111 protein-coding genes, 3 tRNA genes, 1 other RNA gene and 9 pseudogenes (2 of these 124 running past the window's edge) are annotated in these 113,072 nt (G+C 68.3%); 84 read left to right on the forward strand and 40 right to left on the reverse strand.

What is annotated here, in order from left to right; genetic code table 11:
• The 3 genes from ACRXBZ_RS25140 to ACRXBZ_RS25150 all read left to right on the forward strand — a co-directional run.
• A protein-coding gene (locus ACRXBZ_RS25140; protein WP_433881183.1) for an ATP-dependent helicase crosses the window boundary here: on the forward strand, nt 1–2,912 show its 3' portion. The gene continues 259 nt to the left of window position 1, outside the view; the window shows 2,912 of its 3,171 coding nt (coding positions 260–3,171); the start codon falls outside the window, past its left edge; it ends in the stop codon at nt 2,910–2,912.
• Complete coding sequence (locus tag ACRXBZ_RS25145; RefSeq protein WP_433881184.1) at nt 2,909–6,163, forward strand: ATP-dependent helicase; 3,255 nt, start codon at nt 2,909–2,911, stop codon at nt 6,161–6,163. Before ACRXBZ_RS25140 ends, ACRXBZ_RS25145 begins: the two co-directional genes overlap by 4 nt.
• Before the next feature lie 169 nt (nt 6,164–6,332).
• Nucleotides 6,333–6,950: a hypothetical protein gene (locus ACRXBZ_RS25150; protein WP_433881185.1), complete on the forward strand. Its 618-nt coding sequence runs from the start codon at nt 6,333–6,335 to the stop codon at nt 6,948–6,950.
• Nucleotides 6,951–7,258: 308 nt separating this feature from the next.
• Here the strand turns inward: ACRXBZ_RS25150 and ACRXBZ_RS25155 are convergent, their stop codons facing one another.
• Nucleotides 7,259–7,786 carry a hypothetical protein gene (locus ACRXBZ_RS25155; RefSeq protein WP_168586721.1) on the reverse strand — a complete coding sequence of 176 codons (528 nt, stop codon included), beginning with the start codon at nt 7,784–7,786 and terminating at the stop codon, nt 7,259–7,261.
• Between the two features lie 291 nt (nt 7,787–8,077).
• Between ACRXBZ_RS25155 and ACRXBZ_RS25160 the strand changes: the two genes are divergently transcribed.
• Nucleotides 8,078–9,070: a potassium channel family protein gene (locus ACRXBZ_RS25160; protein WP_246869182.1), complete on the forward strand. Its 993-nt coding sequence runs from the start codon at nt 8,078–8,080 to the stop codon at nt 9,068–9,070.
• 136 nt (nt 9,071–9,206) lie between these two features.
• A complete protein-coding gene (locus tag ACRXBZ_RS25165) occupies nt 9,207–9,605 on the forward strand; it encodes a hypothetical protein (RefSeq protein ID WP_246869061.1) in 399 nt (132 codons plus the stop codon).
• A gap of 9 nt (nt 9,606–9,614) precedes the next feature.
• On the opposite strand, the gene ACRXBZ_RS25170 is transcribed toward ACRXBZ_RS25165, so the two are convergent.
• Nucleotides 9,615–10,715 carry a neutral zinc metallopeptidase gene (locus tag ACRXBZ_RS25170; RefSeq protein ID WP_433881186.1) on the reverse strand — a complete coding sequence of 367 codons (1,101 nt, stop codon included), beginning with the start codon at nt 10,713–10,715 and terminating at the stop codon, nt 9,615–9,617.
• Between the two features lie 454 nt (nt 10,716–11,169).
• Here ACRXBZ_RS25170 and ACRXBZ_RS25175 point away from each other — a divergent pair, with 454 nt between their 5' ends.
• The 18 genes from ACRXBZ_RS25175 (at nt 11,170) to ACRXBZ_RS25260 (ending at nt 26,973) form a co-directional block, all read left to right on the forward strand.
• Complete coding sequence (locus tag ACRXBZ_RS25175) at nt 11,170–12,792, forward strand: DUF2207 domain-containing protein (RefSeq protein WP_433881187.1); 1,623 nt, start codon at nt 11,170–11,172, stop codon at nt 12,790–12,792.
• Nucleotides 12,793–13,001: 209 nt separating this feature from the next.
• A complete protein-coding gene (locus ACRXBZ_RS25180) occupies nt 13,002–13,193 on the forward strand; it encodes a DUF397 domain-containing protein (protein WP_433881188.1) in 192 nt (63 codons plus the stop codon).
• Between the two features lie 82 nt (nt 13,194–13,275).
• Nucleotides 13,276–13,812, forward strand: a complete 537-nt coding sequence (locus ACRXBZ_RS25185) for a DUF3558 family protein (RefSeq protein WP_433881189.1) — start codon at nt 13,276–13,278, stop codon at nt 13,810–13,812.
• A 166-nt stretch (nt 13,813–13,978) separates the two neighbouring features.
• Complete coding sequence (locus ACRXBZ_RS25190) at nt 13,979–14,302, forward strand: transposase (RefSeq protein WP_433878664.1); 324 nt, start codon at nt 13,979–13,981, stop codon at nt 14,300–14,302.
• Entirely contained in the window at nt 14,302–15,225 is a 924-nt protein-coding gene (locus ACRXBZ_RS25195; RefSeq protein WP_433881190.1) for an IS3 family transposase, read from the forward strand. The genes ACRXBZ_RS25190 and ACRXBZ_RS25195 overlap by 1 nt, the downstream gene beginning before the upstream one ends.
• A gap of 166 nt (nt 15,226–15,391) precedes the next feature.
• On the forward strand, nt 15,392–15,805 hold the full coding sequence (locus tag ACRXBZ_RS25200; protein ID WP_433881191.1) for a hypothetical protein: 414 nt from the start codon (nt 15,392–15,394) through the stop codon (nt 15,803–15,805).
• Nucleotides 15,802–16,350, forward strand: a complete 549-nt coding sequence (locus ACRXBZ_RS25205; RefSeq protein ID WP_433881192.1) for a DUF3558 family protein — start codon at nt 15,802–15,804, stop codon at nt 16,348–16,350. Before ACRXBZ_RS25200 ends, ACRXBZ_RS25205 begins: the two co-directional genes overlap by 4 nt.
• A gap of 16 nt (nt 16,351–16,366) precedes the next feature.
• Entirely contained in the window at nt 16,367–17,731 is a 1,365-nt protein-coding gene (locus ACRXBZ_RS25210; protein ID WP_433881193.1) for a PPE domain-containing protein, read from the forward strand.
• Between the two features lie 84 nt (nt 17,732–17,815).
• The gene (locus ACRXBZ_RS25215) at nt 17,816–18,634 is read left to right on the forward strand and encodes an ESX secretion-associated protein EspG (RefSeq protein WP_433881194.1); all 819 of its coding nucleotides are present in this window, start codon (nt 17,816–17,818) and stop codon (nt 18,632–18,634) included.
• Between the two features lie 134 nt (nt 18,635–18,768).
• On the forward strand, nt 18,769–20,097 hold the full coding sequence (locus ACRXBZ_RS25220) for a M16 family metallopeptidase (RefSeq protein ID WP_433881195.1): 1,329 nt from the start codon (nt 18,769–18,771) through the stop codon (nt 20,095–20,097).
• A complete protein-coding gene (locus ACRXBZ_RS25225) occupies nt 20,094–21,461 on the forward strand; it encodes a M16 family metallopeptidase (RefSeq protein ID WP_433881196.1) in 1,368 nt (455 codons plus the stop codon). Before ACRXBZ_RS25220 ends, ACRXBZ_RS25225 begins: the two co-directional genes overlap by 4 nt.
• A gap of 25 nt (nt 21,462–21,486) precedes the next feature.
• Nucleotides 21,487–22,413: an NAD(+) diphosphatase gene (gene nudC / locus ACRXBZ_RS25230; protein ID WP_210435598.1), complete on the forward strand. Its 927-nt coding sequence runs from the start codon at nt 21,487–21,489 to the stop codon at nt 22,411–22,413.
• A gap of 268 nt (nt 22,414–22,681) precedes the next feature.
• Entirely contained in the window at nt 22,682–24,769 is a 2,088-nt protein-coding gene (locus tag ACRXBZ_RS25235; RefSeq protein WP_433881197.1) for an ATP-dependent DNA helicase UvrD2, read from the forward strand.
• Between the two features lie 147 nt (nt 24,770–24,916).
• Nucleotides 24,917–25,129 carry a hypothetical protein gene (locus ACRXBZ_RS25240; protein WP_433881198.1) on the forward strand — a complete coding sequence of 71 codons (213 nt, stop codon included), beginning with the start codon at nt 24,917–24,919 and terminating at the stop codon, nt 25,127–25,129.
• Nucleotides 25,130–25,252: 123 nt separating this feature from the next.
• Nucleotides 25,253–25,639: a WhiB family transcriptional regulator gene (locus tag ACRXBZ_RS25245; RefSeq protein ID WP_433881199.1), complete on the forward strand. Its 387-nt coding sequence runs from the start codon at nt 25,253–25,255 to the stop codon at nt 25,637–25,639.
• On the forward strand, nt 25,636–25,854 hold the full coding sequence (locus ACRXBZ_RS25250) for a hypothetical protein (protein WP_433881200.1): 219 nt from the start codon (nt 25,636–25,638) through the stop codon (nt 25,852–25,854). The genes ACRXBZ_RS25245 and ACRXBZ_RS25250 overlap by 4 nt, the downstream gene beginning before the upstream one ends.
• 251 nt (nt 25,855–26,105) lie before the next feature.
• Complete coding sequence (locus ACRXBZ_RS25255) at nt 26,106–26,345, forward strand: hypothetical protein (protein ID WP_433881201.1); 240 nt, start codon at nt 26,106–26,108, stop codon at nt 26,343–26,345.
• Nucleotides 26,308–26,973, forward strand: a complete 666-nt coding sequence (locus ACRXBZ_RS25260) for a class I SAM-dependent methyltransferase (protein WP_433881202.1) — start codon at nt 26,308–26,310, stop codon at nt 26,971–26,973. The genes ACRXBZ_RS25255 and ACRXBZ_RS25260 overlap by 38 nt, the downstream gene beginning before the upstream one ends.
• 269 nt (nt 26,974–27,242) lie before the next feature.
• Here ACRXBZ_RS25260 and ACRXBZ_RS25265 read toward each other — a convergent pair whose 3' ends face one another.
• The gene (locus ACRXBZ_RS25265; RefSeq protein WP_433881203.1) at nt 27,243–28,565 is read right to left on the reverse strand and encodes an ABC1 kinase family protein; all 1,323 of its coding nucleotides are present in this window, start codon (nt 28,563–28,565) and stop codon (nt 27,243–27,245) included.
• A gap of 333 nt (nt 28,566–28,898) precedes the next feature.
• The gene (locus ACRXBZ_RS25270) at nt 28,899–29,048 is read right to left on the reverse strand and encodes a DUF5679 domain-containing protein (protein WP_010693945.1); all 150 of its coding nucleotides are present in this window, start codon (nt 29,046–29,048) and stop codon (nt 28,899–28,901) included.
• Nucleotides 29,049–29,275: 227 nt separating this feature from the next.
• Here ACRXBZ_RS25270 and ACRXBZ_RS25275 point away from each other — a divergent pair, with 227 nt between their 5' ends.
• On the forward strand, nt 29,276–29,854 hold the full coding sequence (locus ACRXBZ_RS25275; protein WP_433881204.1) for a M48 family metallopeptidase: 579 nt from the start codon (nt 29,276–29,278) through the stop codon (nt 29,852–29,854).
• Between the two features lie 189 nt (nt 29,855–30,043).
• On the opposite strand, the gene ACRXBZ_RS25280 is transcribed toward ACRXBZ_RS25275, so the two are convergent.
• Nucleotides 30,044–31,453 (reverse strand): zinc-dependent metalloprotease, encoded by a 1,410-nt coding sequence (locus tag ACRXBZ_RS25280; RefSeq protein WP_433881205.1) that lies wholly within the window; start codon nt 31,451–31,453, stop codon nt 30,044–30,046.
• A gap of 229 nt (nt 31,454–31,682) precedes the next feature.
• Between ACRXBZ_RS25280 and ACRXBZ_RS25285 the strand changes: the two genes are divergently transcribed.
• Nucleotides 31,683–32,708, forward strand: coding sequence for a YlbL family protein (locus ACRXBZ_RS25285; protein ID WP_433881206.1), 1,026 nt, complete (start codon nt 31,683–31,685; stop codon nt 32,706–32,708).
• A 49-nt stretch (nt 32,709–32,757) separates the two neighbouring features.
• Here ACRXBZ_RS25285 and ACRXBZ_RS25290 read toward each other — a convergent pair whose 3' ends face one another.
• Nucleotides 32,758–33,288, reverse strand: coding sequence for a PPA1309 family protein (locus ACRXBZ_RS25290; RefSeq protein ID WP_433881207.1), 531 nt, complete (start codon nt 33,286–33,288; stop codon nt 32,758–32,760).
• Between the two features lie 200 nt (nt 33,289–33,488).
• Between ACRXBZ_RS25290 and ACRXBZ_RS25295 the strand changes: the two genes are divergently transcribed.
• From ACRXBZ_RS25295 to ACRXBZ_RS25305, 3 genes are all read left to right on the forward strand, one after another.
• A complete protein-coding gene (locus ACRXBZ_RS25295) occupies nt 33,489–36,380 on the forward strand; it encodes a UPF0182 family protein (RefSeq protein WP_433883969.1) in 2,892 nt (963 codons plus the stop codon).
• 153 nt (nt 36,381–36,533) lie between these two features.
• Nucleotides 36,534–36,610, forward strand: a tRNA-Met gene (locus tag ACRXBZ_RS25300).
• Nucleotides 36,611–36,978: 368 nt separating this feature from the next.
• Nucleotides 36,979–37,052 (forward strand) — tRNA-Met (locus ACRXBZ_RS25305).
• 57 nt (nt 37,053–37,109) lie between these two features.
• Here ACRXBZ_RS25305 and ACRXBZ_RS25310 read toward each other — a convergent pair.
• Nucleotides 37,110–37,391 carry a hypothetical protein gene (locus ACRXBZ_RS25310; RefSeq protein ID WP_223839515.1) on the reverse strand — a complete coding sequence of 94 codons (282 nt, stop codon included), beginning with the start codon at nt 37,389–37,391 and terminating at the stop codon, nt 37,110–37,112.
• A 294-nt stretch (nt 37,392–37,685) separates the two neighbouring features.
• On the opposite strand from ACRXBZ_RS25310, the gene ACRXBZ_RS25315 reads away from it, so the two are divergent.
• From ACRXBZ_RS25315 to ACRXBZ_RS25350, 8 genes and pseudogenes are all read left to right on the forward strand, one after another.
• Nucleotides 37,686–38,183: a PadR family transcriptional regulator gene (locus ACRXBZ_RS25315; RefSeq protein ID WP_168586739.1), complete on the forward strand. Its 498-nt coding sequence runs from the start codon at nt 37,686–37,688 to the stop codon at nt 38,181–38,183.
• Nucleotides 38,184–38,300: 117 nt separating this feature from the next.
• Complete coding sequence (prfB, locus tag ACRXBZ_RS25320; protein ID WP_433881208.1) at nt 38,301–39,407, forward strand: peptide chain release factor 2; 1,107 nt, start codon at nt 38,301–38,303, stop codon at nt 39,405–39,407.
• Nucleotides 39,408–39,519: 112 nt separating this feature from the next.
• Nucleotides 39,520–40,209: a cell division ATP-binding protein FtsE gene (ftsE, locus tag ACRXBZ_RS25325; protein ID WP_168586741.1), complete on the forward strand. Its 690-nt coding sequence runs from the start codon at nt 39,520–39,522 to the stop codon at nt 40,207–40,209.
• A 262-nt stretch (nt 40,210–40,471) separates the two neighbouring features.
• A complete protein-coding gene (gene ftsX, locus ACRXBZ_RS25330) occupies nt 40,472–41,374 on the forward strand; it encodes a permease-like cell division protein FtsX (RefSeq protein WP_168586742.1) in 903 nt (300 codons plus the stop codon).
• A 166-nt stretch (nt 41,375–41,540) separates the two neighbouring features.
• Entirely contained in the window at nt 41,541–42,017 is a 477-nt protein-coding gene (gene smpB / locus ACRXBZ_RS25335) for an SsrA-binding protein SmpB (protein ID WP_010693918.1), read from the forward strand.
• Nucleotides 42,017–42,916: an amidohydrolase family protein gene (locus tag ACRXBZ_RS25340; RefSeq protein ID WP_433881209.1), complete on the forward strand. Its 900-nt coding sequence runs from the start codon at nt 42,017–42,019 to the stop codon at nt 42,914–42,916. Before smpB ends, ACRXBZ_RS25340 begins: the two co-directional genes overlap by 1 nt.
• 83 nt (nt 42,917–42,999) lie before the next feature.
• Nucleotides 43,000–43,370, forward strand: a transfer-messenger RNA (tmRNA) gene (gene ssrA, locus ACRXBZ_RS25345).
• Nucleotides 43,371–43,975: 605 nt separating this feature from the next.
• Nucleotides 43,976–44,199: pseudogene (locus ACRXBZ_RS25350) on the forward strand (MarR family transcriptional regulator); the annotation flags it as partial.
• Between the two features lie 226 nt (nt 44,200–44,425).
• Here ACRXBZ_RS25350 and ACRXBZ_RS25355 read toward each other — a convergent pair.
• Complete coding sequence (locus tag ACRXBZ_RS25355; protein WP_433881210.1) at nt 44,426–45,424, reverse strand: Lrp/AsnC family transcriptional regulator; 999 nt, start codon at nt 45,422–45,424, stop codon at nt 44,426–44,428.
• A 127-nt stretch (nt 45,425–45,551) separates the two neighbouring features.
• Here ACRXBZ_RS25355 and ACRXBZ_RS25360 point away from each other — a divergent pair, with 127 nt between their 5' ends.
• Nucleotides 45,552–45,785, forward strand: coding sequence for a hypothetical protein (locus ACRXBZ_RS25360; RefSeq protein ID WP_433881211.1), 234 nt, complete (start codon nt 45,552–45,554; stop codon nt 45,783–45,785).
• A gap of 297 nt (nt 45,786–46,082) precedes the next feature.
• Here ACRXBZ_RS25360 and ACRXBZ_RS25365 read toward each other — a convergent pair whose 3' ends face one another.
• The 3 genes from ACRXBZ_RS25365 to ACRXBZ_RS25375 form a co-directional block, all read right to left on the reverse strand.
• Entirely contained in the window at nt 46,083–46,757 is a 675-nt protein-coding gene (locus ACRXBZ_RS25365) for a hypothetical protein (protein WP_433881212.1), read from the reverse strand.
• Nucleotides 46,758–46,857: 100 nt separating this feature from the next.
• Nucleotides 46,858–48,072, reverse strand: coding sequence for an MFS transporter (locus ACRXBZ_RS25370; protein WP_433881213.1), 1,215 nt, complete (start codon nt 48,070–48,072; stop codon nt 46,858–46,860).
• A gap of 414 nt (nt 48,073–48,486) precedes the next feature.
• Nucleotides 48,487–49,197 (reverse strand): SDR family oxidoreductase, encoded by a 711-nt coding sequence (locus ACRXBZ_RS25375; protein ID WP_433881214.1) that lies wholly within the window; start codon nt 49,195–49,197, stop codon nt 48,487–48,489.
• A gap of 105 nt (nt 49,198–49,302) precedes the next feature.
• On the opposite strand from ACRXBZ_RS25375, the gene ACRXBZ_RS25380 reads away from it, so the two are divergent.
• On the forward strand, nt 49,303–49,701 hold the full coding sequence (locus ACRXBZ_RS25380; RefSeq protein ID WP_433881215.1) for a MarR family winged helix-turn-helix transcriptional regulator: 399 nt from the start codon (nt 49,303–49,305) through the stop codon (nt 49,699–49,701).
• Between the two features lie 32 nt (nt 49,702–49,733).
• On the opposite strand, the gene ACRXBZ_RS25385 is transcribed toward ACRXBZ_RS25380, so the two are convergent.
• Both ACRXBZ_RS25385 and ACRXBZ_RS25390 read right to left on the reverse strand, forming a co-directional pair.
• Entirely contained in the window at nt 49,734–51,695 is a 1,962-nt protein-coding gene (locus tag ACRXBZ_RS25385; RefSeq protein ID WP_433881216.1) for a UvrD-helicase domain-containing protein, read from the reverse strand.
• A gap of 227 nt (nt 51,696–51,922) precedes the next feature.
• Nucleotides 51,923–53,572, reverse strand: a complete 1,650-nt coding sequence (locus ACRXBZ_RS25390) for a DUF885 domain-containing protein (RefSeq protein WP_433881217.1) — start codon at nt 53,570–53,572, stop codon at nt 51,923–51,925.
• 66 nt (nt 53,573–53,638) lie between these two features.
• Between ACRXBZ_RS25390 and ACRXBZ_RS25395 the strand changes: the two genes are divergently transcribed.
• The 5 genes from ACRXBZ_RS25395 (at nt 53,639) to ACRXBZ_RS25415 (ending at nt 58,540) form a co-directional block, all read left to right on the forward strand.
• Nucleotides 53,639–54,460, forward strand: coding sequence for a GNAT family N-acetyltransferase (locus tag ACRXBZ_RS25395; RefSeq protein ID WP_168586751.1), 822 nt, complete (start codon nt 53,639–53,641; stop codon nt 54,458–54,460).
• A gap of 401 nt (nt 54,461–54,861) precedes the next feature.
• A complete protein-coding gene (locus ACRXBZ_RS25400; protein ID WP_433881218.1) occupies nt 54,862–56,133 on the forward strand; it encodes an MFS transporter in 1,272 nt (423 codons plus the stop codon).
• Between the two features lie 201 nt (nt 56,134–56,334).
• The gene (locus ACRXBZ_RS25405; protein WP_168586752.1) at nt 56,335–56,574 is read left to right on the forward strand and encodes a DUF6158 family protein; all 240 of its coding nucleotides are present in this window, start codon (nt 56,335–56,337) and stop codon (nt 56,572–56,574) included.
• Nucleotides 56,567–57,907: an NAD(P)/FAD-dependent oxidoreductase gene (locus ACRXBZ_RS25410; protein WP_433881219.1), complete on the forward strand. Its 1,341-nt coding sequence runs from the start codon at nt 56,567–56,569 to the stop codon at nt 57,905–57,907. The genes ACRXBZ_RS25405 and ACRXBZ_RS25410 overlap by 8 nt, the downstream gene beginning before the upstream one ends.
• A gap of 3 nt (nt 57,908–57,910) precedes the next feature.
• Nucleotides 57,911–58,540 carry a UdgX family uracil-DNA binding protein gene (locus ACRXBZ_RS25415; protein ID WP_433881220.1) on the forward strand — a complete coding sequence of 210 codons (630 nt, stop codon included), beginning with the start codon at nt 57,911–57,913 and terminating at the stop codon, nt 58,538–58,540.
• On the opposite strand, the gene ACRXBZ_RS25420 is transcribed toward ACRXBZ_RS25415, so the two are convergent.
• Nucleotides 58,523–59,773 (reverse strand): phenylacetate--CoA ligase family protein, encoded by a 1,251-nt coding sequence (locus ACRXBZ_RS25420; RefSeq protein ID WP_433881221.1) that lies wholly within the window; start codon nt 59,771–59,773, stop codon nt 58,523–58,525. The two genes, ACRXBZ_RS25415 and ACRXBZ_RS25420, sit on opposite strands and share 18 nt — an antisense overlap.
• Nucleotides 59,774–60,027: 254 nt before the next feature.
• Between ACRXBZ_RS25420 and ACRXBZ_RS25425 the strand changes: the two genes are divergently transcribed.
• Together ACRXBZ_RS25425 and ACRXBZ_RS25430 are read left to right on the forward strand one after the other, a co-directional pair.
• Nucleotides 60,028–60,103 (forward strand) — tRNA-Ala (locus ACRXBZ_RS25425).
• A 98-nt stretch (nt 60,104–60,201) separates the two neighbouring features.
• Entirely contained in the window at nt 60,202–60,579 is a 378-nt protein-coding gene (locus ACRXBZ_RS25430) for a tyrosine-type recombinase/integrase (protein ID WP_433881222.1), read from the forward strand.
• Between the two features lie 377 nt (nt 60,580–60,956).
• Here ACRXBZ_RS25430 and ACRXBZ_RS25435 read toward each other — a convergent pair whose 3' ends face one another.
• Nucleotides 60,957–61,160, reverse strand: coding sequence for a DUF397 domain-containing protein (locus tag ACRXBZ_RS25435; RefSeq protein ID WP_433881223.1), 204 nt, complete (start codon nt 61,158–61,160; stop codon nt 60,957–60,959).
• Between the two features lie 9 nt (nt 61,161–61,169).
• Nucleotides 61,170–62,015, reverse strand: coding sequence for a helix-turn-helix domain-containing protein (locus ACRXBZ_RS25440; protein WP_433881224.1), 846 nt, complete (start codon nt 62,013–62,015; stop codon nt 61,170–61,172).
• An 814-nt stretch (nt 62,016–62,829) separates the two neighbouring features.
• On the opposite strand from ACRXBZ_RS25440, the gene ACRXBZ_RS25445 reads away from it, so the two are divergent.
• The 11 genes and pseudogenes from ACRXBZ_RS25445 to ACRXBZ_RS25495 all read left to right on the forward strand — a co-directional run bounded on the left by ACRXBZ_RS25445 (nt 62,830) and on the right by ACRXBZ_RS25495 (nt 70,035).
• Nucleotides 62,830–63,084, forward strand: a complete 255-nt coding sequence (locus tag ACRXBZ_RS25445) for a hypothetical protein (RefSeq protein ID WP_433881225.1) — start codon at nt 62,830–62,832, stop codon at nt 63,082–63,084.
• A gap of 2 nt (nt 63,085–63,086) precedes the next feature.
• A complete protein-coding gene (locus ACRXBZ_RS25450; protein WP_433881226.1) occupies nt 63,087–63,470 on the forward strand; it encodes an RNA polymerase-binding protein RbpA in 384 nt (127 codons plus the stop codon).
• 45 nt (nt 63,471–63,515) lie between these two features.
• Nucleotides 63,516–63,776 carry a helix-turn-helix domain-containing protein gene (locus ACRXBZ_RS25455; RefSeq protein WP_433881227.1) on the forward strand — a complete coding sequence of 87 codons (261 nt, stop codon included), beginning with the start codon at nt 63,516–63,518 and terminating at the stop codon, nt 63,774–63,776.
• Nucleotides 63,773–64,036 carry a hypothetical protein gene (locus tag ACRXBZ_RS25460; RefSeq protein ID WP_433881228.1) on the forward strand — a complete coding sequence of 88 codons (264 nt, stop codon included), beginning with the start codon at nt 63,773–63,775 and terminating at the stop codon, nt 64,034–64,036. Before ACRXBZ_RS25455 ends, ACRXBZ_RS25460 begins: the two co-directional genes overlap by 4 nt.
• A gap of 446 nt (nt 64,037–64,482) precedes the next feature.
• On the forward strand, nt 64,483–64,746 hold the full coding sequence (locus tag ACRXBZ_RS25465) for an SAV_915 family protein (RefSeq protein WP_433881229.1): 264 nt from the start codon (nt 64,483–64,485) through the stop codon (nt 64,744–64,746).
• A gap of 91 nt (nt 64,747–64,837) precedes the next feature.
• Nucleotides 64,838–65,134 carry a hypothetical protein gene (locus tag ACRXBZ_RS25470; RefSeq protein WP_433881230.1) on the forward strand — a complete coding sequence of 99 codons (297 nt, stop codon included), beginning with the start codon at nt 64,838–64,840 and terminating at the stop codon, nt 65,132–65,134.
• Between the two features lie 21 nt (nt 65,135–65,155).
• Nucleotides 65,156–66,346, forward strand: coding sequence for a hypothetical protein (locus tag ACRXBZ_RS25475; RefSeq protein WP_433881231.1), 1,191 nt, complete (start codon nt 65,156–65,158; stop codon nt 66,344–66,346).
• A gap of 152 nt (nt 66,347–66,498) precedes the next feature.
• Nucleotides 66,499–66,969 carry a hypothetical protein gene (locus tag ACRXBZ_RS25480; protein WP_433881232.1) on the forward strand — a complete coding sequence of 157 codons (471 nt, stop codon included), beginning with the start codon at nt 66,499–66,501 and terminating at the stop codon, nt 66,967–66,969.
• Nucleotides 66,970–67,081: 112 nt separating this feature from the next.
• A pseudogene (locus ACRXBZ_RS25485) lies at nt 67,082–67,177 on the forward strand (ISAzo13-like element transposase-related protein); the annotation flags it as partial.
• Nucleotides 67,178–67,232: 55 nt separating this feature from the next.
• Entirely contained in the window at nt 67,233–67,457 is a 225-nt protein-coding gene (locus ACRXBZ_RS25490) for an integrase core domain-containing protein (protein ID WP_433881233.1), read from the forward strand.
• A 799-nt stretch (nt 67,458–68,256) separates the two neighbouring features.
• Nucleotides 68,257–70,035 (forward strand): reverse transcriptase/maturase family protein, encoded by a 1,779-nt coding sequence (locus ACRXBZ_RS25495; RefSeq protein WP_433877661.1) that lies wholly within the window; start codon nt 68,257–68,259, stop codon nt 70,033–70,035.
• Nucleotides 70,036–70,203: 168 nt separating this feature from the next.
• On the opposite strand, the gene ACRXBZ_RS25500 is transcribed toward ACRXBZ_RS25495, so the two are convergent.
• Complete coding sequence (locus tag ACRXBZ_RS25500) at nt 70,204–71,406, reverse strand: PucR family transcriptional regulator (protein WP_433881234.1); 1,203 nt, start codon at nt 71,404–71,406, stop codon at nt 70,204–70,206.
• A 124-nt stretch (nt 71,407–71,530) separates the two neighbouring features.
• On the opposite strand from ACRXBZ_RS25500, the gene ACRXBZ_RS25505 reads away from it, so the two are divergent.
• The 7 genes from ACRXBZ_RS25505 to ACRXBZ_RS25535 all read left to right on the forward strand — a co-directional run bounded on the left by ACRXBZ_RS25505 (nt 71,531) and on the right by ACRXBZ_RS25535 (nt 78,954).
• Nucleotides 71,531–71,800, forward strand: coding sequence for a DUF6444 domain-containing protein (locus ACRXBZ_RS25505; protein WP_433881235.1), 270 nt, complete (start codon nt 71,531–71,533; stop codon nt 71,798–71,800).
• Nucleotides 71,801–71,821: 21 nt separating this feature from the next.
• Nucleotides 71,822–72,994, forward strand: coding sequence for an IS66 family transposase (gene tnpC, locus ACRXBZ_RS25510; RefSeq protein ID WP_433881236.1), 1,173 nt, complete (start codon nt 71,822–71,824; stop codon nt 72,992–72,994).
• Between the two features lie 187 nt (nt 72,995–73,181).
• Nucleotides 73,182–74,159 carry a polysaccharide deacetylase family protein gene (locus ACRXBZ_RS25515; protein ID WP_433881237.1) on the forward strand — a complete coding sequence of 326 codons (978 nt, stop codon included), beginning with the start codon at nt 73,182–73,184 and terminating at the stop codon, nt 74,157–74,159.
• 13 nt (nt 74,160–74,172) lie between these two features.
• Nucleotides 74,173–75,714: an AMP-binding protein gene (locus ACRXBZ_RS25520; RefSeq protein WP_433881238.1), complete on the forward strand. Its 1,542-nt coding sequence runs from the start codon at nt 74,173–74,175 to the stop codon at nt 75,712–75,714.
• Nucleotides 75,711–76,562: an enoyl-CoA hydratase gene (locus ACRXBZ_RS25525; RefSeq protein WP_433881239.1), complete on the forward strand. Its 852-nt coding sequence runs from the start codon at nt 75,711–75,713 to the stop codon at nt 76,560–76,562. The genes ACRXBZ_RS25520 and ACRXBZ_RS25525 overlap by 4 nt, the downstream gene beginning before the upstream one ends.
• Before the next feature lie 35 nt (nt 76,563–76,597).
• Nucleotides 76,598–78,142, forward strand: a complete 1,545-nt coding sequence (locus ACRXBZ_RS25530; protein WP_433881240.1) for an AMP-binding protein — start codon at nt 76,598–76,600, stop codon at nt 78,140–78,142.
• Nucleotides 78,143–78,189: 47 nt separating this feature from the next.
• On the forward strand, nt 78,190–78,954 hold the full coding sequence (locus ACRXBZ_RS25535) for an SDR family NAD(P)-dependent oxidoreductase (RefSeq protein WP_433881241.1): 765 nt from the start codon (nt 78,190–78,192) through the stop codon (nt 78,952–78,954).
• A 296-nt stretch (nt 78,955–79,250) separates the two neighbouring features.
• On the opposite strand, the pseudogene ACRXBZ_RS25540 reads toward ACRXBZ_RS25535, so the two are convergent.
• From ACRXBZ_RS25540 to ACRXBZ_RS25550, 3 genes and pseudogenes are all read right to left on the reverse strand, one after another.
• Nucleotides 79,251–79,409: pseudogene (locus ACRXBZ_RS25540) on the reverse strand (phosphotransferase); the annotation flags it as partial.
• Between the two features lie 318 nt (nt 79,410–79,727).
• On the reverse strand, nt 79,728–79,850 hold the full coding sequence (locus tag ACRXBZ_RS25545) for a hypothetical protein (protein WP_433881242.1): 123 nt from the start codon (nt 79,848–79,850) through the stop codon (nt 79,728–79,730).
• A 178-nt stretch (nt 79,851–80,028) separates the two neighbouring features.
• On the reverse strand, nt 80,029–81,147 hold the full coding sequence (locus tag ACRXBZ_RS25550; RefSeq protein ID WP_433881243.1) for a helix-turn-helix domain-containing protein: 1,119 nt from the start codon (nt 81,145–81,147) through the stop codon (nt 80,029–80,031).
• Nucleotides 81,148–81,305: 158 nt separating this feature from the next.
• Between ACRXBZ_RS25550 and ACRXBZ_RS25555 the strand changes: the two genes are divergently transcribed.
• From ACRXBZ_RS25555 to ACRXBZ_RS25570, 4 genes are read left to right on the forward strand one after another with little or no spacing between them, the layout of a single operon-like run.
• Nucleotides 81,306–81,431: a hypothetical protein gene (locus ACRXBZ_RS25555; RefSeq protein WP_433881244.1), complete on the forward strand. Its 126-nt coding sequence runs from the start codon at nt 81,306–81,308 to the stop codon at nt 81,429–81,431.
• A gap of 43 nt (nt 81,432–81,474) precedes the next feature.
• Complete coding sequence (locus tag ACRXBZ_RS25560) at nt 81,475–81,912, forward strand: hypothetical protein (RefSeq protein ID WP_433881245.1); 438 nt, start codon at nt 81,475–81,477, stop codon at nt 81,910–81,912.
• Between the two features lie 29 nt (nt 81,913–81,941).
• Nucleotides 81,942–82,067, forward strand: a complete 126-nt coding sequence (locus tag ACRXBZ_RS25565; protein WP_433881246.1) for a hypothetical protein — start codon at nt 81,942–81,944, stop codon at nt 82,065–82,067.
• A complete protein-coding gene (locus ACRXBZ_RS25570) occupies nt 82,064–83,233 on the forward strand; it encodes a methyltransferase domain-containing protein (RefSeq protein ID WP_433881247.1) in 1,170 nt (389 codons plus the stop codon). The genes ACRXBZ_RS25565 and ACRXBZ_RS25570 overlap by 4 nt, the downstream gene beginning before the upstream one ends.
• Before the next feature lie 27 nt (nt 83,234–83,260).
• On the opposite strand, the gene ACRXBZ_RS25575 is transcribed toward ACRXBZ_RS25570, so the two are convergent.
• From ACRXBZ_RS25575 to ACRXBZ_RS25615, 9 genes are all read right to left on the reverse strand, one after another.
• Nucleotides 83,261–83,473, reverse strand: coding sequence for a hypothetical protein (locus tag ACRXBZ_RS25575; RefSeq protein ID WP_433881248.1), 213 nt, complete (start codon nt 83,471–83,473; stop codon nt 83,261–83,263).
• 88 nt (nt 83,474–83,561) lie between these two features.
• Nucleotides 83,562–83,951 carry a hypothetical protein gene (locus tag ACRXBZ_RS25580; protein WP_433881249.1) on the reverse strand — a complete coding sequence of 130 codons (390 nt, stop codon included), beginning with the start codon at nt 83,949–83,951 and terminating at the stop codon, nt 83,562–83,564.
• 105 nt (nt 83,952–84,056) lie between these two features.
• Entirely contained in the window at nt 84,057–84,749 is a 693-nt protein-coding gene (locus ACRXBZ_RS25585; RefSeq protein WP_433883970.1) for a phage major capsid protein, read from the reverse strand.
• Between the two features lie 144 nt (nt 84,750–84,893).
• Nucleotides 84,894–85,157 (reverse strand): hypothetical protein, encoded by a 264-nt coding sequence (locus tag ACRXBZ_RS25590; RefSeq protein ID WP_433881250.1) that lies wholly within the window; start codon nt 85,155–85,157, stop codon nt 84,894–84,896.
• Between the two features lie 226 nt (nt 85,158–85,383).
• Complete coding sequence (locus tag ACRXBZ_RS25595) at nt 85,384–85,653, reverse strand: hypothetical protein (RefSeq protein WP_433881251.1); 270 nt, start codon at nt 85,651–85,653, stop codon at nt 85,384–85,386.
• A 132-nt stretch (nt 85,654–85,785) separates the two neighbouring features.
• Nucleotides 85,786–87,042 (reverse strand): IS701 family transposase, encoded by a 1,257-nt coding sequence (locus tag ACRXBZ_RS25600; protein WP_433881252.1) that lies wholly within the window; start codon nt 87,040–87,042, stop codon nt 85,786–85,788.
• A 192-nt stretch (nt 87,043–87,234) separates the two neighbouring features.
• The gene (locus ACRXBZ_RS25605; protein WP_433881253.1) at nt 87,235–87,459 is read right to left on the reverse strand and encodes a helix-turn-helix domain-containing protein; all 225 of its coding nucleotides are present in this window, start codon (nt 87,457–87,459) and stop codon (nt 87,235–87,237) included.
• Nucleotides 87,460–87,607: 148 nt separating this feature from the next.
• Entirely contained in the window at nt 87,608–88,006 is a 399-nt protein-coding gene (locus ACRXBZ_RS25610) for a hypothetical protein (protein ID WP_433881254.1), read from the reverse strand.
• Nucleotides 88,003–89,091 carry a recombinase family protein gene (locus ACRXBZ_RS25615; RefSeq protein WP_433881255.1) on the reverse strand — a complete coding sequence of 363 codons (1,089 nt, stop codon included), beginning with the start codon at nt 89,089–89,091 and terminating at the stop codon, nt 88,003–88,005. The genes ACRXBZ_RS25610 and ACRXBZ_RS25615 overlap by 4 nt, the downstream gene beginning before the upstream one ends.
• A gap of 333 nt (nt 89,092–89,424) precedes the next feature.
• Between ACRXBZ_RS25615 and add the strand changes: the two genes are divergently transcribed.
• The 6 genes and pseudogenes from add to ACRXBZ_RS25645 all read left to right on the forward strand — a co-directional run bounded on the left by add (nt 89,425) and on the right by ACRXBZ_RS25645 (nt 95,684).
• The gene (gene add / locus ACRXBZ_RS25620; protein ID WP_433881256.1) at nt 89,425–90,459 is read left to right on the forward strand and encodes an adenosine deaminase; all 1,035 of its coding nucleotides are present in this window, start codon (nt 89,425–89,427) and stop codon (nt 90,457–90,459) included.
• A 78-nt stretch (nt 90,460–90,537) separates the two neighbouring features.
• A complete protein-coding gene (locus ACRXBZ_RS25625) occupies nt 90,538–91,578 on the forward strand; it encodes an NAD-dependent epimerase/dehydratase family protein (protein WP_433881257.1) in 1,041 nt (346 codons plus the stop codon).
• Nucleotides 91,579–91,735: 157 nt separating this feature from the next.
• Complete coding sequence (locus ACRXBZ_RS25630; protein ID WP_433881258.1) at nt 91,736–92,641, forward strand: transposase; 906 nt, start codon at nt 91,736–91,738, stop codon at nt 92,639–92,641.
• A gap of 192 nt (nt 92,642–92,833) precedes the next feature.
• Nucleotides 92,834–92,993, forward strand: a pseudogene (locus ACRXBZ_RS25635) (M15 family metallopeptidase); the annotation flags it as partial.
• 262 nt (nt 92,994–93,255) lie between these two features.
• Nucleotides 93,256–94,330: pseudogene (locus ACRXBZ_RS25640) on the forward strand (UDP-N-acetylglucosamine--N-acetylmuramyl-(pentapeptide) pyrophosphoryl-undecaprenol N-acetylglucosamine transferase).
• Between the two features lie 673 nt (nt 94,331–95,003).
• Nucleotides 95,004–95,684 carry a hypothetical protein gene (locus tag ACRXBZ_RS25645; RefSeq protein ID WP_433884157.1) on the forward strand — a complete coding sequence of 227 codons (681 nt, stop codon included), beginning with the start codon at nt 95,004–95,006 and terminating at the stop codon, nt 95,682–95,684.
• 88 nt (nt 95,685–95,772) lie between these two features.
• Here ACRXBZ_RS25645 and ACRXBZ_RS25650 read toward each other — a convergent pair.
• Together ACRXBZ_RS25650 and ACRXBZ_RS25655 are read right to left on the reverse strand one after the other, a co-directional pair.
• Nucleotides 95,773–95,940: pseudogene (locus ACRXBZ_RS25650) on the reverse strand (DUF397 domain-containing protein); the annotation flags it as partial.
• Nucleotides 95,941–95,954: 14 nt separating this feature from the next.
• Nucleotides 95,955–96,470 carry a DUF5753 domain-containing protein gene (locus tag ACRXBZ_RS25655; RefSeq protein ID WP_433881259.1) on the reverse strand — a complete coding sequence of 172 codons (516 nt, stop codon included), beginning with the start codon at nt 96,468–96,470 and terminating at the stop codon, nt 95,955–95,957.
• 295 nt (nt 96,471–96,765) lie between these two features.
• On the opposite strand from ACRXBZ_RS25655, the gene ACRXBZ_RS25660 reads away from it, so the two are divergent.
• Complete coding sequence (locus ACRXBZ_RS25660; protein WP_433881260.1) at nt 96,766–97,107, forward strand: hypothetical protein; 342 nt, start codon at nt 96,766–96,768, stop codon at nt 97,105–97,107.
• Between the two features lie 215 nt (nt 97,108–97,322).
• Here ACRXBZ_RS25660 and ACRXBZ_RS25665 read toward each other — a convergent pair whose 3' ends face one another.
• A complete protein-coding gene (locus ACRXBZ_RS25665; RefSeq protein WP_433881261.1) occupies nt 97,323–97,832 on the reverse strand; it encodes a Pycsar system effector family protein in 510 nt (169 codons plus the stop codon).
• Nucleotides 97,833–97,908: 76 nt separating this feature from the next.
• On the opposite strand from ACRXBZ_RS25665, the pseudogene ACRXBZ_RS25670 reads away from it, so the two are divergent.
• The 7 genes and pseudogenes from ACRXBZ_RS25670 to ACRXBZ_RS25700 all read left to right on the forward strand — a co-directional run.
• Nucleotides 97,909–98,316 (forward strand): annotated as a pseudogene (locus tag ACRXBZ_RS25670) (VOC family protein); the annotation flags it as partial.
• Between the two features lie 185 nt (nt 98,317–98,501).
• Nucleotides 98,502–98,927, forward strand: a complete 426-nt coding sequence (locus ACRXBZ_RS25675; RefSeq protein WP_433881262.1) for a Fur family transcriptional regulator — start codon at nt 98,502–98,504, stop codon at nt 98,925–98,927.
• A 34-nt stretch (nt 98,928–98,961) separates the two neighbouring features.
• Nucleotides 98,962–100,425, forward strand: coding sequence for a catalase (locus tag ACRXBZ_RS25680; RefSeq protein WP_433881263.1), 1,464 nt, complete (start codon nt 98,962–98,964; stop codon nt 100,423–100,425).
• 115 nt (nt 100,426–100,540) lie between these two features.
• Entirely contained in the window at nt 100,541–100,927 is a 387-nt protein-coding gene (locus tag ACRXBZ_RS25685) for an ankyrin repeat domain-containing protein (protein WP_433881264.1), read from the forward strand.
• A gap of 318 nt (nt 100,928–101,245) precedes the next feature.
• A complete protein-coding gene (locus tag ACRXBZ_RS25690; RefSeq protein WP_433881265.1) occupies nt 101,246–101,680 on the forward strand; it encodes a type III secretion system chaperone family protein in 435 nt (144 codons plus the stop codon).
• A 147-nt stretch (nt 101,681–101,827) separates the two neighbouring features.
• Nucleotides 101,828–102,283, forward strand: a complete 456-nt coding sequence (locus ACRXBZ_RS25695) for a MarR family winged helix-turn-helix transcriptional regulator (RefSeq protein ID WP_433881266.1) — start codon at nt 101,828–101,830, stop codon at nt 102,281–102,283.
• 12 nt (nt 102,284–102,295) lie between these two features.
• Nucleotides 102,296–103,048 (forward strand): protein phosphatase 2C domain-containing protein, encoded by a 753-nt coding sequence (locus tag ACRXBZ_RS25700; protein ID WP_433881267.1) that lies wholly within the window; start codon nt 102,296–102,298, stop codon nt 103,046–103,048.
• 24 nt (nt 103,049–103,072) lie between these two features.
• Here the strand turns inward: ACRXBZ_RS25700 and ACRXBZ_RS25705 are convergent.
• Both ACRXBZ_RS25705 and ACRXBZ_RS25710 read right to left on the reverse strand, forming a co-directional pair.
• Nucleotides 103,073–103,231 (reverse strand): annotated as a pseudogene (locus ACRXBZ_RS25705) (Pycsar system effector family protein); the annotation flags it as partial.
• A 791-nt stretch (nt 103,232–104,022) separates the two neighbouring features.
• Nucleotides 104,023–104,163, reverse strand: a pseudogene (locus tag ACRXBZ_RS25710) (adenylyltransferase/sulfurtransferase MoeZ); the annotation flags it as partial.
• Between the two features lie 91 nt (nt 104,164–104,254).
• Here ACRXBZ_RS25710 and ACRXBZ_RS25715 point away from each other — a divergent pair.
• Nucleotides 104,255–104,809 carry a hypothetical protein gene (locus ACRXBZ_RS25715; RefSeq protein WP_433881268.1) on the forward strand — a complete coding sequence of 185 codons (555 nt, stop codon included), beginning with the start codon at nt 104,255–104,257 and terminating at the stop codon, nt 104,807–104,809.
• A complete protein-coding gene (locus ACRXBZ_RS25720; protein WP_433881269.1) occupies nt 104,806–106,194 on the forward strand; it encodes a hypothetical protein in 1,389 nt (462 codons plus the stop codon). Before ACRXBZ_RS25715 ends, ACRXBZ_RS25720 begins: the two co-directional genes overlap by 4 nt.
• A 69-nt stretch (nt 106,195–106,263) precedes the next feature.
• Here the strand turns inward: ACRXBZ_RS25720 and ACRXBZ_RS25725 are convergent, their stop codons facing one another.
• Together ACRXBZ_RS25725 and ACRXBZ_RS25730 are read right to left on the reverse strand one after the other, a co-directional pair.
• Nucleotides 106,264–107,145, reverse strand: a complete 882-nt coding sequence (locus ACRXBZ_RS25725) for a DUF72 domain-containing protein (RefSeq protein ID WP_433881270.1) — start codon at nt 107,143–107,145, stop codon at nt 106,264–106,266.
• 44 nt (nt 107,146–107,189) lie between these two features.
• Complete coding sequence (locus ACRXBZ_RS25730) at nt 107,190–108,353, reverse strand: cytochrome P450 family protein (protein ID WP_433881271.1); 1,164 nt, start codon at nt 108,351–108,353, stop codon at nt 107,190–107,192.
• 240 nt (nt 108,354–108,593) lie between these two features.
• Between ACRXBZ_RS25730 and ACRXBZ_RS25735 the strand changes: the two genes are divergently transcribed.
• On the forward strand, nt 108,594–108,890 hold the full coding sequence (locus ACRXBZ_RS25735; protein WP_433881272.1) for a hypothetical protein: 297 nt from the start codon (nt 108,594–108,596) through the stop codon (nt 108,888–108,890).
• Nucleotides 108,891–109,017: 127 nt separating this feature from the next.
• Here the strand turns inward: ACRXBZ_RS25735 and ACRXBZ_RS25740 are convergent, their stop codons facing one another.
• From ACRXBZ_RS25740 to ACRXBZ_RS25755, 4 genes are all read right to left on the reverse strand, one after another.
• Entirely contained in the window at nt 109,018–109,710 is a 693-nt protein-coding gene (locus tag ACRXBZ_RS25740) for an RraA family protein (protein ID WP_433881273.1), read from the reverse strand.
• 22 nt (nt 109,711–109,732) lie between these two features.
• A complete protein-coding gene (locus ACRXBZ_RS25745; RefSeq protein ID WP_433881274.1) occupies nt 109,733–110,554 on the reverse strand; it encodes an FAD binding domain-containing protein in 822 nt (273 codons plus the stop codon).
• On the reverse strand, nt 110,551–111,024 hold the full coding sequence (locus ACRXBZ_RS25750) for a (2Fe-2S)-binding protein (protein WP_190818280.1): 474 nt from the start codon (nt 111,022–111,024) through the stop codon (nt 110,551–110,553). Before ACRXBZ_RS25750 ends, ACRXBZ_RS25745 begins: the two co-directional genes overlap by 4 nt.
• 217 nt (nt 111,025–111,241) lie before the next feature.
• Nucleotides 111,242–113,072, reverse strand: the 3' portion of a protein-coding gene (locus ACRXBZ_RS25755; RefSeq protein WP_433881275.1) for a xanthine dehydrogenase family protein molybdopterin-binding subunit. The gene runs 431 nt beyond the window's last position; only the last 1,831 of its 2,262 coding nucleotides appear in the window; its start codon lies off the right edge, out of view; the stop codon is at nt 111,242–111,244.

The raw sequence follows: 113,072 nt of genomic DNA on the forward strand, positions 1-113,072 counted from the left end.
CCAGGTTGCTCACCGGTTCTTCGGAAGAACTGCGCACCGCGCCCGAACCGCTGGTCCGGACCGTCCACTCGTACGCCTTTGCGGTGTTGCGGTTGCAGGCGGTGCGTGACCAGCTACCGCCCCCGCAGCTGCTCAACGGCCCGGACCAGGACGCGCTCGTGCGAGACCTGCTGGCCGGAGATGTCGAGACCGGTGCGAAGGACTGGCCGGAGACGCTGCGACCGGCGTTGACCGTGCCCGGCTTCGCCGAGGAACTGCGGGATCTGCTGCTGCGCGCTGCGGAGCGCGGCGTCGGGCCCGAGCAGCTGGTCAACCTCGGCCGCCGGCACAACCGTCCGGAATGGATCGCCGCCGGTCGGTTCGCGCGGCAGTATGAGCAGGTCACGCTGCTGCGCGGGGCGGGCGGCGCGCAAGCCCCCGCACTGGACGCCGCGGAGCTGGTCGGCTCGGCGCTGCTGGCGTTCGACACCGATCCCAGGCTGCTGGCGGCCGAGCAGGACCGGGTGCGCTACGTGCTCGTCGACGATGCGCAGCACCTGGACCCCCAGCAGTACTGGCTGATCCGGCGGCTCGGGGACACGGCCACCGAGTTCGTGCTCGCCGGCGACCCCGACCAGGCCGTGTACTCCTTCCGCGGCGCCGACCCGCGCTGCCTGCTGGACGCCGACCCGGACGGCACGAACACCGAGGTCCTTACCGTCGACCACCGCATGTCCAAGGCGGTCCGGGAGGCGGTGCAGCGGCTGGCCTCGCGGTTGCCGGGGGCGGGCCCCCAGCGCGAGCTGGTCGAGCCCGAGAACGAGCGAGGTGGTTCGATCCAGGTGCGCCTGCTGGCCACCGAGGCGCAGGAGGCCGCGTGGGTGGCGGATCAGCTCCGCCGAGCCCACCTGCTCGACGAGATCGCCTGGTCCGACATGGCCGTCGTGGTCCGGTCGACCGGCCTGTCGCTTCCGGTGCTTCGCCGCGCGTTGCTGGCCGCCGGTGTGCCCATCGCGCTGCCGGTCGACGACCTTCCGCTAGCGCAGCGCAATGCCGTCCGGCCGCTGCTGACGCTGCTGCGCTGCGCTGCGCGCCCGCAGGCGCTCGACGCGGACGCTGCCGCTGAGCTGCTCGCCTCGTCGCTCGGCGGCGCAGATCCGCTCGCGCTGCGGCGGCTTCGCCGGGGACTGCGCCGCCTGGAGCTCGCCGCAGGCGGGAGCCGGGCCAGCGGCGAGCTGCTGGTGGAGGTGCTGCAGGACGGCGACCGCCTTGCTGCTCTGGAAGATTCCGCCGCCGAGCCTGCTCGCCGCCTCGCGGCGCTGCTGCGCAACGCGGCCGACTCCGTCGCCGCCGGGCACACCGTGGAAGAAACGCTGTGGCGGGCGTGGAAGGCCAGCGGTCTGGAGAAGCGCTGGGTAGCGCAGTCGGAGCGGCACGGCGCGGTCGGGGTGCAGGCCGACCGCGATCTCGACGCCGTGGTGTCGCTGTTCGACGCGGCCGCCCAGTACGTCGACAGGTTGCCGGGTGCGGACGTCGCCAGTTTCGCGGATTACCTGACCAGCCAGCAGATCGCGGGTAGCTCGCTGGCGCCCACCGCCCCCCGGGACAACTCCGTGTCGGTGCTGACGGCGCATGCCGCGAGCGGCCGGGAGTGGGAGGTCGTGGCGATTCCCGGTGTGCAGGAAGGCATTTGGCCCGACCTGCGACTGCGCGGATCGCTGCTCGGCGTGGAGCGGCTGGTCGACGTGCTGTCCGGGGTGGACGCCGAGCGGGTGTCGGCCACCGCGCCGCTGCTGGCCGAGGAGCGGCGGCTGCTGCTCGTCGCGGCGAGCCGGGCGCGGCGGAACCTGCTGGTCAGCGCGGTGCGTGGGGAGGACGAGCAGCCCTCGCGGTTCCTGGACGAGCTGGAGGGCGTGGTCAGCGACCCCGACGCGGTGGAGCGGCCGATCGCGCGCCCGGAACGCGGCCTGGCGCTCGGGGATCTGGTCGGCGAGCTGCGGCGGGTGGTGTGCGATGCGGAGGCGGAGCCGCAGCGGCGGCAGCGGGCGGCGGCGCAGCTCGCGCGGCTGGCCAACGCCGGGGTTCCGGGCGCCAGCCCGGAGGCCTGGTACGGGTTGCCGGAGAGTTCCAGTTCGACGCCGCTGGTAACCGGTGATGATCCGGTCAAGGTGTCGCCGTCTACTGTGGACATCTTGGCGAAGTGCCCGCTGCGCTGGATGGTCGAGCGGCACGGCGGCCAGGACACGGCCGAACTAGCCTCCGTCACCGGCACCCTCGTGCACGCGCTCGTGCAGGCCGCCGCCGACGGCGCGGACACCGACCAGCTGCACAAGGCCCTGGACGAGGCCTGGAAATCCGTTGACGCCGGTGCGCCGTGGTTCTCCCGCAAGGAGCGCAAGCGCGTGGAGGGCATGCTCGACGCGTTCCTGACCTGGCTGGTCCAGTCCCGGGCCGAACTCACGCAGGTCGGCGTGGAGAAGGACCTGGACGTCACGGTTCCGGGCCGGGCGGGCGGTCCGTGGCTGCGACTGCGCGGACGCGTGGACCGGCTGGAGGCCGATGCCGACGGCCGCCCGGTGGTGGTCGACGTCAAGACCGGGAAGACACCGGTCAGCAAAGGCGATGCGGAGGAGCACCCGCAGCTGGCGGTGTACCAGCTGGCTGCCGCGCTGGGCGCGTTCGGCGCGGGCGAGGAACCCGGCGGGGCGCGGCTGCTGTACGTCGCGAAGTCGGACCGCAAGGGAGCGGCCACCGAACGCGTCCAGCAGGCGCTGGACGCCGAGCGGATCGAGGTGTGGCTTGACGTGGTGCACACCGCCGCCGCTTCGAGCCTCGGACCTGCCTATGTGGCCAGCGAGAACTCGGACTGTGATCGTTGTCCGGCCCGCACCTGCTGCCCGGTCCACCCGGCCGGAAGACAGGTCGCGCAGTGACTGGAGCGGAAATCAGTCCACATCGGATCGCGCAGGCGCTCGGGCTGCACCCGCCGACCCCCGAGCAGGCCGCCGTGATCGCCGCGCCCGCCGAACCGGCGCTGGTCGTGGCGGGTGCGGGCGCTGGGAAGACGGAGACGATGGCCGCCCGCGTGGTCTGGCTGGTCGCCAACCAGCTGGTGACGCCGGAGCGCATCCTCGGCCTGACGTTCACCCGCAAGGCCGCGCGGCAGCTCGCCGACCGGGTACGCGCCCGGCTGCGCCGGCTCGCCGGGTCCGGGCTGCTCGACGAGGTCGATCCCAGCGGGCAGCTGCGCTCCGCGGTGCTCACCGAGGAGCCCACGGTGCTGACCTACCACGCCTACGCGGGGCGGCTCGTCGGCGAGCACGGGCTGCGGGTACCGGTCGAGCCGGGCGCGCGACTGCTGAGCGAGACGGCGTCCTGGCAGCTCGCGCACAACGTGGTCGCGACCTGGACCCAGGACATCGACACCGACAAAGTTCCGTCCACTGTGACCGGTTACCTGCTGTCGCTGGCCGGCGAGCTCGCCGAACACCTGGTGAGCCCGGAAGACCTGCGCGCGCACGCCGAAAAGCTCTGCCACGCGGTCGAGAACGCGCCGCGGGCCAAGGGGCAGCGCGCGAACCTTCCGCAGGACCTGGTGAAAGTCGTTGCCGCGCAACGCCTGCGGGTCGCGCTGATGCCGCTGGTCGAGGAGTACGCGCAGCGCAAGCGGCGCGAAGGCGCGATGGACTTCGCCGACCAGATGTCGCTGGCCGCGCTGCTGGCCGCCGAACACCCGGAAGTCGTCGACGGCGAACGTGCCCGGTACGGCGCGGTGCTGCTGGACGAGTACCAGGACACCGGCCACGCGCAACGGGTTCTGCTGCGCTCGCTGTTCGGGCGCGAGCGTCCGCTGCCGGTCACCGCGGTCGGCGACCCGGCGCAGGCCATCTACGGCTGGCGCGGCGCGAGCGCGGCGAACCTCCCGCGCTTCACCACCGACTTCCCGCGCATCGAGGAAGGCCGAAAGGCTCCGGCGCACCGGTACGGGCTGTTGACGAGCTTCCGCAACCCGGCGGAAGTCCTGCACGCCGCCAACGCGGTTTCGGGGCCGCTGCGCGAAACCGGCCTGGAAGTCGACGAGCTGCGCGCCAGGGACGGCGCCGAGGCCGGCGATATCCGGCTGGCGCTGAGCGAACACGTGCGGGCCGAACGCGACTGGGTCGCCGACCAGGTCACCGCGCAGTGGCAGGCGACGCTGGACGAGACGGGACGGCCGCCGACCGCGGCGGTGCTGGTGCGCCGCCGCGCCGACATGACCGACATCGCGGCGGCGCTGCGGGAACGCGGTCTGCCGGTCGAGGTCGTCGGGCTCGGCGGGCTGCTCGACGAGCCCGAGGTGCGCGACCTGGTCAGCGCACTGCGGATGCTGGTGGACCCGCTCGGCGGGACGGCAGCGATGCGGCTGCTCACCGGCTCGCGCTGGCGCCTCGGGGCGGCCGACATCGCGGCGCTGTGGGATCGCGCGCGGGAACTCGGCGCGCAAGCCTTCGGGACACCGGAGACCGCCGATCCCACTGCTGTGGTCACCGCGGCGCTGCCGGGCGAGAACGCGGAGCAGGCCGGGCTGGTGGACGCGCTTGACGATCCCGGCGATGCGCAGCGCTATTCCGGCGACGGCTACCGGCGCATCCGACGCCTGGGACGCGAGCTCGCCACCTTGCGGCGCCGCCTCGACCAGCCGCTACCGGAGCTCGTCGCGGACGTCGAGCGGACGTTGCTGCTGGACATCGAGAGCATGGCGCGGCCGGTCGGCGCGGGGCGGATCCACCTCGACGCGTTCGCCGACGCGGTCACCGCCTTCGCCACCGCGAGCCCGTCGGCCACGCTGCCCGCGCTGCTGGACTACCTGGAAGCGGCCGAACGCGCCGAAGACGGCCTGGAACCAGGCGAGGTCGAGGTCGCCGAGGACCGCGTTCAAGTGCTCACCGTGCACGCGGCCAAGGGCCTGGAGTGGCAGGTCGTCGCCGTGCCGCACCTCGTCAACGACGTCTTCCCCGGCAAGCGGAAGTCCTCGTCGTGGCTGCGCTCGGTCACCGAACTGCCCGCCGAACTGCGCGGCGACGCCGAAGACCTGCCCCGGCTCGACGTCGACCGGCTGTCCGGGCTTGACCGCAAGGAACTCACCGAGGCGCTCGGGATCCACGACGAGGAGTTCGAGGAGCGCCGGCTCGCCGAGGAGCGGCGGCTGCTCTACGTCGCGGTGACGCGCTCGGAGCGGACGTTGCTGCTGTCCGGGCACTGGTGGGGCGAGAACGGCGACCGGCCCAAGGGGCCGTCGGGCTTCCTGCGGCAGCTGGCCGAGGTGCTCCGCGGGTCCGGGACCGGGGCCATCGACCTGTGGACGCCGGAACCCGACGAAGACGCGACGAACCCGCTCGCCGACGCCATGCGGTGCGCGGAGTGGCCGGTGGACCCGCTGGGTCCGCGCCGCGCGGCGGTGGCCGAAGGCGCGGGGCTCGTGCGGGCCGCGATGTCCACTGTGGATGATGCGGAGCCGGAGGACGACGAGGACGGGTGGTCGCGGGACGTCGACGTGCTGCTGGCCGAGCGCGCGGCGGCGGCGCAGCGGCGCGAGCAGGTGCGGCTGCCGGACCACCTGTCGGTGAGCCAACTCGTCGAACTCGCCGGTGATTCCGGCAGCCTCGCCCGGCGGCTGCGCCGACCGCTGCCGTTCCCGCCGAACCCGATGACCCGCCGCGGCACCGCGTTCCACGCCTGGCTGGAGCACCGGTTCACCTCGACCGCGCTGCTGGACTTCGACGAACTGCCCGGCGCAGCCGACGAATCCGCGCCGGTGCACGAGGACCTGGCCGAGCTGCAGCGGGCGTTCCTCGCCGGATCCTGGGCCGACCGCACGCCGCACCGCGTCGAGGTGCCGTTCGAGACACAGGTCGAGGGTGTGGTGCTGCGCGGCCGGATGGACGCGGTGTTCGCCGACGCCGACGGAGGCTGGACGGTCCTCGACTGGAAGACCGGCGCGGTGCCGGGAGGCGACCAGGTCCCTGCGCTGTCGGTGCAGCTCGCCGCGTACCGGCTGGCCTGGGCGGAACTGTCCGGAACGCCGCTGTCGAAGGTCCGCGCGGCGTTCCACTACGTCCGCCACGACTACACGCTCCGCCCGGCCGACCTCCTCGACGCCGACGGCCTCCGGAACCTCATCACCTCGGTCCCCGCCGCGCGGTAACGGTTTGGCCTGGTCAGGACCCGTGAGTACTTTTCGGTGCTATGGCACCCAAAAACACTCACGGACCTTGACCAGCGGAATTGGCGGCGTCGTCGGGATCACCTGCCGCACCGGCATGACTACACGTTCGGGTGGCGGGGCTTGAGATCGCGGTTCGCGGCGGCCGACTATGCCCGCGATGAACATGGACTGGAAGCTAAAGACGCCACCGGAATCCGAAGTGAACGTCGACACCGACGTCCTGGCGATGCGCGCCCCGCTGGTGCGGGTGCACCGCGACGACGAAGGCACCTGGTCCTTCGACGGGCCCGGCCGGAACCCGAGACCGTCGAAGAGGACGGCGCTCAGCGCCGTCGTCGGGGCCTGGCCGCACGTCGCCGCGCTGTCCGATCTGGACACCGGCGGTGCCGCGGTGTGGTCGTGGAAGCAGCACGGCTGGGCAAGCGAGGTTCAGTGCCGGTGCGGCAGCTGCGAACAGCCGGTCGCCGCCGACATCGACCGCAACAGCTGGCCGACCGAACTGCAGCCGCAAAGCATCCTCAGCGTCGAGCAGGCCGCGCTGTCCGGCCAGGCCCCGCTGACCGACATCATCTCCACGCCGGGCGGCATCGCGCTGCTCGGCCCCGGTGGTCACCGGCGCACCGCCGACCTGATGACCCCGGTCGCGCTGGCGAACGTGATCCGCCGCTGGCCGCACACGATGCAGGCCCTGCGCGCGCTCAAGGAGAGCCGCGGCATGCGCTGGAACCCGGAGAACCTCAACTGGCAAGAGTACGTCCTCGCCTGAGGGACTGTTTCCAGGCCCGTCTTGCGTGGCGGTGCGGGTAGTGGAACCTCAAAGGCCGCCTCGACTCCGGGATCCCCGACTCATGTATGTCCAATACGCCACGCCGGGGACTGGCCTCGCCGAGAGCCCTTCGGGCGGGCACGGCATCCGAGAACCCGCAGCGGTGCAGGTTGAGCGGGTGGGCCAAGCGGCTTCGCCGCTTGCGGCGACTTGCGACGTACGACGTTGCGTGTCGCGGTGGCTGTTTCGTGTATGGAGAAAGAGAAAGTGGCCGACGCCGCTTGCCTGACGTTCCGAGCTGCGGGGCGTCAGGCGTTCTCCGTGAGTTGGCGGAGTTCGAGGATCCGCGAGTACAGGACTTCGAGCAACCAGCGGCCGAACATGGACGACCCGAACTCCGCGGTCCGGTCCTCCGGCGCGACCACCAGCTCGGCCGGCCCCTCGAAGCCGGCGTTGACCACACCGACGCCGTAGTAGTCCAGCTCCAGCATCCGCAACGGCTTGTACGCGGTGTCCGGGGGCAGCACGACGGCGCAGGGGGCCAGCGTCAGCAGCGTCCCGCACGCGTGCAAGGCGTGGCGGGCGCGCGACACCGGCACCAGGATCCCGAGCAGGTCGACCGCGGCCACCGGCACGTGATCATGCATGCAGGGCTCGGACCAGGAGCGGAACCAGGTCGGGTTGAGCTCCGGCCCCCAGCCGTGGTGGCTGCGCCACTCGTGGACGTCGCGCCGGATCCGGGCCACGGCGGCGAAGCGCGCACCGAGGACCTCGACGTCCGGGATCAACTGACCGTCCCACCCCAGGGCACGAGCCGCGTGCTGAAGTTGCTGCACCGCTGCATGGTATGCCGCCGCGCCGCGATGTCCAGACAAGGTCGTCCGGCCTGCAGGAGATGTCGTCGTCGAAACCACAGGTGCCGCATCGCATCGGACGCCCGGGCAACGGTTACTGTTCTCCGCCGTGAGTGGAATGAACTTGCGCGGGTCGTCCTGCGCGGCGGCGTGGCCGGCGGGGGCATGATGCGGCGCAGTCCGAAGCAGTTGGCACACCCCTTCATCCGCGGGCGCTCCGACGAGGAGGAGCTGACCAAGCGGCCCGACCACGCGCTCGTGGGCGTGATCCGGATGCCGGGCAGCACGATCAGCCCGGTCCGGTCCATCATCCGCCGGATCATCGGCGCGATGCTCGCGCTGGCCGCCACGGTGTTCATCGTGTTCATCGGCAGGCACGGCTACCGGGACTCCGCGGGCGGCGAACTGGACCTGCTGGACGCGGTCTACTACGCCACGGTTTCGCTGTCCACCACGGGCTACGGCGACATCACCCCGGTCACCCCGCAGGCGCGACTGGTGAACGTGCTGGTCATCACCCCGCTGCGGGTGCTGTTCCTGATCGTGCTGGTCGGTACCACACTGGAAGTGCTCACCGAGCGCTCCCGGCAGGCGTTCAAGATCCAACTCTGGAGGTCCAAGGTGCGCGACCACGTGGTCGTCATCGGATACGGAACCAAGGGCCGTTCGGCCGTCACCGCGTTGCTCGGCGACGGTGCCGAGTCCGGTCGCATCGTGGTCGTCGACACCGACCAGCGCGCGCTCGAAACAGCCTCCGCGCAAGGCCTGGTCACCGTCAACGGTTCCGGCACCCGCTCGGACGTGCTGCGGGTGGCGGGCGTGCCGCGCGCGCGGGCGATCGTGGTGGCACCTGCCCGCGACGACACGGCCGTGCTGGTCACCCTGACCGCGCGGGAGCTCGCCCCGAAGGCGCAGATCGTCGCGGCGGTGCGGGAAGCCGAGAACGTCCACCTGCTGCGCCAGTCCGGCGCGGATTCGGTGGTGGTGTCCAGTGAGACGGCGGGCCGCCTGCTGGGCATGGCGACCTCGACGCCGTCCGTGGTGGAGATGTTCGAGGACCTGCTGACCCCGGACGCCGGTCTGGCGATCGCCGAGCGGGAGGTCGAGCCCCAGGAGATCGGCGGCTCGCCGCGGCACCTCTCGGACATCGTGCTCGGCGTGGTGCGCGACGGTCAGCTGTACCGGGTGGACGCGCCGGAGGCCGACGCGATCGAGGAAGGCGACCGCCTGCTCTACGTCAAGAAGGTCACGCCCGCGGACGCCTGAGGCCGGCAAACCGCCTGTGAACGCAAGGAAGCCGTATCACCGACGGTGTTTCGGATGCTGCGGGGAGTGACCCTGCTGCCGCCGGCCGGCTTCTGCCAATATCGGTGTCGTGGGAAGGCAACGAGGTTCGGCGTCGGTGGCGCCGATCCTGCTTGTCCTGGGATTGCTGGGCATCGCGGTGGCTGCCGTGACGTTGTGGCCACTGGTGACTGCGGCCGGCGAGGACCGGACTGCGATGCGCGCGGCCACGGCGACCGTCGTCGAGTCCCGGCCGTGCGGCGCGGACTCGGCGCGGGATCTCGTCGAGGTCCGGGTCGACGGCGTGACGCGGCAAGCACCGTTCGACGGCTGCGGCCACGCCCGCGGCCAACAGCTGCCGGTGCTGGTGCCTGCCGACCCGGTCCAGGACTTCGTGGTCCGCCCCGCGGGATCCGACTCCGACCTGAAAGCCCAGACGCAGCGCGCCAATTGGGTCCTGCTGACCCTCGCCGCCGTCGCCGGCGGGGGCTACGGCCTGATGCTCCGCCGTCGCTGAGCGGAAACGTCAGTCGACATCGGATGATGCCGCCAGCCAGGTGTTGCACTCCGTGATCCGGTTCTTGCGGAACCCCTGCTCGACCCAGGCCGCGTTGGTCGCCATGCTGCCGTGATCGGGCACGTCGCTGTGCTCGTCGCCGCGGCCGGACGAGTCCTCCAGCGCGGGGAAGATGTAGTCGTTGCTGACGCCGCCGTTCTGCAGCGCGGCCAGCGTCATCCCTTCGAAACAGGTCGCCTGCAGCTCCGAACGGCGGGTCAGCTCCAACCCCGCCGCGGTGGAGCTGCCGCCCGCGTCGTAAGAGGCGTCGCCGTAGGCGCTGTTGATCCCGGTCATGCCCTGCAGCGCGTGGCCGAACTCGTGCGCGAACTGGCCGAGGTACGCCCCGGCTTTGGTGCGCTTCTCCATCTGGGCGTAGTAGCGCGCGGTCATGTAGATCGTGTGGTTGCCCGGGCAGTACATCGCGGTCTGGTTCCAGCGCCGCGTTCCGCAGGGGGTTTCGATGTTCTCTCCGGTGGTGATCACGGTTGGCGTGCGGGCAGGCAGGTTCGCCTTCTCCAGGGCTGGGGTCCACGCCTCCATCAGGCAGGGCAGCGCGGCCTGGTAGAAGCGGTCCTGCGAAGCGACATCGGTGTTGAAGCGGGGCAGGTTGCACGGGGTGTTCATCGCGCCGTTGCCCGGGATGTTGACCGGGTTGTCGCCCAGCTCTGCCACCGGTTTGGCACCGTCGTCGTAGCTGCTGGTCTCCGTGGTCGTCGCGTCCTCGCTGCTGGTGCTCTTGCTGCTGGAGGTCTCGCTGGAACCAGTCGTGGTGGTCCGGCTGCTCGTGGAGCTGTAGTCCGAAGCGCGGTTCGAGGTGATCGAGGCGGCCATCGCGCCGATGGTGCCGATGCCGAACAACCCCACGCCGACCAGCACCAGCGCGACGACGACACCGGTGTTGCTCTTGCGCTTCGGTGGGCCCAGGTGCGGCATCGGTGGCGGCATCGGCCGTTGCGGTCTGGGCAGCGGCATGGTCCGCCCGACCATCGACGGCGGTAGCGGGCGCGCGACCGGGGGCGGCGCGACCTGGCGCGTCGGCGGCCGGGAAACCGGACCGAGCGGCGGCATCTGCTGCTGTCGCGGCGGTTGCGGGTGGGGCGGCGGTAACGGACCGCGTTGCGGCGGCGGAGGCGGCTGCTGCGCGTGCGGTCGGAGGGGCGGGGGCGGCTGCGGGCCGCGTTGCGGCTGTGGGTTCGGCGGCTGGGGGCCACGTGGCGGCTGGGGGCTCGGCGGCTGCAGTCGAGAGGTCGGGGGCGGCTGCGGGCCGCGAGGTTGCTGGGGGTTCGGCGGTTGTTGCGGGCCGCGAGGTTGCTGCGGCGGCCAGGGCTGGCCGGGGGGCTGCTGCGGGCCGCGCGGTGGCCTGGGCGGCTGCGTCATGCGGTCTTCCTCGCGGAGTGTCGAGTGTGGACGATCGGTCCAGGTTCAGCGGGCCGCCACGAAGCAGTCATTTCCCCCCGGCTTCCTCACATCAATCCCACCGTTGCGGACCAGAGCTTAGCGATGGGCCGCTATCGTTCGTGCCGTGTTGACCAAATGGGGACTGGCCGTCGCACTGGCCGGAATGCTGTTGGGCGCGCCCGGCACAGCCGCGGCGCAGGAGCAGCCGGTCGATGCGCTGCCCGGCGCGGTTTCCAGCAGCGTGCACCTGAAGCTGGAGCGCGACGGCCAGGTATCGGTCACCGAGCAGATCAACGTTCCCCCAGGTCAACACGTGGAACGCACGATGCCGCTGCGGCAGTCCGCAGGGCCCGGCGCGGACCGCGTGTTCACCGTCTCCGATGCGGTGGTGGACGGCGGCGGCGCGGTTCAGGTGGACTCCGACAACGTGCACCTGACGCTGCAGCCGGGGGTCTCGACGCTGAAGTACTCGGTCCGCGGCGCCGTGGCCGACGCCGGTGATCTGCAAGCCGTCCGCTGGCAGGTGTCCGGCGGCTGGAACGTGCCGGTGGACCGCGTCGAGGTGTCGCTGCTGTCGCCGAAGGTGCCGCAGGAGATCATGTGCCTGGCCGGCCCGCTGGGCAGCGCGGACCGCTGCGCCCAGTTCGAGATCACCCACACCCAGTCGATGCACGCGCTGACGTACGGGCTGAAGCCTGGCGACCGGATGGACATCGCCTTCAAGGTCCCGGCCGGCACCGTGCCGGCGAACGCGGTGACCGAGGAGTACTTCAGCCTGGCGCGGGCGTTCTCGCTGACGCCGGCGACGGCCGCGGGCCTGGCCGGGATCGGCCTGCTGCTGATCGGCGGCCTCGGGCTCGTCTGGTACGCCCGCGGCCGCGACGTGCAAGCGTTCGCCGAGGACGCGGGCCAGGTCGAGTTGCTGGTGACCGACTCACGGGGCGCGATCACGTTTGCCTCCCCGGACGGCGTGCTGCCCGGCCAGATTGGCACGGTCATCGACGAGCGGGTCGACCCGGTCGACATCACCGCGACGATCATCGACCTGGCGGTCCGCAACTACCTGTGGATCGAGGAACTTCCCGAGCAGGACTGGCGAATCGTGCCGCTCAACCCGGCGGACGAGTCGCTGCGGCCGTTCGAGCGAGCGGTCTACGACCTGCTCGTCGGCGAAGCCGCGGAGGTGCAGCTGTCCCAACTCCGCGACCTGGACGCCAACCCGGTCCGAACGGCGCTGTACGCGGAGGTCGTCGACAAGCAGTGGTTCGCGCGGCGGCCGGACGCCGACCGGAACCGGTTCTGGTGGACGGGGCTCGGCGTGATCATCGGCGGCGCGGCGCTGACGGCGGTACTGGCGCTGACGAGCTCCCTCGCGCTGCTCGGGATCGGGGTGGTGATCGGCGGCATCGCGATGATGTCCAGCGCACGCCTGATGCCCGCCCGAACGCGCCGCGGCAGCGCGCTCGTGGTGCAGGTGCGCGGCTTGCGCGGCTACCTGCACGACGTCTCGGCGAGCTCCCTGCCGGTGCCGGACCGCGAGACGGTGTTCTCCCGTTCATTGCCTTACGCGGTGGTGCTGGGCGAAACGGACTGCTGGCTGGAGGAATTCGCGGAACTGGACCCGGGAGCCGACGAAACGCCGGGCCTGTACTGGTACGGAAGCCCGGCCGAAACCCCGAACCTGCAGAACTTCCGGCGGAGTTTCCCGGCGCTGGTCGGAAAGCTGAACGAGACCGTCAAGCGCTGACCCACTCGCGCAACCGATGCCGCCGACGTATTCGGCACACCGCGCTCGCTCGACGGCGGCCATGACCTGCGCGACGGTGAGACTTCCCCGACCGCTCCCGGCATGCTGCCCGGAGCAGTCGCGCACCAGCCCGACGACGAAAACGCCCTCCAGAACGGCATTCCACCCGCAGCGCAGACTGATCAAGTCGATCGCGAAGGGTTTGCGCAATGACTGACCTGGTGTGGCGAAAGAGCAGCCGGAGCGGCGCGTCGGTGAACTGCGTCGAAGTGGCACTGCTGCCAGGAACGGTGGCCGTCCGAGACTCGAAGAACCTGGCAGGAGGGCACTTCGAGGTGCAAGAACCCCGCTGGCGGGAGTTCTTAGGCAACCTCAAAGAGGGCCGCTTCGACCTGCGGTAAGGCCGCGAAACGGGTCCAAGACGACCTGACATGATCGCAACGTCGCACGAGTGGAAGCCGACGACCTGAAATGAGGTAGTCCTTGAACGAGCATGTCCGGCCCTTTGCTGTCGCAGCCGCAGTCGTTGCGCTTGTCGGGCTGTCCGCGTGTGGAAGTGGTGGCAGCGGTAGCGGCGCCACCGCGCAGGCGCCGACCACGCTGGCGGGCGGCCCTGAGCTGGAGAAGTTCGATCCCTGTGCCTTCTTCCAGTCTGCGGAGTTGACTTCTTGGGGTCTGCCTGCACAGGGCGAAGAGTTCGCGCCGGTGAGTTTTGAGCCGGGTTGCCGCTGGCAGGGGCAGCAGATGTCGCTCACCTTCCAGAAGAACGTGGACGAGACCGTCGCTTCCTACGAAAAGGGCGGCAACTGGGAGCGGTACGACAAGAAGACGATCAGCGGGCGTTCCGCTGCGGTCGCGAACGTTCCTGGCGGCGGAAGCACGGGTGGTTGCAACGTGCTGGTCGATGCTGGCGGGGGAGTCACGATCTACGGGGTCTCCGGGCGCCTCGCCGACTCGGTCGATGCGTGCGGGGAAGCGGAGAAGATCGTCAGCCAATCGGCTTCGCGGCTGCCGGAATGACCGGGCCGAGCAGTCGTATAGCTGTCCCAGGCTCGGCTTGAACACCTCGCGCGATCGCTGTCTGCCATCGCTCGGTATCGGATCGTGACAACGTTGTGACCTGAGGTTCCCCCGGGGTAGTGGACACCACGTTGGCAGGATTGGTTCCTGCTGGAAGGATGTCCTCATGCCACCTCGTAAGCGTCGGTCGTTCACGGCCGAGTACAAGGTCGAGGCTGCGCATCGTGTGATCGATTCCGGCCGCACGATCGCTGAAGTGGCTCGTGAGTTGGGTCTCAACGACGGGTTGCTGAGTAACTGGGTCAAGGATGAGCGGCGCAGGATCGCCGCGGCCGAGGCTCACGGCGAAAAGCCTTTGGAGGCTGCGGAACGCGCCGAGTTGCTACGGTTGCGTAGACAGGTCGCCGAGCTGGAGAAGGACAACGCGTTCCTGGTAAAAGCCTCGGCGTACTTTGCCGCGATGCAGAAGAAACCGAACGGTTCGATCTGATGGTGAAGTACGCCGGCCCCGACACGCTCGCCGAGACCGGCACCGACACCGACGGCAGTGAAGACGCCGCCGGGCCGTTCTCGGTGCGTCGTATGGCGCGACTTCTGGACGTGTCCGCGTCGGGCTACTACGCGTATGTCAAACGCGCGGCGGCGCGGAGGTTGACACCACGCAAGCAGCGCCGGGCTGACCTCGAAGTGAAAATCACCGAAGTACACAAAGAATCCGGCGGCACCTATGGGTCACCCCGCATCACCGCCGAACTGCGTGCGCGGGGCGAGGTGGTCAGCGAGAAGACCGTCGCCAAGATCATGGCCGGCATCGGGATCGAGGGCATCAGCCCGCGCACGTTCAAGGTGAAAACCACCGTGGCCGACCCGAAGGCGTCGTTCCCGCCGGACCTCGTCGATCGGGAATTCGACCAGGGCCGCGTGGACGCGGTGTGGCTGACCGATATCACCTACCTGTCCTGCGGTGAGAGTGAGATGTATCTGTGCGCGGTCCGGGACGGGCATTCCCGGAAGGTGCTCGGCTACACCATCTCCGAGCACATCGGCTCGGAGATGGTCACCGAGGCCATCGACGCCGCCGTCGCTACCCGGGGCGGCCGGTGCCGTGGCACGATCCTGCATTCCGATCGTGGCGGTGAGTACACCGGTCATCTAACGGTGAAAGCGTGTTTCCGGCACGGGCTGCGCCGGTCGATGGGCGCGACTGGGGTCTGCTGGGACAACAGCCCTGCGGAATCGTTCTGGTCCACGTTCAAACACGAGCACTACTACCGGCATACCTACGCCACACAGACGGAACTCGTTGTCGCAGTTGACAATTGGGTTCGCTTCTACAATGCTGTCCGGAGGCACTCCGCGATCGGGATGCTCAGTCCCGAGGACTACGAGAGCTCACTCCGAGCAGCTGCCTGAATCCCCGTAAACCCCCTGTCCACCACTCGGGGGGAACCTCAACCTGCGGTTGAACGGGTGATGCCGGAAGTCTTCGGGTTTGTCGGGAACCGTTACGAGGGCCCCTGCGTCAGGTTAAAGTGTTCATCGTTTCCGGGGGAGATCGCAGAGTCCAGAGGGGTCTGGGATGACAAGCGCAGACGCAGGCGGGTTCGCCGCAGCCAAGGAAGGGCTGAAGGCGATCAGCGGCCGCACGCAGTGGATCAACCAGCAGGTCGGCTCAGGCAAGCTGTCGCTTGATCCCGACGCGGCCGACAAGGCCGCCAAGCGCTGCGAAGAGGAGATCGACGCGCTTGGCGTGCTCCTCCAGAACGCGGCTGCTCTGAGCACAGTCAAGGGACTGGGGAACTACCCCGACGGCCAGCAATTGGCGCAGCGTTTCCAGGAGAAGGCGACAGACGGTCAAGCCGGCGCTCTTCAGCTGATTCGTGACATGCAGGAAGAACTGAAGAAGCAGGCGGACGCGTTCCGGGGCGCAGCCAAGGACTACCGTGCCACCGACGAGCAGAACGCCGACGACCTGAGGCGAGGTATTCAGTGAGTACGTTTTCCCGATCCCTGATCGCAGCGGCCGCTGGTCTGGCCCTGTTCGGGCTTGCTGCATGCGCAGGTGGCGGTAAGAGTCCTGGGGGTCGTGAGGAGACGTCGTCCGCACCGACCTCGACATCGTCGGGGGCGGGGCTGGCTGGCTTCGATCCGTGCACGTTCTTCAAGCCCGACGAGCTGAGCTCGTTCGGTCTTTCGACGAAGGCCGAGGAGTTCACCCAAGTTAGTTTCCAGCCGGGCTGCTCGTGGAAGGGCGAGAAGTTCACTCTCGGCCTCCAGAAGAACGCGGACGAGACCGTGCAGAGCCTCGGCCAGGGTGGCGGCTTCGACAAGTACGCGGCCACAACGGTTGCCGGTCGCGAGGGCGCGGAGCTGCTTGTTGCTGGGGCGACAGGGCAGGGTGTCTGTAACTACGTTGTTTCCGCAGGCGGCGGAGTCGCTATCTACCAGCTCACCGGCGCGATGCGCGACTCGGTGGCCGATCCGTGCGGCGAACTGAAGAAGATCGTCGATCAAACGGCTTCTCGGTTGCCGAAGTGATTAGACAGGGGGAGTGATGGGACTTCTCAGTACCCTCGACAACGCGGGTTCCCGGGTCTTCGGCTGGGAGAGCGCTGCTGAAGAGGAGCGGAAGGAGCACGGCGAAGAGGCCAGCCGCGTCGCCCAGCAGCAGCAGAACCAGCTGGCGCAGCAGAACTCCGGCCTCAACGTCACGAGTTACGACTCGCCGGCTATCACGCAGTGCCTCAACTGGTCTGGCTTCAGCCACGCGCAGATCTACCAGACCAACCAGGAGTCGATCGACCAGGGCAAGGTCGGTGAGGTCGCCGAGGCGTGGAAGAAGCTGGCCACGGGACTGCGCGAGCGCGGGAACAACTACGCCACGGACCTCGCCAAGATCGTCGATGGGGGCTGGGAAGGCGAGGCCGCGAGCAACGCTCGTGAGGTCGGCAAGCCCGCTTCCGACTGGATGAAGGCCAGCGCCGATGCCTTCGAGATGACCGGGAACAACCTGCACGCCGCGGGTGAGGCCGCCGGTCAGGCCAGCAAGATGGTCGAGAAGCCCCAGGGCTTCAGCTGGGGTGAGGCCGCTTCCGCTTCGATTCCGTTCGGTATCGTCGGCGGTGGCATCAACGCGCTCAGCCAGATGGAGGAGCAGGAGCAGGCGGAGAAGGCCGCGCAGGAGACGATGGCGCGCGTCTACAGCCCCACGCTCACCCAGGTCGACGCGAAGATGCCGCAGTACAAGGGGCCGGACGGCAACATCAAGGAGCCGCCGCCGGTGCCGCCGCCGCCCCCCACGGAATGGGGCGGTGGTGGTCCCGGCGATCCCGGTGGTGGAACCGGCGGCGGGATGCCGGGCGGCGGGACCGGGAAGCTTCCCGGAGGTGGCATCGGTACCGGTGTTCCCGTCGGTGGTATTCCCGGCAGTGGCATTCCCGACCGCGGGCTCCCCGTCGGTGCATACGACCCCAACAATCTCGGTAGCCGTATCCCCGGTGGCGGCTACACCACGCCTTCCGGAACCGGTAGCCAGTGGGCCGATCAGCCCGGGCTCCCCGGCGGTGGCGGAACCGGGCTCCCCGGCGGTGGCGCCGGTGGTGGTCTCCCCGGCGGCGGCGCCGGTGGCGCCGGGATGGTCGGTGGCATGGCCGGCGGGATGGGCGCCGGAGCTGGTGGCATGGCCGCCGGTGGCCGGGCCGGTATCCGTGGACTCGGGGCCGGCGCGGGTGCGGCCGGCGGTGCAGGTGCTCGAGGTGCCGGTGCCGGACGAGGCGCGATGGGCGGCATGGGTGGTGCCGGTCAGCGCGGCAAGGGCGGCGAGGACGAGGAGCACGAGCGCCCGTCCTGGCTCGAGGAGCAGGACGACATCTGGATGAACGACATGCCGAAGACCGCCCCGCCGGTGCTCGGCGAATGATCCGGTGCTGACCGGTGGCGTCGGCTTCGGCACCACCGGTCGGTCACGCTTGCAGCGGGCGAACTCACAAGGGGAGAAACAACAGTGGGCGTGTTGGGGCGGTGGCAGCTTCAGCCGGTGCACTTGGACATCGTGCTCAAGTACCTGAAGATCGACGGTTTGACCTTGCCGTTGAGCAGCCGTTCTTTTGGGTACACCGCCGATCAGTTCAGCCAGATCGCGATCGGTGAGCTGGACCGGATGGACGCCGCCGGAGCCGTGATCAATGACGAGGTCGCGCCGCCGCTGGTCACCGCGCTCAAGACGCTGGCCAACCCGTACCTGTGGGTCGACTCGCTGTGGTTCCCGCAGGTCGGGTCCGATCACTGCTGGCGGGCGCTCGCGGTGTTCACCGAAGGCAACCGGGTCGTGCTCGGCGTGCAGACACCGAGCGAGGATCCGCAGCGCGGCGGCATGCTGACCGTCGAGGTCCACGAGAACGCCCCGCTGCCGCAGGTCCTGCTGGCCACGTTGCCACCCACCAAGCCGGGCGGCCAGGGGCCGGTGCGCGTCCCGCAGAGTTCGCTGGTGCGGCAGCCGCAGCTGGACGACTACGACCAGATGAGCGTGATGCAGTCGGCCACCCCGAGCCGCGGCAGCAGCGGCGACCTGCAGGTCGCGCTCTACGAAGCGATCGGGAAGGCGCCGCACGCGCGCATCGGCCAGATGTCGGCGAGCACCCGCGACCAGTACGGCCGCCGGAAGCGTTCCCAGGTGGTGTCCTGGTTCGACAACGAGCCGGACGGCCGCTACCTGAACCGGGTCGAGCGCGGCAGCTCCGGCGAGCAGGTCTTCGCGATCCTGCCGGCCGACGCGCGCACGATCGGCGCCGAGATCGAATCCCTCATCGCCCAGGTCCGCTGACCGCGCCCGAACGCTCTACCGCCGCTGGATGCTGCGCGGAGGAAATTCGCCACCTACGCCGGGTCATCACGAAACGACGAAGAGTGGCGAAGGGGGCACGCACGGCTTGACAGTCCGCACGTAGGCTGCATGGCATGGTCGAACCCCAGCTGCATCGCGTTACCTTGCCCAATGGGCTGCGCGTGGTGTTGGCACCGGACTCGGCAGCGGGCCGAGCATCGTCAGGGCAGGCCCCTGTGGTCGGTGTCAGCGTGCACTACGACGTGGGCTTTCGCTCGGAACCGGAGGGGCGCACCGGTTTCGCGCACCTCTTCGAGCATTTGATGTTCCAAGGCAGCGAGAGCCTGGAGAAACTCGCGCACTTCCGGCACGTGCAGGGCTCCGGTGGCACGTTCAACGGTTCGACGCACCAGGACTACACCGACTACTACCAGGTGCTGCCGTCGGCGGCGCTGGAGCGGGCGTTGTTCCTCGAAGCGGACCGGATGCGGGCGCCGAAGATCACCGAGGAGAACCTGCGCAACCAGGTGGACGTGGTGAAGGAGGAGATCCGCCTCAACGTCCTCAACCGCCCCTACGGCGGGTTCCCGTGGATCCTGCTGCCGCCGGTGCTCTACTCGACCTTCGCCAACGCGCACAACGGCTACGGCGACTTCACCGACCTGGAACAGGCGACCGTCGACGACTGTGCCGCGTTCTTCGACACCTTCTACGCGCCGGGCAACGCGGTGCTGACCATCGTCGGTGACATCGACGTCGAGCAGACCATCGACCTGGTCAACAAGCACTTCGGCGACGTGCCGGCGCGCGACCTCCCGCCGCGGCCGTCCTTCGCAGAGCCGTTCCCCGCCGGCGAGCTGCGCGGCAAGCACGCCGACCCGCACGCGCCACTGCCAGCCGTCGCGCTGGGGCACCGCCTGCCCGACCCGGTCTCCGAACTCGATGCCTACCTGGCGAACGTGGTTCTCGCGGCGATCTTGTCCGACGGCGATGCCTCCCGCCTGCAGCAGCGCCTGGTCTACCAGGACACTCTCGTGGTGGACGTGCACGCCGGCTGCGGCCTGATGGGAGCCCCGCTGGACGCCCGCGACCCGGATACGTTCACCGTCACCGCCATCCACACCCCGGAGGTCGAGCTCGACCGGGTGGTCGGCGCGATCGACGAGGAGCTGGAGAAGCTGGCCACCGATGGCCCGAGCGCGGACGAGTTGGCCCGCGTCACGGCACGCTGGGCCGCCAGCCTGTACCGGGAGCACGACCGGGTGGTCACGCGGACCCTCGACCTGGGCAGCGCCGAGCTGCTGCACGGTCGCGCCGAGCTGATCTCCGAGCTGCCGAAGCTGATCGGCAAGGTCAGCGCGGAGGCTGTCGCGTCGGCGGCGAAGGCGCTGCGGCCCGATGCGCGCGCGGTGCTGGAGATCGAACCCGCAGGCGACGAGAACGCGACAGGAGGTGCGGCATGACCCGCGCAACGCACCGGAGTGCCGAGGAGATCGGCCGCACCGAGCTCGGCCCGCGGCCGCTGCCGCCGCTCGGCGAGCCCCGCATCGGCCGCGCACCGGCCGCCGTGGACACCGTGCTGGACAACGGGCTGCGGGTGATCGCCGTCCGGCACGGCGTGGTCCCGATGGTCGAGCTGCGGCTGCGGATTCCGTTCGCCGGTGCGGAACAGAAGCACCCGGCCCGCGCCGAGCTGCTGGCCGAGGCGCTGTTGACCGGCACCGAGCGCCGCAACCGCGTGCAGGTGGACACGGATCTGGCAGCGGTGGGCGGCGACCTGCACGCGACCGTCGATCCGGAGCGGCTCAGCATCACCGGCGACGCGCTGGCCACCGGCTTGGACACCCTGCTCGACGTGCTCGCGGATGCGCTGACCGGCGCGGTGTACCGCGATGCGGAGGTCGAGGGGGAGCGCGCCCGGCTGGTCGAGCGGATCACCGTCGCGCGCTCGCAGCCGCGGGTGATCGCGCGGGAGGAGCTGCAGCGGCACCGCTACGGCGACCACCCGTTCGTCCGCGAGGTGCCGCAGGCCGAGGACGTCGCCGAGGTCAGCGTCGAGGAGGTCCGCACGCTGCACCGCGAAGCAGTGCTGCCACGGGGCTCGGTGCTGGCGCTGGTCGGCGACATCGACCCGGACCAGGCGGTGGCTGCCGTCGAGCGCAACCTGGCGGGCTGGCAGTCCGAGGACACCGCGCGCGAACTCCCGTCGCTGCCGGCGGTTCGCGGCGGCGACGTCCGGCTGGTGCACCGGGCCGGCGCGGTGCAGTCGCAGCTGCGGTTCTCAGCCCAGGCGTTGCCGCGCACCGACCCGCAGTACCCGGCTCTGCAGATCGCGAACCTGGTCTTCGGCGGCTACTTCTCCTCACGGCTGGTGGAGAACATCCGCGAGGACAAGGGCTACACCTACGGCGCGCACTCGTCGTTCGAGTTCACCCGGGGCAACGGCACGGTCCTCGTCGACGCCGACACCGCCAGTGAGGTAACCGCGGCCGCGTTGCTGGAGACCCGGTACGAGCTGGCCAGGCTGGCGCTGGTGCCACCGACCGAATCGGAGGTCGAGTCGGCCCGGCAGTACGCCATCGGGAGCCTGCTCACCTCGACCGCTTCGCAGTCCGGGATGGCGTCCACGCTCGTCGCGCTGGCCGCGGCGGGCCTGGGGCAGGACTGGCTGCTCGCGCACCCCGAGCGGTTGCGGGCGATCACGGTCGAGCAGGTGGGCGAGGCGGCGCGGCGCTTCACCCCGACCGCGTTCACCGGCGTTGTCGTCGGCGACGCGGATAAGCTCGCCGACCAGCTTCGACTGCTCGGGGGTGTGGTGTTGCCATGACGTGGTTGGACGGTGAGGCGGGCAAATGATTTCCGACGTGGTCGCCGGGGCGGGTTTCCAGCTGGACTCCGCGCCCCTGCTGTCCAGGTCCACTGTGGATCGCCGGGAGACGCTGCGGGAGACCCCGGACGGCGGGGCGGAGCTGTGGTCGACCGGTCGGGTCGTGCTGGTGGACGCCAAGGGACGCACCCGGATCGGCCCGGATTCGCGGCTGGTGGTGCACCCCGCGAGCGACTTCGGCGAACGTCCGGCCCCGAATGCGGTGCTGCTCGGCGCTGAGGGTGAGATCAGCTACTGGGCGCTGCGCAGCGAGCACGACGGTTCCCAGGACGACTGGCGGGACCTGCGCGCCGGCGGTGGTCTGCTCAACGACACCGACGCCGGGTTGTTCACCACCGCGGTCGGCCTCCTCGGCTGGCACGACAGCGCCCGCTACTGCGCGGTGTGCGGGGCGGCGACCACGCGGGTCCGCGCCGGTTGGGCGCGGCGTTGCACGGGTTGCGACCGCGAGGAGTACCCGCGCACCGATCCGGCCGTGATCTGCCTGGTGCACGACGGTGCGGACCATGTGCTGCTGGCCCGCCAGCCGATCTGGCCGCCGGAGCGGTACTCGGTGCTGGCCGGGTTCGTCGAGGCCGGCGAGTCGCTGGAAGCCTGCGTCTCGCGCGAAATCGCAGAGGAGGTGGGTGTCGCGGTCTCGGACGTCCGCTACCTCGGCAGCCAGCCGTGGCCGTTCCCGCGGTCGCTGATGCTGGGCTTCGCCGCGATCGCGGACCGGTCCGCGCCGCTTACGCCGGCCGACGGCGAGATCGAGGACGCCCGCTGGGTACACCGCGACACGGTTCGGGCGGCCCTGGAGTCGGCGGGCGCAGCGGTCGACGGCCTGCGGCTCCCGCCCGGGGTGTCCATCGCCTACCGCATGATCAAGGGCTGGGCCACCTGGAACGACTGACGCGGAAGGGCTGGTCGGGGCGCCTCCCCGGCCAGCCCTCCGACGGCATCCGGGCACGGCGGTGAGGATTTCTATGCCGCGGTTTCGGGCACCCGCAGCCCGATCATCGCTCGAATGTCGTGATCACCCGGGGGGTGTCAATTTCGCGAGAAATTGACCGCCACCCGGGTGAACGAGTGCGAATCACTCGTTGGAGGCCTCCGACACGCGGCACAGGGTGCTGGGGTGTGCCCCCGGTCGGGGGAGGCGGTCTGCGAAGATGCCGGGCATGACCGAGCAGCCGCGACTTCTGGAAGGGTTGGATCCGGAGCAGCGGCAGGCGGTCATCGCACCACGCGGCCCCGTGTGCGTGCTGGCGGGTGCGGGCACCGGCAAGACCCGCACGATCACCCATCGCATCGCCTTCCTCGTGCAGCGCGGGCTCGTCGCCCCGAACCAGGTGCTGGCGGTGACCTTCACGGCCCGGGCGGCGGGGGAGATGCGCACCCGGTTGCGCGCGCTCGGCGCGGCGGGGGTGCAGGCGCAGACCTTCCACGCGGCGGCCTTCCGGCAGCTGCGCTACTTCTGGCCGCGGGTGCACGAGACCCAGATGTGGCAGCTGACGGACAACAAGTTCCGGCTGGTCATGCAGGCCGCGAACAAGCTCGGCCTGTCCACCGAGCGGGAGGACGTCCGCGACCTGGCCGGCGAGATCGAATGGGCCAAGTCGTCGCTGGTCGGCCCCGAGCAGTACCCGGCCGCCGCGGCCGCCGCCGGGCGGGACGTGCCGGTGCTGCCGGAGCAGCTCAGCAAGGCGTTCGCGGCCTACGAGCAGCTGAAGAACCGGGCGCAGGTGCTGGACTTCGACGACCTGCTGCTGCACATCGTGGCGATCCTGGAGGACCAGCCGGAGATCACCGAGGAGTTCCGCAGCCGGTACCGGTCGTTCGTCGTGGACGAGTACCAGGACGTCAACCCGCTGCAGCAGCGGGTGCTCGACTCCTGGGTGGGCAACCGCGACGACCTCACGGTGGTGGGCGACGCGAACCAGACGATCTACTCGTTCGCGGGTGCCTCGCCGAAGTGGTTGATCGGCTTCCCGCGCAAGTACCCGGAAGCGACCGTGGTGCGCCTGGAGCGGGACTACCGGTCCACACCGCAGGTGGTGGGCCTGGCCAACCAGGTCATCGGTGCCGCGCGGGAGCGGCCGGCCGGCACGCGGCTGAAGCTGGTCGGGCAGCGCCCGGACGGGCCGCGCCCGGATTTCGCCGAGTACGACGACGAGACCGACGAGGCCGAGGCGATCGCCCGCAAGATCGCGCAGCTGGCCAAGCGGGGTGTTGCGTTGTCGGAGATCGCGGTGCTGTTCCGGGTCAACGCGCAGTCGGAGGTCTACGAGAAGGCGCTCTCCGACGCCGAGATCCCCTACCAGGTGCGTGGTGGTGAGCGGTTCTTCGCGCGCCCCGAGGTGCGGCAGGCCATGGTCACGCTGCGCGCCGCAGTCGCGCACGGCGCCGAAGCGGAGGACCTGCCCGCGACGGTCCGCTCGGTGCTGCGCGAGGTCGGGCTGACCGACGAGCCGCCTGCCGGTGGTGCCGCGCGCGAGCGGTGGGAGTTGTTGATCGCGCTTGTGGAGCTCGCGGAGGAGCTCGCCACGACGGTGCCCGACGCGGGCCTGTCCCGCTACGTCGCGGAGCTGGACGCGCGAGCCGAGTCCCAGCACCCGCCGACCGTCGAAGGCGTCACCCTCGCCTCGCTGCACGCCGCCAAGGGCCTCGAGTGGGACGCGGTTTTCCTGGTGGGGCTGGTCGAAGGCACGTTGCCCATCCAGCACGCCGACACCGACGCCGGCGTCGAGGAGGAACGCCGCCTGCTCTACGTCGGGGTCACCCGCGCCCGCGAGCACCTCTACCTGTCGTGGGCGCTGGCGCGCGCGGGTGGGCGCCGTTACCGGCGACGCAGCCGCTTCCTGTACAGCCTGGTGCCGGACGAGCACCCGGCGGCGCTGCCCAACAAGGTCAAGCAGCGCGAGCTGCTGTCGCGACCGGCGAAGTCCGCGAAGCCGCGTTGCCGCATTTGCAACGCCACGCTGGCGGGCACGATGGACATCAAGCTCGGCCGCTGCGCCGACTGTCCGTCCGATGTGGACGAAGACCTGCTGTCGCAGCTGAAGGCGTGGCGCAGCGAACGCGCCCGGCAGCTGAAGGTCCCCGCTTACGTGGTGTTCACCGACGCGACGCTGACCGCGATCGCGGAGCAGCGGCCGTTGGACGAGACCGCACTGGTGGGTATCTCCGGGATCGGGGCGTCGAAGTTGCAGAAGTTCGGCTCCGACGTGCTCGCGCTGATCCAGGGTGAGCGCCGCGACACGCCCTGAAATGCCTGGTGACGCAGGTTTTTCAGACGATCGAGCGGTTTCTTCGAAAAATACGTTGCGACCGGCACGGGTGTGCCAATAACCTGCAAGAGCGCGAGCCGTGGTTGGAAGAAACCCCGGCCTGAAGACCGAAGGGAGGTGGCCTTGGTGTCCACGATTCTGATGTCGAGCACCCCGAGCCGCCTCATGGTCGGGGCAATCGCGCTGTTCCGCGTCACTTTCGCGCCGTTCCCAGCTGTTGCCGAACACGATGCCGGCTATGGCCGAAAGCTCAACCCGCGTTGGTTCCGCGCGCTGCCGCTGACCGTGGTCGACCCACGGCGGTCCGCTTTTTGGCGATTCCTTGATCCACTGATCTAGGAATCTCCCCAGGCTTCTCGAAGGCCGCGGACCCCGCATCGGGTCCGCGGCCTTCTTGTTGTTCCTGGTTTTCCGCCATCCACAACCACAAACTGCTGCCGACCGACTACAGGAGGAAGTTTCATGTTGACCGCGAGTGTGCCGATAGCAAGCGCGGGCGAGGGCTTGCTGCCGGACGGGGACACCGTGGCCGGCCTCTTCGACAGCCCCGCGACGGCGCTGGACAGCCACCTGCCCTGCCGTCAGGACCCGGACCTGTGGTTCGCCGAGAACCCGCGGGAGCTGGACCAGGCCAAGTCGCTGTGCGCCGACTGCCCGATCAAGACCGAATGCCTGGCCGGTGCGCTGTCGCGCGGCGAGCCGTGGGGGGTCTGGGGCGGCGAGATCTTCGAGCGGGGCGCGGTGGTCGCCCGCAAGCGCCCCCGCGGCCGCCCACGCAAGCACCCGCTGCCGACCGAGGCACCGGCCGCCGCCGCGGCCGAGCGACGGCGTCAGGAGCAGGCGGCATGACCTACGACCGAATTCCCGAACCCATCACCGACACCCGGATGAAGGACGAGGTACGAATGTTGATGCCCGAGGACTTGTCCCGGATACGAAGTAACGAGCTGATGGAGGAAGCGCACCGACAACGGCTGGCGCGGCAGATATCCGCCGGCCGCTGGTGGCGTTGGCTCGCCGATTACGCCGGTCGGCGCGCGGAACGCGCAGCCCGATGTTCTTGAGCCCGCCGAAGCCGGGATCGGCTCGGCGGGCGAAGGTAGTCGCGCGACGCTGAAAAATCCCGCACCGAAACGGATTTCCAGTCGCCGTCTCATTCGGACGGTTCCCGGCCGGCACACCGGTCGGGAACCCCACGGTCGTGGCGGCGGCTGGGAGTCCGCTCCGCCGAACGAACCTCGCTGCGTGCTCGACGGTTCGCGCACCTTGAAAACTCCAAGCACCTGCCGGGGCATTGACCGTATCGTGATGCCCCGTGGCCGGACATTCGCATGACAACATCGACTGGGACGAGCACCTGCAGCGACTCCGCGACGGCGACGAGCTGAACGCGCCGGAGATCGCCGGACTCGTCGCCCAGTTGCTGCGCCCGACCGATCGCACCTTGATCGAGGTCGGTGCCGGGGCGGGCGGCGTTCGCGGCGGCGCTGGCGGACTCGGGCGGCGAGCTGACCGTCGTGGACACGGCACCGCAGCTGCTCGCGGCGGCCGGTGACCGCGTCAAGCGGGTTTCCGACCGGGTGGCGGTCCATGCCGTCCAGGCGGACGCCGGCGAGGACTCGCTGGTCGAAGCCCTCGAACGGGCCGGTGCTCCGGTCCAAGCCGACCTGGTCTTCGCGGCTTTCGTCGTGCACCACCTGCCCGACCAGCTGGCCGGGCTGCGCCGCCTGGCGAAGCTGGTGCGCCCGGGCGGGCGGCTGGCGGTCGTCGAGTTCGGGCTCGAAACGAGGGTGCTGCCGCCGGACGTCGGCCTCGGCGAGCCGGGTCTGGAGGCCCGGTTGATCGCCGGTCGCGAGGACTGGTTCCGGCAGATGCGGGCGGAGATGACCGGCTCGGTCCGGCTGCCGATCGGGTGGGGGAAGGCCCTGTCCGAGGTCGGCCTGGCCGAGGTGCGGTCGTGGAGCTACCTCGTGGACCGTCCGGCTCCGGTCTCCGGAGCCGCCCGCCAGGCTGTGCTGCGCCGGTTGCAGTTCCTCCGCCGGGACGCCGAGAACCGCGTCGGAGCGGCGGATCTGGCTGCGCTCGACCAGCTGCTCGACGAGTCGGGCGAGCACTACGCCGGGAACCGCGACGACGTGTACTACCTCACGGCCAACACGGTCCACCTCGGCACCCGACCTTAGATTTAGCGCCTGTTGGTGAATGGTCTGGGTGGGTGGTCGCTTAGCGGAACCTGAGCGGTTCCCTGGACTGCGGGTGCCCCTCCTGATGTATGTCCGTCCAATACGCGGCGGAGGGGCCGTCCTCGCCAGGAAACCGCTCAGAACCCGCCGATGGTCGTCTCGGCAAGGTGAATGCAAGCGGCTACGCCGCTTCCAAGGCGCGGACGGCATTCGCCGACAGGCGCTTAGGACTGAGGCCGACCAGTGGCCGCAATTTCACTTCGGAAGATTCACCGCCGGGGTCGGTCGCTGAAGCCCGGCTGCCAACGGGCGATGATGTCGCGGGCCCCGACCTCCGCGTCGAGCTGGCAGAGGATTCCGGTCGCGCCGAGCGTGACCCGGTGGATCAGCAGGTAATCCGGCGGCAGGTTCAGCGAGCGCCCGGTCCGGAAGTCCGGGCTGCGCAGGTCGCCGACCCGCTCCGCCTGGCGCTGTAACCAGCGCCGGGTGAAGTGGAACGTCGGCGTCCGGGCCGGGTCCACGAACGGCGCCAGGTAGGCCAGCACGTCCTCGGCCTGGATTTCCCGGTCGCCCTGCACGAACCGCTCCGCTCGCAGCAGGTCCAGCAGCTCCGCGGGCCTGTCCTCCAGCGCGAGCCGGATCATGCGGCCGAACGTCGCGGGCAGGCCGTCGGGCAGCCGGGAGACCGCGCCGAAGTCGATCACGCCGAGCTTGCCGTCCGGCAGCAGCATGAAGTTGCCGGGATGTGGGTCGGCGTGCAGCAGGCCCACCCGGGCTGGCGCGGAGTAGTGGAACTCGGCGAGCAGCCGACCCGCCGCATCGCGTTCCGCGCGATCGCCGTCGGCGATGATCCGCGCGTACGGCTTGCCCGTCACCCACTCCGTGACGACCACCTTCGGGGCGCTGGCGACCACGGCCGGCACCCGGACGTCGTCATCGCCGTGGAACACCCTGGCGAACGCCCGCTGGTTGTCGGCCTCGGTGCGGTAGTCGAGTTCCTCGACCATGCGGTCCTGCAGCTCCGCCAGCAGCGGCTTGACCTCGGCGCCTGGTGCCAAGGACTGGAAGAGCCGGGAGAAGCGCATCAGCTGGCGCAGATCGGAGCGCAACGCCTCGTCCGCGCCGGGGTACTGCACCTTGACGGCGACCTCGCGTCCGTCATGCCAGGTCGCGCGGTGCACCTGCCCGATGCTCGCGGCCGCTGCCGGGGTGTCGTCGAACTCGGCGAAGCGCTTCCGCCACGCGCGCCCGAGCTGCTCGTCAAGCACCCGGTGCACGCTGCTGGCGGGCATCGGCGGGGCCGCCGACTGCAGCTTGGTCAGCGCCTCGCGGTACGGGCCGGCCATCTCGTCCGGCACGGCCGCCTCGAACACGCTCAGGGCCTGGCCGAACTTCATCGCGCCACCCTTGAGCTGGCCCAGGACCGCGAACAACTGCTCCGCGGTCTTCGCCGACAAGTCGGCGCTGATCTCCGCGGGGTTCTGCCCGGTAAGCCGTTTCCCCCAACCAGCGGCCAGGCGGCCTGCGACACCGAGCGGCAGACTGGCGAGTTTCGCGGTGCGGTGTGCTGCCCGGCGGGGGATGTCGGCCACGAATTCTCCTTTGGTGCGCGCAGGAAAACCCTCTCGATGTCCGAAGACTCATTCGAAATCGAGAAGCCCAGTCACATGCTAGAGGTTTCCTGCGGCGCCTTGGACCGTGATCGACGCGTTGGACGCCATGTTGCGCCACCGGGCGCAGTCGTCGTTCCACCGAACAAGAGGGAGCGAGCCAGCACTTCGAGCCTTGGAACCGCCGATCCGCACTGAACACACGTGTATCCCTTCAACGTCCCGGCGCGTGGCCGGTGCGTGTCGAACGCTGGGGCGAAGCGCGTCGGCGGTACGGGCGGGTGGGCGGCCTCGCGGCGGCCCACCCGTGCCCGGTCACGCCTTACCGAGGATGCGGGTCATCTTGGTGCCGCAGACCGGGCAGGTGCCCTTGGCCATCCGGCGACCGTTGGTCTCCGAGACCTCACCGGAAAAGTCGCGCTTCTCCCGGCACTTCACGCAGTAGCCGTTGTACGTCTCGGCCACGGCTCCCCTCCTTCTCTCGTGACCCAGCGTCGTCGCTGGGTCGTCTGCGGCCCTCCTCCGGGCGGCTGGGGGAACGGTACATGTGGATCATTCGACATGCATGCATTAAGAGCATCGCATGTTCGACTTAACGGAGTAATCCCTCGGGGCGTTTACGATGCGTAGATGCTGAGGATCGGCTCACAGGGGGAACCGTTTGTCGGGGCCACTCGCTAAGGTCCACTCCCGTGGCTGAACCCCAGGTCGAGGTGCGCCGCAGCAAGCGCCGCCGGCAGACGGTGAGCGCGTATCGCGACGGCGACAAGATCGTGGTGCTGCTTCCGGCGCGGATGAGCCGAGCGGAGGAAAAGCGCTGGGTGGCGGACATGCTCAGCCGCCTGCAGCGCAGTGAGACGCGTCGGCGCTCGCCCGCGCGGGAATCCGACGAGGCGCTGTTCGAGCGGTGCGGCGAGCTGTCCGCGAAGTACCTCGACGGCCGGGCGCAACCGCAGGGTGTCCGGTGGGTGCCACCGATGCGCACGAGGTGGGCTTCCTGCACGCCCAGCGATGCCACCATTCGGGTGAGTCAGCGCCTCCGAGATGTACCTGGATGGGTGCTCGATTACGTGCTCGTGCACGAGCTGGCGCACCTGCTAGTGCCTGGCCACGGCGCCGACTTCTGGAAGTGGGTGCGCCGGTACCCGAAGACCGAACGGGCCATCGGCTACCTCGAAGGCCTCTCGGCGGCCGCCCAGCTCGGCATCGGCCTGGACAACGACGCGGACGACGACGCGGACGACGACGCCGAAGCGCCGGTGGGCTGCTGAGAGCCCGCGCAGCTTCGGCACGTCACGCGGCTTCACCGCGGGTGGGGTCAGCCGTGAGGCGCCGCCTGAGGTTCTGCCACCCTGCACCGCTAGCCGAGCCGAAGCCGAGCCGAAGCCGAGCCGATCTGTGCAGGACAGGGGCACCTCCGGACTTCCGGAGGTGCCCATCCGCTCGCAGGGTGCCGGGGCTCAGCTCCCGTCGCGCTTCGACGAGTCGTCGCCCCCGTCGTCGGACTTCGCCGCCTCGTCCGCCTCGGCGCGGCGGATCGCGGCGATCGGGTCGTCCAGGTCTGCCGAACCCGCGCCCCAGCGGTCGGCGAAGTCCAGCGGCTCGTCCAGGTCCGAGCTGTCCGGCAGCAGGTCGGGGTGGTCCCAGACCCGGTCCCGGCTGTCGATGCCGTGCCGCTCCGTCATCAGCCGCCACAGGTTCGCGGCGTCCCGCATCCGGCGGGGCCGCAGTTCCAGGCCGATGAGCGTGGCGAAGGTCTGCTCCGCCGGTCCGCCGCTGGCCCGCCGCCGCCGGACGGTCTCGCCCAGCGCGCCGGCGCCCGGCAGCCGCTCGCCGACGGCGTCCGCGACGACCACGTCGACCCAGCCCTCGACCAGCGCCAGCAACGTCTCCAGCCGGTTCAACGCGGCCTGCTGCTCGGGGGTGGTCTTCGGCTCGAGGACACCGGAGCCCATCAGCTCCTCCATCGAGCTCGGGTTGGCCGGATCGATCTTCCCGGCCAGGTCCTCCAGCGCCGAGGTGTCGATGTGGATGCCGCGGGAGTACTCCTCCACGGTCGCCAGCAGCCGCTGGCCGAGCCACGGGACGTGGCTGAACAGGCGGTGGTGCGCGGCCTCGCGGGCGGCGAGGAACACGGTCGCCTCGCTGATCGGCCGGTCCAGGCCCTCGATGAAGCGCCCGATGTTGGCGGGCAGCAGGGCGGCGGTACCGGCGGGGCCCAGCGGCAGGCCGACGTCGGTGGACGTCAGCACCTCGCCGCCGAGTTGGGCCAAGCCGTTGCCCAGCTGCGAGCCGAAGGTCATTCCGCCCATCTGCCCGAGCATCGACAGCAGCGGGCCGGCGGCCTGCTTCGCCTCCTCGGGCAGCGCCTCCAGCCAGGCGCTGGACATCCGCTGCGCGACCGGGTCGCACAGCCGCTGCCAGGTGGGCAGGGTCTTCTCCACCCAGTCCACCGACGACCAGGTCTGCACCGAGCGGACTCCGGCGGGCAGCGAGGTGGTGGCGTCCAGCCACAGCTCGGCTAGCCGGACCGCGTCCTCGCTCGCCTTCACCTGGTCCTGGCTGGGGCGCTCGGTGCGCTGGTTGTTGTGCAGTTGCTGCACCGCGAGTTGCTTGGCGAGCTCGTAGTTCACCGGGCCGGAGCCACCGCTGCCGGAGTGGCTGAGCGCCTGGCCGAGTTGGGTCAGCATCTGGCCGAGCTGGCCGATGTCGAAGTTCGGCATGCCGCCCGGTCCGGGCATGCCGCCGAAACCGAAACCGGGGAGGTCTCCGGGGTTTCCGGCGCCGCCCTCAGAGCGGCCTTGCGACGAGTCGCCCTTGTCAGGATCGTCGGGGTCCTGCGAGCTGAACCCGAACGGCAAGTTGGTCATAGTTCCACCGTACGCGGCAAGCGCCGCCTCACAGAAGGTGTCCGAAGCTCGCTCGCCGCGAACACCTAAAAGGTTCACGGGTGGCATGCTGGCGCGATGCGGCGTGCGGGGGCGGAAGAACAACCTGCCGGCTCTGACCACCGGAGGCCGTGGCCGGTCTTCGCTGGTCAGGGCCTCCGGGCCGTGCGGTCTGAACACGCCGTGGAGGCGAAACGTACGCTGTCACCTCGTGAACCGCCGCACGTGGACGCTGCTGACAAGCGTCGTACTGGTAGTCGTCTTCGGTTTGCTCGGCGCGTTCGTCCGGGTGCCCTACGTGGCGCTCGGTCCGGGGCCGACCTACGACACCCTCGGGCTCGACGGGAACGTTCCGGTCATCAGCATCGACGGTCAGCAGACCTTCCCGACCGGCGGCCACCTGAACATGACGACGGTGTCGGTGACCGATCAGCTGTCGTTGTTCGGCGCGCTGGGGCTGTGGGTGAGCGGCCGGTACGCGCTGGCGCCGCGCGAGCTGTACTTCCCGCCGGACAAGAGCGAGCAGCAGATCGAGCAGGAGAACACCAAGGCGTTCAACGACTCGCAGACCACGGCCGAGACCGCAGCCCTGCGCTACCTCGGTTATCCGACGAAGGTGCTGGCCGGCGAGATCGTCAAGGGCAGCCCGGCGGACGGCGTGCTGGAACCCGGCGATCACCTGTTGTCGGCCAACGGCAAGCCGGTGACCGACCCGGCGGCGCTGCGGGCGGCGCTCGTCGGCACCAAGCCCGGTGACCGGGCGGAGATCCGGTTCCGGCACGCGGACCAGCCCGAACAGCTCGCGGAGGTGCAGCTGGGCGCGAACCCGGGCGGCGACCCGCAGGGCTTCCTGGGGGTCGCCGCGATCGAGCGGCCGGATGTCAACTTCGACATCAAGATCAGCCTGGCCGACGTGGGCGGCCCGTCGGCGGGGCTGATGTTCAGCCTGGCGATCATCGACAAGCTGACCCCGGGCGAGCTCAACGGCGGCAAGTTCGTCGCGGGCACCGGGGAGATCAGCCCGACCGGTCAGGTCGGGGCGATCGGCGGCATCCCGTTCAAGATGGTCAAGGCACGCGAAGCGGGCGCGACGACCTTCCTGGTGCCGGCGGACAACTGCGCCGAGGCCAAGTCACAGGCCCCGGAGGGGCTGCAGCTCGCCAAGGTCGCCACCCTCGACGACGCGACCAAGGCCCTCGAAGAAGTGCGCAACGGGCAGGTCCCGGCCAGCTGCTGACCGGTTTCAACGGGGATCAGCGCGCTGGCCCCCGTTGGAGCCGGAAGGGTCACTCCGCGAATGTGGCGTGGAGGGCTGTGAGCAGGTTCGGGGCGAGCGACGGGTCCTGGATGACCTCGCCGCCGGATTCCGCGCCGGGCGCGCGCAGGCGCATCACGCACGCTTCGCCGCCGTCCCGCAGCACTGCCGCGACCAGTCGCGCCTCGCGGCGCTCCGGGTGCTCCGCGGCGATCTGCCGAGCCTCCTCGGAGTCGCCCGGCAGCTCCGCTTCCGCTTCCGGCGGGAGCACCACGATCTCCTGCACGAGCGCGCAGCCGGACACCTGCTCCGGCCACTCGATGCGGCCCAGCGCCTCGGCGAGGTCTTCGGCGGGCAGCGCCTCCTGCGCGATCGGGGTCAGCGGCGCGTTCGGGTCGAGCTGGTCGGCCAGCCCTGGTTCGGCGGCCAGCAGGCGGCCGGTGGACACGAGGGCGAACACCTGGGCGGGCTGGTCCCAGCCCGCGGCGTCGACGAACTCCTCGATCTCGCGGGCGGCCGACGTCAGCGCCGCGGCCAGGTCTTCGGGGGTCTCCGGTGGCATGCCGACATGGTCGCACCGCCGGGGTCGGCGCCTCCCGTCGGCCGAACCGATGACCTGCGAAAGATGTCCGCTTAATCCAGTTCGCGAAGCCGCTTCCAGGAACTTCTCGGCGGGGACGTAGAGTTGAACATCACGAGGGCGGCCGTCCGCCGGTATCGCCCAAGGCCTGCTGATCGTCACCAGGAGCGTGCGTTGTGGCCATGCGGCCCCCGGTAGGAATGCCGAAACTATCCCGGCGTAGCCGGATCCTGCTGATACTGGGCGGCATCGTGCTGGTCGCCCTGATCGCCGGATCGCGATTGCTGGGCACCTACGTGGACTGGCTGTGGTTCGGTGAGGTCGGCTACCGACAGGTCTTCACCACCCAACTGGCGTCCCGGGCCGGACTGGGGGTGGCCGCGGCCGTCTTCCTCGGCGGCGTGCTGGCCCTGAACCTCTGGCTGGCCTTCCGCAACCGGCCGGTGTTCGTGCCGGTCAGCGGGCCGGACGATCCGCTGGCCCGGTACCGCACCGTCGCCACCGAGCGCTCCCGCCTCTTCGGGCTCGGGGTGCCGATCGTGGTGGGCGTAATCGGCGGACTCGCCGCGCAGGCCGACTGGCAGACCTTGCAGCTGTTCCTCAACAGCGTGCCGTTCGGGCAGGTCGATCCCGAGTTCGGCAAGGACATCAGCTTCTACGCCTTCGAGCTGCCGTTCTGGCGGTTCCTGCTGTCGTGGGGATTCATCGCGGTCACCGTGTCCTTCATCGGCGCGCTGATCACGCACTACATCTTCGGCGGCATTCGGCTGGCGGGCCGCTCCGGGCAGCTGTCCATGCCCGCGCGCGTCCAGCTGGCCGTGCTGGCGGGCCTGTTCGTGCTGTTCAAGGCGGTCGACTACTTCCTGGACCGCTACGACCTGCTGCTGTCCTCGCGCAACCCGCTGTTCACCGGTGCCAGCTACACCGACCTGAACGCGGTGATGCCCGCGAAGCTGATCCTGATGTGCATCGCGGTGTTCTGCGCCATCGCGTTCTTCGCCGTGATCTTCCTGAAGAACCTGCAGATCCCGGCGCTGGCAACGGTGCTGCTGGTTCTCTCCAGCGTGGTGGTCGGCGCGGTCTGGCCAGCGCTGATGGAGCAGTTCTCGGTGCGCCCCAACGCGAACCAGCGGGAGGCGCAGTCGATCGAGCGCAACCTGGCCGCGACGAAGGCGGCGTTCAACATCGGCGAGCCCAACGTCGAGTTCGTCGACTACCCGGGCCGGACCCAGCTGCAGCCCAGCGATGTGGCCGCGGACAAGGGCACGATCCCGAACATCCGGTTGCTTGACCCGAACGTGCTGGCCCCGACGTTCACCCAGCTGACCCAGCAGTACAACTTCTACGGGTTCACCGACAAGCTGGACGTCGACCGGTACCGGGACACCAACGGCAACCTGCGGGATTATCTCGTCGCGCTGCGCGAGATCAACACCGACGGCCTGGCAGTGAACCAGCAGAACTGGATCAACCGGCACACCGTCTACACGCACGGCAACGGCTTCGTCGCCGCGCCAGCCGACCGGGTCGACTCGACGTTCAAGGAGGGGGCCACCCAGGGTGGCTACCCGGTCTTCCAGATCAGCGACGTGGCCAACAACGGCCAGGGCGCGATCCCGGTCAAGCAGCCGCGGGTGTACTACGGCGAGCTGGTGGGGCGCAACGACTACGCGATCGTCGGCGGCAGCCCCGGTGAGGCGCCGCGCGAGTACGACACCGACCAGCAGCAGTACACCTACACGGGCGCGGGCGGTGTCCCCGTCGGCAGCCTGTTCCAGCGCATGGTGTTCGCCGCCAACTACGGCGAGCGGAACTTCCTGTTCAGCGGTGCGATCGGGGACAACTCCAAGATCATCTACGAGCGGAACCCGCGGGACCGGGTGCAGAAGGTCGCGCCGTGGCTCAAGCTCGACGGCGACCCGTACCCGGCCGTGGTCGACGGCAAGGTCAAGTGGATCGTCGACGGCTACACGACGCTGAACAACTACCCGTACTCGGAGCTGACCGAGCTCGGTGCGGCCACCAACGACACCCTCACCGGTGTCGAGCGGCAGCCCAACCAGCAGATCAACTACATCCGCAACTCGGTGAAGGCGACCGTCGATGCCTACGACGGCACCGTCGACCTCTACTCGGTCGACGACAGGGACCCGGTCCTCAAGGCCTGGGAAGGCGTCTTCCCGGGTGTGGTCAAGCCGCAGAGCGCGATCAGCCCCGAGCTGCGCGACCACTTCCGGTACCCGGAGGACATCTTCAAGGTGCAGCGCACGCTGCTCACCCAGTACCACGTCGACAACCCGGGCGACTTCTTCTCCAGCCAGACCTTCTGGCAGGTGCCGTCCGACCCGACCGGCCGCGGTAACGCCGCCACGACCGCGGGGCAGCAGCCCCCGTACTACGTGCTCGCCCAGGTCCAGGGCCAGGACAGGCCCGAGTTCCAGCTGACCAGCGCGCTCACCGCGCTGCGCCGCGAAAACCTGGCGGCCTGGGTCTCGGCGTCCTCCGAGCCCAGCAGCTACGGCAAGCTCACGGTGCTGCGGCTGCCGACCAACAACTCGACACCGGGCCCGAACCAGGTCCAGAACCAGATGGAGTCGACGCCCGCGGTCACCGAGAACCGGACGCTGTTCAACAACCCGAACGTGACCGCGATCTTCGGCAACCTGCTGACCCTCCCGGTCGCGGGCGGTCTGCTCTACGTCGAACCGATCTATATCCAGCGCAACGAGCAGAACTCCTATCCTCAGCTGGCGCGGGTGCTGGTGTCCTTCGGCGGCAAGGTCGGGTTCTCCGAGACCCTGGCCGGAGCGCTGGAGCAGGTGTTCGGTTCCGGGGCGGGGCAGGCCACCAACCCGGGCCAGAACGGCCAGCAGCCGCCGCCGGCGCAGAACCAGCAGCCGCTGGCGCCCGGCAGCACCCCCCAGCTGTCCCAGGCGGTGACGGACATCCGGGCGGCCCTGGAGCACGTCCGGGCGGCCCAGCAGTCCGGCAACTTCGCCGACCTCGGCGCGGCTTACCAGCAGCTCGACGACGCGGTCAAGCGGTTCGAGCAGGCGCAGGGCAGCGGCGGCTGATCGACGCCGACGACCGGGGCGGGGATCGTGCAAGGCGGTCCCCGCCTCGTCGCTTTTCCGGGGGACCGATCGAGTGCGAATGTCGTGCGTCACTTCTGTGGCCAGGCGATTTGCAATACGCTTCATCGCCCCGTAAAGTTGGGTACACAACGACGCGGGGTGGAGCAGCTCGGTAGCTCGCTGGGCTCATAACCCAGAGGTCGCAGGTTCGAATCCTGTCCCCGCTACCATTCCGGTGTTCAAGCCCCCGACTTTGTCGGGGGCTTTTCCCGTTGTCCTTATTTCTTTACGGGGGCCGAGCCCCGTAGGCCCCCACGGTGCGATGGTCGCTCTTCGTTGGCTTCCCGCTTTTTTGGGGGGCGTTCCCGGCCTGGGTTCTGGACCAGCCTTTTCGTTCGGTGTGTTCGGGCTGGGGTGGCGGCTTGCGGTGGACTTTGCGTTGGGTGGTTTTCGGCGCTTGGGCCTGTTGGGTGGTCGTTGTCGGCTTGGTTTTTGGGTTTTTGCTGGTGGGGTGAGGTTTCGAGGTTTGGGGGACCCCCTTGTTCCGGGGGTTTTGGGGGTGTGTAGAGTACTCCGTACAAGAGAAAAACGCAGACGGCGCGGGGTGGAGCAGCTCGGTAGCTCGCTGGGCTCATAACCCAGAGGTCGCAGGTTCGAATCCTGTCCCCGCTACTAATGGTGAAGCCCCCGACTTAGGTCGGGGGCTTCACCGATTCTTGGGTCTTCCGGTTATTTGAGGCCTTCGGCCCATTGGCGGGCGCAGGTCGGGGAGCAGACCCTCCCTTCTCCCCGCACCACTCCTGCCGGGCGCATCGCTCGTCCGCACACCATGCAGGCGTCTGTTTCGCCTTCTCTCTGCACGGGTACCAGTGACCTGGCTCGTTTGGCTTGTTCGGTGACCTTGTTGGTCATCTTCGTCTTGCTCTCGTTGACCTTGGTGCGCAACCAACTGCGATGCACGCCCAGCACCTCCTGAATCGGCCGCTCATCGGCCGCCAACTTGTCGGCCAAATGCAGATTGCTAGTTACTTGCCGTAGTTGTGCTGCTCCGCAACGTGATAGCACCTCATTGCGCCGCGAAGACCCCCCATCCAGGCGAACCGTGCGAATCCTCGTCGCAATACGTGCAGACATGCGACCGCAAACGTGTGCGCCCCGTGTCCGGTGCCGCCGCCCCGCCAGTCGTCTGGAGCGCGCGCCAATGGCGCAATCGTTCGTCCACTTGGACCAGTCCATTGCAACCACTGTGGACAGAACCGGGGACCACTGTGGACAGCGACGCGGAGGCATGGCACCGTGGAAGTTGTGACCGAGCTGAATGCGACATCCGCTGCCCTGTTGGGACTACTGCACGAAGGTCCGAAGACCGGTGGCCAGCTGGTTGCTGCCGCCACCGAGCGCTTCGGAGGGTTCTTCAGCGTGACCCGCAGCCAGGTATACCGCGAGCTGCCCGCGCTGACCGACGCCGGCCTGCTGCGCCTCGGCAAGCAGGGGCCGCGCTCCAGCCAGCAGTACGCGATCACGGCCGCCGGCAAGCGCGCCTTCAAGTCGTGGCTGAACACCGAACCGGGGCCGGACAACGTCCGCAGCCCGCTGATCCTCCGGCTCGTCTACTCGGGTTCCCTGACGCCGAAGCAGCGCTCCGGGCTGGTCGAGTCGGCCCGAGCCCAGTACGCGGTGAAGATGGACGAGGCGAAGAACGCGGCCAAGGCCGTGACCGACCCGTACGAGAAGGCGGCCGCGGACTTCACCGTGTCCTACAACCGGGCGATCATCAAGCTGCTGGACTCGATTCCGGACTGAGTTCCCGGGCCGAACCGTCGTGAGTGGCGGGAGTCACCTCGATGGCCAGAACCACTCACGGCCGGAAACGGGCCGTCCTCGTGGGCGGCCCGTGCTCGGTGAAGTACGCTGAGCACTGTGAATCCCGACGTCGCTGCCTCGCTCAAAGAACTGTCCAACACCCTCGAAGGCATCGAGAGCGTGATGGATCTGGCCGCGCTGCGCGCGAAGATCGGTGAGCTCGAGGCCGAGGCCGCCAAGCCGGATCTGTGGGACGACGTCGAGCACGCGCAGCGGGTCAGCAGCCAGCTCGTGCACCGCCAGGCCGAACTGCGCAAGATCACCGAGCTGCGGCAGCGCCTCGAAGACCTCGAAGTGCTCTACGAGCTCAGCGAAGACGAAGGCGATTCGGCCGGGCTGTCCGAGGCCGACGAGGAGCGGGACCGCCTCAAGAAGGACCTCGAAGCCCTCGAGGTGCGCACGCTGCTCTCCGGCGAGTACGACCAGCGCGAGGCGATGGTGACCATCCGCGCCGAGGCCGGCGGCGTCGACGCGGCCGACTTCGCCGAGATGCTGATGCGGATGTACTTGCGCTGGGCCGAACGGCACTCCTACCCGGCGGAGGTCTACGACACCTCCTACGCCGAAGAAGCCGGCCTGAAGTCGGCCACGTTCCGGGTCAACGCCCCCTACGCCTACGGCACTCTCTCGGTCGAGCAGGGCACCCACCGGCTGGTGCGGATCTCGCCGTTCGACAACCAGGGCCGGCGGCAGACCTCCTTCGCCGGCGTCGAGGTGCTGCCGGCCGTGGAGGAGACCGACCACGTCGACATCCCGGAGAAGGACATCCGGGTCGACGTCTTCCGCTCCTCGGGCCCCGGCGGGCAGAGCGTGAACACCACCGACTCCGCCGTGCGCATCACGCACATCCCGACCGGCATCGTGGTGTCCTGCCAGAACGAGAAGTCGCAGCTGCAGAACAAGGCCGCCGCGATGCGCGTCCTGCAGTCCAAGCTGCTGGCCCGCAAGAAGGAGGAGGAGCGCGCCGAGCTGGACGCCCTCAAGGACAGCGGGTCGAGCTGGGGCAACCAGATGCGCTCCTACGTACTGCACCCGTACCAGATGGTCAAGGACCTGCGCACCGAGCACGAGGTCGGCAACCCCGACGCGGTGCTAGACGGCGACATCGACGGATTCCTGGAGGCCGGCATCCGCTGGCGCCGCCAGCAACAGAGCGTGGCCTGACCAGTACCGCGCGCAGGGCCCTACCGGCGACGAACCCGCAGGTGATCGCCGGTACAGCCGCCGGTCTGGGTGAGTGATGTCCCCCTAACGGTCGCAGGTAAACTCACGCCCCGTGATCCGCCTTGAGCACGTGTCCAAGACGTACAAGACGTCGACCAGGCCCGCTCTCGACGATGTCTCGGTGGGCATCGAAAAGGGCGAGTTCGTGTTCCTCATCGGGCCCTCCGGGTCCGGCAAGTCGACGTTCATGCGGCTGCTGCTGCGCGAGGACGTGCCCACCCGCGGACGGGTCTTCGTCGCCGACTGGAACGTCGCAAAACTGCCGCGGCGCCGCGTCCCCCGGCTGCGCCAGCGCATCGGCTGCGTGTTCCAGGACTTCCGGCTGCTGAACAACAAGACGGTCGCGGAGAACGTCGCGTTCGCGCTGGAAGTGATCGGCAAGCCCCGCAACGACATCCGCCGCGTGGTGCCCCAGGTGCTGCAGCTGGTCGGCCTGGAGGGCAAGGCCGACCGGATGCCCCACGAGCTCTCCGGTGGTGAGCAGCAGCGCGTCGCGATCGCGCGGGCCTTCGTCAACCGGCCGCTGGTGCTGCTCTGCGACGAGCCGACCGGAAACCTCGACCCCGACACCAGCCAGGACATCATGTTGTTGCTGGAACGGATCAACCGCACCGGCACCACGGTGGTCATGGCCACGCACGACCACTCCATCGTCGACTCGATGCGGCGCCGCGTCGTCGAGCTCAGCCTCGGCCGGGTCGTCCGCGACGATGCCCGCGGCGTCTACGGCGTCGGCCGCTAGGGAGTGTTTCGAAATTGGTTTGCGTAGCGGTGCTGGTGGCGGAACCTCAGATGCCACCTCACTTTGGGATCCCCGGCATCATGAATGCCATTCACCACGTCGGGGCTGTCCTCGCGAGGAGACGTCTGAGAACCCGCGGCGGTGCGAGTTGATTCCCACACCGCAAGCGGCTACCGCCGCTTATCAGACACGACCTAGCCCCGACGGCACCCGATCCGCACCTGAGGACAAAACCCCCGACCGGCAGGAAAGCTGACACAAGATGCGCGCGAGCTTCGTATTCAGCGAGGTCGTCAACGGCCTTCGGCGCAACGTGACGATGACCATCGCGATGATCCTGACGACCGCCATCTCGGTCGGTCTGCTCGGCGGCGGTCTCCTCGTGGTCCGGATGATCGACAAGATGCAGGAGACCTACCAGGACCGCGTCGAGGTCGTGGTGTTCATGACCGACGACGTCAGCGCCAACGACAACGACTGCACCCAGCAGCCCTGCGCGAACATCATGGCCGACCTCAAGCGCGTGCCCGGCGTGGAGTCGGTGGCCTTCGAGAACCGGCAGAAGGCGTTCGAGAACTTCAACAAGGTCTTCGAGTCGCAGCCTGAGCTGCGCGACGTCGCCCGTGCCGAGGCGATGCCGGCCTCGCTGCGTGTCAAACTGTCCGACCAGGAGCGCTTCCCGGCGCTGCAGCAGCAGTTCAGCGGGCGTCCCGGTGTGGACAGCGTCGTCAACCAGGCTGATTATCTCAACCGGCTGTTCGACGGGCTCAATGTCGTCCGCAATGGCGCGTTCTTCATCGCGCTGGTCCAGGCGCTCGCCGCGCTGCTGCTGATTTCCAACACGATCCAGCTTTCGGCGTTCACCCGGCGCACTGAGACCGGCATCATGCGCTTGGTGGGTGCCACTCGCTGGTACACGCAGTTGCCGTTCTTGCTGGAGGCGGTGGTCTCCGGTCTGATCGGTGCGTTCCTGGGGATCATCGGCCTCGTCATCATCAAGGTGGCATTCCTCGACCGGGCCCTGTCACCGGTGTTCGGCACCGGCATCATCCCCCGCGTGGAATGGGGCGACATCGCCCTGGTCTCGCCGATCCTGCTGCTCGTCGCGGCGGCCGTCTCGGCAGTCACCGGCTACGTCACGCTCCGCCTCTACGTCCGGCTGTAGAGGCTGTTTCCAGGCTCGTCCTGCGTTGCGGTGCGGTTAGCGAGCGGGACCTCAGACGCCGCCTGGTCTCCGGGATCCCCGGCTGCAGCGGGATTACCGGTACCGCGGTTCGCGTTGCGAACGGCGGTACCGAAAGTCACGTGACACGAAAGCTAGAGTTGTTCGTATGGTGAAGGAACGCGGCCGCAAGGTCATCGCGCAGAACCGCAAGGCGCGGCACGACTGGGCGGTGCTGGACACCTACGAGACCGGCATCGTGCTGACCGGCACCGAGGTCAAGAGCCTGCGGCAGGGCAAGGCGCAGCTGGTCGACGGATTCGCCACCGTCGACGACGGCGAGGTCTGGCTGCGCAACGTGCACATCCCCGAGTACACCGAGGGGACGTGGACCAACCACGAGCCGCGCCGGTCCCGCAAACTGCTGCTGCATAAGCACGAGATCCTCCGGCTGATCGGCAAGATCAAGGAGAGCGGGCTGAGCCTGATCCCGATGTCGCTGTACTTCAGCGACGGCAAGGCGAAGGTCGAACTCGCCCTCGCGCGAGGTAAGAAGGCCCACGACAAGCGGCAGGACCTGGCCAAGCGAGACGCGGACAGGGAGATGCAGAAGGCCATCGGGCGCGCGCGCAAGGGCATGCGGTAGTGCCGCCGCGCAACGATGCGGAGGTGCCGGCCTGGGCGGCCGAGTTGGGGCTGCGCGGGCTGGTCGACATCCACACGCACTTCCTGCCGGAGCGGGTGCTGCGCAAGGTCTGGGCCTACTTTGACGAGGGGACCACGCATTACGGCTTCGAGTGGCCGATCCACTACCGGCACACCGAGGAAGCCCGGATCCAGGCGCTCCGCGATCTCGGGGTGACGACTTTCGCGCCGCTGGTCTACGCGCACCGGCCGGGCATGGCGGCCTGGCTGACCGACTGGGCGCTCGACTTCGCCGACCGCACCCCCGACGCGGTGCCGACGGCGACGATCTTCCCGGAACCCTCGGTCGCGGACTACCTGGCCAAAGCGGTCGATGCCGGTGCGCGGTGCGTGAAGGCGCACGTCCAGGTCGGTGCTTTCGACCCGCGCGACGCATTGCTCGATCCCGCGTGGGGGTTGCTGGCTGAGGCGGGTGTGCCGGTCGTGGTGCATTGCGGCGACGGTCCGCGGAAGGGCGAGCACACCGGGCTCGACGTGTTCGAGGGCGTGCTCCGGCGCCACCCGCGACTGGTCGCGGTGCTGGCGCACGCGGGAATGCCCGACTACGCGGCGGCGCTGGACCTCGTGGACCGCTATCCTGGCGTGCACCTCGACACCACGATGGTTGGCGTCGCCTTCACCGAGCGAATCGCTCCGCTGCCCGCGGACTGGTCGGCCAGGCTGGCCGTGCACGCTGACCGGATGGTGCTGGGCACCGACTTCCCGAATATCCCCTATCCGTACGCCGAGCAGCTCGCGGCTATCGCGAGCTGGGCCGAAGCCGACGACCGGCTCGGCGCGGACTTCCTGCGCGCCGTGCTGCATGGCACGCCGTCCAAGCTGCTCGGGCTAGGAATTTGATCGTTTGAGGTATATGGGAATGATCGCCGGGAAGCGAAGCGTTATGCTGGTGTACACCGGTTCGAAAGCCGAGCCGGCGCAAGGGGGGTGAACGGTTTCGACTCCGTACGTTGATCCAAGGGAAGCGTGCCGGTGCAGGCGGGAGACCACCGTGAGCGTCGCCGCAATTGAATAAGCGCCGACAAGAGTCAGCGCGAGTTCGCCCTCGCCGCCTGAGCGAGGAGCGACTCTGTCGGACCGGGACTGCCTCCGACCCGGGATCCGGCATCAGCTAGGAGGCTCTTACCGCCAGGTCCGGTCGCGGGACCTGGCGGGACATCTAACAGCGACTGGGCTTGTCACACCGGCTAGTTCGCGAGACCGGTGAAGCCGAGCAGAGACACAGCGGACTGCGCACGGAGAAGTCTTGGTGAGGCGACGGAGGACCCGGGTTCGATTCCCGGCACCTCCACTTCGAGAGCTAGGAGAGCCCTGTCTGCGGAAAGCGCAGACAGGGCTCTCTTCGTTGTGTTGGCCGGGGGGCCGAGCCCCCCGAGACCCCCCACGGTGCGGTGGTGGGGTTGCGTCGGCTTCTTGCGTTGGGAGCGTTCCCGGTCTGCTCTCGGACCAGCCTTCCGTTTGATTCCCGGCACCTCTGCGTGAGTGAGGTGCCTTGCTTGCGTGGGGCGCTTGGCTTTTTCTCTTCCGGATCATTTTGGGGGCGAGTCCCCGTCCCCCACGGTGCGGTGGTGGGGTTGCGTCGGCTTCTTGCGTTGGGAGCGTTCCCGGTCTGCTCTCGGACCAGCCTTCCGTTTGATTCCCGGCACCTCTGCGTGAGTGAGGTGCCTTGCTTGCGTGGGGCGCTTGGCTTTTTCTCTTCCGGATCATTTTGGGGCCGAGCCCCCCGAGACCCCCCACGGTGCGGTGGTGGGGTTGCGTCGGCTTCTTGCGTTGGGGGCCGTTCCGGGCCTGGGTGGCGACCAGCCCTCGTGCGGGTGCCAGGTTCGGGGCGCGGTTGCTTTGCTGCTGGGGGCCCTACTCCTTTGTGTCTTGCTTGGTTTTAGTTGCTGCTTGGAGCATTCCTACCTGCTCTTCGACGGGCCGGTGACCGTGAACGAGCTGGCGACCAGACTGGAGGTGGCGCCGACGACGGTGAGCCTGATGGTCGGCGAGCTGAGCCGCAAAGGAGTCCTGGAGCGGCGGGAGGACGACGCGGACCGGTGTCGGCGGATCGTCAGCATCACCGACGAGATGCCTCGATCGACGGCTGGCTGGGCCGCGGCGCCGAGGCGTGGCGCAGCGCGCGAACACGGCGTCGCGGACGAGTCCTGAGGGGCCTGGGGGCCTGAGGGCCTGAGGGCCTGAGGGCCTGAGGGTCGCGTTTCAGGGCCCGTGAGCGTTTTTGGTTGCTATAGCGCCTAAAAGTACTCACGGGCGCCACTTGGCCGAGCCTTCGGCAACGGGGTGACGCTGCCGGTCGGCCCGAAGTCTTTGGGTTGCCATAGGTGCCCAAAGGGGCTCGCGGGCCCGTCAGGTCAGGAGGGCTGCCCAGGGGTCTACCGGGACGACTCGGGTGCTTCGGCCCTGGTCGTCGAGGATGCGTCCGTGGACCTTCGTCGTCCGTAGGACCAATTTGCGGTCCACCACCTTGGCGTCGGGGTGTTCGTGGGCGATTCGGATCAGCAGTTCGTCCAGGTGGTTCAGGGAGCGCAGGCCCACGATCAGGCCCAGGTTCGTCGGGCTCGTCACCGCCGCGCAGTGCCGGGTTTCCGGCCAGCTACCCAGGGATTTGCCGATGCGTTGCACCTCGGTGTCGGGAACCGTCAGCCACAGCAGCGCCATCGTGTGCCAGCCCGCCAGCGGGCGGGCCACGTCGCAGCGGAATGTTATGTCGCCGTGCCGGCGGAGCCGGTCGAGGCGGCGCTTCACAGCCTGTGGCGAGGCGTTCAGCTCGCTTGCCAGGCTTGCGTAGCTGCGGCGGCCGTCGTGGCCGAGCGCCAGGAACAGGGCGCGGTCGGCGGTGCCGAACGGCCGGATCTCCCGCGGCGGCGGACCCACGGACTCCCGGACCTGCTCGGCCTGGCTGCGGTTCATCACGCCAAGCCGCCAGATGATGCCGCCGAAGGTGCTTCCGAAGACGTGGCTGCGGACCTTGGTGACCTCCTTCGGCAGCGGCAGGGTCCGCAGCAGCACGTTGGAGATCGCACCCAGCGTCGGCGCCATGACGAGCGCGAACACCTGGTACTCGCCGGTGGTCACGCCGACGGTGATCATGTGCGGCAACTCCGCGAGCCGCTCGGCGACCTGCACCGCACTACCCGGTGCGCAGGCGAACTCGACGGTCGCGCCCTTCGAGGAGCTGTTGCCCATCGCCACGGTGATCCAAGCGGCACCGGCGTCAGTCAGCCGCTGCCAGCGGCGGGCCAGCGTGATGGGCGCCAGTTCCAGCACCTCGGCAAGCGCGGTCCAGCTCGCTCGCGGGTTGATCTGCAGGGCGTCTACCAGCGCGAGATCCACTTCGTCCAGCACCCGGCACCCTCCTCGCACATGACGGCCGTGTGCCGACTGCGTCGTTTTCCAACATTCAAACCGGGACAGGCACGGATATCCATCGTTATGTGATTCTTGTGATGAGGTTTCTCCGACGCTGCTTCGCATGGTTGGCGTCAAGCAGCAATTCGAACTGGTCCTGGCGGGCGCGCGGGTGATCGACCCGGAAACCGGGCTGGACGGGGTGCGCGATGTCGGCATCGGCGACGGCCGGATCGCGGCCGTCGCGGCGGATCGCCTGGCCGGCGACGTGATCGTCGACCTCTCGAACCTCGCACCGGGCTTCATCGACGTGCACAGCCACGCGCAGACGGTCACCGGGCTGCGGCCACGGCGCTGATCAGCGCCGTGGCGCTCGCGGTCGCGGCCTTCACGGCCAGCAGCTTCGCGGTTTCGCTGATCGCCATCGTCGTCGCGACGGCGTGCATGTGGCGTCGTTCACGGTGTTCTGGGCGATGCCGTCGACGTACCTGAAGGGCACGGCCGCGGCCGGTGGGATCGCGCTGATCAACAGCATCGGCCTGCTCGGCGGTTTCCTCAGCCCGACGCCGATCGGTTTCGTCAAGGACGCCACCGGAAGCACGGTGGTGGGCCTGCTCTCGATGGTCGCCCTGCTGCTGATCGGCAGCCTCGCGATCTACGCCAACCGGCTCCCGACAAGACGAGGCCGGACCTGCCGGTGCCTGGAGATCAGGCGGGCGGTCAGTACGAGGAGTTGGCACAGCGGTGACGGGAAGCCTAGGACCAGCCCGGTGGCGATGTCGATCAGCGGCGCCGCCACCGCCGCCGCGAAGACCCGGTTCGAGGCGGTCGGCAGCTTCGCCTTCGGGGCCCAGGAGGTGCGGCGCCAGGGCTTGGCGATGGACAACCACGCCTGGAAGGCGATTGCCGAGACCATCAGCGCGGTGCCGACGAGCAGCGCCGGCGGCGGGGTGGCCAGGCCTGCCCGGGCGGCTTCGGCCGAGCCTTCCAACGCGTCGGAGAGGATGAAGATCCCGGCGTAGAGCTGGACGACGGTGATCGCGAACTTCACCAGGACCCACCAGTTCCGGAAGAAGCCCCAGGCCGTGGACGCCGCGAGCATGAAGCCGGTGAACGCCGCGGCGTTCGCGAACGGGGCGAGCAGGTGCGTGTCCACCACGTGCGCCATCGAGGTCGCGCCGATCCGGACCGCGAGGTCGTCACTGGTGAAACTCGTTGCCAGCAGGGTGAAAAGCGCCAGCGCCTGCGCCATCCAGCCCACCGAGGTGATCACGTGCAGCCAAACGACGGCCTGCCGCCAACGCTGCGAGGTTCCTTTCGACACGGACACCAGGGTTGCGGGTCGCCTAGGCCGCGGACATCCGGTGGCACCCCGGGAATCACCCTGATCCGGCCCCTTAGCCGGGTGGATTTGGTCCAGGCGCCCGGGGTCAGTGCTTGGGCGGCAGCCGCACCGCGGCGAGGAAACCGACGGCGGCCACCACCGCCACCGCGATCGCGTATGCGTTGGCCGTCATGCCCAGACCCACCTGCGTCACGGCGACTCCCGCCGTCACCGTGGGAAGGCTGAAGGCCGAGTAGTTGACCGTGTAGACCGTCGCGAACAGGGCTGCGCGCCGGTTCGGTTCGGCGAGCCGGGACACGCTGCCGAAGGCGCCCAGGAACGCGCCGCCGAAGCCGAACCCGGTGATCATCGTGCTGGCGAAGAACAACGGCGCCGAAGTCGCGGCCAGCGCGGCGAGGGTGCCGAGCAGCCCGACCAGCAGGAGCGGCGAGCCCGCGATGATCGCGGCGCGCGGGTTCCGCCGGCGGAACACCAGCGAGCCGATCGTGCTCGTCCCCATCAGGCAGCAGACCACGAACCCGCCCACCAGGTGGTTTTTGATGCCGAGCAGTTCGATGGCCAGCGACGGGCCGAGCGACATGTAGAAGCCGGTCATGGACCAGGTGGTGATTAGAATCGGCACCACGGCGAGGAATCGGCCGCGGGCGTTGCCCGGGACGCCGAACTCCGGCCGCAGCGAGGCCAGGGCGCCGGGCCGCCGCGGCGACGTCTCGGGCATCAGCGCGACGCCGACGGCCGCCGCCGCGCACGCCGCGAGGAGCAGCACGTAGACCAGGATGGTCGGGGCGGGCGCGTACTCGACGAGCAGGCCCGAGCCGATCGCGCCGGCCCCGAGGCCGATGCCCGGGGTGGCGGTGTTGATCAGCGCGGCCAGTTGCGGGCGGAGGTCCACCAGGCAGGCACTGGTCGCGCCCGTCGCCAAACCCGTTGCGATTCCTTGCAAGATGCGTGCGGCCAGCAGCCAGCCGCTGCCGTCGGCGGCGATGAACGCGACCATGGCGACGGCCTGGATGGCGAGCGCGGCGAGCAGCGCCGGGCGGCGACCGATGTGGTCGGAGAGAGCGCCGACGGTGACGAGCGCGGCGAGCAGCGCGATCGCGTAGACCGCGAAGACCACCGTCAGCGTGATCGCGGAGAAGCGCCATTCGGCCTGGTAGACGGAGTAGAGAGGGGACGGGGCCGCGGCAGCGCACATGAACGTCAGCAGTGTGGCGGCGAGGGTCCAGAACGCGGCGGCGCGCGATAAGCGCCCGGGCTGGTCGGGCGCGCTGATCTGGGGAGCATGCGGGACAGCGGTCAAGGCTTCTCCTAAGTGGTCGCGCACGTCGCCGGGAACAGGGTGAGCGCCAGTCAGGACACCCAACCTGCGCGGGTTCTGGGATCGACTCGTTGGGAGACGCCTTGCGGCGAAGGAGAATTCCCGTTCTGGCGCCGATCCCACATGCTGGTCGGGACCCGCACCCTCTACGACGAGACGACCGCGTGGTCGCACCGGACCGAGAAGGCTGCTGCTTGACATTCAAGCTCCTGGTTTGTCTTTGAGCATTTTCGTCCTGGTCGATCTGCCGCCGCGACACCTGAAGTCCCGCGATACAGGGGCTGCCGTAAGCGGCGTAGCTGCCTTGGCCCACCCTCGCAACCGGCACCGCACCGCAACGCAACGCAACGCAAGAAGAGGTTGGAAACGCTCAAAGAAATCGTCCAGGCCAGGCGTTCAGAAGGTGCCGCCGCCGGCGTGGATCATCTGGCCGGTGACCCACCGGCTGTCTTCGGAGGCCAGGAACGCCGCGATGTCGGCGATGTCGGCGGGCTCGGCGATGCGGCCCAGCGGGGTCTGCGCGGCCATCTGCTCGAGGACCGATTCGGGCTGCAGTTCGGCCAGGGCATCGGTGCGGGTTGCGCCGGGTCGCACGCTGTTCACGGTGATCCGGCGCGGTCCGAGTTCCTTCGCCAGCACTCGCACCAGCTGGTCGCCGGCGGCCTTGGCCGCGCCGTAGAGGCCGGTGCCGGGCCGGTTCGCCGCCGTGACACCGCTGGAGATGACCACGATCCGGCCGCCGTCGCGCAGCCGGTTCGCCGCCTCCCGCAGGGCCGTGAAGGTGGCGCGGGCGTTGGTGTCGAACAGCACGTCGAAGTCCTCGTCGGAGGCCTCGGCGACGGGCGAGAAGCGGGCGGTGCCGACGTTGTTCACCAGCACGTCGAGGCCGCCGAAATGCCGTTGTGCAGCGTCGAACAGGTCGCGCAGCTGCGCGGGGTCGGTGACGTCGGCCTGCACCGTTGTCGCTCGCCCGCCACTGGCCTCGATCTTGGCGACGACCTCGTCAGCGGCGGCCCGGTCGGCTCGGTAGTTGACGACCACGCTCATTCCGTCGGCGCCGAGCCGCTCGGCGATGGCCCGGCCGATGCCGCGCGAGCTTCCCGTCACTAGGGCAACCTTGCTCAAGTCCGCCTCCACTGGTCGATGTCGTCATCAGTCGAAATACTCGACTAAATTTGTCGCGGATGTCAACCGTCGAGGTAGCCTGCGGCGATGGACCTGGACTTTTCGCGCTCCCTGATGGCGTTGCACCGCGAACTACGCGGGCTCTACGCGGCCATCGCCCGCCACTTCGGGCTGACGGCGCAACAGGTCGAGCTGCTGTGCCTGCTCAAGGACCGCGCCCCGTCCTCCGGCGAGCTCGCGGCGTTGCTGGGCTGCGACAAGACCAACATCACCGGCATGGTCGACCGCCTGGAACGACGCGGCCTGCTGGCCCGCGTGACGGATCGCAACGACCGCCGGATCAGCCGGCTCAGCCTGACCGACGAGGGCATGGCCCTGGGGGGCAAGCTTCGCGAAGCCTTCAACGCGCAGGTCGCCGAGCGCTGGGGCTCCCTGCCCCCGGAGGACGCTGCGGCTCTCGTGCGCCTGGCGCAACAAAACTCGTGAGTGCTGAGTCCGGTAAGAACCGGATCCAGCACTCACGAAGTGACGACGGCGCCCATCCAGAGGAAGTCGCGGGCTCGGGTTACCGCGACCAGGCGTTGCCGGTGCAGCGCTTCGCGTTCTTCCCGGTGGCCGCCGGACAACAGCGGTTCGTCGGGCAGGAACACGCTGCGGAACTCGGTGCCCTTGGCGCGGTGTACGGTCCCGACGTGGATCGGCTCGAAATCTCGCCCATCCCAGCGGTCTAGCGGCCGAACCGCGAAACCCGCTGCGCGAAGCACCTTCTCCCAGTGCTCGGCCGCGCCGTTGGTGCGGGTGAGCACCGCCGCCGCATTGCCGTCGTCGAGCCGCCGCAGCGCGAATACCAGCGCCTCGTCCTGGTCGTCGCCCTGCCACTCGACGACCCGCCCGCCGCGCAGCACCGGCAGCGCCGAGCGCAGCGGGACCGCCCGACCACCGTCGAGGTCGTCGAACCGGTTGATCGCGTCGAGCTCCCCGGCCTGCTCGACGATCGCGGTCCGGTTCCGGTAGTTGCGCCGCAGGATCTCCCCGCGCCCCTGCAACGAGATCCCCGCTTCGGACAGCCGCCAGCCACCGGCGTACACCTGCTGCTGGCCGTCGCCGACGAGCAGCAGCTGGTTCGGCCCGTCGCCGCTGATCGCGTGCACCAGCCGCAGCCCGATCAGCGTAAGGTCCTGGACCTCGTCGACGACCACCGCGGTGTACTGCCGGGGCAGCGGATGGCGTTCGAGCTCCGCCAGCGCCCGCATCAGCACGTCGTTGTGGTCAAACACGCCCCGCTCGGACAGCGCGCGCTCGTACTCGCAGTAGAACTGCCAGACGTGGGCCCGGAACTCGGCCGGCAGGTTCACGCCGCGACCCTTGCGCGGAACCGCCCGGTAGATCTCCAGCGAACGGATCCCGCGCCCCTTGATCACCCGGTCGATCTCGTCCTTCCAATAGCCGCGCGCACCGCGGAATTTCCGCAGCGGCGCGGTCAGCTCGCTGCGCTGCCACACCGCGTCGAAGGCCTGCTCCACCTGCTGCTCGTCGACCTCGGCGGCCCGCCCGCGCCCGGCCAGGAAGTCCCACGCCCAGGAGTGCAGGTGGGTGAACTCGATGCGCGCCGCGAGCTGCGGCGCCAGCGACCGGAACTGCGCCTCGGCGATCAACGGCAGATTGCGCAGGTGCGTGGTGAACAGCAGCTTCCCGGTGGACCGGCGCGCCAGGTGGGCCAACCGGTGCAGGGCCAGCACGGACTTGCCGGTGCCCGCCGGGCCGGTGATCCGCGCCGGCCCGGAGTAGTGCCGCCGGACCGCGGCGAGCTGGGCGTCGTCCAGGAAGATCCGCCAGTCCCGGAACGGCCGGTCCAAGGCGTGCTCGACCTGCTCGCGGCGCAGGTCGTGGACGCCGAACAGCCCGGCCGGGCGGCCCCGCTGGGCGGGGGCGCGCTGCTGCGGGATCCGCTGCGGATTCCACATGATCGGCTTCAGGTCGAAGGTGACGGTGTCCAGGTGGCGGGCGACGGCCAGCGCCTTTTCGCCCGTCAGCACCTGGTCGCCGCGCCGCAGGAGCCGGTCCAGTTCGACCTCGGTGACGGTGAGGTGCTCGCCGGTGTGCCCGCGCCGAACCTTGAAGTCGGCGGGATGCACGACCACGGTCCGGGCCACCGATTCGGTCAACTTGCCCGATCCGATCGACGCGCCGGCCAACAGCTCCGCGGTCCACCTAAACGCCGCCCGCGCGGCCTCCCACTCGGGTTCGCTTTCGCGCAGCAGGACCACCAGTACCCCGAGCGGCCCGACGAGCACTGCGTCGGGGCGGTTGCCCGGGGCGTGCGGCGCGAATTGGTTGAGCAGCGTGTACCAGCCGCTGTCGCGCTCTGCCACGAATCGCTGCAGCACGCGGTTCTGCCACGTCGGCAGCAGCCGGTCGCGCAGCTCCTCCTCGGCTTCGCGGCGCAGTCTTTCCTGGCGGCGGTGGAAGATCCCGGTCACGGCGCCTCCGTATCTCGTGGGGCGCCCACATCCGGTCGGCGCACCTGAGCGAGGGGGTCGAAATCGCGGCTCATGACGCCTTCGGGATCCGGTGGGAAACCCGCTCAAGTCGGCGGCCGCAGCCGCCGCGTGGTTGACCACGGTTCGAGCACGCTCGGCATCGACATTAATGCGTTGCGTGTCGTTTTCGGGCGGCCTCGGATCGGATCACCTGGATGTCGCGGGCGTCAGGTGAGTTCCTCACGGACAAGCACATCCAATGTGGACAGTGGCAGTGCGCCGTGCCCCAGGATCGCGTCGTGGAACCGGCGGATGTCGAAGGCGGCGCCGAGCCGGTCGCGGGCCGTGCGCCGGATCCGCTCGATCTCCAAGCGCCCCACCAGGTACGACAACGCCTGGCCGGGAATGCTGATGTAGCGGTCGATCTCGGACGCGGCCTCCAGCCGGGACAGCGTGGTGTGCGTGAGCAGGTAGTCCAGCGCCTGCTGCCGGCCCCAACCGGACTCGTGCAGTCCGGTGTCGACGACCAGCCGCGCGGCCCGCAGCAGGTCCTGCACCACCATGCCCAGCCGCGCCAGGTCGTCGGAGTACAGCCCCATCTCGTCGGCCAGCCGCTCGGTGTAGAGGCCCCAGCCCTCGGTGTAGGCGGTGATGCTGATCAGCCTGCGCAGCAGCGGCAGGTCGGTGCGGTCCTGGGCCAGGCTGAACTGCAGGTGGTGACCGGGCACGACCTCGTGGAAGGCGATCACCTCGGAGGCGAACCGAGGCCGCTGCTCGGCCTGCTCGGTGTTGGCGAAGTACACGCCGGGCCGCGAACCATCCAGCGCCGGCGCCAGGTAGACGCCGATCGGTGTGCTGGCCGACGCGGTGCCGGGCACCGGGCGCACCTCGCACGGCCGGCTCGGCAGCCGCCCGAACCACCGCGGCGCCACGGCTTCGGCCCTGGTGATCGCGCTGCGCGCGGCGGTCAGCAGCTCTTCGCCGTCCCGCCAGTACAACGCCGGGTCCGCGCGCAGCCTGCGCAGCACCGCATCGGGATCGGATTCGCCCCAGATCTTCGCGCCGAGTTCGCCGATCTCGCCGCGCAGCGAAGAGAGGTGGGTCCGCCCGATCTCGTGCAGCTCTTCCGGGGTGTGCTCCGTAGTGGTCTGGCTGCGCACCAGTCGCCGGTAGATCTCGCGGCCGCCGTTGATCCAGCACAGCCCGGGCTGCTCGGCGGGGCGCGAGTGCTGGGCGATCTCGGCGGCGAGCACGTTCCGGTACCCCCGCAGCGCCGGATGCACCACGTCGACCAGCAGCCGCTTTCGCTCCTCCTCGAGCGCCGCGCCGGGTAGTTCCGGGGTGAGCAGCGGGTCGGCGTCCGGTGCGGCGAGGTAGCTGTCGAGGTGCTCGATCGCGTTGTCGACGAGCGGTTGAACCGGGACCCGTCCGGCGGCGACTCCTTCGCGGTGCCGCTGCGCGGCCGCAGTGGTGAACTCGGGGATCTGCCGCAGCCGCAGCAAGAAGTCCTCGGCCTGCTGCGCGTCGGCGACGGGCACCTGGCCCAGCTGGAAGAGCACGCCCGCGACCGGCGCGAACAGGTTCCCGATCACGGTGTACTCGGGGAAGCGGGCGTCGAACTGGTCGACCAGCGCCTGCGCCTGCTGCACGACCACCGCGATGGTCAGCCGCTGCTCCAGATCGGCGTGCGCGGTGTCCACCGCCATCGCCCGGACCCGGATGTTCTCCGCGCGTTCCCGCAGCGCGAGCTCGGTCCCAGCGGATATGTCCGCTAGCCGGTCGTCGCGGTCCCGGATGCCGTAGAGCGTCGCGCCGACCGGGTCTGCGTCGAGCAGGACGGCCAGCAGTTCCTCGGCGAGTTGTGCGGGCGTGCTCACAGCGTTCCATCCTGCCTCAACGGTCCGGCTGACCGCTGGGTTGCACGGGGCGGGGACAATGAACGAGTGGATCCGCTGCACGACCCCGACGACGAAGCCTTGCTGCACCCCAGGCAGGCCCGCGACCTCGCAGGGCTGGTCGAGACCGCGCGACTGGCATCGGCCGTCGTGCGCTACGGGCTACGCACCCGGGTCGGCGCGGCGACGGTGGTGCTCAACCAGGACAACCCCTTGCCCGCCGCGAACCACGCGTGCGCCCTGTGGGGAACCCTCGCGGGGATCGCCGGAACCCTGCTGGAACTGGAGCAGGTCTTCGCCGAGGCTGGCCGCGCCGAGGCCGTCGTTTACGCCTCGCCGACCACGGTCGCGGAGATCGAGGGCATCGCCGACGACGCCGGTTGGCGCGCGGTGGAAGAACTCGTGGCGCTGCTGCACCGGTTCCGCCAGGACACCAGGGGCGGGGCGCGTCCAGCCGTGGACCGCGATCTGCCCCAGATCGTGGACCTGATCGCCGACGACGCCGGGCTCTCCGACCCGGACGAGCGGCTGCTGCTGCGCAACTTCGGACACCGGATCGACGACCCGCGCTGCGTGCTGCGCGTCGTCGACGACCCCGGCGCCGATCGCATCGCCGGATTCGCCCAGGGCTTCATCGAGCGCGGCATCGGCCTGGTCGAGCAGGTGGTCGTGCGGCCCGGCCGGCGGCGCCGCGGCGTCGGGCGGGAACTGGTCGCGGACGTCGTTGACGAACTGCACGGGCGCGGAGCGCTGCTGATCGCGGCGCACACCGAAGAGGGCGGGACGGCGGAGCGGTTCGCGGAGGCCTGCGGCTTCGAGGTGGTCTACGCGGTGACCGCCTATGCGCGCCGGATCGACGATCTGCTGTGACGAAGACCGCTTGGGCCTTGTTCTCAACCCAGTTTGTGTGGCGGTGCTGGTGCCGGAACTTCGGGGGCCGTCTCGCTGTGGGATCCCCGACATCATGAATGCCAACCACGTCGGGGCTGTCCTCGCGAGATAGCGGGGTGCCGCAGACCTCGGGGTGCGGGGTGTCCCCGCAGGTCCTCGGGGTGCGGGTGTCCCCGCAGGACACTGTTGAGCATCCGCGCCGGTGCCGTTGCGAGCGTGGGCAGAGCGGCTGCGCCGCTTCAGAAACAGAACGTCAGCCGGAATAGCGGCGAGAAGAGGGCGGTTAACACTCGCGAAACAGTCGCTGCGGCGCGGTTGCTCGATTGACCGCGCCGCAGCCGCAGGTTTTGCTTAGTTTGCCTAACTACATTGGGGGGGCGGTGTCGAGCAGTTCGGCAACGGCGGACGAGACCACCGAACCCGTCGAGAACGCCGGCGATTCCGGCATCGGTTCCCTTCCCCGCGAGATCTGGGTCCTCGTCGTCGGCAGCTTCATCGTCGCCGTCGGAATGGGCATCGTGGCGCCCGCGCTGCCGACGTTCGCCACCAGCTTCGACGTCGGTGTAACCGGGGCCTCACTCGTGATCAGCGCGTTCGCCCTGATGCGGCTGGCATTCGCGCCGGTCAGCGGTCGCCTGGTGTCGTTCTTCGGCGAGCGCTCCATCTACGTGTGGGGCATCAGCATCGTCGGTATCAGCACCGCCGCCTGCGCGTTCGCGGGTTCCTACTGGCAGCTGCTGATCTTCCGCGCCCTCGGCGGCACGGGATCGACGATGTTCACGGTGTCGGCCGTGGCGCTGCTGGTCCGCCTCGCCCCGCCGCACCTGCGCGGTCGCGCGTCCGGCGTGTGGGCAACGAGTTTCCTGCTGGGCAACGTCTCCGGGCCGATCATCGGCGGCATCATGGTCGGCTACTCGTTGCGCCTGCCGTTCGTCACCTACGGGATCGCGTTGTTCGTCGCGGCCTTCATCGGTTGGCTGATGCTGCGGAAGTCCACGCTGGCCGCGCCGCGGACCGACACCGGCGTGCCGACGATGACGGTCGGCCAAGCGCTGCGCCACCGCGCCTACCGGGCGGCGATGCTGTCGAACTTCAGCAACGGCTGGGCCGTTTTCGGCGTCCGCATCGCGCTGGTCCCGCTGTTCGTGGTCGAAGTCCTGCGCTCCACCCAGTCAATGGCCGGCATCGCGTTGTCAGTGTTTGCGCTGGGCAACGCCGCGGTGTTGCTACTGTCGGGCCGGATCGCGGACAAGCGCGGCCGCAAGCCGCTGGCGCTCATCGGGCTCGCGGTCTCCGGTCTGGCCACCGCGTTGCTCGGCGTCACCGACTCCGTCCCGTGGTTCCTCGCCGCGTCGCTGGTCGCGGGCATGGGCGCCGGAATTCTCAGCCCCGCCCAGAGCGCCGCGGTCGCCGACATCATCGGCGCGAAGGGCAAGGGCGGTCCGGTGCTGGCCGCGTTCCAGATGTCCGCCGACTTCGGCGCGATCCTCGGCCCGCTGATCGCCGGTGTGCTCGCCGACACGATGTCCTACGGCGCGGCGTTCGCCGTCACCGGCTTCACCGCGGTGCTCGGCCTGCTGGCCTGGATCGGCGCCCCGGAGACCCGCCCGGCCACCCCGCCCCGCGCCGAACCCACCACCGGGGCGGCTTGAGCCCCGAGATCCTTCCCAGGTGAACGCGCGCCGTCCCGGTCCGGATCAGGCGAACTCGATCGAGTCGCCGAACGGCCGGCCGCCCCACAGGCTGGACGCACGAGGGGCAGGTGTCTGGTCGCGGATCGTCGGGTATCCCGGCACTGACGTCGTGACCCCGCGGCGTCGTGATCTGCCTGCCTGCCGATGCGGGAGGACGACATGAGCACGACCACCGGAATTCCCGGCAACGAGCTGGCCGAGGAACTTCTGCTGCGGGAGCTGCGCCACCTGCACCAGACCCGCAACGAGACCTTCCTGCACGGCTCGCCGGATGCGCTGCGGGAGCACACGGCGCGCACGTTCGAGCTCGAACAGGAGTACCTGCGGCGCCACCCGGAACGTGCGGTGGATCCCCGCCGCACCCGCTCCGGTGCGAGAGGAGAGCCGCAACATGCCTGAGCCTCGCGTCGTGATCATCGGCGGCGGACACGTCGGCCTGACCCTCGCGCTGCGCCTGCAGCGGAAGATGAAGCCCGGCGAAGCCAAGGTCACGGTGATCGACACCCAACCGCACATGACCTACCAGCCGTTCCTGCCGGAGGCCGCGGCCGGCTCGCTCGAACCGCGGCACGTGGTAGTGCCGCTGCGGGAGGCACTGCGCCACTGCGAGGTACTGACCGCGCAGGTCTCCGGCATCGACCACGCCCAGCAGCGGCTGACCGCGACCCTCGGGGACGGCAAGGTCGAGCACTTCGGCTACGACATGCTGGTGGTCGTTCCCGGCTCGATCTCGCGGGCGCTGCCCATCCCGGGCCTGGCCGAACAGGGCGTCGGGTTCAAGACCATCGGCGAGGCGATCTACCTGCGCAACCACGTTCTGTCCAGATTGGACATAGCCGCCAGCACCACCGACGAACGGCTCCGCCGCAGGCTGCTGACGTTCGTGTTCGTCGGCGGCGGCTACGCGGGCATCGAGGCGATGGCCGAGCTGGAGAGCATGGCGCGCTACGCGATCCGCAGCTACCCGCAGGTCTCGGCCCAGGAAATGCGCTGGGTGCTGGTCGAGGCGATGGGCCGGATCATGCCCGAGGTCAGCCCGCCGATGAGCGAGTACACCAAGGGGCGGCTGGAGGAACGCGGCATCGAGGTGAAGCTGAACACTACCGCGAAGTCCTTTGTGGATGGTCATGTGGTGCTCTCCGACGGCGACGAGTTCAACGCCGACACCGTGGTGTGGACGGCCGGGGTAAAGCCACACCCGATGCTGGAGGACAGCGACCTGCCGAGGGACGGCAAGGGCCGCGTCGAATGCACGGCGAGGCTCCAGGTCCGCGGCACCCACAACGTGTTCTCGGCCGGTGACTGCGCTGCGGTCCCGGACCTGACCAGCAGCGACCCGGACGCCCTGTGCAGCCCGTCGGCGCAGCACGCGATCCGGCAGGCCAAGGTGCTGGCCGACAACATCCTCGCGATGCTGCGCGGCGAACAACTTCTGAACTACAAGCACAAGTACGCGGGGTCGGTGGCGGGGCTCGGCCTGTTCCAGGGTGCCGCCGAGGTCTACGGGGTCAAGCTCAAGGGCTTCCCGGCGTGGCTGCTGCACCGCGGCTACCACCTGATGAGGATGCCGACTGCATCCCAAAAGGGCCGAATCCTCGGCGACTGGCTGATGGAACTGCCGTTTCCCCGCCAGGTCGTCGCGCTCGGCGAACTGCACGACCCCCGAGCCGAGTTCGTCAAGGCCGCCAACACCCGCGGCCTGCCCAGACCGAACGGCCGCGCCGCCGGTTGAGCCATGTCCGGCGCCGAGGAGTTCGTCCCACCGCAGGCCCGGTTGCCGGGCCTGCGCAAGGCGGTGCAGGACTGCCGGGGCTGCGGGCTATACCGCGACGCCACCCAGGCGGTCTTCGGCGCGGGCCCGGAGTCCGCGCGGGTCGTGATGATCGGCGAACAGCCGGGCGACCAGGAGGACCAGAAGGGCGAGCCCTTCGTCGGACCGGCCGGCCGGATGCTGGACCGCGCGTTGGCGGAGGCCGGCATCCGGCGAAGCGAGGTGTACCTCACCAACACCACCAAGCACTTCAAGTTCGAGCGCGTGAGCGGGAAGCGGCGCATCCACCAGAAACCGTCCCGCACCGAGGTGAACGCGTGCCGCCCCTGGCTGGACGCCGAACTGCGCGTGGTCAAGCCGCACCTGGTGATCTGCCTCGGCGCGACCGCGGCCCAGGCGATGCTGGGCACGTCGTTCCGGATCACCAAGGAACGCGGCACCGTGCTGGACCTGCCGGATCACGAAGCCCAGGTGGTGGCGACGATCCACCCGTCGGCGATCCTTCGCTTCGATGACCGGGAGGCGGTGTATCAGGGGTTCGTCGCGGACCTGCAGGTGGCGGCGCAAGCCTTGCGGTCACTCCAGGCCGGGTAGCGGCACGACGCCGTCGTGCTCCCAGCGCACCAACCGCCGGGCCTTGCCCGATTCGGCGCGTGGGATGTGGTCAGGCGGTAGGACCCGGACGATGCACGTGATGCCGAGCCGCGCCTGCAGCGCGCCCGTGAGCTGGTCCGCCAGGAGTTCGGTGTCGTCGTGCGGGTCCTGCGGCTCGACGGCAATCCGCAGCTCCGGCCGCGACCGGTCGCGGAGGTCCTCGACGATCAGGTAGTGCGGTGCCACCCGCCGATCGGCCAGCAGCACGGCTTCGATCTCCGACGGGAACACGTTGACGCCGCGAACGACCAGCATGTCGTCGGTGCGGCCCAGCACCCGGCTCATCCGGCGCAGCGTCCGCGCCGAGCCCGGCACGGGCCCGGCCAGCGCGGCCACGTCGCCGGTCCGGTAGCGCAGCAGCGGAGCGCCGGTCTTCGTCAACGTCGTGAACACCAACTCGCCGACCTCGCCGTCCGGGAGCGGCTCGCCGTCCGCATCGACCACCTCGGGGTAGAAGTGGTCCTCGGCGATGTTCAGCAGTCCCTCGGAGTCCAACGACTCGCACGCCACACCCGGGCCGATCACCTCGGTGAGCCCATAGATGTTGAGCGCCCGCAACCCCAGCAGCCCCTCGATGCTCAACCGCATCTCTTCGGTCCAAGGCTCGGCCCCGAACAACCCCACCCGGAGCGACAACTGCTCGGCGGTGATCCCGGTCGACGCGAACGCCTCGCCGAGGTAGATCGCGTACGACGGTGTGCAGCACAACGCATCGGGGCGCAGATCGAGCAACAACCGAAGCTGCCGGTCGGTGGCGCCGCTGGACACCGGCAGCACGGTCGCGCCGATCCGCGTCGCCCCGTGGTGCACGCCGAGCCCACCGGTGAACAGGCCGTACCCGTAGGCGCAGTGCACGAAGCTGCGCCGCGTCACGCCTGCCCCGCCCAATGCCCGCGCCATCACCTCCGCCCACACGGCGACGTCACGCGCGGTGTACGGCACCAGCGTCGCCCGCCCCCACGTGCCGGACGTGCCGTGCACGCAGACAACGTCCTCGTCGGCGGCGGTGCGCAGCCCAAACGGGTAGTGATCCCAGAAGTCCTGCTTGGAGACGAACGGCAACCGGTGCAAATCGGCGAGTCGCACGTCGGAGCCCGCCGAGACGCCGCAGTCCCGAAGCCGCCCGGCCTGCACGCCGCCGGCGGCCAGCAGCCGGTCGACCAACCTGCGCAACCAATGTTCCTGCAGTTCACGGCGTCTCTCGGGATCAGCCCCCTCGGCCTCGGGAGCCACCAGCGAAGGACGCACGCGCTGTGCTGTCGCCACGACCCCGGGTGTAGCACCTCGACAGGAGCCCTGGGTAGATCCAAGAGGGGGACCCCCCCTGAAAACCCCTCCGGATGCCTGTTGTACTGTATTCACACAACGAGATGAGCGGTTCGGGAAAGAACACCGAACGAACCGAACACTTCGGGAAAACAGAACAAGGGGCTGTGGCGCAGCTGGTAGCGCACTTGACTGGCAGTCAAGGGGTCACGGGTTCGAATCCCGTCAGCTCCACCATGGAAACACCAGGTCAGACGGTGTTTCTCTCTCTTTTTGTGCTCGGGTTGAGGCTTCACCAGGTGTTGCACTGAGTTCGGCGACACCTTGACTGGAGCATGATCGACATGGGGAGTAAGCGCACAAACGCGCCCAAGCGTTTAACTCAACCGGATCTACCGCGCCCGGCCAAGCAACCGGGGGCGGATTTGCCGAACTTGTGGCTGTCCAGTCGGGGGCCGAAGCCTCTGCGTGCGAACGGCGTCAAGATCATGCTCCGGCGACGGGGTGAAGACACGGGAATTGAACGGGTGCACGCCCACCGGTTCCGGCACACTCTCGCTCACGAATGGAAGGTGCAGGGCGGCAACGATTCCGCACTGATGGAAGTCATGGGGTGGACTTCCGCCGAAATGGTGCGTCACTACGGCAGGGCTGCCGCGCAAACGCTCGCCCAGCACGCGCACCGCGAAATGGCGCTCGGCGACCGCCTGTAGCTCGATCGGGTAACACGGGTGCGCTGTGTTTGGTGCATGAGCGAGGCACTGACACCGGCACAGCGCACCCTTCGCGCGAAGATCGCCGCACACCGATCCTGGGCAAACACCGAAGACCGAGCGGCACGAACCGCGGCAGCCCGTAGAACGGCTCACGACCGGTTCGAGCACGAAGTCGACCCCGACGGCGTTCTGCCACCCGAGGAGCGCGCCCGACGAGCGGAGTCGGCTCGCAAGGCGCATTTCTCAGCGATGGCGCTCAAGAGCGCCAAGGCACGCCGGCGAGGTCCAAGCTCGGCGCGAAAACTCGGTCGCGATACCTCGAAATGACGAGCGCCCCGTCCGGCACCTGCCGGACGGGGCGCTCGGCTCATTCGTCAGCCGTCGAGCTCGCCCGTCTTCACTGCCGTCAGGAAGGCTGACCAGGTCGACCGGGCGAACACGAACGCGGCGCCCTGGGGGTCTTTGCTGTCGCGTACGGCGGTGGCGTTGGCGAGGTCGGCGACCTCGACGCAGTTGTTGTTGCCGGTGGTGCGACTGGACTTGCGCCAGGTAACCGGCCCAAGCTCTGGGGCTCGCATGTAGCCCTCCTAGGTGAGTTCCTCGATCCGCCGTTCGAGCAACGTCGCCGACTCTCTGTCGCCGAGTGCTGTCACTCGCAGCTTATCGAACACCTCGGCATACACGGCCGTGTGACTGGGCCGGTCGAGGTAATCGGCGTCCGTGAGTCCTTCGAGGTAGGCGAACGTTGCCACCGGGTCGGCGAGATGGATCAACGTGAACGACGTTCCGAGCGCGATGTGCTCGCCGGTCTTGAACGGGAGCACTTGGATCGTGACGTGGCGAAGCTGGCCGATCTCGACGAGGTGCTGGAGCTGGGCGCGCAGCACGTGCTGACCGCCAACTTCCCGGTATAGCGCGGCCTCGCCAAGCACCACCCATAGCGAGGGCGGGTTGTCCGCATGGAGTCGCTTGCCGCGTTGCACGCGCTCCGCCACCCGCGCCTCGATCTCGTCGGCTGTATTGGCAACCGACAACGAGAGGACTGCACGGGCGTAGTCCTCGGTTTGCAACGTGCCAGGAATGAGCTCGCTGTCGTAGACCTTGACCTCGGCCGCGGCGGTCTCCAGCGCGACGTAGGTCTGTCCCCAGTCGGGTACGCGCGAGGGCCTGTCGCGCTTGCGTGCTTCGGTCCCGAGCCGGCGGACCTTTTCCGCTTCTCCGCCCTCGACGCCGTAGAGCTCGATGAGACGGTCGATCTCCGCCAGGCTGATCGTCACGTCGCCCTTTTCAAGCTTGGTTACCTTCGCGACGTACCAGCCCAGTTTGGGTACGACGTCTTTCGGCTTGAGCTCGGCGCGCTCGCGCAGCAGCCGAAGGATGATCCCGAGCTGCACCCGCCTGACGGCAGGGTTCAGAGCTTCTGAGTTGACCATGCTCGACATCCTCCACCGAACCGGCGCCGCGAACCAACTACCCCGATCGGTCTATTTCGAACCAGGAATTCCTGACTGTATCTTCCGTCATGGTCTATGTTGATCGCCAAGCGTTGGGCGAGAGGCTACCGAAGCCCTATCGGGAGGAGATGACGGTCATGCAGGCGAGGCAGCTGGGGCTCCGAACGACGGGTTCGAATGGTCGAGAGGGTGCTGGCAACATGATGCGTCCGAGTCGGGAACTCCTGGAAAGCAATCTCGACTCGGCTCATCGAGCGGCGATCGAGGCTGTCGAGGCGAGTGTCCGGGCAGGCTTCCACTTCCGGCACCTGCCCACGCTGGACAACTTGCTCGCTGTGCAAGGGATTCGGGTGTCAGCCGGTGCGATGGATATGTACATGGCTGAGGCGCCAGGCAAGGCCATTGGGGCGCGGTTTCGGATCGAGGACCTCGAACTTGATCGAACTCCTCCCGCCCTGTGGCATCGGCATGGACCAGTGCCCGACGTCGTGTTCGGCCTGCTTGAACCCCCGCCTCATGGCTCGCCGGGTGCTCCGATGTTGGCGCGCTCGCGCCCGAGTGATCTGTGGGTGCCGGGCGATGTCTTGGCATGACTGGGTTTTCGGGCGAGTGGTGGCCGGGACTGTTCAGCGCCCGGCTTCACCGGGTTGTGCTTGGCGACACGCGGCGGCTCCCGTTCGGACAGGTGTGGCTGGGGCTCGCTGTGTGCGGAGCGGTGTGTACGCCGCCGCATCCGTCTGTGGTTGGGCGCCTGCCGAGGTGTCCTCGATGTTTCGGAAGGGAATGAACTGGGGTGTTTTCTTTACTGCTGTTCCTCGCGGGCTTGCTGGTCGGTCTGGTGTTACCCGGGCTGCTCACGTTCAAGATGCATGTCGCCGAGCCGACCGGCCAGCACACGGGCTCGGGCGAAGGCTCGCTGACGGTGGCGCACTTGCGGAAGCAGGTCGAGCGCGGGCACAAGCGCGACCGCGGTGCGGCTGAAAGTACGGGTCGGCATGCGTTGCCCGAGGACGTTGCGGCCAGGGTCGCGGCGATCGTTGGGATGTAGGCATGGAGGCTCGAATTTTCGGGCGCGCGCTTCCCCGGATGCGGCCGAACTACCAGAGTCCCGAGGACTACGAGCCCGCCGCGAAGGTCATCGAGGCGTACGTCTGCCCCCGGGGCGAGGCGTTCACGGTGACGTTCGCCGCCGACGGCGCGGTACCCGAGACGTGGGAATGCCGGCAGCACGCGCTATGGGCGGTGCGCTCGAACCTGGCAGGAACGGATGCCGCGCCGACCGGTCTCGATTGCCCGGGTGTCGGGCGAGCGCCGCAGGGAGCCCAGTCGAGAACCCACTTCGAGCGCGTGTTGGAGCGTCGCAGTCTCGCCGAGTTGCAGCAGCTTCTAGACGAGCGGCTCGACGCGCTCGCTGCGGCACGGTGCCAGCCGTGACCGGCAGCGTGTTCACGCTTTGTTCTGCCGCAAGGAGGTCTTGTAGTGCGGAAGATCCCGCCAGGTACCCGGCTCACGGGACCTGAGCGCGAGAAGCTCGCGGTCGATCTGAAGCGCGAGTACGACGCGGGCGCGAGTATTCGGCAACTGGTCGAAGCGTCCGGGCGGCCATACGGCGCTGTGCATTTCCTGTTGGCTGAGGTGGGGGTCGAGTTTCGGCCCTGCGGGGCGCCAAAGGTCGTCGAGACGATCGCGTCACCGACTGAGACAGAGCCCGTTCCGATCCTGTCGCGGATCGCGCTGTGAAGAAGACGGGGCCGAAGCGGTTTCTCCCGATGGCCTGGCATGTCGAGCAGGTCTCGCCGACCGAGGTCTACACGTTCCGATGGGGCCGCGGTTCGGGAGTCTTCACAGTGCACCGCGGAGACATCGGCAGCTCGCACGACGACAACCACCTCATCGCCACTGTCCGCATTGGACGCGACTGGATCGACGAGTGGGATATCGCCACACAAGCGCGGCAGTGGCGGCGCAGCCGCGCCGGGCCGCGCCGCCGTGGTACCTGAGTTTTTCAAGACCGCTCGATGTCGATGTCCCCGATCGTCGGCATCGAGCCCCCGGCCGGTCGGTGCGGGCTTCTCCCTCCCAGGGCACCGACCGGCTCCCATTCAACTGTGTGCGAAAGGAGTCACCGCATGCCCGACTCGTGTAACGATCAGCCCAAGGTGACTGGTCCGCCGATACCGACGTCCGTTGAAGTCGACCCCGTAGCTACTGGAGTCGGAGGGGAAGTCGACCATGACGAGACCGATGACGAAGGCTGAGTAGTTCTTCGCTGTTCCAGTCCTAGGCCGGCTCGGTAGAGATGATCTACGGCGTCGGCCGTTGTCGTGTCTGCGCCGTTCGAGTGATGTGTCGGCATCGCCACCGACACAGAAGATCACGTCGGTATCGTGCCCAGCTGGGAAAATCACCGAAGTAGGGGGAACGCTTGGCTTACGGAGACCGCGACGTGCTCCGCGATCACGGTGACGTGGCGCCGTCGGTGATCGGCGCTGGTTACGTCACGCCGGCTGACGAGGAAGAAGACCTTCCAGAGACGGCATACATCCCGTGCCAGCGGGTCACGAAGGGCGCCACCGACGTGATTGTTGAAATGCGCGACACGACCGACGGGCAGCGCGCGTTGCTGGCTTTCACGTCATTGCAGGAGCTGGTGGACAGCTGTGGTGATGGCCAGCCATGGGTGGCGGTGCCGGGGCGAGCAGATCGTTGATATCAAAGGCCGCAGTGGCGCCGACGTGGTGTTGTGGGATGCGGCTTTGCCCGTCGAGCAGCGTCATACGCGGTTTCAGCAGGGGGACTAGATGGCGGACTTGAACGCCGATCCGGAATTGCTCGGCGCGCTCGCGGCCCGGCTCCGCAACGCCCATGCCGACCTGGAGGCACAGGCTACGCCACCGCCGGAGCCACAGGCCGGCGCCATCACGGGAGCCGTACAAGGGGCCCTCGCTCTCCTGACGAACGCGCTCGGCAACGTGTCCAGCGGGTTGGCCGCAGTGGGTGACGCAACGGCGGAAAGCCGCGCTGTCTATGTCGATCACGATTACGAGCAGGCTGCGGCGATCCAGGCCGCCGAGCTCGCGGCCGAGCAACCACGCTGAACATCACCAAGGGGGATAACGATGTCGCTGGATACCGAAGTCAAGGGCGACCCCGACAGCTTGACCGCTGTCTGCGAGTGGGCGTACCGGCAGTCCGACGGTGTCGAAGAAGCGGCACGGCAGATCCAGCTCACCAGTGCCGAGTCCGAGGACGGGTGGAAAGGTGCTGCGGCTGACGGCTTCCGCGCCGTGCTGATCGCCGCGGGCAAGATGGCCGACACTGAAGTCCGGGCGCTGCAAGATACCTGCCGCGAGTTGCAGACCCACGCCGATGATCTGCGCACCGTCAAAGCGATGATGCAGCGGGCCCGCGACGTAGCCGCTCTGGGTGGGCTTTTCGTTAACGGATTCAAGATTGAGGAGCCCGGACCGGCTCCACCTGCCCCGAAACCGTTGGGGCCGGGAGGAGGGCGAACTCCGGAGTCTCGACGGGAGCATGCGGCGGCGGTCGAAGCACAAGCGGCGTTCGACCGTAAGGCGATGGCCTACGCGCAGGCCGTCCAGATCGTGAAAGAGGCGCGGGACAAGGAATCGCAGTCGCAGCACATCCTGGTGCGGTTCCTGTCCGGTGTGCTGGACCCGGTGAAACTGTCGCTGACCCTCACCGATATATCTGGCGGATTCATCGGCGCGACAGCGGTGCGTACGAGCAAGGCCCACCAGTTCGCCGATGAGGCGATCAGCAAGGCCGAACGTGCAGCGAAGCTCACCACGAGCCAGAACCTGAGCCTTGCGTTCCGCACCAGGGCTGCTGCCATTCAGATCACCAACGAACTGGCCGCCAAGGAGGCGGTGGACCAGGCAGCGGCGTCGCGAGCGGCACGGGTGATCGAGCGGTTCCCACCGCGGGTGCAGCGAGAACTTCAGCGCCTTGACAGCAAACTCGTCCCCAAGAGCGTCAAGCCTGCCAGCCCGTACCTCAAAGGCCCGGCGGGAATCGGGAAGATCGTCCCGGGCTTGGGGCTCATCGCTACCGGCGTTGGAGTCGGTTACGACATCATCCAGGGCAAGGATCCGACCATCGCGGTCGCCAGCGGCACAGGCAGCCTGCTCGCTGGTGCGGTCGTCGGAGCAGCGATCGGTGGCCCACCCGGAGCCATCGCGGGCGGCGTCGTCGGCGTCGGCGTCGGTTTCGCGATCGACGAGTTCGGCGACGACATGATCAACATCGGGAAGAAACTTGAAGACATCAACCCGAAGATGACCCGATAAGGACTGCTGTGACCGTCACCCCCCCACGTCCGAACCCGAAAACCGGCGAACCTCGGCCGCCCCAAGCACCCCGGTCCACTTCGTTCGGAGAACTTCCCCGCAGGTCGGAAAAACTTGCGCGGTATCCGCAAGCTCCGGAGGGGCGCGGGCCAGTGCTTGAGTGGTACCACGGCACGATCGATTCGGTCTGGATGTCCAGCCTCTTCGCGTCCGCCTTGTGCTTCGTGATCGTCACCCTCAAAGACTGGGGATTCGGGTGGATGGACACCTGGCAGCTATGGGCGCTCGTCATAGCTCCGGCCCCGATCTGGGCGGCATGGCAGATCTTCATCGTCGACCGCTGGGGAATCTCCGCCGGCGCGGACTGGCTTGCCGTCAAGAACGGCCATATTGACCTCTATGAGATCACCGAAGTCAAGGTCGTAGGCACCAGCGGCGGGCTGGCATGGGACGTCGAGTTCACCGACAAAAAAGGCACCGAACTCTCGCTCAACATCCGGGAACTCCAAGCCAACCAAGCACTCTGGGACCTCGTCTACAACGGAATCCTCTACTCCGTCCAACGCGGCAGCGCCAAGGCTAACTCCAGGGCTGTGGACAAATTGGGCTTGCGTGCGAATTAATCGCTAGTCTGCCCGAGGTGTGGCTTTGGATATGAATTTTATTTGTACCTTAATATACCCAAGTGTTGTGAGGGTGATTCCATGATAAAAATCCTCCCCGGAGCTGGTCGATGCATTGAATTCTCTGATCGAACCCGGTACCCGCGGAGATCCGGAATCGCCGTTGCGCTGGACGACGAAGTCGACCCGCAACCTTGCCAGGGAATTGACTGGGCAATCACCGGAAACCGAGATCATTAGCCGGATAAGCGCTGGACAACGCGGTGGCCGAGTCGTTCAACTCCACCCTGGAGTTCGAACTGCTCGGCACACGTCGTTTCACCACCCGCGGGCAGGCTCGGTCGTCGGTGGCCGCGTGGATCGACGAGTACAACACCGTCCGCCGCCACTCCACCAACGGCATGCTCAGCCCCATCGCCTACGAACACGCACGAGCCACTGAGGCGAACGCACCGCAGGCACCGCCGGATCGGAGAACGGCGGCATGAAATACCAATGGAGGCGGCTTCGCCGCCACGGTGACGCACCAGCCCGCGCCGCGCAAGGCTACGGGGCCGCTCCTCCGGCCTCAAGGGTCGCTTCGCGATCGCTACGCGACGGGCCTACGGCCCGCCCTAGACCCCGGAGCCTCTACGGCCCCTAACGCGCAGCGGCACGGGCAGGACCCACGGCCCCGCCCGCCCCAGCAGCGCGGCGCTGACCACAACCAACAACATCCCCACAAATCAACCCTCTACGGTTTCAGGGGATTGCTGCGCCACGAGGCGCCTTGGATATATGCCCTGCTCAGCAGGGAGAGATTGGAGGTGGATTTCTGGGTCTGATGGCTGACCGGAGCCCGAAAGAGCGCAAGGGAAAATAGCATGCCAGAAAACCAGCGGTCGTGCCCAGGCGTGTGGGGCGGCGCGCTGGGGGACCCGGCGTGATATGGCGAAAGCTGGATTGCCTGAAGCCCAATCTCCAGTTGGTGCAACTGAACGCCCGCCGGAAGAAAACGCCTGAAACCGGTGTCGTCTCATGCGGCAGGGTGTCAATCCACCTGCTGCAACCTTCTGAGGCGAAGCGATGTCCAATGAGGACATTCAAGGAGATGAGTGGGTCGCCTACGTCACGCTAGAACCGTATTCAAGGACGAACGTGGGATCGCCTACGGGGCGCGAGCCCTACGGCGACAGAGTGCCCGTAGTAGTCGCAGGAGTGACGACCTGCCAAGGAGGACGGGAAGGCCGTCCGCAGGGCGAAGGGGCACAGGTGATCGGACACCATCGAGACCGGGAAGGATGCGAAATGCAGAGTGCTGAAACGGTGCTGGGTGTCCTCCGTGAACGCGGCAGGAAAGGTCTGCCGTGCAACGAGTTGTATCGACAACTGTTCAACAAGGATCTGTATCTGCTGGCCTACGGACGCATCTACGCCAACCAAGGTGCGATGACGCCCGGGGTCGGCCAGGAAACCGCGGACGGCATGTCGCTGGAGAAAATCAACGCCATCATCGAAGCAACGCGTCACGAACGCTACCGATTCTCTCCCGCACGGCGGACCTACATCCCGAAAAAGAACGGGAAGCTACGTCCGCTTGGGCTGCCCACCTGGTCGGACAAACTTGTTGGCGAAGTGGTGCGCCTGCTTCTGGAGGCCTACTACGAGCCACAGTTCTCCGACCGATCGCACGGGTACCGTCCCGGCCGGGGCTGCCACACCGCGTTGCGGCAGATCACCAACACCTGGACCGGCACGGTCTGGTTCATCGAGGGAGACATCTTCGACTGCTACGGAAGTCTTGATCACCAAATAATGATCAAGATCCTGGCGGAAAAGATCCATGATGGACGGTTCCTGCGGCTGATACGCAACATGTTACGGGCCGGATACCTGGAGGACTGGGTATACAACACCACCCTCAGCGGTGCGCCACAGGGTGGGACCGCCTCGCCCATCCTCTCGAATATTTACCTGGACAAGTTGGACAAGTTTGTCGAGACCGTTCTTATCCCGCAACACACCCAAGGGCAGCGCAGGGCTCGCAATCCTGCCTACCAGAAAATCAAGGACGGTCTGAAGGAAGCGCGACGACGCGGCGATCGGGCCAAGGCCCGAACACTGCGTGGCCAGCTTCGCCGCCTACCGGCCGGGGATCCCCATGATTCTGGCTATCGGCGGCTGCGCTATTCGCGCTACGCGGATGATCACCTGTTGGGTTTCACCGGACCCAAGGTCGAAGCCGAGAGAATCAAAGATCAGCTGGAGACGTTCCTGCGTGACGAACTCAATCTGGAACTATCCGCCGACAAGACACTGATCACGCACGCCCGGACCCGGGCAGCGCGATACCTCGGCTATGAGATCATCACCCAACATAACGACACCCGCATCACCGGTGGTCGTCGAACGGCCAACGGACAGATCGCGCTGCGGGTGCCACTCGATGTGATCACGGCCAAGAGCGCCCCCTACCTGCGACACGGCACACCGTGGCACCGCAGTCCCATGCAGAATCTCGACGACTACGACATCGTCAAGACCTACGGGAACGAATACCGGGGCATCGTCCAGTACTACCTGCTCGCCATCGACGTCTGGCGGCTCTCCCGGCTCCGCTGGGTCGCCGAGACGTCGATGCTCAAGACGCTGGCGGCAAAGCACAACTCCACGGTGAGCAAGATGGCGGCCCGTCACAAGGCCAAGATCTCCACACCGCGAGGGCTGCGCACCTGCTTTGAAGCCCGCGTCGAACGCGACGGCAAGCAGCCACTGGTCGCACGGTTCGGCGGGATACCCCTTGCACGGAACAGGGACGCAAAGCTACACGACCGCGTCCCCATGCCGGTTCCTCATCCCCGTAAGGAGCTGGTCTCCCGGCTCCTGAAGCGGCGGTGTGAGTTGTGTGGCGATGCGGCCAAGGTGCTCGTGCACCAAGTCCGCAAACTCACACAACTCGGGGAACCCGGCCCAGATCAGCCCGTCTGGGCGGCACTCATGACCAGGATGCGCCGCAAGACCCTCGTGGTCTGCCATCCCTGCCACCAGGCCATCCATCACGGGCACCCCGCCGCGAACGCGGCATAGATCGCTGGAGAGCCACGTACTGGGAAACTAGTCCGCGTGGTTCGGAGGGAGGCCGCGCCGGAAAAGGACCTGCTCAGCAGGAACCTCGCCGCGCGGCCCACCCTGTCCAGTGGAGTCTCATAGGGTCTGCCACGGGTGCTGTCGACCGCGTAGCGCAAGGGCCGTCGTTTACTCCAACTCCATCGTGCGCTCGAGGTCCAGGGCCAGGCGTAGCGCCAGACTGGCGGGGTCGAGGTGGCGGCCGAGGATCGTCTCCGCGCGCTGAACGCGTTGGGTCACGGTGTTGGGATGGATGCCGAGGCGCTGACCGCACCGGGTCGGGCTCGCGTGTGCGTCCATGTAGTGCCGCAGCGTCTTGATCAGACGTTCGCCGTCTTCGTGGCTGCGCAGTGCCCCGAGGTGGTCATCGACGAACCGCGCGGCCATCTCCTGGTCCTGCGTGGCGAGCACGGTGACCGCGACGTCGGGGAACCGGGTCGGTGCGGGAGTGTGGAGCGCTGTCAGGTCGACGCACGACAGGGCTTCCCGGTGGGTGTGGTGGAACCCGCGGATTCCGCGGCGCGGGGTTCCGAGAGTCAGCCGGATGGTCCTGGGCAGCGAAACCGCGGCCAGGTCGTCGAAGGTCGAGTTCTTGCACGGGGTGAACCAGCCGTGGATGACCGAGGAATCGGTGGTCACGGAGACGTGTTGCCGAGCGAACCCGAGGAGCTCCCGTCGTGCGAGTTCGGATACCTCCTCGTGTTTCATGGGGTCGACGCTCCAGGCCACGTACCCGATGTGCACCTCATCGATGTGATAACCGAAGAGCTCTCTCAGCTCGCGCACGCCCCCGTTGCCCGACAGCACGGCGCGGACGATCTCGTTGCGCCGCGAATTCGTGGCCCGCATGAGGCTGTCGCGAGCCCGGTTGTAGGTGGTGATCGTCTCGCCGGTCATGGACTGCATGTACTCGAACATGCGGATGGAACCCGACTCGAGCGCCTCGGCGCGACGCGCAACGGTCCACGACTGCTGTTTGCGAAGATGGCTGGTGAATTCGTTCCAAATGGCGGCGTGGCCCAGCTCGTAGGAACGAAGGACGGCCGACAGGGGAATGTTCGAGCGAGCCATCAGGTACGCGAAATCCTGCGCCGGTTTCGGAAGATGCGGGTCCGGGTTCGAACCCATGAGGGTGGCGCGCATGCCCGGCAGGTGCGAGACGATGGCCGCGCGCAACGCCTCCAGCGTGTCCGGATCGGCCGCTCCGAGCTCGGGAATCTCGGCGTGGAGCTGATCGGCGAGCCCGGAGAATTTCAGGCGTCCGTGCTGGTCGAGCCAGTTCACGAACGGCTCCAACGGTAGCGGGTTGCCGCCCACCTTCGCATCCAGCATTTCGACACTATGGAGGACACCGGGAGAGCCGTCCACCCCGGTCGGTAAGTATTCAGGTTGGTAGTTGATCTCGGCCTGTGTCGGTGCGTGACGTCGGGGCGGGTTTCTGTGATGATCTTGGCTTTTGTCCGGGTTGGAGGAGCTATCACGCGAGGAGCTGATCGCGCTTGTCGTGCAGCTGCGTGAGGCGAACGCCGCGTTGGAGGAGCGGGTGCAACGGCTGGAGCGGCAGACTTCCCGGAACAGTGGCAACTCCTCCATGCCGCCCTCGACGGATGACTTGCCGGGCCGGGCCAAGCCCGCGCCGAAGCGTGCGAAGAACCCGGGACGTAAACGTGGCAAGCAGAAGGGTTCCAAGGGTAATGCGCTGGGTTGGGTGGCGGTGCCGGAGTAAGTGGCGGTGCCGGAGTAAACGGTGCCGCACCGCCCGCACGGCGATTGCGGGTGCGGGGCGGACCTGGCCGCCGCCCGTGATGTCGGCATCGAGCGCTCCCACCAGGTGCACGACCTGCCCGAGGTGCACATCACCGTGTGGCAGCACGACGTGTACCGAGTGCGCTGCGGCTGCGGCGCCGAACATGTCGGTCAGCTGCCGGACGAGGTGTCGACCGCACCCTCCAGCTACGGGCCGAACCTGAAGTCGCTGGCGGTGTATCTGCTGGTCTACCAGCACGTTCCGGTGCAGCGGTGCGTGCAGTTGATCGTCGACCTGACCGGCGGGACCGGGCCCTCGGACGGGTTCGTGCACGGCATGCTGGCCCGGTGCGCGAGCGCGGTCGCCGAGGTCGTCGCCGTGATCAAATCGCTGATCACGCTGGCGCATGTGGTCGGCTTCGATGAGACCACGGTGCGCTGCGGCGCGGCGGGTGAGAAGAAGTACGTGCTGTCGGCCTCCACCGAGAACGCCACCGCCTACCACCTGGGCGGCCGCGATCTGGAGTCGTTCGCCGAGTTCGGCATCCTGCCCGCCTTCGCCGGGGTGGCCGTACACGACCGCTACTGCAACTACTTCCACACTCGCTGGGACAAGCTCACCGGGCATCAGGCCTGCGCAGCACACCTGCTCAGGGATTTCGCCGACGCCGCCGAGACCTACCCGGATGCGCACTGGCCCACCCAGGCGCAGCGCGCGCTGCGCGGCCTGATCATCGCATGGCACGCCGCCCGCGACACCGGCCTGCCCGAGATCGCCACAGAGGTCCGCGACGAGCACGCCAGCGAATTCCGCAGTGCCGTTCTGGTCGGCCTGTCGCAGGTGCCACGGGTGCCCGGGCCGCGGCACTCCACCGCGCAACGCCCCGGACGCGAGCTGCTGGAGTTCTGCCGCAGCCGCCAGGCCGACGTTCTGCGCTTCACCACCGACACCCGGATTTGGCCCACGAACAACATCAGCGAGAGAGACCTGCGGCCCACCAAGACGCAACAGAAAATCTCCGGCCGCCTGACCAGCGAAACCGTAACCCAAGACCGGCTCGACATCCGCAGCTACATCGACACTGCCCGCAAGCACGGCATCAACGTCATGACCGCCATACGCCGGGCCCTCACCGGCAACCCCTGGCGACCACCGAGCCAGGCACCTGCCTGAGCCGCCGCACACTTCACTCATGGTCCACAGCGGACCCATCATGCCCACAATCAGCTACGTGAATGTTTACCCAGGTCGTTCCGTATGTGATCCCGCCACACAACGGTGTATCAGCAATGGGCATTGGCACTGCTTGAGTCTGTCGCAACGATGGCACGAGTTTCGCTCGAACCCAAAGGAGAGTCCGATGTCGAAATCTTCTGGCGGTCTGCTTTCAGGCCTCGAAGTCGCGGTCACCGTGGACGACCAATTCCAGTGGACCGGGATCCCGTTTCCCGAAGGGCATGGTCCGCACACCGTGTCGAAGAAGATGATGAAGGCTTTTGAAGCCTATGGGGTTCCCGGCGTTTACGCCTTCAACAGCACTGCGCCGACGGAGGAAGATCCGCGCGTGCTCGACATCCTCGATGACTGGTGCGCCGCCGGGCACTACGTCGGCAACCACACGCACCAGCACATCAGCCTCAACTGGCTGGACGTCGACACCTACCTCCGCGACATCGAGACCAGCGAGCGGCTGTTGAGCAGGTGGATAGAGGCATCGCCGTCGCGCTACTTCCGCTACGCCTTCGCCATGGAGGGCGACAGCGCGACCAAGACGAGCCAGGTCCAGACGCACCTGAGCCAAAACGGGTTCCTGTCCTCCCCGGTCACGCTCTGGTTCTACGACGCCCAGTTCATGGTCGCCTATGACCGCGCCCTGCGGCTCACGGACCGGGCGGCGCAGCGCTGGATCGAGGACACCTTGGTCGACACCGCGATCGAGCAGATCGAAAACCAAGCAGCCGCGGCTACTGCCGCGCTCGGCCGCTCACCGGCGCACATCATGCTGATCCACGGCACGACGGTCGCCGGTGCGACCATCGAGCGGATCCTCGGTCGGCTCACCGAGGAAGGCGTCGTGTTCGTCACCTCGGAACGGGCGATGGCCGACCCTGCCAACGTGATCGGTTCGCCGGTGACCACCCGCCAGTTCCGCAACTCGACGCAGAAGTGGGCCGAGCACGCGGGCGTGTCCATCCCGGATGTTCCGCCGGCGGTGCTCGCCGAGGTGGAGAAGGCGGCTCCCATCGAGGGCATGAGTTACGACGAGGTTCTTGGCCGGGCGATCCAGGAGTGGACGCGCCGGGTGTCCTTCACTCCGGTTCCGGCCGACTTCCACTGAGAAGGGACCTGGCATGAGCGAACCGCGAATCCACTCAGGCGGAACTTCTCAGTCGCTGGAGACGCTGCGCACCCGTGCTGCGCGGCTGGCATCGGCCCTCAACGCCGACGGGATCGGTCCGGGCGACTGCGTCGCCGTTGTCATGCGCAATGACATCGCGTTCGTGGAGGTGACGCTCGCGGTCGGGCTCGTCGGGGCTGCCCCGGTTCCGATCAACTGGCACTGGACGGGGGACGACCTCGCACACGCGCTGGCCGACAGCCGCTCCCGGCTCGCGGTGGTCCACACCGACCTGCTGCCGGCCGTGGAGTCCAGCGCACCCGGGCTGCCGATCATCGAGGCGGAGATACCGCCCGGGGTGCGGTGCGCCTACGGGCTGGCCGAACAGCCGTCCACCGGAAGGTGGCCGACGCTGTCGCAGCGCATCGACGACCACGAACCCCGCACCGAACCCTCACCTGCCGCCCCGATGAGCGTTATCTACACGTCCGGCACCACCGGGCGGGCCAAGGGAGTGCTCCGCGACCCGGTCGCGGTGGCCGACCGCCCGACGTTGCTGGCCAACATCGCGAAGCTGTGGCACCTGGCTCCAGCCGAGACGACCCTCATCCCGGCGCCGCTCTACCACTCCGCTCCGAACGTGCACGCCACCTTCGCCGTCGCGCTGGGCATGAACTTGCACATCATGCCTCGCTTCGACGCCGAGGAGTTCCTGCGGCTGGTGCAGGAGCACCGCGTCAACAGCGTGCAGATGGTTCCTACGATGTTCAACCGGCTGCTGCAGCTGCCCGAGCAGGTGCGGCGTTCCTACGACCTCTCCTCGCTGAAGGCCATCGTGCACGCGGCCGCGCCGTGCCCGCGGCACGTCAAGGAAGCCATGATCGGCTGGTTGGGTCCGATCGTGCACGAGTACTACGGCGGCGCCGAGGTGGGTGCCTTCACCGCCTGCGACACGGCGGAGGCCCTGAGCCGTCCGGGCACCGTCGGGCGCCCGATCCTTGATGCCGATGTGCGCATCCTCGGCGAGGACGGAACTGACAAGCCGGTGGGCGAGGACGGCATCGTCTACGGGCGCTGCTTCACCGGCTGGCCGGACTTCACCTACATCGATGACGAGCCCAAACGCCGTCGGATGGAAAGGGACGGATACCTCACCCTCGGCGACATCGGCCACCTCGACAACGAGGGCTATCTCTACCTCAGCGACCGGCTCAACGACATGGTCATCTCGGGCGGGGTGAACATTTACCCCGCCGAGGTCGAGGCGTGCCTGCTCGACCTTGAGGGGGTCGCCGATGTGGCCGTGTTCGGCATCCCCGACCCCGACCTGGGAGAGGTGCTCGCCGCCCACATCCAGCCGATCCCCGGCGCGATCCTCCACCCGGCCGAGATCCGGACCCACGTCGGCTCCCGCCTGGCGCGCTACAAGGTGCCGCGGGAAGTGGTGCTCGCCGACGAGCTGCCGCGCGAGGACACCGGAAAACTGTTCAAGCGCCGTCTCAAGCAGCAGTACCTCGAGGCGGCGGGGCACAACGGGGACGAGGGGGTTGCATGAGTTCGTCCGTCCTTCTCGAGAGCCCGGAGACCGGTATCGCGCGGGTGGTGCTGAACCGGCCCGAGCGTCGCAACGCGCAGAACCCCCAGATGCTCTACGACCTCGACGAGGCGCTGGCGATCGCGGTCCGGGACCGCACAGTCCGGGTGATCATCCTGGCTGGTGCGGGCCCCGACTTCTCCGCCGGACATGATCTCGACGAACGCGACTCGAGGATTCCCGGGCCGTCCGTGGCCACCCTCGAGGGCGCTTTCGACGCCGACGGGGTCGAGGGCAGGCACGCGTTCGAATGCGAGGCCTATCTGGGAATGTGCCGCCGGTGGCGCGATCTGCCCAAACCCACGATCGCCCAGGCCCACGGGCGGTGCATCGCCGGAGCGCTGATGCTGTTGTGGCCGATGGACCTGATCGTGGCCGGCGAATCGGCGACCTTCTCCGATCCGGTAGCGGCATTCGGGCTCAACGGTGCGGAGTACTTCACCCACGTGTGGGAGGTGGGCGCGCGCAAGGCCAAGGAAATGCTGTTCACCGGCGCTCCTGTGACTGCTGCGGACGCACATCGGCTGGGCATGGTCAACCACGTGGTCCCCGACGACGACCTCGCGGACTTCACCCTCGACCTCGCACGGCGGATCGCACGCATGCCCGAGTACGCGCTGCGGCTGGCGAAGTCCAGCGTCAACAACAGCCTCGCCGCCCAAGGCCAGGACGTGGCGCTGGAGTCGGCGTTCGCCCTGCACATCGCCGGGCACGCCAACAACCTCTCCCGCCACGGCGACATCATCGACCCCGGTGGTGTCGACACGATCCGGGAGCTGTCCCGCCAGTCGCCGGAGCGTGCGCCGTGACGAATCCATCCCGAACCAGCCCGCGGGAGGCAGCGTTGACCAGCGACATCCGTCCAACCATCGAAGGTTGGCTCGCCGAGTACGACGCACGGGACGCCGACGTCGCGTGGCTGCTGTGCGACCGGCACGACCCGAATGCGGTCGCCTTCACCTTCGTCGACGCCGACCTGCGGACGTACGACCTGACCTTCGGTGAGCTCGCCGAGCGTTCCCGCCGACTCGCCACCGTGCTCGCCGACCACGAATTGCGGCGCGGCAGCAGAGTGCCGGTGCTCATGGGAAAACGACCGGAACTCATCGTCACGCTCGTGGCGATCTGGCGCCTCGGTGCGGTCCACGTGCCGCTGTTCACCGCGTTCGCCACCGGAGCCGTCCAGCTGCGCGTCGAGGCGGCCGGCGCCGAGCTCGTGATCACCGACCCCGCGCAGCGTGCCAAGGTCGACCCGATTCCCGGGATCACGGCACTCGACGTCGTCCAGTTGGAGCGGGCCGCTGCCGACCGTGAACCCCACACCGGGCGGGAGACGGTTGGCGGCGACGGCACATTCCTGCAGCTCTACACCAGCGGCACGACGGGGCGGCCGAAGGGCGTTGCGGTGCCGGTACGGGCGATAGCCGGGTTCCGGTCGTACATGCACTTCGCCATGGACGTCACGGCGGACGACGTGCACTGGAACGCGGCCGACCCCGGGTGGGCCTACGGCCTCTACTACGGCATCGTCACACCACTGGCCGCGGCCCGGCGCAACCTGCTGGTGGACGCCGGATTCACCCCCGAGCTCACCACGGAGGTCCTGCGACGGCAGGCGGTGACCAACTTCGCCGGTGCACCCACCATGTACCGGGCCATCGGCCGCAGCGGCCTCGTCGAGGGCGTGCGGCTGCGGCGTGCGTGTTCGGCGGGAGAGCCACTGACACCTGACATCGTGCGGTGGGCGCGCGAGACCCTCGACGTCGAGATCCGCGACCACTACGGGCAGACCGAACTGGGCATGGTCATCGGCAACTGCGCGCACGAGAACGTGGCACGTCCGCTCAAGGACGCGTCGATGGGACAGCAGCTGCCGGGCATCGTCGCCGACGTCGTCGACGGACGGATCGCGGTGTCGACCAAGAGTCCGCTGTTCTGGTTCACCGGGTACCGGGGAGAGCCCGAGCGCACCGACGAGCGCTTCACCGGGGACGGCGCCTGGTACCTCACCGGCGACACCGGACGTGTCGATGAGGACGGCTACTTCTTCTTCACCGCACGGGACGACGACGTCATCCTGGCCGCCGGATACCGGATTGGACCGTTCGACGTGGAGAGCGTGCTGATCACCCACCCCGCTGTCGCCGACGTCGCCGTGGTGGGGCAGAAGGACCCGGACGGTGTGCGCGGCGAAATCGTGGTGGCCTATGCCGTTCTCCTCGAAGGTGCCGAGCCCGGAGACGACCTCGTTCGGGAGCTTCAGGCGCACGTGCGCGAGCGTTACTCGGCCCATGCCTACCCCCGACTGATCCGGTTCGTGGACGCGCTCCCCAAGACACCCAGCGGGAAGGTGCAGCGGTTCAAACTGCGCGAGCTTCACGCTGACTGACGAACGCACTCGCCAGCTTCCGAAACCCACGCGATTCCAGGAGAAACATGCGCATTGATCCGACAACGGCGGCTGTAGTGACTGGAGGTGCTTCTGGTCTCGGCGAAGCGACCGTGCGGCGCCTGTACCGCGAAGGCGCTTCGGTCGTCATCGCCGACCTGCCCTGCTCCTCAGGTCAGTCGCTAGCTGACGCCCTCGGAGAACGCGCGGTTTTCGTGCCCGCCGATGTTCGAGAAGAAGCGGGAGTGTCACGTGCACTCGATGCCGCTGAGGAATTCGGCGGGCTGCGAGTAGTCATCACGTGCGCCGGGATCGCGACACCGGGGCGGATCCTGGGAAGCGGCGGCCCGCTCTCGCTCGACGAGTTCAAACAGGTGCTGGACATCAACCTCGTCGGCACGGTCAACATGCTCAGACTCGCCGCCGCGCGGATGTCCGCGAACGAACCGGTCGACGGCGACCGAGGCGCCGTGATCATGACCTCCTCGATCTCCGCCTACGACGGCCAGATCGGCCAAGCCGCTTATGCCGCCAGCAAAGGCGGTATCGCCGCGCTGACGCTCAGCGCCGCGCGTGACCTGGCCGAACACGGGATCCGCGTGAACACCATCGCCCCGGGCATCTTCGCCACACCCCTCATGCTCGGCCTTCCCGACAAAGGACGGAAAACCCTCGAACAGCGCGTACCCCATCCGCCCCGGCTCGGCACACCGGAAGAGTTCGCCTCGCTCGCCGCACACATCATCGACAACCAGATGATCAACGGCGAGGTAATCCGCCTCGACGGCGCCCTACGAATGCCACCGAAGTGACGGCGTGCAGGTTTCGGTGCACCGGTGCGATCCGCATCGCCGATCACCGCGCGGCGTGCAGTCGTTGCCGGAGAGGGGCCCACTGCCCCCGCAGCAACGCGAGTCTGCTCGTGCGGAGATCGCTCTCGGGTAGTTGGGTGTGCAGGCGCAGTTCGCGGGGAGAGCACCATGGCCTGGTTGATCACGAACGGCACCTGAATCCCCGCATCGCATACGAGGGTGTCGATTCGGTCCTGGGCGCCGGGAGTGGTGGCGAGGAGGGTGTGCAGGATCGCAAGGTCGAAGCCGGGCAGGAACAGGCCGGTGAATTCGAAGTCCAGCAGCGCACACTGTCCGGCTTCGGTGACAAGGAGGTTGGACGGCAGCGGGTCGCCGTGGCCGGCCTGCTGTGGTGGCGGTACCTGGTTCAGCAACGCGTGCGGCGCGGCACGGTCTTCGGTGTCGAAGAACCCCATGCGGTGGGTAACGCTCGATACGGTCGGGATAGCTGAATACCGGCGCCAGTACACCTACGGGAGGATTCCACCGTGCGAAGGCGGTGACCGTGTCCAGCACCGCGGCCAGTGTCGTTTCCTTCAAAGGGTGTTCGGGGTAGCGGTCGGTGCCGACCACCGGGCCGGGCAGGTGCTCGACGACCAGTACCGCGGTCCTGTCTGTGTGCACCAGACTCGGTACTCGCACCGGCGGTGGGTGGGTGGTGAAGGCCTGGTAGTGCCGGATCTCGTGGTCGAACTTCGCACGCCAGAACTCCTCGCCGGTGCGCAATACTTTGATCACCACGAGTCGCTGGTCACGGTGTCCGAGGGCGAGCAGCGATTTCTCGCCGCGCGCAAAACTGTCTCGATCTCGGTGCCGCCGAGATCGAGATCGTCCAGGTCAGGCGGCATGCTGGTCATCAGCGGCGCGTCCTTTCACGGCGTGGGTGATCTTCTCGAGCAGAGCGGTTTCGGCGCCGGGGGTTTACCAAGTGGACACGTGCACCAGGATCTCCGATCCCGCCCTCGGTCAGGAACCCCGCACTCACACGAGGTGTCTCACATCAGTCTGGCAAAGAGGGTTTGGCCTAGCGGTCGGCTAGGCGAGTAACAGGTTCTCCACTGCGCCGATGCGGAGGTCTAACCGGGTCGAGTTCACTCCCCGCGCGGCCTTGCGGGCGCGGTCGATCGTCGTCCGTGCGGCGTCGAACACCCCGGCGCGGGCGTACGACTCAGCCAGCCACGTCTGGTAGAGGGCGACCTCTCGGGCGTGCTCGGGGGTGTATGCCGCGATGGCACCGGACAGCAGCGGCTCGGCGGTGAGCGGGTCGCCCAATTCGATCAGGCAGCGCCCGGCCATCACGTCGATTTCCTTGCGGTCCAGCCAGTAGACCCACTCCGGTTCCTCGACCCCGGCGGACCGCTGTTCGTAGGAGTCGTCCACCGCGTCCAGCGCCCGCTGGGTGCCGTCGCGGTCCCGGGCGCGTGCGCTGGCCCAGGCCACCCTTTCCAGCAGTAGCGCCCGGACAACCGGGGTGGTGCGGCCCTCGGTCCCCTTGACGGCCGAGCGGGCCAGTAGCGCCGCGTCGGCCGGATCGCCCACGTTGGCAATCTGGTAGCTCAGGCTGGACAGCAGTTGCCCGGCTAGCGCGGGGTCGCCCGCGTCGCGGGCGGCGGACACCCCGGAGAGGTAGACGCGCTGAGCCTCGGTGTAGTGCCCGGCGTCGCTGGCGACCCATCCGGCGAGCTGGGCGAGTTCGCCCAGCACGGTCAGCAGGCGGCGGCCGGTTCGCTCGGTGTAGCTGGCCTCGCTGAGGACGTTCTGAGCGCTGGTGAGTTCGTTGCGTACCAAGGGAAAAAGGTCCCGGCCGCCGATCACGTCGTCAAGGTGCCGAAGTTCGATCACGCGGTCTTCCAACTTGGCCGCCAGCGTCGCCCCGACGCGCCGCCCGGCTGCTGAGTGGACCTCGGCCGGGGTGTCGGCCCCCAGCCACTCGTGAGCGATCCGGAGCGGATCATCCGGCGGGCCGTACAGGGTGTCCAGGGAGACGTTCAGCGCGCGGGCGTACGCGGTGACGTGCTCCGGCTTGATCGCCCGTTTCCCGGTCTCCAGCAGGCCGAGAAGCGGCTTGCTGTAGTGCGTGCGGGCAGCCATCGCGGACAGGCTCACTCCGGCGGCCTCGCGGGCCGCCCGCAGGTTCGCGCCGAGGTCAGACACCGATCACCATCTGTAGACGCCAGTAGTCGCCAAACCCATTCACATAACCCCACTGTGATGACGAGGCTACAGGGTGGGGCCGCCGCCGGTGATCGACTTTCCCCCGAAGTCTCCCCGCCCGGCCGGGTCGGCCCGACCACGACGGGAAGGGGTGCCGGATGTCGTTCATGGCAGCGCTGGCGCTCATGGCGTGCTGTGTCGTCGGCTCGGCGGTGGTAAGCGGGCTGGCCTTCGCGGTGAGCGAGCAGGCGGAGCGGCGGAGGCGTCGGCAGGCCGCCGAGTAGGCGGAGGAGATCGACGCCGAGGACTGGCGGGAGGCGGCGGAGCGTGAGTTGTTCCGAGGTTGACGAGTTGCTGGCCGAGCTTCGCCGCCGGGGGTGGATGTTGTACGTGTTCGGCCCGAAGGACGCGCCGGAGGTGGTGGCGCACGTGTTCCAGTGGGATACCTGCGCGGATGTAGTGATCCTGCGCGGTGAGGAGGACGCGACGGCCTACCGGGTGCCGACTTTCCCGAGTACGGATGTGTTCGCCCCGGAGTTGGTCTCGTGGCACTACCACGCCTCGGCGGCGTGGACGTTGCGGGCGGTGCTCACGATCGACCCTCCGGGGCATCCGGACGCCCCGATGGGGGTACTTCGGCCGGTGCCCGGGTGCGGGGTGCCGATGGAGATACGGCGGCCGGTCAGTATCCGGCCGACTGCGCTGGCCGGGGCCGTTGGTCCGGGCGAGCGAGCAAGGTTCCGCGCAACCGGCGCGGGTTCCTAGGGTGAGTGGAATCGAAGGAGGTCACGACAGTGGGCAAGGACAAGAACGACGGCGGCACCACGGACGGCGGCAGGCACGACGTGGGTCGGGACGGGCAGACCGGTAAGACGTCCGACGACATCGACCCCAAGGAGTACGAGCAGGGGTCCAAGTGACCGAGGTGGCCGCCCCGGACGGGGTGCGCGGCCTGGTGGCCGAGCTGGACTCGGCGGGCACCTTGCCCGCCGAGTTCCGCCCGGCTTTCCTTGCTGCGGCCCGGGAATGGTTCGTTCCGGGGCGGTTCTGGTATCAGCCCGGCGACGACGGGGCCGAGGACGTGGCGGTGGACCGGGCCAGCGACCCGGACCGCTGGCTGTCGGCGGTGTACTCGGACCGGGCGTTGGTGACGCAGTTCGATGACGGGGCGACCGAGTGGCCGGAGGTCGGTCACCGTCCGACCAGTTCGGCGTCCATGCCCTCGGTGGTCGCGGGGATGCTGCGGGCGCTGGAGCCTCAGCCGGGTAACGCGGTGCTGGAGATCGGCACCGGGACCGGGTGGAACGCGGCGCTGCTGGCGGAGATTGTCGGCGGGTCCGGGCACGTGACCACGGTCGAGATTGACCCGGAGGTGGCCGGGCAGGCGCGGGCGAACCTGCGCGCGGCCGGGTATGAGCGGGTGGAGACGATCGAGGGCGACGCGGCGGCCGGGCTCGCGGGTGATCGCCGGTTTGATCGGATCATCGCGACCGCTGGTGTCCATCTTGGACAGTTGCCGTACTCGTGGGTCGAGCGCACAGCCCCGGGCGGGGTGATCGTCGCCCCGATGCGGGCGGACATGGCGACCGGGCCACTGGTGCGGTTCGTCGTCCGCGAGGACGGCACCGCGACCGGGAACGCGGTGGAGTGGCTGAAAGTGTCCTTTATGGACATGCGCTCGCATCGCGTCCAGCGGACCGATTTCGGGACTATGCGGTGGGATGACGACTCGGCCGACCAGTCATGGACCGACTTGGCCCCGTGGGTGCCGCTGCTGGCCGATGATCACCGCTGGCCGATCGCGGTCGCCCTGCCCGGGTGCCGGTACGACGTGTGGGAACGCACCGAAGACCGGCCCGGGGTGGCGTGGCTGTCCGATCCGTCGTCCGGATCGTGGGCCAGCGTCGCCCCGGAGGGCGAGGGCCGGTACGTGGTCCGGCAGTTCGGGCCGCGCCGGTTGTGGGATGCCGCCGAGGCGGCCTACCGGTGGTGGCAAGGACGCGGCGAACCGCCCTTGTCGGCGTGGGAGTGGACCATCACCCCGGACAGGCAGAGCGTCACTCTGCCGCCCGATTCAGGCCGCTGAGAACGGCTATGCGCGCCCCGGTTCCGCTCAGGCGGGACCGGGGCGCGTCGCGTTGTCGGCGGTGCCGTGTTGCCAGCACAGGGCCGCGTGCAGTCGCTGTATCGCGTGTTCGTCGTCGGCCTCGGTTGGGTCGTCGCCCACGGGTAGCCACTCCTCGGCGTGGCCGTGCACGGCGCGGGTGATCGGCATCCCGAGGTAGGTCACGGATTCGCCGCCGAGGACGGCGGTGCGGGTGCTCATGGTGAGTTCCACGTTCCGGCCGTAGGTCGGACCGGTGGCGGGGGAACAGTGAAGCCCTTCGGACATGGGCTTACCTGGTCTTTCTCGATTACTGCGGGGTAGTCCACAGAAGATCGGGCGACCGGCGCGGCCCGTTACACGTCCTCGGTGGGCTGTGTTGAAACGAATTCAACGGCCGGTCCGTCGGCCGGTCGTCCAGCAGGTCCCGCAGCTTGCCGTCCAGCCGGGAGACCTCGGCGGCCCACCATGCGGCCTCACGGTCGGCGTGCCCCGGCGGGGCGGCGGCCAGCGGGCCGAGCCCGGCGGCGGCCTGCCGCCAGCGGGTGTGTTCGGCCTCGGCGTGCTCGGCGGCGGTCGCGGTGCGCCGGATCTCGTACTCGGTCGCACGGCGGCACCCGACCGAGCAGTACGCGGCCGGGCGGCCGGTCCCGGCGGGCTCGCCGAGCGGCTGCCCGCAGCGGCGACAGTGGATGATCATCGTGGTTTCTCCGCGTGGTGACCTGCGGTTTCCTGTCGGCGCGCATGCGAGCCTGACCGACGATTCGGCCGGCCGCGGGGAGGGAGGGTTAACCCCCTGGTCCCGTCACAGGGTCGGCAGCGCCGCGCCGGTTGCGGACTGCCCGGGTGGCGTGGTGGTGCCGGGCTGCACGCTGGCCCCGGCGGGTGAACCGAGCACGGGTACTGCGCTGTCGGTGCTGGCCTTGACCTTCCACACCCGGCCCCACATGGCGGGGCTGAGGGTGATCACGTCCGGGGTGCCGTCGGCGGCGAGGATCGCGTTCACCGCGTCGGAGATCACGTCCAGGTTGGACAGGGCGGTCATGGCCCAGGTCTGAATCCCGGGGGTGGTGAGCACGCCGACTGACGGGATACCGGTGCCCGGGTCGGTGAGATACGCGGTGTCCAGGGTGCGCCGGAGACTGCGGGCCAGGGATTCGCCGGTCATCTCGGCGGCGGCCGGGTCGGAGTCGGTGGCCAGTTCCCGGGACAGCACGGTGAGCCCGGCGACCTTGGCCGGGGTGAGCACCAGCTCATCCACGGTCGGGTCACCTCGGGTCATCTCTTCGCCCTCGGCGGTCCAGACGGAGGGAACGTCCTCGGACAGCCGGGGCACCGACACCCGGGATCGGCCGGTCTTGATCACGGTGGCGGTGCGCAGCGCGAGGGAGGTTCGCTCCAGCGGGAGCAGGACCAGCGCGGCCCGGTCGGGCGGGGTGAGCGCGGGGCCGGTCGGCGGTGTGGTGGTGAGAAGCGGGTTCGTGTTCGGCGCGGTCAGCGCGTGATCAGCTCCAGGCTGCCGAAAGGTGGCGTGTGGACGATCGACGCGCCTCTAGCGCTGGTCGAGTGCTCGCCTGGAGCTAACGGGCTCGAACGGACCGGCCCTACCGGGAACCGCTCGGCTGCCCGCGAGGCTAGGTGATCACCGTTCCCGCAGCAACCCCGACCACGTGGCCGTGTGCTCCTCGGCCACCCCGCCCCGGTACCCCTGCGAGGGGTCCGGTTTCGGGCCGCGCCGCCAGTGCGGGTGTGCCTCGGCGAGTTCATCGGCGGCGGCCCGTACCCGGTCCGGGTCCACGGTGCCGTCCTCGGCCAGCACGTCGGACAGCTCCAGCCCGTCCCGCCAGAGGTCGGCCCCGTCGTGCAACCGTCCCCCGGCGAGCCGTTCGGCCTCGGCCTGCCGCATGGCGGTCACCTGATCGGCGAGCCGGTCTCGCTCGGCCTGCGCCTCGCGCAGTTCCCGCCGATACCGGGCGGCCTGCCGGTTGGCTCGCTCGCCGCCCTGCTCCGGTTCGCCGGTCTCCTCCCGCCCCGGTCTCCTGCGGGCCGTCTGCGGCGATCTCAGGGCCGCTGTCCGGGCTCGGCGCGGTGGCGCTCGTTGTCCTCGGCGGCCGGGTCGGTGGTCGGCTCGGTCATGCGGTCGGTCCCTCCTGCTCGGTCAAGGTGCGGATGTGGTGATCAAGCACGTACTCGGCGGCGGTCGCCGGGTCGGCGTCGGCGGCCCCGGCATAGGACACCCGCGCTGAGGACCACCAGTAATCGGCCATCGCGGCCACCAGCGGCAACGGGTCGGCCCGGTTGGCGGCCACGATCGCGGCCAGCCCGTCCGGGTCGTGCCGGATCGCGGCCCGGAACGCGGCCAGCGCGTCCAGCCGGGCGGCCCGCTGCGCCTCGGCGGACAACGGTTCTCGTTGTGTGGTCACGTTTTAGTAGGGCTTTGTTAGATCGTCGTGGTGGTTTCTGGTGGCAGGTGGGGCATCGGCCTGTCCAGGTGGCCAGCAGTACCTGGAGTCCATGGAGGATCTTGTAGAGGGTCAGGCCGCCCCAGGTGCTTTTGGGCTTGTCAACCTGAGTTCGGTGAGGAAGAGGTGCGCGGCGGAGACGAGGGTGACGTGGCGGTGCCAGCCGGTGAAGGAGCGTCCTTCGAAATGGGTGAGTCCCAGGCCGATTTTCAGTTCGCGGTAGTCGTGTTCGATGCGCCAGCGGATCTTGGCCAACCGCACCAGCGTGCGGATCGGGGTGTCGGCGGGCAGGTTGGAGATCCAGTAGTCGGTGGGCGCGGGCTGATGCGGCGGCCATTCGGCCACCAGCCAGCATTCCGGCAGGTTGCCGCCTGCGTCTTTGGGGATATCGCGGTTGGCGGGCCGGATGCGCAGCGCCAGGAAACGGGAGCGCATCTTCGCCGTGGGATTACCACCGGTCTTCTTGCTGCCCTCACGCCAGGTCACCCGCCGCAGACTGCCGCGCCCCGCGGCCAGTGCCAGCCCCCGCAGCGTCGACGGCGGGTCCGGGTAGCGAGGCACGGGCCGGCGGCCACGCCCGCTATACGCGGCGGTCACCGGCACGGCATCCGCAGGGTGGGCGGTGGTCGAGGCTTTCGCGGCCATCACATACGACAGGCCCCGATCGGCAAGCTCACCCCGGAAGGTCGCGTTGTCCCCGTAACCCGCGTCGCCGACCAGCACCGGCGGAGTGTGTCCCCACGCGGCGAGTTCGTCGATCATGTCCAGTGCCTGACGCCATTTCGGGAGATGCCCCTCCTCCGCCGGGATCGCGCACCGCGCCCGCCGGACGGCGATGCGTTCGGCCTCGGCGCCGGTCGCGCAGTCGTCATCCCAGGACTCCGGCAGAAACAGCCGCCAGTTCAACGCCGACGAGCAGACGTCGGTGACCGCGTGCAAGCTCACCGCGATCTGGCAGTTGGTGACCTTGCCCGCTGTGCCGGTGTACTGCCGCGCCACCCCCGGCGAGGCATCCCCGTCTTTTTCATGGCCGGTGTCATCCAGCACCCACGCATCCGGTGCCACCACATCGACCGCACGCTTGGCCAACCGTCGCCGCACCGCAGCGTAATCCCACGTCGAGGACGTGATGAACTGCTGCAACCGCTGATGATCAACATTAAGACGCTCGGCCATCGGCTGCATCGACTTCCGCCGCCCGTCCAGCATCAACCCCCGCAGATACAGCCCACCGTTGAGCCGCTGCTCACGACGCGCAAACGACGTGAACAACTCCCCAGCGAAGTCCTCCAAGCGGTCCCGGACCTGATCAAGCTCTCCAGCCAGCACACCAAGATCATCGCACACCCTGATCAACAACTAACAAAGCCCTATTAGGTCGGTGACCGGATTCGCGGAGGGGGGTTGCGTGGTTCGGTCAGCAGTGCGGCGACCCGGGCGCGTTGCTCCGGGCTCAGCGGAGGGAACCGGGCCAGCGTCCGGCGTAGGTGCGCCTCGGCGACGGGCAGGGCGGCGGGGTGCTCACGCGGCGTCGGGTGACACCCCCGGCTTGCCGTTCACCAGGTCATCCAGCGTCACCCCGTACAGCGCGGCGAGCGCCTGGAGCCGGTCCAGCGGCGGGGTCCACATGCCCCGCTCGTAGCCCCGGACAGCCTGCCAGGATCGTCCAATGTGGATGGCCACCTGTTCCCGGGACAGTCCGGCGGCCTCGCGCGCCGAGCGCAACCCCTCAGCAAGCGGTGACATCCGTTCCACCTTCCAAAGAAAGAGCGCGGGCGGGTTGAGTGATGTCAAGTTAGCAAATGTCGAACGGCCATTACAGGCTTATCAACAATCAAATACGAAGAAAGCCCGGCAGTGAATTAATGTCACTGCCGGGCTATTCTCCTCGCAATTATGCGGCCGGGACACTTTCCGGTGTCGGGTCGGCGCTGGTCGCCGGGGTCTTGGGTGTCAGCGTGATCCGGCCGTAGTCGAGTTCCACTCCGCGCGGCAGGCGGCCGGGCTTGGCCCTGCCGACGGTGATGGTCATCACCGCGTCCATGATCGCCCGCTGCCGTGCGATGCTCTGCGCCCGGAACGCCTCGCTCGGCCGGGCCGCGTTCGCTACCCCATCCAGCACCGAGCCCGCGCCGGTCGCGTCGAGTTCGGCAGTGGCGGCCTCCAGCTTGTCCGCCACCCGTGCCCGCTGCCGCAACCATTCGGCCTTGGTGATCTCGCCGTCCCCGTACAGGTCGCCCAGCTGCTCCAGCCGGAGCTGATACGTGGCCACCTTGGCCCGCAGAGCGGTCACGGTCTGCCGGTCGGAGTCGGGCAGCAGCCCCGGCCCTCGGCGTCCAGCAGGCGGCACACGGCCTCGGTCACGTAGGCGTCCATCGGTTCGCCGTTGATGTTGACGTGCCGAGTGGAGCGGCACCGGTACATCCGGCGGGCCGACCCGTCCCGGTTCGTCACGCTCGCCGAGCGCAGGTCCCACCCGCACACCCCGCACCGGTAGAGCCCCGACCCGACCCACTTCAATGAGCGCACCCCGGAATAGGTGGTGCGCTTCGGGTCGGACAGCAGCTCCCGCACCCGGTACAGCTCCTCCTCGGTGATGATCGTGGGCCAGTCGCTCGTACCGACGATCTCGCCCTTGTGCTCCACCAGACCGGCGTTCAGCGCCCGGCACAGCGTCCGCTTGACGTTCTGCTGCGTCCACTTCCCGCCGCGCACCGTGGGCAAGCTGCCCTCCCACAACTTCGTCACCGCGTAGCAGGACTCGCCCGCCAGCACCCGGGCCACCCCGTCCCGTACCGCGTCGGCCTCGGCGGGCTCCAGCTCCACCCCGGTCACCTTGTGCGGCGGTTCCGGGACATCGAACAGGAACCGGAACCCGAACGGGCGCGGCGAACCGAGCCACTTCCCGGCGGCGGCGTGCGCCTTCTCGTCCCGGATGCGCTCGGACATGTGCTCGACCTCTTGCCGCGCAACGGCTCCAGCGATCCGGGCTTGCATCCGGCCATTAGCGGTCGACAGGTCCAGCGTCCCGGCCCGCACGCACTGCGTCGGCACGTCCCGGTCCTGGCAGACCGTGATGTACTCCTCCAGCTCGGTCGGCGACCGGTGCAACCGGTCCGTGTGCCAGGCCAGCACCGCGTCCGCCCTGCCCGCCCGCAGGAACGCCAGCATCCGCGAGTAGTCCTTGCGCGGCTTGCCCGAGTACGCGGACATGTCGTTGTCCACGAACACCGCGACCACCAGCCACCCCAACCGCTCGGCCAGAGCCCGGCAATCCTTCTCCTGCCGCTCCACCCCGAGCCCCGCGCCAACCTTGTCCTTGGAAATCCGGACATAGATCACCGCACGCAACCGCCGGTCACCCTCGGAACCGGCCACCACATCGGCCGTTTTCGGCCTCGCACTCCTGCTCACATTTGGAGTGTCAAAGGCGAACCATTGCCGAGGGCAACGAGTTCTGCATCTGACGTTCACGTTACGGAGTCGACGGGGATCGAGAAGTGATCTAGCATGCGAGTGTGTTGACTCGGGCGCCTTCCAACAGCGTTGCTGGGTGGCTGGTGCCTGCACTTCCTCTCTACGGTCAGGATCACGAACGCGGCGATCTCGCCTGGTAACGGGCTGGATTCCCCTCGCTGTCCACATTCCGCCTCACCGCACGCCAGGCACGCTGGCATATGCGGTGGGAGCTGACCGTTGGAGGAATCAGACATGACCGCGACCTCGGCGTCTTCGCTCGAGGACTTCATCGCCGCCTTGCCCAAGGTCGAGCTGCATGTGCATCTGGAGGGATCCCTGCAGCCGGAAACGCTGCTGACCTTGGCCGATTCGCACCAGCTCAGCGATCTGCAACGCTCGCTGGAGGAGATCCGTTCCTGGTACGAGTTCCGCGACTTTCCCCATTTCCTCGAGGTCTACCGGCACGCGGTTCAGGTGCTGCGCGATGCCGAGGACTTCGCGCTGCTGGCCGCAGAGACCATCCGTAGTCTCGCGCGGCAGAACGTGCACTACGCCGAGGTCAACTTCAGCCTCTGCGACCACCTCGAACGCGGCATCCCAGCCGAGGTCGTCTTCGCCGGACTCGAACAGGGCCGCACACAGGTCGAAGCCGAACACGACATCACCATCCGGTGGGTACCGGACTTTCCTGGTGACTTCGGTGTCGCAGCTGGAGAGCGCACCTTGGACGCAGTCCTGACACACGGCCCGGCCAGCGTGCTGGGCTTCAGCATCGGCGGGCTGGAAGTCGACCGCGAACCATTCGCCGACCTGTTCACCCGCGCCCGCGCTGCCGGGCTGCGTAGCCTGCCGCACGCCGGGGAAACCGAAGGCCCAGACCGCGTGTGGTCGGCGATCCACGCTCTCGGTGCGGACCGTATCGGCCACGGCATTGGCAGCATGCGCGATCCCGCTCTGGTCGACTACCTGCGGGAGCAGCAGCTGCCATTGGACGTCTCGCCGACGTCGAACCTGTGCACCCGCTCTGTGGCCTCGTTGGAGGAACATCCGTTGCCGCGGATGCTCGAGAAGGGACTGCTGGTCACCCTCAACTCTGACGACCCACCGATGTTTGGCACCGACCTCACCGGCGAGTACCGCACCGCAAGCCGGATGGGGCTCGGTCCCGCAGCTTTGGCCCAGCTCGCCCGCAACGGCGTGCAGGCCAGCTTCCTGGAACCGGCACGCAAAACCGCCCTGGTTGCCGAAATCGACGCCACCGCGGCGCAGCACGATGCAGCTTCATGACCAACCAGCAAGGACATGCGGTGGCCGCGCAACTACTGAGAAGCGTCCGTATCAGGCGATCACGCATCGGGAGACTTCATGATCTCGTCTATAAGTGGCCGTCACGATCACGCTGTGGCTGGTCAGAAAGTTCTCGTAACCGGCAGTGCCGGGCATCTCGGCGAGGCGATGGCCCGGGTTTTGCGCGAGCGGGGACGCGAGGTTGTGGGAGTTGATGCCCACGATTCATCTTTCACAACCGTGGTCGGGTCGATCACCGACCGCGAGGTGGTCCGCGAGTGCCTGCACGGTGTCGGCGTCGTCCTACACGCCGCGACGCTGCACAAACCCCATGTCGGCTCGCACGAGCGGCAGGCGTTTGTCGACACGAATATCGCCGGCACGCTGGTACTGCTCGAGGAGGCTGTCACAGCCGGTGTCGAGAGCTTCGTGTTCACCAGCACCACCAGCGCCTTTGGACATTCGCTGACCCCCGCTCCGGGGGCACCGGCCGCCTGGATCACCGAGGACGTCAAACCGATTCCGAAGAACATCTACGGCGTAACCAAGGTTGCGGCCGAAAACCTCTGCGAACTCATCCACCGCGAGCACGGCTTACCCGTGGCCGTGCTGCGCACCTCGCGGTTCTTCCCTGGGCTCGACGACCGCGACGACGTCCGCTCCCGCTACACCGACGCCAATGTCAAAGCAAACGAGTATCTCTACCGCCGTGTCGACCTCCAGGACGTCGTCAATGCCCACCTGTTGGCGGCCGAACGAGCACCGCAACTCGGCTTCGGGCGCTACATCATCAGCGCCACCACCCCGTTCAGCCCGGACGATCTCGCCGAGCTGGGGCAGGATGCCACCGCAGTGGTACGCCGCCTCTTCCCGGACATTGACCGGGAGTACACCCAGCGAGGCTGGATGCTGTTTCCCCAGCTCGACCGCGTCTACGTCAACGAACGCGCACGCGTCGAACTTGGCTGGACACCCCATTACGACTTCCGCCATGTCCTCGACCTCATCGCCGCCGACGAAGATCCGCGCAGCCCACTCGCCCGCGCGGTGGGAGCCAAGGGCTACCACTCCGTCCCCGCAGGGGGCTACACATCGAGCGCCGCTCATCACCGGCGCTGAACACACCCGCTCGGAGCCGCCTCGCCACGGCGAATTCACGACGGTGAAATACGTGACGGTGCCAGTACACCGGCCAGCCAGGGCCGGTGAGGATCGCAACCCTTGCGCAGCAAGGGCTTTCGTGTTCCAGTCCAGTGGCACCGGCCTACAAGGGCCGGTGAGGATCGCAACTCGCGCACTGAAGATCGAACTGGTCTATCGGAACTCCTGGCGCACCCGAGACGAGGCCGAGAACGCGACCTTCAGCTACATCGATGGCTGGTACAACACCCCGCGCATCCAAAAGGACCGGCCGCAGTCTCCCGATGACCCGGTAGAGCATCGTACACTGGTGACGTGCATCAGCCTGTTCGCTGATCTGGACACCGCCCGGGTGCTGTTTGCCACCGAAGGCCGCGACGCCGCCACGGTCCAGCGGTTCGCCGCGGATCTGGCCGCCCACGGTGGCGACCCCCAGAAGGTGCACACCACCAGCTCGGACATGAGTGCGGCGTTCATCGCCGGCATCTGCGAACATTTACCCCACGCGCGGCTGACCTTCGACCGGTATCACCTGGCGGCCAAGCTGTCCGAGGCCGTTGACGCGGTACGGCGGACCGAGATCGCCACCCGTCCCGAGCTCAAGCACACCCGCTGGCTGTGGCTGAAGAACTGGTCCAACCTCTCGGTCACGCAGCGCCGCGAGCTGCAACAGCTGATGCGGCCGTCGGCGCGACTGGCCACCGCGCGCGCTCTGCGCTGGCGGGAAGACTTCCAAGCCTTCTACAACCAGGACCCCAGCTACGCCGCCGAGTACCTGCACGGCTGGTGCGCCGGTGCCAAACGCTCCCGCCTGCAACCCATCAAGGACTTCGTCGACCTCGTCCGGCGACACTGGGACGGGATCATCGCCTGGCATGCCTCCCGCGCCTCCAACGGACTACTCGAAGGCACCAACTCGCTCATCCAAGGCGCCAAGGCCCGCGCCCGCGGATACCGCAACAAGAACAAGATGATCAGCATCGCCTACCTCATCGCCGGCAAACTCCCACTACCCACAGTCACCAACCCCGCGGCCACATGACTGGTAACCACGGTCGGTAACCACGGCATCACGCAAAGCTACCTACCCACGCAAAACAGCGAAGAGCCTACGCCGGGCCCTCACCGGCAATCCCTGGCGACAACCGAGCCAGGCACCTGCCTGAGCCGCCGCACACTTCACTCATGGTCCACAGCGGACCCATCATGCCCACAATCAGCTACGTGAATGTTTACCGGTGAACCTGCTCCCATGGGCGATGATCATGATCTGATGGATCCAGTCTCACATCATGGAGCATCAGGAATCACGGCAGTCGAATCGAAAAACCGTCAATACCTTTGTTTCATCAATGGAGGACTGTGGTTTTGATCGCTACGACTGCGAGTGGTAGCACTACGCGCTGAATGACGAACCTTATCCAGACACGTATTTTGACTTTCCCATCACATATAGTTGAGCCGGTAAAAGACAGGAAAGGTAATGTCGCGTCAGAAATCCGTTTTGACCGGCTTCTCCGGTGTCGACACAGTCGTCGCCGGGGACATGCTGACCTCCTTCGCCCTATCACGATCGCGACGACCGCGACGGGGGTCGGCGTGACGGCACCGCGCGTCGTTGTCGCCGGCGGCCATTCGGCCGGGCACATCGAGCCCATGATGAACTTCGCCGACGCGCTCCGTCGGCGGGAGCCCACGGCCGAGATCACCGCCCGCGGCACCGTCCGCGGCCTCGACACCACGCTGATCCCGGCCCGCGGCTACCCGCTCGAACTCATCCCCCCGGTGCCGCTGCCGCGCCAACTGAACCGGGTCCTGCTGCAAACGCCGGGCAGGCTGCGCGACTCGGTGCTGGTGGCCGGGGCGGTGCTCGACCGCGTGCGGGCCGAGGTCGTTGGTGGGCTTCGGCGGCTACGTGGCCGCGTCGGCCTACCTCGCAGCCCGCAGGCAGGGCCTGCCGATCGTCGTCCACGAGGCGAACGGCCGGCCTGGGGTGGCCAACCGGCTGGCGGCCCGGATGACGACCCACGTGTTCACCGCCGCGCCGAGTGTCCGGCTGCCTCACGCCACCGCCATCGGGATCCCGCTGCGGCCGGCGATCACCGGCCTCGACCGACCCGCGCTGCGCGACGCCGCCCGGCAGCGGTTCGGTCTGCGACCCGACGGGCCGGTACTGATGGTCACCGGCGGTTCGCAAGGCGCCCGGGCGATCAACGACGCGGTGTCCGGCGCGGCCGCGACGTTACGGGCGACCGGCGTGCAGGTGCTGCACATCACCGGACTGCGGAACGTGGTCGAGGTGCCGGACGGCGACCCCGCCGACCCCCCTTACGTCGTCATCCCCTACGTCGACGAGATGCAGTACGCCTACGCCGCAGCCGACTTCGTGATCTGCCGCTCGGGAGCGATGACCTGCGCCGAACTTGCCGCTGTCGGCCTGCCGGCCGCGTACGTCCCGCTGCCGCTGCGCGGCGGTGAGCAGCGGCTGAACGCCGAGCCGGTGGTCGCGGCCGGCGGGGCACTGCTCGTCGACAACGCCGACCTCGACCCGGCCTGGATCGAGACCACTCTGATCCCGGTGCTTACCGATCCCGAGCGGATCGCGGCGATGTCGGCCCACGCGTCAGCGGCCAGCGCACCTGACGCGGACGTCGTCCTGGCCCGGCACGTGCTCACCGCGATCCCTCCCAGGTATGCCGACCCCACGCACGATCCAAGGATGCAGCATTGACCGGCGCCGTCCGCATGGACATCGGCAAGGGGAGTATGCGAACAAGCGCGGTTCAGCGTTTGACTCAACCGGATCTACCTCGACCTCCCGACGGGACGTGGTCGACTTTCCTCGGGTGGATGATCGAGACATGGTCGGCAGGCTCGGCGGTGAATTCAAGTGCTTGCAGCAGCGCCAAGATTGCCGCACACCGATCCTGGGCACACGGAAGCTCGGGCGGCGCGAACGGCGGCAGCCCGTCGAGCGGCTCACGACCGGTTCGAGCGAAGTCGACCCCGACGGGGTCCTGCCGCCCGGGAAGCGCGCCCGACGGGCGGAGTCGGCTCGCAGAGCGCTCTTCTCGGCCATGGCGCTCAAAGAGTGCCAAGGCCCGCTGGCGAGGGTCCGCAGTCGGCGACCAAGCTCGGCGAGAAGACTCGGAGCGATACCTCGGAATGACGAGTGCCCCGCCCACCTTCCGGACGGGGCCCTTTGGTGCCGTTCGTCAGCCGTCGAGCTCGCCGGCCTTAACCGCTGTCAGGAAGGCCGACCATTTCGGTGGTCGAAGGCCAAGACCGGGCTGGTCTCGCCACACGGCGCGGTGTCGAGCAGGTGCGCGAGCAGATCCGCAAGTTGCGATCCGAATCATCCGAGTAGCCTCACCAAACTGCGAGTCTCACTCGGGCGTTGCCTCGTGCCCAGGGAGAGGAGCACCGCGCTCGTCGACGCTACGTTCGCGTTCCTTCATCTCCGCCTCGAAGACGTGCCGTCGTCCCTGCATGAGCAACTCCCGAGCCTGCCGCTCATGCTTACGGAACGTGGACCAGTACCCATCATCGAATTCCTCGATGATCTGGAAGGTCCACCGGCCCGGAATGACGTTCCGGCCGACAAGTTGCCGCTCGATCACCCTCGCGAGTTCGTCGTGACCGGCCCGTTTCAGGCCTTCCACGGCTGCGCAAAGGGCCGCTGCGCCAGAACCGATCAGCTGGTGAAACTCGTACAGGTGACCGCGCGCCCGTTCGACGGTCTCCAACGCCTCGCTCAGTTTCCCGAGCGCAGCAACCGTCAGATCGTCGGCACCTTCTGGTCGACGGTGCTCCGGGGCTGGCCGATCAGGGGCACCAGCTTTTCGGCCTCCGTTCACCCCGAACTGGTCCAGGTTGTCGGCGTCCATACGGCCATTCTGGCCCCGAATGAGACCCGCCACCTCCTCGTGCGGCTGCCGAGCATCTCGCCGCAGCCCTACACCCACCTGGCTTTTCGTGGCGCTCAGTTCGCTGCGGACCAAGACCGCGCCGGATCCGCGAACTCCACCGAACCGACATCGCCAACCGCTGACCACCTCGTTGGCAGCGGGCCGTGTATCCGATGACGCGCCGCAGATCGAGTAGGCGGGCCACGAACACCCGCTGGATCTTTCCATCTCGGCGCGCAAGGCTGGCGATGATCTTTTCGACAAAATTCCCGAAGACGCGGCCAGTGACGACAAGCGCTGGGCCGCTCGGGTCCTTGGAGTCGCGAATAGCCGTCGCCTCGGAGACGAAGGCGACCTCTACGCAGACGCCGCCGCTTCCGTTGCTGCGGCTGCTCTTGCGCCACACGGCGTGGGAAAGGTCCGGGGTGAGCATTGCGATCCCCTTGATCAGTTGTCCATGCTGGCAGCAATTTCATCCATCAGTGTGACGGACTCGGCTGGCGCGAGTGCTGCTGTCTGCGGTGCGGCGAAGTTCAAGCTGTACGCGGCGACATCCGGCGGTTCTTCCAGGTAGGCGCCGTGCGTGAGGTTGTCGAGGTAGACGACATCGCCGAAGTGATCCTCTGCGAACGACAGCATGGTGAACGAGCAGCCCATCGCGGGGTAGGCCCCAGTCCCCATCGAGAGCACTTGGATCGTGACGTTGGGGCGTTCGGTCCACTCGGCGAGACGGCTGATCTGTGCGCGCATGACCTGTGCGCCGCCGATGCGCTGCCGCAGGGCGGGCTCCCAGATGACGGCTTCGACGCGTAGCGGTGCCTCGGTGAGGAGCCGGGACTGACGAACGGAACGAACCTCGGCGCGACGTCTCGCTACTTCCTCCGGGACCGAGGGCTTGCCGGCGCGAGCCAGGGCTACCGCGTAGTTCTCGGTCTGGAGCACGCCAGGTACGAGGTCGGACATGAACGTCCGTTCGCGCCACCGCTTCGGATTCGAGCTCCATGAAGTCTTGGGCGGCCTCGAAGAGGACGTCCTTGTCGTACTCCTGCCACCAGCCCGGGTCGCAGCACCGGTATTCCCGCTTCGCCGCAGGAGGTTTTGGTGTGCTGCGGTGGCGCTAAGGGCGGCATGATGGCGATGCTCGCGGCGGTGATGTGCCGCCACGAGAACGAGAAGGTGCACCGGATGTCCGGGCGGGTGCTCGCTCCGGCCGGCTACTACCTATGCACCGCTGGTGAACAACGTTGCGAGAGGACCCGTGAGCGTTTTTGGGTGCCATAGCGCCCAGAAACGCTCACGGCACCCGCGCAACAGCCCCGGCGCGACACTGCACCGGCGCCGACCGAAACAGCGGCGCCTCGCGCTACCTACGAGCCGCATCGCTTTCGCTCACACCAACAACAAGGCCCTGCGGTCGGCGCTGGCGCACTACCGCACGATGCTGTCCTACGGACGGGTGCCACAAGGCGACGAACTGACCGCCGCGGCCGCGATCTGCCTCACTCCGCAGCACTGGATTGACCGGTGGGACCGCACCTACGCGCAGCGGGTCGACCGGCTATGTACCCGCGTGCAGCCATCAACGGAAACCTCGGCATGAAAACACGCGGGTGGTCCCCGTTTTCGACGGATCGCCGGCCGCACCGATGCTGACGAGATAGTGCTGGTAGATCTCCCGGATGCGGGTGAAGAGCTGCCATGCCAGGTCGCGCCAGTTCCGCGTCGTTGGTCTCCTCGGCGAGCGGATATAGCACCACCCGCCTCATCTAGGCATTCCACGGCCTGTTGTAACGCCGCAGGCGGCAGCGTTGCTAATCAGGTGGCGACCGTTGAGGCGATCGCTGCGGCTATCGCCAGCAGCAGGGCCGTCATTACGAGTGTGGTCGCTGCTCGCAGGATCCTGAACTTCTTCGCTCCGAGGCGGGCTACTACGAGCAGCTGTTCGCGACGCCAGCGCAGCGGATCATTCGCCGCGCTTGCGAGGTGTTGCGCCAGTTCGGCGTCGGTCATCGATTCGATGGCTACGAAGCCGCTTCCCCGTAGGCGGGGTCGCACGTTCCACAGGAGCAGTAGCAGGGCGACCGCTAGCAGTGTCAGCGCGGACCAGAACAGGAGGATGGCAGCCAACGACGTCGCGGCTCGGGGGAGCACCGCAACGCCAATGGTGAGGATTGGGCTGAAAACCGCAAGCAGGATGCCTGTCTTGGTCTCAGTTCGTCCAAGTGCTGCGTCTCCTCGGCTCAGCTCTTCCTTGAGCAGGTCCTGGAGCTTCTCCGAATTGGATTCGCTGTCAGTGGCCATCTCGTCGCTGCTAGTTTCCGTCATGGGCGCATCATGCTCCAGAGCACCGCTTTTTCGGGGTGGATGAACGAGAACTGCCGGCAGCCAAGACGGCTACGCCGACTTCTACGTCGGCAAGCTGGGCTTCGAGGTGGTCTCCGACGTCGACATGGGCTTCATGCGCTGGCTCACGATTGCGCTGCCGTCGGATCCGGAACGGCAGCTGCTGCTGGAGGTGCCGGGACCGCCGTCGCTGAGCGAAGCGGTCGCCGCGCAGGTCCGCGACCTGGTGACCAAGAGCGCGATGGGCGTCGCGGCGATCCTCGCCACCGACGACTGCCAGCAGACCTACGAGGCCCTCAGCGCGAAGGACGTCGAGTTCACCGAGGTGCCCACCCGGCAGCCCTACGGCATCGACTGCGCCCTGCGCGACCCGTTCGGCAACCACATCAGGATCACCCAGCTCGCGGCGCAGCCCGCCGAGATCACCGACGCCGACATTGCCCGCTGGCGGCCCGAGGCCGAATAGCCGGGGTGTGCGGGACGCGTCCAGTCCCGTCGTGCTCAGGCCAGGAGTGGAAGAGCCCCGTCGGCGGAATTCGTCGGCGGGCTCTTCGCGTGGTGCGGCTCGGTCAGGCGATGCGGGCGCTCGTGTTCACCTGTTGGTGTTCGCTTTATTTGACTCATTCCAGAAACGCTGGTAGTCATGGAGCCATGCCGTCCATCGATGCCGCCGCCCTTCTGAGAGGGGCGGCGCTGCGGGTGACCCGTCCGCGGGCTGCCGTGCTCACGATGGTCTCGGACAATCCCCACGCGGACACCGACACCATTGCGACGGCGGTCCGCCGCGAGCTGGGTTCGGTGTCGACCCAGGCGGTCTATGACGTCCTGCGCGCGCTCACGGAGGCGGGCTTGGTCCGCCGCATCGAACCGGCTGGTTCCCCCGCCCGGTTCGAGACGCGCGTGAGCGACAACCACCATCATCTGGTGTGCCGCGACTGCGGTGCCATCGCCGACGTCAACTGTGCGGTGGGAGAGGCTCCATGCCTCCACGCCGAGGGCCCGCACGGATTCGTGCTCGACGAGGCCGAGGTGACTTTCTGGGGCCTCTGCCCGGATTGCCTCTCCCGTGCCGAGTGAGCACGCATGAAAACATTCCACCGAGGAGCGAGTTTTGCCCGAGAACAACCAGAAACCGTTGACCACGGTGGCCGGTGCGCCGGTCCCTGACAACCAGAACTCCCTGACCGCCGGCGCTCGCGGTCCGATGCTGCTGCAGGACGTTTGGTTCCTGGAGAAGCTGGCGCATTTCGACCGCGAGGTCATCCCGGAGCGCCGGATGCACGCGAAGGGTTCGGGCGCGTTCGGCACCTTCACGGTCACCAACGACATCACCCACTACACCAGCGCGAAGATCTTCTCCAAGGTCGGCAAGAAGACCGACCTTTTCGTCCGGTTTTCGACCGTCGCCGGTGAGCGTGGCGCGGCCGACGCCGAGCGCGACATCCGCGGCTTTGCGTTGAAGTTCTACACCGACGAAGGCAACTGGGACATCGTTGGCAACAACACCCCGGTGTTCTTCTTCCGCGACCCGCTGAAGTTCCCGGACCTCAACCACGCGGTGAAGCGCGACCCGCGCACCAACCTGCGCAACCCCGAGAACAACTGGGACTTCTGGACCAACCTGCCCGAGGCGCTGCACCAGGTCACGATCGTGATGTCCGACCGCGGCATCCCGGCGTCCTACCGCCACATGCACGGCTTCGGCTCGCACACCTACAGCTTCATCAACGCCGAGGGCCAGCGGTTCTGGGTCAAGTTCCACCACCGCACCCAGCAGGGCATCAAGAACCTGACCGATGCCGAGGCCGAGGCCCTGGTCGGCAAGGACCGCGAGTCGCACCAGCGCGACCTCTTCGAGGCGATCGAGAACGGCGACTTCCCGAAGTGGAAGCTGTACGTCCAGATCATGCCGGAGGCCGACGCCGACACCTACAAGTACCACCCGTTCGACCTCACCAAGGTGTGGTCGAAAAAGGACTACCCGCTGATCGAGGTCGGCGAGTGGGAACTGAACCGCAACCCCGACAACTACTTCGCCGACGTGGAGCAGGCCGCCTTCACCCCGGCCAACGTGGTGCCGGGCATCAGCTTCTCGCCCGACAAGATGCTGCAGGGTCGGCTGTTCTCCTACGGTGACGCCCAGCGGTACCGCCTGGGTGTGAACCACCACCAGATCCCGGTCAACAAGCCGAAGAATCCGGTGAACTCGTACCACCGCGACGGTGCCATGCGCGTCGACGGCAACCAGGGAGCCACCCCGGGCATCGAGCCGAACTCGTACGGCCGCTGGGAGGAGCAGCCCGCCTACCGCGACCCGGCCCAGGGCGTGGGTGCCGTCGCCGACCGGTTCAACTACCGCGAGGACGACGACAACTACTTCGAGCAGCCCGGGATCCTGTTCCGGAACATGTCGCCGGAGCAGCAGCAGGTCCTCTTCGAGAACACCGCGCGCGCGATCGACGGTGCCTCCCAGGCGACCATCGAGCGGCACCTCGCCAACTGCACCAAGGCCGACCCCGCCTACGGCGAGGGTGTCCGCAAGGCGATCCAGGCGCTGGCCGCGAGCAAGGGCTGAGACCCGCTGGGGCACGGACTTCGCTGTTCGCAGGCGCGGCGGTCACGGGAATGCCCGTGGCCGCCGCGCCGTCCCGGCAAGACGATTCGCAAGATTCGATCAGGAAGAACTGCTGATGAGCCCCGGTGGACTGACTCCGGTGCAGACCGAGCGCGTCGTGGCGCTTGCCATGGACCTGGCCCGGGAAGGTGAAACCGTGCAGTTGGCGGAGTTCGTCGATCACGGACTCCCGGTCGACGTGGCCGACCAGGGCGGGAACACCCTGCTCATGCTCGCGGCCTACCACGGGCACGCCGAGACGGTGCGCGCGCTGCTCGACCGCGGCGCGAATCCCGACCTGCGCAACGAACGAGACCAGGCGCCCATCGCCGGTGCGTTGTTCAAGGGCGCGGACGAGGTCGTGGCAGCGCTCCGCAAGGCGGGAGCCGACCTCGACGCGGGCACGCCCACCGCGCGGGCCGCCGCAACCATGTTCGGCCGAGAGCACCTCCTGGCCGACTGAGGCATTAACCCCGGCGCGGCGGCCTCTGGTGCTTGCGTTCCCAGAGCATCTTTTGGCTGACGAGTGAGGATTTTCGCTACCAGACAAGGCGTGGCGCGATAGTCCATATTGGATGATCACGGGCGCAGATGGGGAAAGCCCCGCCGCCGGGAAGCCGCTGGTTTGGGTCTTCCGCAGCAGACCGGCCGGCTCGCCCCCCTTCGGGGAGGCTGCTCGCCTGAACAACGCCTTCGGTTGCTTCCTTTCGGAAAACGGCCTGGCGCGACGAGTCCGCGTGGCAGGATCGCGTTTCGAATGACTGGGAGTTATGGAGGAATCGTGGCGACTTGGGAAGATCTCATCGCTTTTGTCCGGAACGAATACCGGCTCGTCACCGGCGAGGTGGAAGATGGCGAGCCCGAATACCAGATCATCGAGGACAGCGGGGACGAGGTCCGGATCCTCGTCGAATACGACGACGACCGCAGCCAGATCGTCATCGTCTGCCGCGAGCTGCTCGACGGCCGCGAGGACTGGGTGCAGGTCGTTTCGGTGATCGGCCGGGCCGAGAGGGTTGACCTGCGGAAACTGCTGGAGGAGCTCGGGCAGACTTCCGTGGTGTGCGGCGCGGTGATCATCGGCGAGCACGTCGTTCTCCGGCATTCACTGCCGTTGCTCAACCTCGACATCAACGAGTTCACCGATCCGCTGAACTTCGTCGCCGAAACAGCGGACCATCTGGAGGAAGTCTTCTTTCGCAACGACGATTACTGACCCGTTTCGTGCTGTTCGCGCGCTTTGGGGTTTGCCTGACCAGCAGTCCCGAGCAGGTGGTTGCACGCGTTGACTAAAAACTTGCATGCGCGTCATATCTGCGCAAGCTGCTATAAACGGGGCAATACACGTCACGGGAGGTGTGTGGTGGGGGTCGTCGACGACGCCGTCGAGATTCGGGCCCACGGCCGGCGCACGCTCGCGGCACTGCACGGCACGCTCGAAACCGCGCTGGAGACGGCGCTGCAGGCCGAGCACGGGCTGTCGGTCGTCGAATACACCGCGCTCGACGCGCTGGGCAGGCAGGACGGCCGGCACATGCGGATGCAGCAACTCGCCCGCGCCACGGAGCTCAGCGGCAGCGCGACGACCCGGCTGGTCAACCGCTTGGAAGACCGCCAGCTGCTGACCCGCGTCCCTTGCAAGAACGACCGCCGCGGCATCTACACGGAGCTGACCGGGTCCGGCCGCGCCCTGCTGGAGAAGGCCCGGCCAGCCTACGACGAAGCGCTGGAGAAGGCGCTGGCCGAAGCCGAGCAGGTCCCGGAACTGACGCCGCTGGTGGCGGCGTTGCACAACCTCCCGCAGCGTCCCGGTGGCTGACCGATCGTGCAGGTGAACCACGCGACGATCGCCACGCCGGGGCGGGTGAACGAGGATTACCTGGCGACCGGACCGGATTGGGCGCTCGTCCTCGACGGCGCGACCCAACCGTCCGGTGTGGACAGTGGTTGCGCGCACGACGTGCCCTGGTTGGTGCGTCGCCTCGGCGGTGAACTGGCGCTCCGGCTCGCGGTGTCGGGCGGAACCGCTGCGGACGTCCTCGCCGACGCGATCCAGGCGACCTGCGCGGCGCATGCGGACACCTGCGACCTGCAGAACCCTTCGAGCCCCTCGGCGACCGCGGCGCTGCTGCGGCTGCGCGGCGACGACCTGGAGTACCTGGTTCTCGCCGACAGCCCGATCGTGCTCGACGTGGCGGGCGAGACCCGGCCGATCGTCGATGACCGGCTCGAACACCTGCCCAGCTACACGGTCGAAGCGGTCCGCGACCAGCGGAACCGGCCGGGCGGCTTCTGGGTCGCCAGCACGAAGCCCGAAGCGGCGCACGAGGCGGTGCACGGCGTGGTCCCGGCGGCGGATGTCGGCCGGGCGGTGCTGCTCACCGACGGCGCGTCCCGCTACGTGGAGCGGTTCGGCCTGGGCGACTGGTCCGATCTGCTGGATCTCGTCGAGCACACGGGCCCTGCCGAACTGCTGCGCCGCGTGCGAGCCGCGGAAGCCGCCGAAACCCCGGACGAACGCCGCCGCCACCGGGGAAAACCCCAGGACGACGCCACAGCGGTGTTCTTGCGGTTCAGCGCATAACTACGCCCGCCAACAGGGCGGTGATCAAGGCGATCCCAAACAGCCAGATAGCGGTGTCACGTTCCGGAACTTGCGTTGTGCGATGCGACTGGTGGCCCAAATCTGCTCAGCCAGGGATTCTTCCAGCCTTGCTGCGTCGCCAAGTGTCGTTCGGTAAGTCGGCACAAAGTCCGCGGCTTTCGAGTACTGCCTGGCGACGTTGTCGAAGAAGAGGACGGAACGCGATGCTTCAGTGCGAAGCCGGGTACGAAGACCCTTAGCGCGAACAAGATGCTAGCGCTGCCTGATCCGGTGCTGATGAGCAGCAGCCCGACGTGCAGCCCGACGTGCAGCAGCCAGTCAGCGAGCCAGAGTTGCTGTGTGGGCAGCGCGCGAAGCAAAATTCCGCCGAGTACACCGCCTGCGTCGAGCATCGTCGCAGCCTTGGTGTCCGCGACCTTGATCAAGTCGTTGCTGGCTGGAGTGCCTTCCACGCATCTTCGGTGGCGGTCAGGGCACCTAGTCTGCGGTGCTTTACCCGCAACGCCAACGCCATTCGAGTGAGACGAGGGTGACGATCCGTGCTGTGCCTGCTCTGTTTGAGCGGAAATTTGCCGAACTGCTCGCGGTTCGGCCTGCTGAACCGGTACGGACATTGTGTGCACTACCGAGCACGCAACTCGCCACGAGGCTTTCGTGGTTTGCTGGGCGAACAGCGTTGGGCTGTGCTGGCGGGAAGCGGACGGGAGATGGCGGCCAAGCGTGACAGCCGGCGGACCGCAACCGTTCAGGCGTTGGACCACTGCACTACCCGGTTCTTGCCGCAGGCGGATTTCGACCGGTTCCGCCTGGAACAGGAGGTGCATGCAGAGTTTGCCGATTACCTCGTGGCGAAGTTGTCGGAGACCGTTCCGTACCAGATCCAACGTCGCCGTCCACCAGGCCCGCTGGACGACGGAGCATTTGTGCAGCTCGTTGCGGAGTTGGCGGTTCTTGCGGTCCTGCGGTAACTCGGCCAGCGCCTCGCCGGAGAGGATGTGGTCCTTCGGGATCAGATTGGCGCCCTCGAGCTTGACGATCTCGTACTCGTGCGGCTCCCGGACGCCGATGAGCTCGAACTTCTCGCCCCGGTCGAACATGATCAGGCACCAGGTCAACAAGGGCAGGGAAGAAGGCGATGGGCGCTGATCGGGTTGAGCTCGTCGGGATGCGCTTCGAGGTGCTGTTGTGGCGAATGAAGGCGCGCTGGTCGTGGTCCTGCCGCCCGATCCGGACCACCTATTGTGGCCGGAGTTCAGCCGGCCGCACGTGCCGATGACGCGTCCATCCGGGAAGGCAGTGCTGTCCAAGTGTCTCAAGGTGGAGCACGTCGAATTCGCCGAGCAGGACCTGGACCGGGCAAGTTTGAAGGCGCACCTGGCAGATGCGAGCTCGCGCTCCGCAGCGTTGATCACAAACAGCGGGGTCCGGCGCCAACTGGCAGCGGGTTGGCGAGTGGTGGTCATGCGCGTTGACGGGTGGTTGGAGAAGTTCAAGGAGTGGCTCGTGGCCAGCAACTCCGGCGCATCTGGCCGGCATCTACTGAACGTGCTGGTCGAGTCAACTCACGGGGAACTGGCGAAGTTCGGGATGCTTCACGTGGCGAGCCGAGACTGGGCTGCCGCCGGCGCCGACTCCGAGGAATGTGCCGCGCGGCAACGGATCTGCCGAGAACTCGCTCGCAAGATCGACGCCGCACAGGGGTTGCGGCTTACCGACCTCAAGGGGACAGGAATATGTTGAGCAGTGAACAGAAAACCAGGCTTCGTGCGCTCTCAGTGGTCGTAGCCGCGATCTGGGTGGCGCTTGGTCTCCTCTACCAGTGGCCGCTGTGGTTGTGGATCGGGCTGGCGATCGTATCGCTGTTGGCTCCGTCGTTGATCGCCTACGGGATCGTGGAGTGGAACCTGCGCAAGCGGAGCGTAGGAGCCCGCGAGTTCTCGGGCGAAGAGGAGGCGGAGGAACCGGCACCGATGCCGGAACCTCCCAGCCTGCAGCGGTACGAGGTGCGGGATGTGCTGTTGCGCAGTGCTCACCAGGACTATCGGTTTGCCTTTGCTTGCACGGTGTTCTGGCGTCTACTGCCCCACGCGCCAGGACTTCCGCATCCGAACCCCGGTGCGCTGGCAGCCGACCTGATCGTGGCCGAAGCGGCGAACCTGGCGGCCTCGATTCCACCTGACGAAGACAGCCGCGCTCGTTACCGGATGATGAACGTACTCGGATCGGCGAGGGTGGATTCGACGGGCCGCGTCGAGGTCTGGGCGGACGGTATCGCGCTGTCGCTGTCGGACGAGGACGCCAAACGGCTCACGCGCCTTGCGGAGGTACGTAAAGACGAGGAAGTCTGGGAGCATGAGCGCAGCTACGAGCGAAACGTGCGCACGTACCTTGCTGAGGATGTGCTGACCAGCCCTGGTAGTGCGGTGGTGTGGTGGTTAGCTGGACCACGCACTGACGAGAAGCAGCGAGTGGACGACGCCGTGGAGAAGTTCTCCAATCTGCAGAAGCTCACCTCCGCTGCGGCCATGACCGAGTTGCCCACCAACACGGCAGAGCTTTTCGGCTTCGGTGCCTCGCTGAGTGCGGGCTTGAGTGCGGTCGACGACCGCCCTTTCTCACCCGCTGGCCTGCAACAGCTGCCTTTCGTGCTGGCAGCGCAACCGGAAGATAGCGGCGGTGGCCTGCCCGACAACTCGCGAAGGTGCCTTGACGATCACGCGGTTGGGCTTGTCGAAGAGCTGCCTGACGGTCCGGAGCGGGCGATGTTCGCCCGCCGCCTGGCTGACCTGCTCGAAGCTCAGGGGCATCCCGAGGCGGCGGAAAAGGTGCGACACCGCTTTGATGCACCGCCGGTCTCGGACACGGAGCAGAACGCTGATCATCACAGCGAGGAGAGCAGTGCTTTCGGCCCGGCTGCGATGCCCGGTTTCTTGGGTAGGGACGCCACCAAGCAGCCGGATGAGCCGCTTGAAGCGGCCAATTCGCAGGATTCGGACGGTGTCGTGATTAGCGAGGAGGAGCGCGAACCGCTCCGGCAGTCAATCGGGAGCTCGGATACTTCGCCGTCGACTGGCGGTTCACAGGAGCACGAAGTCACCCGCACGGACGCGGAACGGCCGCTCTAGGGCAGGGCCTATGCATGGCGATGGGACGCTTCGGGCCGGTCGGGTCTGGAGCTCCCGAACGGTATCCGATTAAGAGCAGCGTTCGGCGAGGGACATCGCGTCGTTGGGGGCGTGCGCCTTCACGTCGTTGTCGAAGTACGCGTAGACGTCGCGGCCCTTGGTCGTGGGAGCCGGGTCGGCGACCGTGTACTTCGTCTTGGGGCACTTGCCCCCGTGCCAGGCGCGGATCAGCTTCGCCCAGCGGTCGAGGTCCTTCGCCGTGTAGCCGCTGGCGTAGAGCTCCTCCGCGCCGTGGAAGCGGAGGTACACGAAATCGCTCGTCACATCCTCCAGGTGCGGCCATTCGCCCGCCGCATCCGCCACCACCAGGCCGACGTCGTGGCTGCGGAGTAGCTCGACGGCATCGGTGCAGGCGAAGCCGGGGTGGCGGACCTCCAGCGCGTGGCGCAGCGGGCGATCCGTGTCGGTCTCGGTGAGCGAGCGGCCCGCGAGCCGGTCGTCGTGCCGAGCGGCCAGCGCAGCGGCCGCGGCGGTGCTGCGGGGCAGGAGGCGGAAGAACGCCGTCAGGCGTTCGACGTCGAAGCCCAGCGACGGCGGGAGCTGCCAGAGCAGCGGCCCGAGCTTCGAGCCGAGGGCGAGAACGCCGGAGGCGAAGAAGTTCGCCAGCGGCGTTTCGACGTCGTGAAGCCTCTTCATGTGGGTGATGTAGCGGCTGCCCTTCACCGCGAACAGGAAGTCGTCCGGCGTCTGCTCCACCCAACGGCGGTACGTGTCCGGGCGCTGCAGGGAGTAGAACGACGCGTTGACCTCGGCGGAGCCGAGCCGGCATGACAGGTACTCCAGCTCCGCGCCGCGGCGCAGATCGCGCGGGTAGAACGGACCGTGCCAGGGCCCGTATACCCAGCCGGACGTGCCAATCCTGATCTTGCGCGACGCGGAGCGAGCTCGCATGACGTCATCGACGGTACCCGCCCCGGCACCAGAAGCGAACGGCCTCAGCCCAGAGCTACCGGGAGGGTGCGCAGGCCGCGGTTGCGGAAGGAGTTCCGCCATTGGAGCTCCTCCTCGGACACGGTCAACGTGAGGTTCGGGAACCGGCTCAGCAGGGCACCGAAGCCGATCTCCCCCTCCATCCGCGCCAGCGACGCACCCAGGCAGTAGTGCGGGCCGTGGCCGAACGCCAGGTGTGGGTTGTCCTCGCGGCCTAGGTCGAGGTGGTCCGGCTCCGCGTAGCGGTCCGGGTCGTGGTGCGCCGACACCAGCGAGAGCAGCACCGTCTCCCCGGCCGGGATGGTCACGCCGCCGATTTCGACGTCGGCCACTGGGAACCGGCGGATCGCCAGCTGCGGTGGTGGGTCGAACCGCAGCAGTTCGTCCACAGTCGTCGGTGAAATCCCCCGGCGTGCCCGGGCGAGGGCCGAGGGACGGGTCAGCAGCGCCGCGAGCCCGTTGCCCAGCAGGTTCACGGTGTTCTCGTACCCGGCGAATAGCATCAGGAACGCTGCCGAGGTCAGCTCGTCCTCGCTGAGCCGGTCTTCCTCGTCGCGAAGCTCGATCAGCGTGCTGAGGAAATCGACGCCGGGGTTCGCGCGTTTCGCCGCGATCAGGTCGAGCAGGTAGCGGCACAGCGCGCGCAGCGCGTCGCGCGCTTGGCCGGGCGTTTCGGGCGCGAGCATGGCGTCCGTCCAGGACCGGAAGTCCGGCCGGTCGGCCGCATCCACGCCGAGCAGTTCGCAGATCACCGTGATCGGCAGCGGCGCGCAATAGGTCGGTAGCAGGTCCGCCTCGTCCTGCCCGTTCAGGGCGTCCAGCAGCTCGTCGGCGATCTGCTGGACCCGGGGCCGCAGCGGCTCGATCCGGCGCGGGGCGAACGCCTTGCCGATGATGCGGCGCAGCCTCGCGTGCTCCGGCGCATCCATGTTGAGCAGGTTCGCGTCCAGCGCGGGCGGCAGCGAGAAGCCTCGGTAGCCGCCGCCGGAGTTCTTCTTGTCCAGCGACAGCCGCGGATCGGCCAGCGCCGCGCGCACGTCCGCGTAGCGGGTGACTAGCCAGATCGAGGTGCCGTCCGGAGCCGTGGCGCGGTGCACGGGGCCCTGCGAGCGGAGCCGGGCGTAGGTGGCTCGGGGTTCGGTGACGAATGCGGAGTTGATCTCGATCACGGTGTCGAACCTACGCGAGTTGTCAGGGCATTTGCGGCGCGACGTTCGCGAGCGTTCGGCCCGCGTAATTCGGTGCAGGTCCGGGAACCAGTCGTGAAGGACCGCTTCCTGCTTCTCCCCGCAATTTCCATTGAAATCGAAGGTTCGATTTCAATGGAAGTTGCGGAACGGTTCCGCGGTGACCTTGGTGGCCGACCTGGTGACCCTTGTGGCCGACCCGGTGACCCTTGTGGCGACCCGGTGGCCGACCCGGTGGCCGACCCGGTGGCTGACCCGGTGGACGGGCACGGCGAACGCGGCCGCGGGCGTGCCGCTTTCGGCCTTCGCCGGGGCGATCGCGGTCGACGGGGTGCCGACCGGGGCGCTGACCGCTGGCTGGGCACCGGCCGGTGCTGGCACGCGGTCAGCGGTCGGGGAGCGGTCGGGGAGCGGAGTTCCGCACTGGAAGTCACCCCGGACTTCCGCCGCCGCTGGTCCGGAGTCGTAGCGGCAACCCCGGAACTGGCCGAAGAACTCGCCACCACCATCCGCGGCTGAGCCCCACCTGCAGCGCGGAGTGATCAGGGGCGCGCAACCAGCACGAACGGCCTGGGCTCGGCGGCGATGATCGCGAGGGCGGGCATCGCCGCCGTCTGCCTGCAGGCCCATTGCCCGGCGGAACGCCTCAGTGGCGGAGGCGGCTGATCATGTTGTCGTCCGGGTCGAACTCGGGGGATTTGACCCAGACCAGGAACTTCTGCTCGCGGGCGATGACCCGATCCGCCGCGGCCGGGAGGTCCGCCGCGATTTCACGAGGGATGAGCAGGACGCCGTGCTTGTCGGCGTGCAGGAGGTCGCCGGGTGAGACCTGCAGGCCGCCGACGGACACCGGGATGCCGACCTCCTCGGTGCGCACGTAACCGTGCGAGACGCCGACCGAACCGGCGAAGAAGCGGAAGCCGACGGCGTGCGCCTCGTCGAGGTCGCGGACGCAGCCGTTGGTCACCACGCCCTCGCAGCCCAACGCGTCGAAGGTGGTCGCCATGACCTCGCCCCAGAACGCGCCGTGCCCCGGCGGGTCGTCGAGGTCCTGGAGCACCACCACGCGCGGCCCGGGGATCTGGCGCACGTGGTTCCACACCAGGTCCGGGCCGTGGCCGGGCTCGTTACCCCGGGCGCGGATGGTGCCGGTGGCGGCGTAGCCGACCATCACCGGCAGGTCGGGGAAGATGCAGCGGACCTCGTGGCCGGCGTAGCCGGTGTCGCGCGGGCGGATGTCGAAGGTTTCGATCGCGTTGGCCATCGTCGGGGTGTCGTAGCGTCGCAACGCCGCTAGGACGTTCGGCTCCAGTGCCTCCACAGTGGACTCCTCACTCATCAGAGAAACCTGGACTGAACCGCTACGCGCCGCGTGCCGCGGCGGCTTCCAGCGCCCGGCGCACCAGCACCTTCGCCAGGTGCCTCCGGTAGTCGGCGCTGGCGCTGGCCTGGTCCGGCGGCGACGTGTCCTCCGCCGCCCGCTCCGCGGCTTCGGCGGCGCTCGCCCCGCTCGCCAGCGCCTCCTCCACCCCGCGCGCCCGCATCGGCGTCGGGCCCATGTTCACCAGCGCGACGCGCTGACCGGCGACGGCTACGCCGACCACCGCCCAGTCGATGGCGCGCTTGGTGAACTTCTGGAAGTCCCAGCCCTGCGACGGGTTCTTCGCGACCCGGATCTCCAGCAGCAGCTCGTCTTCGCCGAGCGCGGTTTCGAAGAAGTCGGTGAAGAACTCCGTCGCCGGGATCTCGCGGGTGCCCGACGGGCCCTGCGCGACCAGCACCGCGTCCAGCGCGAGCGCCACCGCGGGCAGGTCGGAGGCCGGGTCGCCGTGCACCAGCGAGCCGCCGATGGTGCCGCGGTGGCGGACCTGCGGGTCGCCGATGGTGCCTGCGGCGTGCGCCAGCAGCGGGACCTCGCGCGTCAGCAGCTCGGAGTGCTCCAGGTCGTGGTGCCGGGTCAGCGCCCCGATCCGGATCTCCGAGCCCTCCTCGCGGATGTAGGACAGGTCGCGCAGCCCGCCGAGGTCGATCAGCACCTCCGGCACAGACAGCCGCAGCTTCATCAGCGGCAGCAGCGAATGCCCTCCGGCGAGCAGCTTCGCGTCGTCGCCGTGCTCGGCGAGCAGGCTCAGCGCCTCCTCGACGGTGTTGGCCTTCTTGTAGGTGAACGCGGCAGGGATCATTCCGCGGCCCCCGACTTCTCCTTGGCCGCGGTCAGCACGGCTTCGACGATGTTGTGGTAGCCGGTGCACCGGCAGAGGTTGCCCTCCAGCCCGGCGCGTACCTCGGCCTCGGTCAGGTTCGGGTTCTCTTCGACGAGGGACACCGAAGCCATCACCATGCCCGGCGTGCAGAACCCGCACTGCAGCCCGTGCTTCTGCTGGAAGGCGCGCTGCATCGGGTGCAGCTCCTCGCCGTCGGCCAGGCCCTCGATGGTGGTGACCTCGTGGCCGTCGGCCTGGGCCGCCAGCACGGTGCACGACTTCACCGACTCGCCGTCCAGCAGCACCGTGCACGCCCCGCACGACGTGGTGTCGCAGCCGATGTTGGTGCCGGTCAGGCCGCAGTCGTCCCGCAGGTACTGGACGAGCAGCGTGCGGTCCTCGACCTCGTGGCTGCGCTGCTCGCCGTTGACGTTGATCGAAACTTGCACGAAAAGAACTCCTAGCACTTGTCAGGTCAGCGGTGATCCACTCACCTGAACCAACTCTGCGGGCTTCCTATGCCGCGTTGTCGTCCTGTCCTTGAAGCGGCCTGCTGTCCTTGAAGCGGCCTGCCTGTCCTTGAAGCGGCGTAGCCGCTTGGCCCATGCACGCAGGGTGACCACGGCGTCTGAGGTTCCGCTACCGGACCACCTACGGCAATTGAGTTCATGAATGGGCTTGGATCGCTTTCCACACCCGTTCTGGCGTGGTGGGCATGTCGATGTGCCTGACCCCGAGGTGGGACACGGCGTCGACCACGGCGTTGTGCACCGCCGGGGTGGCGCCGATGGTGCCGGCCTCGCCGATCCCCTTGACGCCCAGCGGGTTGAGCGTGGTCGGTGTTTCCATCGTGAGCAGCTCGAAGCTGGGCAGTTCGGCCGCCGTGATGAAGGCGTAGTCCGCGAGGTTGGCGTTCTGCGGGTTTCCGTCGGCGTCGTAGGAGACCTCCTCCAGCAGGGCTTGGGCGGCGCCCTGCGCGATGCCCCCGTGCCGTTGCCCCTCGGTGAGGACCGGGTTGATGATCACTCCGGCGTCGTCGACGGTCACGTGCCGAAGATAGTTCACCTTGCCGGTTTCGGTATCCACTTCGACCACCGCGAGGTGCGAGCCGAACGGGAACGTCGGCCGGTCCTCGGTGAAGTGCACGTCGGCGGCCAGCCCGTCCTCGGCGCGCTGGGCCAGCTCCGCCCAGGACAGCGAGACGTTCGGCGTGCCGCGCACCTGCCACGAGCCGTCGGTGAGTTCGAGATCGGCCTCGTCGATCTCGATCAGCTCCGCGGCCAGCTTGCGGGCCTTCTCCTTGACGTCCACCGCGGCCCGGTGCACCGCCGACCCGCCCAGCTGCAGCGAGCGGGAGCCCATGGTGCCCACCCCCTTGGGGATCAGGTCGGTGTCGCCGTGCACGACCTCGATCTTGTCGAGGTCGATGCCCAGCTGGTCGGACACCAGCATCGCGTAGGAGGTCCAGTGGCCCTGCCCGTGCGGGGAGCTGCCGGTGAGCACCAGGACGCTGCCGTCCGGGCGGATCTCGACGCGCCCGGTCTCGCCCTCGGTGTTGTTCGGCGCGGTGATCTCCACGTAGCTGGCCAGCCCGATGCCCAGCTGGTGCGTGGCGCCTTCGGCGCGGCGCTTGGCCTGCTCCTCGCGCAGCGCCCGGTAGTCGGCGGCTTCCAGCACCGCGTCCAGGCCCTTGAGGTACTCGCCGGTGTCGTAGGTCATGCCGCCCGGCGTCTTGTACGGGAACTGCTCGGGGCGCACCAGGTTGCGGCGGCGCACCTCGGCCGGGTCGACGCCGGTCTCGGCGGCGAACAGGTCGATCGCGCGCTCCACAGCCGCGGTCGCTTCGGGCCGCCCCGCGCCCCGGTAGGCGCCGATCGGGGTGGTGTTGGTGACCACCGCGCGGGCGATCGACTCCGCCTTCGGGATGTCGTAGACGCCGCTGGCCATAAACCGGGTGAGCAGCGGCAGGAACGCACCCATTCGCGGGTAGGCCCCGACGTCCTGGACGATCTCCAGCCGGTAGGCGAGCACGGTGCCGTCGCGGCGCCCGCCGATGGTCACCACCTGCCGCTGCGCGCGGCCGTGCGTCATCGCGACCAGGTTCTCGCTGCGGCTCTCCACCCACTTCACCGGGCGGCCGGCCCGCTTGGCCAGGAAAGCCAGCAGCGCGGCCTCCTGCTCGACGCCGATCTTGGCGCCGAAGCCGCCGCCGACGTCGGGAGTGATCACCCTGACCTGCTCCTGCGGCAGCCCCAGGTTCGCCATCAGCTCGTCCCGGCAGCTCTGCGCGTTCTGGTTGGACAACCACAGCGTGACCTTGTCGCCCTCCCACGCGCAGGCGGCGGTGCGCACCTCCAGCGGCGCGGCGGCGACGCGCTGGTTCTCGATCTGCCTGGTGACCACGACCTCGCAGCCCTCGAACAACGAGTCGTCCAGTTCGCCGCTGGTGCCGGTGACGTTGGTGCCCGCTTCCGGGAACAGCAGGACCTCGTCGCGC

It is taken from the genome of Saccharopolyspora hattusasensis (assembly GCF_050972075.1).
GTDB classification, from domain to species: domain Bacteria; phylum Actinomycetota; class Actinomycetes; order Mycobacteriales; family Pseudonocardiaceae; genus Saccharopolyspora; species Saccharopolyspora hattusasensis.

Excerpts from the sequence above, each read along its gene's own strand:
- ACRXBZ_RS25150 (WP_433881185.1), top strand. The coding sequence starts at position 6,333 with ATGCCCGCGATGAACATGGACTGGAAGCTAAAGACGCCACCGGAATCC.
- ACRXBZ_RS25160 (WP_246869182.1), top strand. The coding sequence starts at position 8,078 with ATGCCGGGCAGCACGATCAGCCCGGTCCGGTCCATCATCCGCCGGATC.
- ACRXBZ_RS25170 (WP_433881186.1), bottom strand. The coding sequence starts at position 10,715 with ATGCCGCCGCTCGGTCCGGTTTCCCGGCCGCCGACGCGCCAGGTCGCG.
- ACRXBZ_RS25180 (WP_433881188.1), top strand. The coding sequence starts at position 13,002 with ATGACTGACCTGGTGTGGCGAAAGAGCAGCCGGAGCGGCGCGTCGGTG.
- ACRXBZ_RS25190 (WP_433878664.1), top strand. The coding sequence starts at position 13,979 with ATGCCACCTCGTAAGCGTCGGTCGTTCACGGCCGAGTACAAGGTCGAG.
- ACRXBZ_RS25195 (WP_433881190.1), top strand. The coding sequence starts at position 14,302 with ATGGTGAAGTACGCCGGCCCCGACACGCTCGCCGAGACCGGCACCGAC.
- ACRXBZ_RS25200 (WP_433881191.1), top strand. The coding sequence starts at position 15,392 with ATGACAAGCGCAGACGCAGGCGGGTTCGCCGCAGCCAAGGAAGGGCTG.
- ACRXBZ_RS25210 (WP_433881193.1), top strand. The coding sequence starts at position 16,367 with ATGGGACTTCTCAGTACCCTCGACAACGCGGGTTCCCGGGTCTTCGGC.
- ACRXBZ_RS25220 (WP_433881195.1), top strand. The coding sequence starts at position 18,769 with ATGGTCGAACCCCAGCTGCATCGCGTTACCTTGCCCAATGGGCTGCGC.
- ACRXBZ_RS25225 (WP_433881196.1), top strand. The coding sequence starts at position 20,094 with ATGACCCGCGCAACGCACCGGAGTGCCGAGGAGATCGGCCGCACCGAG.
- nudC (WP_210435598.1), top strand. The coding sequence starts at position 21,487 with ATGATTTCCGACGTGGTCGCCGGGGCGGGTTTCCAGCTGGACTCCGCG.
- ACRXBZ_RS25235 (WP_433881197.1), top strand. The coding sequence starts at position 22,682 with ATGACCGAGCAGCCGCGACTTCTGGAAGGGTTGGATCCGGAGCAGCGG.
- ACRXBZ_RS25245 (WP_433881199.1), top strand. The coding sequence starts at position 25,253 with ATGTTGACCGCGAGTGTGCCGATAGCAAGCGCGGGCGAGGGCTTGCTG.
- ACRXBZ_RS25250 (WP_433881200.1), top strand. The coding sequence starts at position 25,636 with ATGACCTACGACCGAATTCCCGAACCCATCACCGACACCCGGATGAAG.
- ACRXBZ_RS25280 (WP_433881205.1), bottom strand. The coding sequence starts at position 31,453 with ATGACCAACTTGCCGTTCGGGTTCAGCTCGCAGGACCCCGACGATCCT.
- ACRXBZ_RS25290 (WP_433881207.1), bottom strand. The coding sequence starts at position 33,288 with ATGCCACCGGAGACCCCCGAAGACCTGGCCGCGGCGCTGACGTCGGCC.
- ACRXBZ_RS25295 (WP_433883969.1), top strand. The coding sequence starts at position 33,489 with ATGCGGCCCCCGGTAGGAATGCCGAAACTATCCCGGCGTAGCCGGATC.
- ftsX (WP_168586742.1), top strand. The coding sequence starts at position 40,472 with ATGCGCGCGAGCTTCGTATTCAGCGAGGTCGTCAACGGCCTTCGGCGC.
- smpB (WP_010693918.1), top strand. The coding sequence starts at position 41,541 with ATGGTGAAGGAACGCGGCCGCAAGGTCATCGCGCAGAACCGCAAGGCG.
- ACRXBZ_RS25360 (WP_433881211.1), top strand. The coding sequence starts at position 45,552 with ATGGTTGGCGTCAAGCAGCAATTCGAACTGGTCCTGGCGGGCGCGCGG.
- ACRXBZ_RS25380 (WP_433881215.1), top strand. The coding sequence starts at position 49,303 with ATGGACCTGGACTTTTCGCGCTCCCTGATGGCGTTGCACCGCGAACTA.
- ACRXBZ_RS25405 (WP_168586752.1), top strand. The coding sequence starts at position 56,335 with ATGAGCACGACCACCGGAATTCCCGGCAACGAGCTGGCCGAGGAACTT.
- ACRXBZ_RS25410 (WP_433881219.1), top strand. The coding sequence starts at position 56,567 with ATGCCTGAGCCTCGCGTCGTGATCATCGGCGGCGGACACGTCGGCCTG.
- ACRXBZ_RS25415 (WP_433881220.1), top strand. The coding sequence starts at position 57,911 with ATGTCCGGCGCCGAGGAGTTCGTCCCACCGCAGGCCCGGTTGCCGGGC.
- ACRXBZ_RS25430 (WP_433881222.1), top strand. The coding sequence starts at position 60,202 with ATGATCGACATGGGGAGTAAGCGCACAAACGCGCCCAAGCGTTTAACT.
- ACRXBZ_RS25435 (WP_433881223.1), bottom strand. The coding sequence starts at position 61,160 with ATGCGAGCCCCAGAGCTTGGGCCGGTTACCTGGCGCAAGTCCAGTCGC.
- ACRXBZ_RS25440 (WP_433881224.1), bottom strand. The coding sequence starts at position 62,015 with ATGGTCAACTCAGAAGCTCTGAACCCTGCCGTCAGGCGGGTGCAGCTC.
- ACRXBZ_RS25450 (WP_433881226.1), top strand. The coding sequence starts at position 63,087 with ATGGAGGCTCGAATTTTCGGGCGCGCGCTTCCCCGGATGCGGCCGAAC.
- ACRXBZ_RS25470 (WP_433881230.1), top strand. The coding sequence starts at position 64,838 with ATGGCGGACTTGAACGCCGATCCGGAATTGCTCGGCGCGCTCGCGGCC.
- ACRXBZ_RS25475 (WP_433881231.1), top strand. The coding sequence starts at position 65,156 with ATGTCGCTGGATACCGAAGTCAAGGGCGACCCCGACAGCTTGACCGCT.
- ACRXBZ_RS25495 (WP_433877661.1), top strand. The coding sequence starts at position 68,257 with ATGCAGAGTGCTGAAACGGTGCTGGGTGTCCTCCGTGAACGCGGCAGG.
- ACRXBZ_RS25500 (WP_433881234.1), bottom strand. The coding sequence starts at position 71,406 with ATGCTGGATGCGAAGGTGGGCGGCAACCCGCTACCGTTGGAGCCGTTC.
- ACRXBZ_RS25515 (WP_433881237.1), top strand. The coding sequence starts at position 73,182 with ATGTCGAAATCTTCTGGCGGTCTGCTTTCAGGCCTCGAAGTCGCGGTC.
- ACRXBZ_RS25520 (WP_433881238.1), top strand. The coding sequence starts at position 74,173 with ATGAGCGAACCGCGAATCCACTCAGGCGGAACTTCTCAGTCGCTGGAG.
- ACRXBZ_RS25525 (WP_433881239.1), top strand. The coding sequence starts at position 75,711 with ATGAGTTCGTCCGTCCTTCTCGAGAGCCCGGAGACCGGTATCGCGCGG.
- ACRXBZ_RS25535 (WP_433881241.1), top strand. The coding sequence starts at position 78,190 with ATGCGCATTGATCCGACAACGGCGGCTGTAGTGACTGGAGGTGCTTCT.
- ACRXBZ_RS25545 (WP_433881242.1), bottom strand. The coding sequence starts at position 79,850 with ATGACCAGCATGCCGCCTGACCTGGACGATCTCGATCTCGGCGGCACC.
- ACRXBZ_RS25555 (WP_433881244.1), top strand. The coding sequence starts at position 81,306 with ATGTCGTTCATGGCAGCGCTGGCGCTCATGGCGTGCTGTGTCGTCGGC.
- ACRXBZ_RS25575 (WP_433881248.1), bottom strand. The coding sequence starts at position 83,473 with ATGAGCACCCGCACCGCCGTCCTCGGCGGCGAATCCGTGACCTACCTC.
- ACRXBZ_RS25580 (WP_433881249.1), bottom strand. The coding sequence starts at position 83,951 with ATGATCATCCACTGTCGCCGCTGCGGGCAGCCGCTCGGCGAGCCCGCC.
- ACRXBZ_RS25590 (WP_433881250.1), bottom strand. The coding sequence starts at position 85,157 with ATGCGGCAGGCCGAGGCCGAACGGCTCGCCGGGGGACGGTTGCACGAC.
- ACRXBZ_RS25605 (WP_433881253.1), bottom strand. The coding sequence starts at position 87,459 with ATGTCACCGCTTGCTGAGGGGTTGCGCTCGGCGCGCGAGGCCGCCGGA.
- add (WP_433881256.1), top strand. The coding sequence starts at position 89,425 with ATGACCGCGACCTCGGCGTCTTCGCTCGAGGACTTCATCGCCGCCTTG.
- ACRXBZ_RS25625 (WP_433881257.1), top strand. The coding sequence starts at position 90,538 with ATGATCTCGTCTATAAGTGGCCGTCACGATCACGCTGTGGCTGGTCAG.
- ACRXBZ_RS25655 (WP_433881259.1), bottom strand. The coding sequence starts at position 96,470 with ATGTCCGACCTCGTACCTGGCGTGCTCCAGACCGAGAACTACGCGGTA.
- ACRXBZ_RS25665 (WP_433881261.1), bottom strand. The coding sequence starts at position 97,832 with ATGACGGAAACTAGCAGCGACGAGATGGCCACTGACAGCGAATCCAAT.
- ACRXBZ_RS25675 (WP_433881262.1), top strand. The coding sequence starts at position 98,502 with ATGCCGTCCATCGATGCCGCCGCCCTTCTGAGAGGGGCGGCGCTGCGG.
- ACRXBZ_RS25685 (WP_433881264.1), top strand. The coding sequence starts at position 100,541 with ATGAGCCCCGGTGGACTGACTCCGGTGCAGACCGAGCGCGTCGTGGCG.
- ACRXBZ_RS25725 (WP_433881270.1), bottom strand. The coding sequence starts at position 107,145 with ATGCGAGCTCGCTCCGCGTCGCGCAAGATCAGGATTGGCACGTCCGGC.
- ACRXBZ_RS25740 (WP_433881273.1), bottom strand. The coding sequence starts at position 109,710 with ATGAGTGAGGAGTCCACTGTGGAGGCACTGGAGCCGAACGTCCTAGCG.
- ACRXBZ_RS25745 (WP_433881274.1), bottom strand. The coding sequence starts at position 110,554 with ATGATCCCTGCCGCGTTCACCTACAAGAAGGCCAACACCGTCGAGGAG.